The organism is Shewanella sp. ENK2 (genome assembly GCF_043568515.1).
GTDB lineage: Bacteria > Pseudomonadota > Gammaproteobacteria > Enterobacterales > Shewanellaceae > Shewanella > Shewanella japonica.
On record NZ_CP171406.1, the window covers coordinates 4029257 to 4144599 of the forward strand.

84 protein-coding genes, 2 tRNA genes, 8 pseudogenes and 1 riboswitch (2 of these 95 running past the window's edge) are annotated in these 115343 nt (G+C 39.6%); of the genes and pseudogenes, 59 read left to right on the forward strand and 35 right to left on the reverse strand.

Translation table 11 applies throughout. The features are described from left to right. The 3 pseudogenes from ACGEDC_RS17665 to ACGEDC_RS17675 all read right to left on the reverse strand — a co-directional run. A pseudogene (locus tag ACGEDC_RS17665) lies at positions 1 to 1209 on the reverse strand (MlaD family protein) (it extends 1430 nt beyond the left edge of the window). Beyond that, positions 1196 to 1844, reverse strand: a pseudogene (locus ACGEDC_RS17670) (paraquat-inducible protein A). The pseudogenes ACGEDC_RS17665 and ACGEDC_RS17670 overlap by 14 nt, the downstream one beginning before the upstream one ends. After that, positions 1834 to 2462, reverse strand: a pseudogene (locus ACGEDC_RS17675) (paraquat-inducible protein A). The pseudogenes ACGEDC_RS17670 and ACGEDC_RS17675 overlap by 11 nt, the downstream one beginning before the upstream one ends. 214 nt (positions 2463 to 2676) lie before the next feature. On the opposite strand from ACGEDC_RS17675, the gene ACGEDC_RS17680 reads away from it, so the two are divergent. The 19 genes from ACGEDC_RS17680 to ACGEDC_RS17770 all read left to right on the forward strand — a co-directional run bounded on the left by ACGEDC_RS17680 (position 2677) and on the right by ACGEDC_RS17770 (position 34006). Continuing rightward, positions 2677 to 2970 carry a YebG family protein gene (locus ACGEDC_RS17680; protein WP_065108251.1) on the forward strand — a complete coding sequence of 98 codons (294 nt, stop codon included), beginning with the start codon at positions 2677 to 2679 and terminating at the stop codon, positions 2968 to 2970. 18 nt (positions 2971 to 2988) lie between these two features. Continuing rightward, the gene (locus tag ACGEDC_RS17685; protein WP_394494768.1) at positions 2989 to 3447 is read left to right on the forward strand and encodes a GAF domain-containing protein; all 459 of its coding nucleotides are present in this window, start codon (positions 2989 to 2991) and stop codon (positions 3445 to 3447) included. A 268-nt stretch (positions 3448 to 3715) separates the two neighbouring features. Further along, on the forward strand, positions 3716 to 4351 hold the full coding sequence (proQ, locus tag ACGEDC_RS17690) for an RNA chaperone ProQ (RefSeq protein ID WP_055024463.1): 636 nt from the start codon (positions 3716 to 3718) through the stop codon (positions 4349 to 4351). Between the two features lie 22 nt (positions 4352 to 4373). After that, the gene (prc, locus tag ACGEDC_RS17695; RefSeq protein ID WP_394494770.1) at positions 4374 to 6488 is read left to right on the forward strand and encodes a carboxy terminal-processing peptidase; all 2115 of its coding nucleotides are present in this window, start codon (positions 4374 to 4376) and stop codon (positions 6486 to 6488) included. Positions 6489 to 6582: 94 nt separating this feature from the next. Further along, entirely contained in the window at positions 6583 to 9138 is a 2556-nt protein-coding gene (gene pepN / locus ACGEDC_RS17700) for an aminopeptidase N (protein ID WP_394494772.1), read from the forward strand. Positions 9139 to 9278: 140 nt separating this feature from the next. After that, positions 9279 to 9494: a DUF2835 family protein gene (locus ACGEDC_RS17705; RefSeq protein ID WP_065108246.1), complete on the forward strand. Its 216-nt coding sequence runs from the start codon at positions 9279 to 9281 to the stop codon at positions 9492 to 9494. Positions 9495 to 9809: 315 nt separating this feature from the next. After that, on the forward strand, positions 9810 to 11861 hold the full coding sequence (locus ACGEDC_RS17710; RefSeq protein WP_080915557.1) for a DUF1302 domain-containing protein: 2052 nt from the start codon (positions 9810 to 9812) through the stop codon (positions 11859 to 11861). A 13-nt stretch (positions 11862 to 11874) separates the two neighbouring features. Beyond that, on the forward strand, positions 11875 to 13239 hold the full coding sequence (locus ACGEDC_RS17715; protein WP_055024468.1) for a DUF1329 domain-containing protein: 1365 nt from the start codon (positions 11875 to 11877) through the stop codon (positions 13237 to 13239). Positions 13240 to 13287: 48 nt separating this feature from the next. After that, positions 13288 to 14298, forward strand: a complete 1011-nt coding sequence (locus ACGEDC_RS17720; protein ID WP_394494776.1) for a YCF48-related protein — start codon at positions 13288 to 13290, stop codon at positions 14296 to 14298. Between the two features lie 132 nt (positions 14299 to 14430). Further along, positions 14431 to 16785, forward strand: coding sequence for an efflux RND transporter permease subunit (locus ACGEDC_RS17725; protein WP_394494778.1), 2355 nt, complete (start codon positions 14431 to 14433; stop codon positions 16783 to 16785). 265 nt (positions 16786 to 17050) lie between these two features. Then, positions 17051 to 21895, forward strand: coding sequence for an NAD-glutamate dehydrogenase (locus ACGEDC_RS17730; protein ID WP_394494780.1), 4845 nt, complete (start codon positions 17051 to 17053; stop codon positions 21893 to 21895). Between the two features lie 64 nt (positions 21896 to 21959). Next, positions 21960 to 22982: a quinone-dependent dihydroorotate dehydrogenase gene (gene pyrD / locus ACGEDC_RS17735; protein ID WP_394494782.1), complete on the forward strand. Its 1023-nt coding sequence runs from the start codon at positions 21960 to 21962 to the stop codon at positions 22980 to 22982. Between the two features lie 190 nt (positions 22983 to 23172). After that, complete coding sequence (locus tag ACGEDC_RS17740) at positions 23173 to 23706, forward strand: cell division protein ZapC (protein WP_394494784.1); 534 nt, start codon at positions 23173 to 23175, stop codon at positions 23704 to 23706. A 1107-nt stretch (positions 23707 to 24813) separates the two neighbouring features. Beyond that, complete coding sequence (locus tag ACGEDC_RS17745) at positions 24814 to 27753, forward strand: TonB-dependent receptor (RefSeq protein WP_394494786.1); 2940 nt, start codon at positions 24814 to 24816, stop codon at positions 27751 to 27753. A 245-nt stretch (positions 27754 to 27998) separates the two neighbouring features. Next, positions 27999 to 29453: a xylulokinase gene (gene xylB / locus ACGEDC_RS17750; protein ID WP_394494788.1), complete on the forward strand. Its 1455-nt coding sequence runs from the start codon at positions 27999 to 28001 to the stop codon at positions 29451 to 29453. 73 nt (positions 29454 to 29526) lie between these two features. Continuing rightward, positions 29527 to 30843: a xylose isomerase gene (gene xylA / locus ACGEDC_RS17755; protein WP_394494790.1), complete on the forward strand. Its 1317-nt coding sequence runs from the start codon at positions 29527 to 29529 to the stop codon at positions 30841 to 30843. 201 nt (positions 30844 to 31044) lie between these two features. Further along, complete coding sequence (locus tag ACGEDC_RS17760) at positions 31045 to 32430, forward strand: sugar porter family MFS transporter (RefSeq protein ID WP_394494792.1); 1386 nt, start codon at positions 31045 to 31047, stop codon at positions 32428 to 32430. A gap of 67 nt (positions 32431 to 32497) precedes the next feature. Further along, entirely contained in the window at positions 32498 to 33457 is a 960-nt protein-coding gene (locus tag ACGEDC_RS17765) for a Gfo/Idh/MocA family protein (protein WP_394494794.1), read from the forward strand. A 120-nt stretch (positions 33458 to 33577) separates the two neighbouring features. Beyond that, positions 33578 to 34006 carry a GNAT family N-acetyltransferase gene (locus tag ACGEDC_RS17770; RefSeq protein ID WP_394494796.1) on the forward strand — a complete coding sequence of 143 codons (429 nt, stop codon included), beginning with the start codon at positions 33578 to 33580 and terminating at the stop codon, positions 34004 to 34006. A gap of 168 nt (positions 34007 to 34174) precedes the next feature. Here ACGEDC_RS17770 and ACGEDC_RS17775 read toward each other — a convergent pair whose 3' ends face one another. Beyond that, positions 34175 to 34879 carry a phytanoyl-CoA dioxygenase family protein gene (locus ACGEDC_RS17775; RefSeq protein ID WP_394494799.1) on the reverse strand — a complete coding sequence of 235 codons (705 nt, stop codon included), beginning with the start codon at positions 34877 to 34879 and terminating at the stop codon, positions 34175 to 34177. A gap of 48 nt (positions 34880 to 34927) precedes the next feature. After that, complete coding sequence (locus ACGEDC_RS17780) at positions 34928 to 36073, reverse strand: hypothetical protein (protein WP_394494801.1); 1146 nt, start codon at positions 36071 to 36073, stop codon at positions 34928 to 34930. Positions 36074 to 36508: 435 nt separating this feature from the next. Between ACGEDC_RS17780 and ACGEDC_RS17785 the strand changes: the two genes are divergently transcribed. The 6 genes and pseudogenes from ACGEDC_RS17785 to ACGEDC_RS17810 all read left to right on the forward strand — a co-directional run bounded on the left by ACGEDC_RS17785 (position 36509) and on the right by ACGEDC_RS17810 (position 45914). Continuing rightward, entirely contained in the window at positions 36509 to 37561 is a 1053-nt protein-coding gene (locus ACGEDC_RS17785; protein WP_394494803.1) for a LacI family DNA-binding transcriptional regulator, read from the forward strand. Positions 37562 to 37847: 286 nt separating this feature from the next. After that, the gene (locus ACGEDC_RS17790; RefSeq protein WP_394494805.1) at positions 37848 to 39206 is read left to right on the forward strand and encodes a GH1 family beta-glucosidase; all 1359 of its coding nucleotides are present in this window, start codon (positions 37848 to 37850) and stop codon (positions 39204 to 39206) included. A 27-nt stretch (positions 39207 to 39233) separates the two neighbouring features. Then, a complete protein-coding gene (locus tag ACGEDC_RS17795; RefSeq protein WP_394494807.1) occupies positions 39234 to 40841 on the forward strand; it encodes a glycoside hydrolase family 43 protein in 1608 nt (535 codons plus the stop codon). 331 nt (positions 40842 to 41172) lie between these two features. Continuing rightward, positions 41173 to 42464, forward strand: a pseudogene (locus ACGEDC_RS17800) (glycoside-pentoside-hexuronide (GPH):cation symporter). Positions 42465 to 42784: 320 nt separating this feature from the next. Then, a complete protein-coding gene (locus tag ACGEDC_RS17805; protein ID WP_394494809.1) occupies positions 42785 to 43942 on the forward strand; it encodes a GGDEF domain-containing protein in 1158 nt (385 codons plus the stop codon). Between the two features lie 280 nt (positions 43943 to 44222). Further along, positions 44223 to 45914, forward strand: a complete 1692-nt coding sequence (locus tag ACGEDC_RS17810) for a methyl-accepting chemotaxis protein (protein WP_394494811.1) — start codon at positions 44223 to 44225, stop codon at positions 45912 to 45914. A 319-nt stretch (positions 45915 to 46233) separates the two neighbouring features. Here the strand turns inward: ACGEDC_RS17810 and ACGEDC_RS17815 are convergent, their stop codons facing one another. After that, entirely contained in the window at positions 46234 to 46548 is a 315-nt protein-coding gene (locus tag ACGEDC_RS17815) for a hypothetical protein (protein WP_055024481.1), read from the reverse strand. A gap of 184 nt (positions 46549 to 46732) precedes the next feature. Between ACGEDC_RS17815 and ACGEDC_RS17820 the strand changes: the two genes are divergently transcribed. From ACGEDC_RS17820 to ACGEDC_RS17830, 3 genes are all read left to right on the forward strand, one after another. After that, positions 46733 to 47227: a putative 4-hydroxy-4-methyl-2-oxoglutarate aldolase gene (locus ACGEDC_RS17820; RefSeq protein WP_055024482.1), complete on the forward strand. Its 495-nt coding sequence runs from the start codon at positions 46733 to 46735 to the stop codon at positions 47225 to 47227. A 62-nt stretch (positions 47228 to 47289) separates the two neighbouring features. Then, positions 47290 to 49110, forward strand: a complete 1821-nt coding sequence (locus ACGEDC_RS17825) for an AsmA family protein (RefSeq protein ID WP_394494814.1) — start codon at positions 47290 to 47292, stop codon at positions 49108 to 49110. Continuing rightward, positions 49110 to 49655, forward strand: coding sequence for a BsuPI-related putative proteinase inhibitor (locus tag ACGEDC_RS17830; RefSeq protein WP_394494816.1), 546 nt, complete (start codon positions 49110 to 49112; stop codon positions 49653 to 49655). The genes ACGEDC_RS17825 and ACGEDC_RS17830 overlap by 1 nt, the downstream gene beginning before the upstream one ends. A 177-nt stretch (positions 49656 to 49832) precedes the next feature. Here the strand turns inward: ACGEDC_RS17830 and ACGEDC_RS17835 are convergent, their stop codons facing one another. Both ACGEDC_RS17835 and gloB read right to left on the reverse strand, forming a co-directional pair. Next, positions 49833 to 51350 carry a LysM peptidoglycan-binding domain-containing protein gene (locus ACGEDC_RS17835; protein ID WP_394494818.1) on the reverse strand — a complete coding sequence of 506 codons (1518 nt, stop codon included), beginning with the start codon at positions 51348 to 51350 and terminating at the stop codon, positions 49833 to 49835. Between the two features lie 143 nt (positions 51351 to 51493). Continuing rightward, positions 51494 to 52270: a hydroxyacylglutathione hydrolase gene (gene gloB, locus ACGEDC_RS17840; protein WP_394494820.1), complete on the reverse strand. Its 777-nt coding sequence runs from the start codon at positions 52268 to 52270 to the stop codon at positions 51494 to 51496. A 317-nt stretch (positions 52271 to 52587) separates the two neighbouring features. Between gloB and ACGEDC_RS17845 the strand changes: the two are divergent. Further along, positions 52588 to 53312 (forward strand): annotated as a pseudogene (locus tag ACGEDC_RS17845) (class I SAM-dependent methyltransferase). A gap of 5 nt (positions 53313 to 53317) precedes the next feature. Here the strand turns inward: ACGEDC_RS17845 and rnhA are convergent. Continuing rightward, positions 53318 to 53790: pseudogene (rnhA, locus tag ACGEDC_RS17850) on the reverse strand (ribonuclease HI). A gap of 68 nt (positions 53791 to 53858) precedes the next feature. On the opposite strand from rnhA, the gene dnaQ reads away from it, so the two are divergent. The 5 genes and pseudogenes from dnaQ to ACGEDC_RS17875 all read left to right on the forward strand — a co-directional run bounded on the left by dnaQ (position 53859) and on the right by ACGEDC_RS17875 (position 58782). After that, positions 53859 to 54593 (forward strand): DNA polymerase III subunit epsilon, encoded by a 735-nt coding sequence (dnaQ, locus tag ACGEDC_RS17855; protein WP_055024489.1) that lies wholly within the window; start codon positions 53859 to 53861, stop codon positions 54591 to 54593. A 3-nt stretch (positions 54594 to 54596) separates the two neighbouring features. Then, positions 54597 to 55892 carry a TIGR03503 family protein gene (locus tag ACGEDC_RS17860; protein WP_282166850.1) on the forward strand — a complete coding sequence of 432 codons (1296 nt, stop codon included), beginning with the start codon at positions 54597 to 54599 and terminating at the stop codon, positions 55890 to 55892. 454 nt (positions 55893 to 56346) lie between these two features. Then, positions 56347 to 56423 (forward strand) — tRNA-Asp (locus ACGEDC_RS17865). 50 nt (positions 56424 to 56473) lie between these two features. Further along, a tRNA-Asp gene (locus tag ACGEDC_RS17870) sits at positions 56474 to 56550 on the forward strand. Between the two features lie 236 nt (positions 56551 to 56786). Further along, positions 56787 to 58782 (forward strand): annotated as a pseudogene (locus ACGEDC_RS17875) (cation:proton antiporter). A gap of 88 nt (positions 58783 to 58870) precedes the next feature. Here the strand turns inward: ACGEDC_RS17875 and bcp are convergent. Together bcp and ACGEDC_RS17885 are read right to left on the reverse strand one after the other, a co-directional pair. Further along, positions 58871 to 59341: a thioredoxin-dependent thiol peroxidase gene (gene bcp / locus ACGEDC_RS17880; protein WP_055025875.1), complete on the reverse strand. Its 471-nt coding sequence runs from the start codon at positions 59339 to 59341 to the stop codon at positions 58871 to 58873. 22 nt (positions 59342 to 59363) lie between these two features. After that, the gene (locus ACGEDC_RS17885) at positions 59364 to 59891 is read right to left on the reverse strand and encodes a glycine cleavage system protein R (protein ID WP_055025876.1); all 528 of its coding nucleotides are present in this window, start codon (positions 59889 to 59891) and stop codon (positions 59364 to 59366) included. A gap of 355 nt (positions 59892 to 60246) precedes the next feature. Between ACGEDC_RS17885 and dapA the strand changes: the two genes are divergently transcribed. The 5 genes and pseudogenes from dapA (at position 60247) to ACGEDC_RS17910 (ending at position 67200) form a co-directional block, all read left to right on the forward strand. Next, entirely contained in the window at positions 60247 to 61134 is an 888-nt protein-coding gene (gene dapA, locus ACGEDC_RS17890) for a 4-hydroxy-tetrahydrodipicolinate synthase (RefSeq protein WP_394494824.1), read from the forward strand. Beyond that, positions 61135 to 62235, forward strand: a complete 1101-nt coding sequence (gene bamC, locus ACGEDC_RS17895; protein WP_394494826.1) for an outer membrane protein assembly factor BamC — start codon at positions 61135 to 61137, stop codon at positions 62233 to 62235. A gap of 320 nt (positions 62236 to 62555) precedes the next feature. Then, on the forward strand, positions 62556 to 63638 hold the full coding sequence (locus ACGEDC_RS17900) for an efflux RND transporter periplasmic adaptor subunit (RefSeq protein ID WP_119968258.1): 1083 nt from the start codon (positions 62556 to 62558) through the stop codon (positions 63636 to 63638). Beyond that, positions 63635 to 66728 (forward strand): annotated as a pseudogene (locus ACGEDC_RS17905) (efflux RND transporter permease subunit). The gene ACGEDC_RS17900 and the pseudogene ACGEDC_RS17905 overlap by 4 nt, the downstream one beginning before the upstream one ends. A gap of 136 nt (positions 66729 to 66864) precedes the next feature. Continuing rightward, on the forward strand, positions 66865 to 67200 hold the full coding sequence (locus ACGEDC_RS17910; RefSeq protein WP_394494829.1) for a Fis family transcriptional regulator: 336 nt from the start codon (positions 66865 to 66867) through the stop codon (positions 67198 to 67200). A 56-nt stretch (positions 67201 to 67256) separates the two neighbouring features. On the opposite strand, the gene ACGEDC_RS17915 is transcribed toward ACGEDC_RS17910, so the two are convergent. From ACGEDC_RS17915 to ACGEDC_RS17925, 3 genes are all read right to left on the reverse strand, one after another. Further along, the gene (locus tag ACGEDC_RS17915; RefSeq protein ID WP_282166856.1) at positions 67257 to 67652 is read right to left on the reverse strand and encodes a DUF1214 domain-containing protein; all 396 of its coding nucleotides are present in this window, start codon (positions 67650 to 67652) and stop codon (positions 67257 to 67259) included. 1159 nt (positions 67653 to 68811) lie between these two features. Further along, positions 68812 to 69186, reverse strand: a complete 375-nt coding sequence (locus ACGEDC_RS17920) for a hypothetical protein (RefSeq protein WP_394494832.1) — start codon at positions 69184 to 69186, stop codon at positions 68812 to 68814. A 58-nt stretch (positions 69187 to 69244) separates the two neighbouring features. Further along, positions 69245 to 69550 carry a monooxygenase gene (locus tag ACGEDC_RS17925; protein ID WP_394494834.1) on the reverse strand — a complete coding sequence of 102 codons (306 nt, stop codon included), beginning with the start codon at positions 69548 to 69550 and terminating at the stop codon, positions 69245 to 69247. Positions 69551 to 69706: 156 nt separating this feature from the next. Here ACGEDC_RS17925 and ACGEDC_RS17930 point away from each other — a divergent pair, with 156 nt between their 5' ends. Then, positions 69707 to 70597 carry a LysR family transcriptional regulator gene (locus ACGEDC_RS17930; RefSeq protein WP_394494836.1) on the forward strand — a complete coding sequence of 297 codons (891 nt, stop codon included), beginning with the start codon at positions 69707 to 69709 and terminating at the stop codon, positions 70595 to 70597. A gap of 180 nt (positions 70598 to 70777) precedes the next feature. Here the strand turns inward: ACGEDC_RS17930 and ACGEDC_RS17935 are convergent, their stop codons facing one another. Together ACGEDC_RS17935 and fadE are read right to left on the reverse strand one after the other, a co-directional pair. After that, positions 70778 to 71251 carry a DUF1254 domain-containing protein gene (locus ACGEDC_RS17935; protein WP_394494838.1) on the reverse strand — a complete coding sequence of 158 codons (474 nt, stop codon included), beginning with the start codon at positions 71249 to 71251 and terminating at the stop codon, positions 70778 to 70780. 353 nt (positions 71252 to 71604) lie between these two features. Then, positions 71605 to 74052: an acyl-CoA dehydrogenase FadE gene (gene fadE, locus ACGEDC_RS17940; RefSeq protein ID WP_394494840.1), complete on the reverse strand. Its 2448-nt coding sequence runs from the start codon at positions 74050 to 74052 to the stop codon at positions 71605 to 71607. Positions 74053 to 74293: 241 nt separating this feature from the next. On the opposite strand from fadE, the gene ACGEDC_RS17945 reads away from it, so the two are divergent. After that, on the forward strand, positions 74294 to 75070 hold the full coding sequence (locus ACGEDC_RS17945; RefSeq protein WP_055025884.1) for a class II glutamine amidotransferase: 777 nt from the start codon (positions 74294 to 74296) through the stop codon (positions 75068 to 75070). Positions 75071 to 75277: 207 nt separating this feature from the next. On the opposite strand, the gene ACGEDC_RS17950 is transcribed toward ACGEDC_RS17945, so the two are convergent. The 3 genes from ACGEDC_RS17950 to trhA all read right to left on the reverse strand — a co-directional run bounded on the left by ACGEDC_RS17950 (position 75278) and on the right by trhA (position 77204). Further along, the gene (locus ACGEDC_RS17950) at positions 75278 to 76060 is read right to left on the reverse strand and encodes a DUF3108 domain-containing protein (protein WP_372038668.1); all 783 of its coding nucleotides are present in this window, start codon (positions 76058 to 76060) and stop codon (positions 75278 to 75280) included. Positions 76061 to 76080: 20 nt separating this feature from the next. Beyond that, positions 76081 to 76425, reverse strand: a complete 345-nt coding sequence (locus tag ACGEDC_RS17955) for an MGMT family protein (protein WP_394494843.1) — start codon at positions 76423 to 76425, stop codon at positions 76081 to 76083. A gap of 98 nt (positions 76426 to 76523) precedes the next feature. Next, entirely contained in the window at positions 76524 to 77204 is a 681-nt protein-coding gene (gene trhA, locus ACGEDC_RS17960) for a PAQR family membrane homeostasis protein TrhA (RefSeq protein ID WP_394494845.1), read from the reverse strand. Positions 77205 to 77540: 336 nt separating this feature from the next. Here trhA and ACGEDC_RS17965 point away from each other — a divergent pair, with 336 nt between their 5' ends. The 9 genes from ACGEDC_RS17965 to ACGEDC_RS18005 all read left to right on the forward strand — a co-directional run bounded on the left by ACGEDC_RS17965 (position 77541) and on the right by ACGEDC_RS18005 (position 87809). After that, positions 77541 to 78848, forward strand: coding sequence for a hypothetical protein (locus ACGEDC_RS17965; RefSeq protein ID WP_394494847.1), 1308 nt, complete (start codon positions 77541 to 77543; stop codon positions 78846 to 78848). 196 nt (positions 78849 to 79044) lie between these two features. Then, positions 79045 to 79143, forward strand: a riboswitch (TPP riboswitch). A gap of 219 nt (positions 79144 to 79362) precedes the next feature. Then, positions 79363 to 81381 carry a phosphomethylpyrimidine synthase ThiC gene (gene thiC, locus ACGEDC_RS17970; protein WP_394494849.1) on the forward strand — a complete coding sequence of 673 codons (2019 nt, stop codon included), beginning with the start codon at positions 79363 to 79365 and terminating at the stop codon, positions 81379 to 81381. A 3-nt stretch (positions 81382 to 81384) separates the two neighbouring features. Beyond that, positions 81385 to 83067 (forward strand): bifunctional hydroxymethylpyrimidine kinase/phosphomethylpyrimidine kinase, encoded by a 1683-nt coding sequence (gene thiD, locus ACGEDC_RS17975; RefSeq protein ID WP_394494851.1) that lies wholly within the window; start codon positions 81385 to 81387, stop codon positions 83065 to 83067. Next, positions 83060 to 83929 (forward strand): HesA/MoeB/ThiF family protein, encoded by an 870-nt coding sequence (locus ACGEDC_RS17980; RefSeq protein ID WP_394494853.1) that lies wholly within the window; start codon positions 83060 to 83062, stop codon positions 83927 to 83929. The genes thiD and ACGEDC_RS17980 overlap by 8 nt, the downstream gene beginning before the upstream one ends. Before the next feature lie 29 nt (positions 83930 to 83958). Further along, complete coding sequence (gene thiS, locus ACGEDC_RS17985) at positions 83959 to 84162, forward strand: sulfur carrier protein ThiS (RefSeq protein ID WP_065108213.1); 204 nt, start codon at positions 83959 to 83961, stop codon at positions 84160 to 84162. A 1-nt stretch (position 84163) separates the two neighbouring features. Next, the gene (locus tag ACGEDC_RS17990) at positions 84164 to 84928 is read left to right on the forward strand and encodes a thiazole synthase (protein WP_394494856.1); all 765 of its coding nucleotides are present in this window, start codon (positions 84164 to 84166) and stop codon (positions 84926 to 84928) included. 71 nt (positions 84929 to 84999) lie between these two features. After that, positions 85000 to 86109, forward strand: a complete 1110-nt coding sequence (gene thiH / locus ACGEDC_RS17995; protein WP_282166864.1) for a 2-iminoacetate synthase ThiH — start codon at positions 85000 to 85002, stop codon at positions 86107 to 86109. A 129-nt stretch (positions 86110 to 86238) separates the two neighbouring features. Then, positions 86239 to 86523: a chemotaxis protein gene (locus ACGEDC_RS18000; protein ID WP_282166865.1), complete on the forward strand. Its 285-nt coding sequence runs from the start codon at positions 86239 to 86241 to the stop codon at positions 86521 to 86523. Between the two features lie 38 nt (positions 86524 to 86561). Further along, entirely contained in the window at positions 86562 to 87809 is a 1248-nt protein-coding gene (locus ACGEDC_RS18005) for a putative metalloprotease CJM1_0395 family protein (RefSeq protein WP_394494859.1), read from the forward strand. 48 nt (positions 87810 to 87857) lie between these two features. Here the strand turns inward: ACGEDC_RS18005 and ACGEDC_RS18010 are convergent, their stop codons facing one another. The 8 genes from ACGEDC_RS18010 to cmoA form a co-directional block, all read right to left on the reverse strand. Further along, entirely contained in the window at positions 87858 to 88754 is an 897-nt protein-coding gene (locus ACGEDC_RS18010) for a LysR family transcriptional regulator (protein ID WP_192022608.1), read from the reverse strand. Positions 88755 to 88828: 74 nt separating this feature from the next. Next, entirely contained in the window at positions 88829 to 89953 is a 1125-nt protein-coding gene (locus tag ACGEDC_RS18015) for a DUF3541 domain-containing protein (RefSeq protein ID WP_394494862.1), read from the reverse strand. Then, the gene (locus ACGEDC_RS18020; RefSeq protein ID WP_394494864.1) at positions 89931 to 91727 is read right to left on the reverse strand and encodes a hypothetical protein; all 1797 of its coding nucleotides are present in this window, start codon (positions 91725 to 91727) and stop codon (positions 89931 to 89933) included. The genes ACGEDC_RS18015 and ACGEDC_RS18020 overlap by 23 nt, the downstream gene beginning before the upstream one ends. Positions 91728 to 91731: 4 nt before the next feature. Then, positions 91732 to 92688, reverse strand: coding sequence for an alpha-L-glutamate ligase-like protein (locus ACGEDC_RS18025; RefSeq protein ID WP_055025899.1), 957 nt, complete (start codon positions 92686 to 92688; stop codon positions 91732 to 91734). Continuing rightward, the gene (locus ACGEDC_RS18030) at positions 92688 to 94193 is read right to left on the reverse strand and encodes an inactive transglutaminase family protein (RefSeq protein WP_055025900.1); all 1506 of its coding nucleotides are present in this window, start codon (positions 94191 to 94193) and stop codon (positions 92688 to 92690) included. The genes ACGEDC_RS18025 and ACGEDC_RS18030 overlap by 1 nt, the downstream gene beginning before the upstream one ends. An 8-nt stretch (positions 94194 to 94201) precedes the next feature. Beyond that, the gene (locus tag ACGEDC_RS18035) at positions 94202 to 94966 is read right to left on the reverse strand and encodes an ATP-dependent zinc protease (RefSeq protein WP_055025901.1); all 765 of its coding nucleotides are present in this window, start codon (positions 94964 to 94966) and stop codon (positions 94202 to 94204) included. A gap of 69 nt (positions 94967 to 95035) precedes the next feature. Next, positions 95036 to 96028, reverse strand: coding sequence for a tRNA 5-methoxyuridine(34)/uridine 5-oxyacetic acid(34) synthase CmoB (gene cmoB, locus ACGEDC_RS18040; RefSeq protein WP_055025902.1), 993 nt, complete (start codon positions 96026 to 96028; stop codon positions 95036 to 95038). Continuing rightward, entirely contained in the window at positions 96025 to 96756 is a 732-nt protein-coding gene (gene cmoA, locus ACGEDC_RS18045; RefSeq protein WP_055025903.1) for a carboxy-S-adenosyl-L-methionine synthase CmoA, read from the reverse strand. The genes cmoB and cmoA overlap by 4 nt, the downstream gene beginning before the upstream one ends. A gap of 292 nt (positions 96757 to 97048) precedes the next feature. Between cmoA and ACGEDC_RS18050 the strand changes: the two genes are divergently transcribed. From ACGEDC_RS18050 to ACGEDC_RS18080, 7 genes are all read left to right on the forward strand, one after another. After that, positions 97049 to 99874, forward strand: coding sequence for a diguanylate cyclase domain-containing protein (locus ACGEDC_RS18050; protein ID WP_394494869.1), 2826 nt, complete (start codon positions 97049 to 97051; stop codon positions 99872 to 99874). A 261-nt stretch (positions 99875 to 100135) separates the two neighbouring features. Beyond that, positions 100136 to 101917, forward strand: a complete 1782-nt coding sequence (aspS, locus tag ACGEDC_RS18055; protein WP_394494871.1) for an aspartate--tRNA ligase — start codon at positions 100136 to 100138, stop codon at positions 101915 to 101917. Between the two features lie 111 nt (positions 101918 to 102028). After that, positions 102029 to 102775, forward strand: a complete 747-nt coding sequence (locus ACGEDC_RS18060) for a YebC/PmpR family DNA-binding transcriptional regulator (RefSeq protein WP_055025906.1) — start codon at positions 102029 to 102031, stop codon at positions 102773 to 102775. Between the two features lie 23 nt (positions 102776 to 102798). Further along, the gene (gene ruvC / locus ACGEDC_RS18065) at positions 102799 to 103320 is read left to right on the forward strand and encodes a crossover junction endodeoxyribonuclease RuvC (RefSeq protein WP_080915591.1); all 522 of its coding nucleotides are present in this window, start codon (positions 102799 to 102801) and stop codon (positions 103318 to 103320) included. Then, the gene (gene ruvA, locus ACGEDC_RS18070) at positions 103317 to 103934 is read left to right on the forward strand and encodes a Holliday junction branch migration protein RuvA (RefSeq protein ID WP_055025908.1); all 618 of its coding nucleotides are present in this window, start codon (positions 103317 to 103319) and stop codon (positions 103932 to 103934) included. The genes ruvC and ruvA overlap by 4 nt, the downstream gene beginning before the upstream one ends. 10 nt (positions 103935 to 103944) lie before the next feature. Beyond that, positions 103945 to 104952, forward strand: a complete 1008-nt coding sequence (gene ruvB / locus ACGEDC_RS18075; protein ID WP_055025909.1) for a Holliday junction branch migration DNA helicase RuvB — start codon at positions 103945 to 103947, stop codon at positions 104950 to 104952. A gap of 735 nt (positions 104953 to 105687) precedes the next feature. Beyond that, positions 105688 to 108201, forward strand: coding sequence for a TonB-dependent receptor (locus ACGEDC_RS18080; RefSeq protein ID WP_282166875.1), 2514 nt, complete (start codon positions 105688 to 105690; stop codon positions 108199 to 108201). Between the two features lie 65 nt (positions 108202 to 108266). Here the strand turns inward: ACGEDC_RS18080 and gloA are convergent, their stop codons facing one another. From gloA to ACGEDC_RS18095, 3 genes are all read right to left on the reverse strand, one after another. After that, positions 108267 to 108677 (reverse strand): lactoylglutathione lyase, encoded by a 411-nt coding sequence (gene gloA, locus ACGEDC_RS18085; protein ID WP_055025912.1) that lies wholly within the window; start codon positions 108675 to 108677, stop codon positions 108267 to 108269. 348 nt (positions 108678 to 109025) lie between these two features. Beyond that, positions 109026 to 109820, reverse strand: coding sequence for an SDR family NAD(P)-dependent oxidoreductase (locus ACGEDC_RS18090; RefSeq protein WP_394498396.1), 795 nt, complete (start codon positions 109818 to 109820; stop codon positions 109026 to 109028). Continuing rightward, complete coding sequence (locus ACGEDC_RS18095) at positions 109732 to 109977, reverse strand: hypothetical protein (RefSeq protein WP_394494876.1); 246 nt, start codon at positions 109975 to 109977, stop codon at positions 109732 to 109734. The genes ACGEDC_RS18090 and ACGEDC_RS18095 overlap by 89 nt, the downstream gene beginning before the upstream one ends. Before the next feature lie 287 nt (positions 109978 to 110264). On the opposite strand from ACGEDC_RS18095, the gene ACGEDC_RS18100 reads away from it, so the two are divergent. Then, entirely contained in the window at positions 110265 to 111149 is an 885-nt protein-coding gene (locus ACGEDC_RS18100; protein ID WP_394494878.1) for an AraC family transcriptional regulator, read from the forward strand. Positions 111150 to 111192: 43 nt separating this feature from the next. Continuing rightward, a complete protein-coding gene (locus tag ACGEDC_RS18105; RefSeq protein WP_167692905.1) occupies positions 111193 to 111558 on the forward strand; it encodes a DUF4345 family protein in 366 nt (121 codons plus the stop codon). Between the two features lie 258 nt (positions 111559 to 111816). Here ACGEDC_RS18105 and ACGEDC_RS18110 read toward each other — a convergent pair whose 3' ends face one another. The 5 genes from ACGEDC_RS18110 to rsxD all read right to left on the reverse strand — a co-directional run. Beyond that, a complete protein-coding gene (locus ACGEDC_RS18110; protein WP_394494881.1) occupies positions 111817 to 113055 on the reverse strand; it encodes a virginiamycin B lyase family protein in 1239 nt (412 codons plus the stop codon). Between the two features lie 267 nt (positions 113056 to 113322). Further along, complete coding sequence (nth, locus tag ACGEDC_RS18115; RefSeq protein WP_055025916.1) at positions 113323 to 113955, reverse strand: endonuclease III; 633 nt, start codon at positions 113953 to 113955, stop codon at positions 113323 to 113325. Between the two features lie 3 nt (positions 113956 to 113958). Next, the gene (locus ACGEDC_RS18120) at positions 113959 to 114654 is read right to left on the reverse strand and encodes an electron transport complex subunit E (RefSeq protein WP_055025917.1); all 696 of its coding nucleotides are present in this window, start codon (positions 114652 to 114654) and stop codon (positions 113959 to 113961) included. Further along, positions 114647 to 115282: an electron transport complex subunit RsxG gene (gene rsxG / locus ACGEDC_RS18125; protein ID WP_119969704.1), complete on the reverse strand. Its 636-nt coding sequence runs from the start codon at positions 115280 to 115282 to the stop codon at positions 114647 to 114649. The genes ACGEDC_RS18120 and rsxG overlap by 8 nt, the downstream gene beginning before the upstream one ends. 23 nt (positions 115283 to 115305) lie before the next feature. After that, positions 115306 to 115343, reverse strand: partial view of an electron transport complex subunit RsxD gene (gene rsxD / locus ACGEDC_RS18130; protein WP_394494885.1) — the final stretch only. It continues 1012 nt past the right edge of the window; only the last 38 of its 1050 coding nucleotides appear in the window; its start codon lies off the right edge, out of view; its stop codon occupies positions 115306 to 115308.

The window sequence follows — 115343 nt, forward strand, 5'->3', positions numbered from 1 at the left end:
GCCTGCAGTTAAGCCACTGTGCTCATCAGAAGTCAGTTGTATTGTGAGCTTTTGCGCTTGAAGCAAATCTGGCGCTTCAGGTTGTAAAGTAAATAGCTCTGGTAACGCTTGGTCACTGGTGCCTGGGAGCACATTGACGACACTCCCAGTTAATAAACGTGCTGCATGTTTCACACCTTCAAGCGAAATGTCGGCACCAGCAATCCAGAATTGGCTATCGGCATTTAATAAGTGCTGATATTGCACATCAAACTTGGCTAAAAATTTAACGCCGGATTCAGTCAATTGAGTTTGATGAACTTTACCCACCTCAACGCCACGATAAACCAGCGCTGAACCTTGGTTTATCTCATCTGCATTTTCGGCGGTAAGTACAAATTCAATCCCTTTAACTGCACTTTCTTCATCAGGGTAAAGTACGTAGGTATCGCCACTAACTGCTTTGTCCGCTTTTGTATCTGAGTTGAAACTGATCCCGCCAGCGAGTAATGATGCCAAACTTTCGGTATTCACCTTAATTCCTGACATAGAGGCATCGATTTTGAGCCCTGAGACATTCCAAAATTGTGACTCTTGATTGACCAAGTGTGCGTATTGCTGCTCGATAAAGGTACTGATAGTAATGGTATCACTATCGATTAACCGGTAGTTAACCACCTTGCCGACTGGCACTTGGCGGTAAAATACCATTGAGCCGACATCAAGGGAGCCTAGTGTTGAAGTGGTAAGGTTCACAACTATGCCTTCTTCATCATTGGGGATCATCGTAGGGGCTTCTGTTAAAGCAACAAACTCTGAAGCAGAACTGCCATCTCCTGGCTGAATGGCAATATAGTTACCTGAAAATAAGGTATCTAATCCTTCTATCCCTGTGATACTTGCTTTTGGAGTCACAAGCCAAAACTGGGTATTTTTGTTTAAAAATGGATCAGAGCGATAATCCATAATGATTTTAACATTGACGCCAGAAAGGTCTTTATCAATGCTGATATCGGTGACTTTACCGACCGTTAATCCCTGATATTTAACTAGGGTTTTACCGATATCGATACCGATAGCACTAGGGAAGTGCACTTGAACTTCAATTCCCGACTCTTTGATACTTTTAACACCTAGCCAAGCCCCTAATACCAGGGCAACAATAGGAAGTAACCAAATCGGAGAGAAAAGTTTCTTTTTAACGACTTTTGGTGATTCAATTCGTGTCATTTTTTTGTCCAAGCGATCCCAAAGTAAACGTGTATCAAGCACCTTAGCTGCCAATTGAGTCAGTAAGATAACGAGTGCAAATGCGGTTGCTGCCGGAGCGGGTTTAGCATCTAAAAGTTGACCCATATTGACTACCGCAACTGTCAGTGCAATAACGAATAAATCCAACATAGACCAACGGCCAATCCATTCAATAATATGAAACCCCACCATGAGCTTCTTTTTGAAACTGGTAAGTTAAAACTAATCGCAGTTAAATATATCGCTAGTCCAGCAATTTTTAGCCATGGTACTAAAATACTGGCGGTGAATACGATAATGGCAATAGGGATCATATCCGAATGCACTAAATGTACTATCCCAGTAAAAATAGTATCGTAAGTCACTTTGCCTTGGTTTGTGAGCATAGTGATCGGATAAATATTGGCTGGTATTAATAAAATCGCTGCAGTAATTAATAACGCCCAGCTTTGTTGCAAGCTCTGTTCATTACGAGGTTGTATTTTTGATTCGCAACGGCTGCAATACCCTTGCTCAATAGGGTTAATGTTGCGACATACCCCACACAAGGTCATACCGATATCTTTACCTTGCTGGTAATCATTGCTTTTAGCTTGTTCTATTTTATTCGTCATGAGTCAGCTTCCACATATGTTCCAGATTATACTCACGTTGCAAAAACAAAATAACCAAAAATAACATTCCGAAACAAAAAGTTCCCATGCCTAAATAGATATCCGCAAAGTCAGATAAATTGAATGCGGCCACCAAGAAAGAAATGACATAAATTTCTAACATTGATAATTGGGTGAGTAAGGCTTGGTTTTTCAGCAAACGCCGATAGGTTCGTTGCCAAAAATAGCTGTGTAAGTTGCTTTTTACGATAATGATTTGTAGCAATATCGACAGTATCAATAAGCCAGGAGCAATCACTGCTGAGGCAATAACTGCAACAGCGACAATCCAATAACCTTGTGCCCAAACTGCGATGGCTGTCTCGTAGACAGTCGTTGCACGGATGCTACCCAAAAAATGGATTTCTAAAACGGGTAAAAAATTAGCTGGAATAAAAAAAGTAGCGCAGTAATACACAAAGCTAGCATGCCGTTAATAGAGCAATATGGCACATCATAGAGTGCCGTATGGCAGCGAGGACATAGGGCTCTGACATTCGAAGGTAGCGCACGGCGCTGAACTGCTAAGTCACAAGAGCGACATAAAACGATGCTCTCTTGATTTACATTTTTTGGCATATAAAGCGCAAACCATCCATCTATATAATTAAGAGCTCTAAATTACTGAACAATATCTGACTAAAGTGCACAAAATATGGCTTTAAATAGTCAAAACGTCAATTATTCAAGATACAATAAAAGCAGATAATACCAGAATAATCAGAATACTTGCATCAGAAGTTAGTTCTATGACACTCTATGCACTGTATATAAAAACAGTAAGAGGTTAATCATGGCGGTAATTACAAAGTTTGTCGTGGTAAGAGAAGGGGTGGAAAAGATGACATTTACATCTAAAAAGGAAGCCGATGCCTATGACAAAATGCTCGACATTGCTGATAACTTAGTTCCTTTTATTACTAGCGCTGAACTCGAAATTGACGAGAATAGTGTAGAGAAGCTTGCTTTTTACTTAGCTTCTAATAAAGATGAGCTAGCTAATTTATTAAAAGGCGTAGTAAAACCTAAGCCAGCTGCCAATAAAGCAGCCACGAAAAAAACTAATAAAAAAGCGCCAACAGAATAAAATATTTTAGGAAGTAGAATGAAAGCTGAGTTTTATGACACATTGAACCGACAAGTATTAGCATTAATGGAAGACGAAGATGATCTTATTGCTGGCATGGCAAACTTTTCGGCGTTGTTAAACGATAATTTAGACAATATAAATTGGGTCGGCTTTTACATTAAAAAAGCAGACCAATTAGTCTTAGGTCCGTTTCAAGGTAAAGTTGCCTGTACTCGTATTGTGATAGGCAAAGGAGTTTGTGGGACAGCTGCGGCACTAGATCAGACTCAACTTGTTGAAGATGTACACCAATTTGAAGGGCATATTGCTTGTGATGCAGCCAGTAATTCAGAAATCGTTGTGCCAGTTCATAACGGAAATGATGTGTTTGCCGTGCTCGATATTGACAGTCCATTGTTGAATCGTTTTGATGCAGACGATCAAAAAGGTCTCGAAATCTTAGTAAAAAGCTTCGAATCTTGCTTATTTGCTTAATTTGCGAACAAATAATCTAAATTGCAGGTCGCAATCGCTGTGATGCGCTTTATAATACTGAGCTGCACGCATTAACTACTGGAAAATTTATTTACTGTAAAATTGCAGCTAACTAAGTTAATTTGTTAGGGCATGTTTCAATTGCTTTAGCAATCATGTAGGAAGTGCTAATTTGAACGTTAAGCAAGACTCTGTTTAACGAAAGACAAACGACTGTACTAGCCAAGAAAGCTATTAACCAGTCCCCTTATATAACGTGGAAGTAAAAATGGAATCAACAGACAAGTTGACCGACACCAACGCAGTTTTAGCGTATTTATATGAAACTTTTCCTTTATGCTTTATTGCAGAAGGTGAAACTAAGCCATTAAAAATTGGTTTGTTTCAAGATTTAGCTGAAAGGTTGGCTGATGATTCTAAAGTAAGTAAGACACAATTACGTGTTGCACTTAGACGTTATACAAGTAGCTGGCGCTACCTTAAAGGCGTTAAAGCTGGCGTACAGCGTATCGACTTAGATGGCCAAGATTGTGGTGAGCTTGAGCAAGAGCATATTGATCACGCTCAGCAAACTCTAAAAGAAGGCCAAGAGAAAGCAAAGGCGAAACGCCAAGCACAAGCTGCAAAAGCAAATCCAAAGAAGCCTGCTAGAAAAGCACCTTCAGCAAAAACTGCTCCAGTTAAGAAAGACCGTCCAGCAAAAGCGAAAAAGCCTGCTGAACCAAAAGTTAATTATGTGCCAGCAAAATTTGACGAGCTTAAACAAAAACAACGTGTTAGTGTGAAGTTAGGGCAAAATCCAGTTGCCGGCGTTATCACTGATATCAAGAAAGAAGATGTCCATGTACAACTTGATTCTGGTTTAGTCGTTAAAGTACGTGCCGAGCATATTTTATTATCGTGATCATTTAAGGAGTAACTTGTTGATGCGAAAACTCTCTTTGGCTGCGTCGATTGCCACTTTATTTGTCGGTTTTTCGGCTTGGGCAATTTCACCCACTATTCAAATCAACGAGTTACCCAAACTTGAGCAAGAGCCTCAACATAAGGTTGCGAGTAAAAGAGTAACGAATTTATTTACCCGTTCTCATTACCATCGCTTTGAACTTGATGATGCTTTTTCTAAGCTCATTTATGACCGTTATCTGCAACAGTTAGATTTCAGACGTAATGTGCTTACCCAAGCTGATGTTGATAGCTTCAAGCAGTATCAAACTCAGTTTGACGATATGGTCAAAACGGGCAATATCGCTCCTGCCTTTGATATGTTCTCTTTATTGCAAAAACGTCGCTATGAACGTTTTGCCTATGCGTTAACTTTACTTGATAAAGAATTCGACTTTACCGAAGCTGGTGATGCTTATGAGTTTGATCGTGAAGAAGCTGCTTGGCCAAAAGATGAAGCTGAACTTAATGAGCTTTGGCGTCAGCGTGTTAAATACGATGCATTGAATCTTAAACTTGCTGGTAAAGACTGGGAAGAAACAGTCGAAGTGCTCGGTAAGCGTTATAACAATGCTATCAAGCGTCTGAGCCAAACTCACAGTGAAGATGTATTCCAAGGTGTGATGAACGCCTTTGCGCGTACAGTAGAACCTCATACAAGTTATTTATCTCCTCGTAATGCTGAACGTTTCCAAATGGAAATGAACCTAAGCCTTGAAGGCATTGGTGCTGTGTTACAGATGGATGACGATTACACTGTCATTAAAAGTCTTGTTGCTGGTGGCCCTGCGGCCAGTAGTGAAAAACTATCACCTGAAGATAAAATCATTGGTGTAGGCCAAAAAGACGGTGAAATTGTTGATGTTATCGGCTGGCGATTAGATGATGTAGTTGAATTAATCAAAGGGCCAAAAGGCAGTGAGGTTAATTTACAAATACTACCTAAAAAAGGTGGCGCTAATGCGAAAACTTTCGAAGTAACTATCATTCGAGATAAAATTCGCTTAGAAGACCGAGCTGCAACATCTAAAGTTGTTGAACCAACAGAAGGTGAGTATGCCAACCGTAAGGTCGGGGTTATTCAAATTCCTGGTTTCTACATGAACTTATCTGTAGATGTTGAAAAAGAAATTGCCAAACTGAAAGAAGATAACGTCGAAGGCATTATTATTGATTTACGTGGCAATGGCGGCGGTGCGTTAACCGAGGCTACTTTGCTTACCGGATTATTCATCGATATGGGCCCAGTGGTTCAAATTCGTGATGCCAATGGCCGCGTAACTCAAAACCGTGATAACGACGGTAAGAGTGCTTACAACGGTCCACTAACAGTAATGGTCGATCGCTATAGCGCTTCAGCTTCAGAAATTTTTGCTGCAGCACTGCAAGATTACGACCGTGCACTCATTGTTGGAGAAGCAAGTTTTGGTAAAGGTACTGTGCAACAACACAAGAGCCTTGGCCGCATTTACGATATGTATGAAAAACCAATTGGTCATGTTCAATACACTATCGCAAAGTTCTATCGTATTAATGGTGGCAGTACTCAGCTTAAAGGTGTAACTCCTGACATTAAATTCCCAAGTGCCTTAGAGCCGGGTGAATATGGTGAATCTGAAGAGAAAAACGCCTTACCTTGGGATAAAGTGCCAGTTGCGCAATACGGAACACTTGGCAATATCTATCCTGAGCTGATTACCAAGCTTGATACTAAGCATAAGCAACGTATTAAAACGGATGTCGAATTCGGTTATATTTTTGATGATATAGCAGAATTTAAAAAGCATCATAACGATAAGACGATTTCATTAGTTGAAAGTGAGCGTATTGCATCACGTGAAGAAGACGAAAAACGTATTCTTGATCGTACCAATGAGCGTCGTGTTAAGAATGGACTAGAGCCTCTTGCATCTCTAGATGATGAAGATGAAGAGTCAACTGAGACTGAAACAACTGATGTTGCAGAAAGCGAAGCCGCTGAAAGTGAAACAGATGCGTCAGATGAAGATGAATTAGAAGTGCCAGATGCGTTCTTAGAAGAAACAGCATTAATCACTTTAGATATGGTTGATGCTAAAAAACTAGCTGCGAAGTAATCATTATTTCGCCAGAAAAAAACGCGCTTTAAGCGCGTTTTTTATTAAGTAAAATTTATCGCATAATTTGCTAAGTGTTATTCAAGGATTATTTATGACTCAAGCTCAAGCAAAACACCTAAAAGATTACCAAGCACCCGCTTATACCATTAGCCATATTGATTTAAATTTCGATTTAAAGGGCAATGAAACCACAGTTGTAGCCACCAGTAAGGTGCAACGTGTTGGTCAACATACCGAAAATTTAATCTTGGTTGGTGAGCAAATAAATTTACAGTCTGTTTTGATAAACGGTGACAAAGCTCAATATCAAGAAGCAAATAACGAATTAGTGATTCAAACGAACCTTGATGACTTTGAATTAACCCTAGTGACCTTACAAGATCCTGAGGCTAATTCTAGCCTAGAGGGCTTGTATATGTCAGATGGCGCATACTGCACCCAGTGTGAGGCCGAAGGTTTCAGAAGAATTACTTATTTCTTAGACCGTCCAGATGTCCTTGCTATTTATACTGTGAGAGTTGAAGCGGACAAAACAGCATTTCCTTTCTTGTTAAGTAACGGCAACCTTGTCGAGAAGGGAGATACAACTGCAGACCGTCATTATGTCCGCTGGGAAGATCCATTTCCAAAACCAAGCTACCTTTTTGCGCTAGTCGCGGGTGATTTTGACTTATTAGAAGATAAGTTTGTTACTCGTAGCGGCCGCGAAGTCAAGTTACAGGTGTTTGTCGATAAAGGTAATTTACACAAAGCTAATCATGCAATGGTATCACTGCAAAAGTCGATGGCATGGGATGAAAGCCGTTTTGATTTAGAATATGACTTAGACATCTATATGATTGTTGCTGTTGACTTTTTCAACATGGGCGCCATGGAAAATAAAGGCTTGAATGTCTTTAACACCAAATATGTATTAGCTGACACAGCAAGTGCTACCGATGAAGATTATCATGGTATTGAGTCTGTCGTGGGTCATGAGTATTTCCATAACTGGACGGGTAACCGTGTCACATGTCGTGATTGGTTCCAACTAAGCCTTAAAGAAGGCTTAACTGTATTTAGAGATCAAGAGTTTAGCTCTGACTTAGGTTCCCGTGCGGTTAATCGTATTCAAGCAATCCGCGTTATGAAAAATCAGCAGTTTGCTGAAGATGCAGGCCCAATGTCGCATCCAATTCGTCCTGAATCAGTTATTGAGATGAATAACTTTTACACCGTGACTGTTTACAACAAAGGTGCTGAAGTCATTCGCATGATGCACACCATTTTAGGTGAGAAAAATTTCCAATTAGGCATGAAGTGCTATTTCGAACGTCACGATGGACAAGCTGTGACTTGCGATGACTTTGTTAATGCAATGGAATCAGCGAGTGGTATCGATTTAGGTTTATTTAGAAATTGGTACAGCCAAGCAGGTACCCCGGTTGTTAGCGTGACAGACAGCTTTGATGCCGATAAAAAGCAATATCAGTTAACAGTTAAACAATCAGTGCAATCACAAGGCGAGAAAGGCAAATTGTTGCATATACCTTTCAGCGTAGAATTATTAGATGCAGAAGGTCAGTCGATAAATAATCAAGTGTTGGCAGTCAAGCAAGCTGAGCAAACCTTCACCTTTGATGGTATTGAGTCAATGCCAGTGCCTTCATTACTGCAAGATTTTTCAGCGCCAGTGCGTCTAGATTATGAATTTAATGTCGATCAATTAGTGCACTTAACTCGATTTGCAACCAGTGAAGTCGCTCGTTGGGAAGCATCTGTTGGTTTATTCAGCCAAGCGGTTTGGCAAAATGTAGCAAGCCTTTCAGCAAAAGAATCAATGCATCTTGACCCAAGAGTTATTGAAGCGATTCGAGGCGTAATTTTAGATGAGAATATCGATAAAGCGCTAGTTGCTGAAATACTTGCTTTCCCAACAGCTGCGGCGCTTATTGAACAAGTTGATACGGTAAACTTAGATGCTTTACAAGCTGCTAGAGAGTTTGTTGTAGATGAGCTTGCTGAAGCTTGTTTAGATGAATTAGTCTCGCGTTATCGTTCATTAATTACTGAAGATAACCCTGCTGGACGTGCATTTAAAAACATGTGCTTAGTCTTGTTGTCTCGAGTGTCTTCTGAATATGAACTGTTAGTGACTGAACAATATAAAGCAGCAGCCAATATGACGGATAGCTTAGCAGCACTTAAAGCCGCTGTTTCTGGTCAATTAAGCTGCAAAGATGCATTAATGCAAGATTTCGAACAAAAATGGTTATCGACTCCGTTAGTGATGGATAAGTGGTTTAGCTTACAAGCATCTCAAAATACACCAGAGGTACTCGAGGTTATCAAATCACTGACCAAGCACGAAAGTTTTAGTTTTAATAACCCAAATCGTGTTCGTTCTTTGATTGGTTTCTTTGTGGCGGCAAACACTTACCAATTCCATGAGGCAAATGGCTCTGGGTATGAGTATTTGACTGATATTTTAATTAAGTTAAATGAGCTGAATCCACAAACGGCAGCAAGAATGATAACGCCACTGATTCAATTCAGTAAGTTTGATCTCGAACGTCAGCAAAAAATGAAACAGTGCTTACTTCGCTTAAAAGGCTTACCTAATTTATCAAAAGATTTATTTGAAAAAGTTGAAAAAGCCCTCGCTTAACCATTAATAAATTACCACTGATAATGTGATGTTATCAGTGGTAATCTTCATATTAATTACTTCAATTACCGAGTGACAATACCTGTCAAATTAATTAGCATTACCTTTCATATCACAGCGCCTAGAGTTTGTTTCTCACCATGCAATTTACTTTTACCATGTATATTAGTTTTGAAGACTTCCTTCCTTATTACCGAGGCTATGTAAAAAATGTTGAGGTGAGGGATGTAAGAGGCAAACTATTACACATTAATGGTAAATATTTCAGACCATTTGTTACCACTTCTGGTATTCAAGGTCAGTTCGTTTTGCAACTGGATGCCTCTGGAAAATTTATTTCTCTAAATAAAATTTAGAGTAAATACTTCAAACGTTCAATTGATTTTAAAAAAGTAAATTAGCTAAGTCTTGTTTCAATTAACTTTCTGATTTTATTTGTTATTTATTAACTAATATCATCTAGTAGTCAATTCGTGTGATCTAATTCAAATAAAGTTCAGTTTAATCTCTCAAAAAATCTCCTAACTACACCAATTCGTTAACAAATTTTCTGTTTTTTGAACTTGCTCAATGATGTTAATTGCTGTAACAATGGTGTTGCCTGCAGGCTAACAAAATGTTGGTTCAAATCCTATAACAACGAATCCGGCAGGTTACGGAGAGAAGCAAAAATGAATATTGTTAAAAGACGCTTTAACAAGTCGGCACTCGCTTTGGGGGTGATGTCGGCATTGACTTTAGGGATGAGCAGTAGCGCTAGTGCTGTTTCATTTGATTGGGGTGAAGTACGAGGCACTTTCGATTCTACTTGGACAGTCGGGGCTAGCTGGCGTGTGTCTGAGCGTGATTGGGAAGGGCAAATCGGTAAAGTTAACCAGCCACAATTTGATTGGTCTGGTTATTCTGCTTTTGGTGCGCCTTTTGGCCAAACACCAAAGTACACCACTTCTCAAATCTGGAGCCAACCAGGCTCATATTCAAGTAACAATGACTTAAGTAATCTACTTTATTCTCAAGGTGATACCACCTCAGAAATTTTTAAAGGCTTACACGAGTTATCGTTGGAATACAAAAATTATGGTTTATTCGTTCGTGGAATGTATTTTTACGATCGTAAATTAAACGATGGTGATTATGATTTTAACGATCCTCTTACTGGTAACGAATTTGATCCGTGTGAAGATGACCGCGCATCAGAAGTTCAGTGTAAAGATGTTCGCTTATTAGATGCCTTTGTTTACGCTAACTGGGACTTTAATGATGGCCAAAACCCATTATCTGTTCGTGTTGGTAACCAAGTGGTTTCTTGGGGCGAAAGCACCCTAATTCCTCATGGCATTGGTGTTATTAATGCTGTGGATTTAAACATTTTGAATGCACCAGGTGCAGAGCTTAAAGAAGCGTTCCGTCCACAAGGTATGGTGTGGGCTTCTTTGGGTATTACAGATAATTTATCGGTTGAAGCTTATTACCAATATGACTGGGAGCCAATTTGGGTACCTACACCTGGTTCTAACTTCGCAACCAATGATTTTGCCGGTTTTGGTGGTTATGCCCAAAATGCTCAATTAGGTTTTAATGCCAACCCAGACATTAATATGGAATTTTTAATGTCTGAGTATTCTGCTTTATACGGTGCTGCAGCTGCTGCTAACTTCGACCCAGCTTATGCCGCTTATATGGTGCCATATGCGACTAAGGTTGCATTAGTACAAGATGAAGCCAAGCCAAGTGATGATGGTCAATATGGTATCAAGTTAGGTTATTACGCGCCAAGTTTAGGTGAAACTGAATTTGGTCTGTATTACATGAATTACCATAGCCGTCGTCCTTTAATTAGTGGTACTGCTTCTAACTTTACTTCTGAAGCGGTTGCTCGTGATTATGGACGTTTAGCAGCAAGTGGTGGTGAAATTGACCGTGAATTGCTGTTAAGTATGGAAACCTTCACTAAAGCGCAAATTGTTTATCCTGAAGATATTCAACTTTATGGTTTCAGCTTTAACACTTTAGTGGGTGATACTTCGGTTGCGGGTGAAATTGCTCACCGTGTTGATGAGCCATTACAAATTGATGACGTAGAGTTATTGTTTGCTGGTATGCCTCAACAATTGGCTGAAGCGGGTCTTCGTCCTGACTTAGATGGTATCTCACAAATTGAAGGTGTTAAACCTGGTGAGTCAATTGATGGCTTCATTTTATCTGATACAACTCAAGCTCAAGCAACATTTACTCATTTATTCGGACCGACATTAGGTACGGATAACCTGACGATGCTTGCTGAAATTGGTGGTGTATGGATCCATGACATGCCTGGCTTTGATGAGCTTCGCCTAAATGGTCCTGGTACCGCTCGTTCTGGTGGTAATCCTGATATGCCAGGTATTATCGAAGCTCTGCACGATGGTCCTGAAACCAATCCATTCCCAACTGATTTTGCTTGGGGTTATCGCTTAGTGGCTAAAGCCGACTACAATAATATCTTCGCAGGTGTAAATATGTCACCACGTGTGATTTTCTCACATGATGTTGACGGTATTACACCAGATCCAATGTTCTTATTTACTGAAGGTCGTAAGTCTGTCGCTGTCGGTGTTAACTTTGATTACCGCAGTCGTTGGGGCGCTGATATTTCTTACAACAGCTTCTTTGGTGGTGTAGGAACAACTAATGCAATGACTGACCGAGATTATGTCTCGTTTAACGTCAAGTATTCTATCTAGAAGGACAATAATAATGAAGAAACTGACGATATTATCGGCTGCAGTAATCATGGCGTTTAGCGCTCCTGCAGCGATGGCGAAAGTATCTGAAGCTGAAGCAGCGAAATTGGGTAATGAGCTTACTCCAGTGGGTGCTGTTAAAGCAGGTAATGCAGATGGTTCTATCCCTGCTTGGGATAACGGCATTACTTCTCCAGTTGCTGGATATGAAAAAGGAATGCATCATCCAGATCCTTTTCCTTCAGATAAAATTTTATTCACCATTACTAATGCAAACAAAGCGCAATATGCTGAATTTTTAACGCCGGGCCAAAACAAGCTTTTTGAACTGTATCCTGATACATACAAAATGAATGTTTACGAGACTCGCCGTACAGCCTCGCTGCCTCAGTATGTTTATGATGCAACTAAGGCTAATGCATTAAATGCTGAACTTGTAGCAAATGGTAATGGTGTAAGTGGTGCGTCGATCAGTGTACCTTTTCCAATTCCAAATAACGGGTTAGAGGTCATTTGGAACCATATTCTTCGCTATCGTGGTGTCGATATTAAAACTGCACGTAGCCAAGCGGCTCCAACAGCAAGTGGTTCGTACACATTGATTGAAACTGCTGAAGAAATTCGTTTCAGTTATAGCCGTCCAGAAGTGACGTTAGATCAATTAAAAGAGTCGAACACCTTGTTCTTCTTCAAGCAAGTTGTACGTCAACCTGCGCGTCTAGCGGGTACGGCACTACTTGTAAAAGAAACGATGGATCAAGAAGCGCTTCCGCGTCAGGCTTGGACCTATAACACAGGACAACGTCGTGTACGTAAAGCACCAAACGTTGCCTTTGATACTCCAGGTACTGTTTCAGATGGTTTAAGAACCACTGATGACTTTGATATGTTTAACGGATCTCCAGTGCGTTATAACTGGGAATTAGTCGGCAAGAAAGAGCTTTATATCCCATATAATGATTACAAGCTTCATTCTGACGCACTTGAATACGATCAAATCTTAACGCCTGGCCATATTAATCCAGAGTTTGCTCGCTGGGAAAAACACCGTGTATGGGAAGTTAAAGCAACCCTTAAAGATGGTATGCGCCATATCTATAAAACACGTGTTTTCTACATCGATGAAGATTCTTGGCAGGTTTCACTAACGGATATGTACGATAACCGTGATGAGTTATACCGTGTAGGTACTGCGCACTCGATTAACTACTATGAAGTTCCGACCCATTGGAGCACGTTAGAAATCTTCCATGATTTACAATCTCGTCGTTACTTAGCGATGGGGTTAGACAACGAAGGGCGCATGTACGATTTTGATGCAAACCTTTCTGAAGCTAACTTCACGCCTGATGCGCTTCGCCGTGCAGGTATTCGTTAAGACCAAATAGGGGCGCAATGCGCCCCTACAATTTCTAAGGAAGTTTGTATGTCGTTCCGCACACTTCGCAATGTTGTCGCTTTTAGTGCCAGTTGTTTTTTAGCTCAAGCGCCAGTCCATGCTCAATTCGATCCACTTTCTGTTCAGATCCAACCTTTAGCGCAATCTTCTCTTGTTCTTGATTTAGCCAAAGCAGGTAACAGCCTTGTTGCCGTGGGAGAAAGAGGGCATGTGCTTGTTAAGCAAGATAATCAATGGCAACAAGTTGCTACGCCAGTCATCTCACAATTAACTAAAGTGTTTTTCCTTGATGACAAAAAGGGATGGGCAGTTGGTCATGATGCCACCATTATTCACACCGAAGATGGTGGGTTGACTTGGCAAGTACAGTTTCAGTCTATCGAAGTAGAAAAGCCATTACTTGATATTTTATTCTTCAATGAAAATGAAGGCATCGCAGTGGGTGCTTATGGTTTGTTTTATCGCACAACCGATGGTGGTAAGCAATGGCAGGAAGAGTTTCATGAAGAGCTACTATTTCCGGAAGATGTTTCCTATTTAGCAGATTTAAAAGCAGAAGATGAAGCATTGTATTTATCAGAGCGAGCTGCATTATTACCGCATTTTAACCGTGTTATTCAATTAAGTGATACTCAACTGCTCATGGTTGGTGAACTTGGGTTAGTAGCAACTTCAAATAATAATGGCCAAACATTTGAGACCCAAGATTTTTATTATGAGGGGTCTATGTTTAATGCTATTGAAACAAACGATGCTATTTATGTCATGGGGCTTCGTGGTCACGTGTTTAAAACTGATAAACAATTTACTCAGTGGAATGAAATCGCACTGCCTGTTAAGTCATCCATTAATAATGCCTATATCAAAGATAACTTAGTCTATTTAGTGGGTAACGCTGGGGTGGTTATTGAGCTTGATACTAACGATGCCGCTAACATTGTCACTCGAAGACAAGGCGAAAACATTGTAGCAATCGAAAGTGACGCTAAAGGTGAACTTTGGTTTGCAGGTTCTAAAGGGTTATTTCAGCTTAAATAGATAATTTAGGCTAAGTTTAATCGAGTTATTCAAGATAAGTTCTAGGCTTTGACATTGAAATTCATTTTAGACTGATATTTGATTTACGTTAGATAAACATAAAAATAAAACAACAATAATAGGGCCGATAAGATGTTAGAAAAACTGGTCAATGGATTTGAAACCCATCTTTTCAGAAACCGTATGTGGGTGATTTTGTCATTCATACTCATTACAATTTTTTTGGGTTACCAAGCTAGCCAATTAAAAATGGATGCGGCGTTCAGCAAAAATATTCCGCTGAATCATGAGTACATGAAAACGTATACCAAACATCAAAAAGATTTTGGTGGGGCGAATAGGATTATGGTGTCTGTTGAAGATACCAGTGGCAATATTTTTAACCCTGAATACTTCGAAACACTTAAAAACGTTCACGATCAATTATTTTTCATTCCTGGAGTTGAACGTTCTCAAGTTAAATCACTTTATTCGCCATCTACTCGCTTTACTGAAGTCGTTGAAGACGGTTTTGCTGGCGGCCCTGTCATTCCAGCAGACTTTCGTAATGATGAATACGGCTTAAATGTAGTCCGTGATAACGTTGAAAAGGCAGGGATTGTTGGACGTTTAGTATCAAATGACTACTCATCAGCCATGTTAACGGCTCAGTTAATGGATTTTGTGGCCAAAACTGACGAAGAAATGGCAGAGTCTGAAGGCGCAGAAAAAGATATTACCACGAAACCATTGAATACCATTCAATTTGCTAAGCAACTTGAAGAAGAGCTACGGGGTAAATATGAAACTGATACGATAAAAATTCATATTATTGGTTTTGCTAAAATGGCAGGTGATGTCGCTGAAGGTGCAAAAGGCGTTTTACTTTTCTTCTTGATTGCGATTTTAATCACCGCCGTCATGGTTTACCTTTTTTCTAAGTCATTAATTTTAACTTTATTGCCTTTGATTTGTAGCTTGGTTGCGGTTTGCTGGCAATTGGGATTATTAACGGTAGTGGGTTTCGGTCTTGACCCTATGTCAATTCTTGTCCCTTTCTTGGTATTTGCTATTGGTGTAAGTCATGGCGTACAAATGATTAATGCTGTTAGACGTCGTGTTATTGATGGTCAAAATACAAAAGCCGCTTCAGCGTCAGCTTTTCGCAGTTTATTAGTTCCAGGTGGCGTCGCATTACTGTCTGACACCGTGGGCTTTTTAACCTTATTAGCTATCGATATCGGCATTATCCGTGAGCTTGCTATTTCAGCATCTTTAGGTGTTGCGGTTATTATTTTAACCAATCTCATTTTATTGCCTCTGGTCATTTCATACACCACGATAAAGCCAGAAAAAGAAGACCCAGTTAAAAAAGCAAAAATTGAAGGTTTGTGGAAATCGCTATCACGTTTTGCAACGCCAAAATATGCCAGTGTAGTATTAATCTGTACGGCACTGCTTTATGCCTTTGGTTTTCAGCAAGCTAGCAATATGAAAATTGGTGACTTACAAGGCGGAGCGCCAGCATTGCACCTTGATTCGCGTTATAACCAAGATACTTTTCATATTACCGATAATTACTCAATTACTACCGATTACATGACGGTAATTGTTGAGGCGACACCTGAAGCGTGTACTTATCATTCGATTCTTAATGAGATAGACCAATTTGAATGGATGGTAGGTAATACGCCAGGTGTTGAGTCAACAGCAAGTCTTGCGTCGGTGTCTAAGCAGGTGAATGCTGGCTTTAATGAAGGTAATCCTAAATGGCAAGTGCTTCCACGTACTACAGCAAGTTTGGTTCAAGCTGTAGGGCGGGTGCCTACTACATCTGGTTTGCTTAATGGTAACTGTTCGGTTATGCCAGTGTTTCTTTTCTTAAAGGATCATAAAGCAGAAACGATTGAAGTTGTCACAGCAAAAGTAAAACAAGTTGCAGCACAACTAAACACTGATACCTTGCAATTTAAACTGGCATCAGGACCTGTAGGAGTAATGGCTGCCACCAATGAAGCTGTCAGTGAAGCGCAATTGCCTATGATGATTTATGTGTATGGCGCTGTATTTGTTCTTTGTTTGATAAGTTTCCGTTCAATTAAAGCCACCATAGCAGTTATCGTGCCTTTGTATGTCGTGTCGACTTTAGCTCAAGCATTAATGACTTGGTTAGATATTGGTCTTGCAGTGAGTACGTTACCTGTTATTGCGTTAGGTGTCGGGATTGGTGTTGATTACGGTATTTATATTTTATCGACTATGTCCGGCAAATTAACCCAAGGAATGGCAGTTCAACAAGCGTACTTCGAAGCACTTGTTGAACGAGGTAGTGCGGTTATCTTTACTGGCTTAACATTAGCCATCGGTGTAAGTACTTGGTTCTTCTCGGCACTTAAGTTCCAAATGGACATGGGTATTTTGTTAACTTTCATGTTTTTAGTGAATATGTTGGGTGCGATAATTATTTTACCTGCATTATCAGCAGTATTTTGGCGCAAACCCAAGTAGGTAAACGGTTTAGAATTATAAAGAGGAGCCTAGCTCCTCTTTTTTTGCATACTTACTCTCTCTAAACGCTTGATTGGTCAAATAGTGACTATAATTGCTGTGTTAACAAGGATTTTAGAGGATCTACCACTAAAATAGTGCTCGAAATAGCATTAAATTAGTAATAAACTTTGCTCCAGATCTCAGTTCTAAAACTGAATCAACAAGCCGAAGCATCCAATATAATGATAAAAGCGCTGCCATAAACGCTTAAGGAAACTGCAACATGGCCTTTAAAGATGCAATGCCTTCAGTACTACTAGAAAATGTAGTCAATTTAATTCATAAAAAAATCCCTAATTCTCAAGCTAAACAAGTTGAGCAATTTGCCAATTGTATATATGCACATATGTCTAAAGACGACTTAAATGCTCGTAATGACAGCGACCTTTATGGTGCAGTATTAAGCCTTTGGAATGCCCTCAATAAATCTGCTGAAACCAACAGCCACATCCGTGTGTTTAACCCAAGTCAGTCAAAACATGGCTGGCAGTCTACCCATAGTATTATTGAAATTATTCAACCTGATATGCCATTTTTGGTTGATTCAGTGACTATGGCATTAAACCGCATGGGCATTACGGCGCATATGGTGTTACATACACCACTTGCTTTACAACGTGATGAGGAATTGGTTAAAGAAGTGTCATTTATTAAAGATGCGCCAGAAGCAACTGAAAATGTTGCGGTATTTTTAATTGAAATTGACCGTCAAAGCAGTGAAAAAGATATTAAAGCCATTGGTAAAGAACTTGAGTCAGTTTTTGCCGATGTCGTGTCATCTGTTGATGATTGGCAACAGATGTCTGACAAATTATCAGAAACCATTAAAAAGTTACCTAAGCAGCCATTTCCTGGTGAAAAAGCCGAAATGGAAGAAGCGACTAACTTTCTGACCTACTTGAATAATCATCACTTCACACTGCTAGGTTATCGTTATTATGAGCTTAAGCGAGTAGAAGGTGATGTTGAGCTTGTTCCAGATTTAGAATCAAGCCTTGGTTTGATGGGACGTTCAAGCAATCAACATAGTGACCGTGGCTTATTACTGTCAACGTTCTCAGCATCTGCCCGTAAAGAAGCATTAGATTCTAGCTTACTCGTATTAACGAAAAGCTCGACTAAAAGTCGTGTTCACCGCCCAGCATATGTCGATTATGTCGGGATTAAACGCTTTGATAAAGCCGGAAACGTGATTGGTGAAGATCGCTTCTTAGGTTTATATGCATCTAACTTATATAACCGTAGCCCTCGCGAAATTCCTTTGCTTGCGGGTAAAGTTGAGCGTGTTATGGAGCAATCAGGTTTAGCACCTCGCTCCCATGACTATAAAGCCTTGATGAATATCCTTGAGAACTTACCACGTGATGAGCTAATACAAGCTAAAGAAAATCAGCTCGCTGATATAGCTCGTGGTGTTCTAGAAATGCAAGATCGTGACAAATTAAAATTATTTGTCCGTAAAGATGGCTTTGGTCGTTTCTTATCTTGTTTAGTGTATGTGTCAAAAGACCGCTACAACACTAAGTTACGTCAAGATACACAACGTATTTTAGCTCAGCATTTTAACAGTAGTGAAGATGTTGAATTTACTACCTACTTTTCTGAATCAACTTTAGCGCGTACGCATTACATCATCAAAGTTGATAATAATAATATGGATGTCGATGTGGCAGCTATTGAGAAAAACCTAATTGAAGCTGCTCGCTCTTGGGAAGATAAATTACACAGTTCTTTAAATAATGCTTTAGGTGAACAGTCTGGTACAGGATTAACCAAGCGTTACTTAAATGCATTTTCACCTAGCTATAAAGAAGATGTTCTACCAAGTTCAGCTGTGGTTGATATTCAACACCTTGAAGCATTAAATGATGAACATAAGTTAGGAATGTTGTTCTATCAGCCTCAAGAAACGGCATTAAATGACAATAAAGTTAGGTTAAAACTATTCCATAAAGATGAGCCTATTCATCTTTCTGATGTGTTACCTATGCTTGAAAACTTCGGTTTGCGTGTGATTAACGAGCGCCCATATGAAGTGAAAACAGCTGATGGTCATACATACTGGATTTTAGATTTCTTAATGACAGTTCAAGGTGCTGCAGTCGATAATTTAGCGGACAGTCAAGATCGCTTCCAAAATGCGTTATCTCAAGTTTGGGATAAAGAGCTGGAAGACGATGGATTTAACCGCATGATTTTAGCGACTAGCTTAACCGGTCGCGAAGTGTCTATTTTACGTGCATATGCAAAATATATGCGTCAAATTGATGCGACTTTCAGTCAGTCTTACATTGAAGAAACATTTAATCGTTACCCACAAATTGCTGATTTGTTGGTTAAAATGTTTATTCGTAAATTCAACCCTAAGCTCAAAACTCGTACCTTGAGCAAGTTCCTAGAGCAAGTTGATTTACGTCTTGAAGATGTTTCAAGTTTGGATGACGATCGTATTATTCGTCGTTATTTAGATTTAATTAATGCCACATTGCGTACTAACTTCTATCAAACTTTAGAAACAGGTATCAATAAGCCTTATATCTCGTTTAAGTTTTCGCCAGAAGATATCCCAGAGATGCCACGCCCATTACCAAAGTTTGAAATCTTTGTGTATTCGCCGCGTGTTGAAGGTGTTCATTTACGTGGAGGTAAAGTCGCACGTGGTGGATTACGTTGGTCTGATAGACGAGAAGATTTCCGTACCGAAGTACTCGGCCTTGTAAAAGCGCAACAAGTTAAAAACACCGTCATTGTGCCAGTGGGTGCTAAAGGTGGTTTTGTTTGTAAACAACTCCCTACTGATGGGGGACGTGAAGCGTTCTTTAATGAAGGTCAAGCATGTTACCGTCTATTTATTCGTGGCTTACTCGATATAAGCGATAACATTATCGAAGGTAATGTCGTGCCACCAAAAGATGTTGTTCGTCACGATGAAGATGATGCTTACCTTGTTGTTGCAGCAGATAAAGGCACAGCGACTTTCTCTGACATTGCTAATGAAATTGCTATCGAATACGATTTCTGGCTTGGTGATGCCTTTGCATCGGGTGGTAGTAATGGTTATGACCATAAAAAAATGGGCATTACTGCAAAAGGGGCATGGGAGTCGGTTAAACGTCACTTCCGTGAAGAAGGCATTGACTGTCAAACCACAGACTTTACCTGCTTAGCGGTTGGCGACATGGCGGGCGACGTATTTGGTAACGGTATGCTGTTATCGCGTCACACTAAATTAGTGGCTGCATTTAACCATATGCATATCTTCATTGACCCAAATCCGGATGTAGAGAAAAGTTATCTTGAGCGTGAACGCTTATTTAACTTGCCACGTTCAAGCTGGGAAGATTACAACACCAAGTTAATGTCTAAGGGCAGTGCTATTTTCCAACGTTCAGCTAAATCATTGAAGCTGACTAAAGAAATTAAAGCGATGCTTGAAACTGATTTAGACACCATGACGCCAAATCAATTGATGCAAGCATTACTGAAAATGCGTGTCGATTTAATTTGGAATGGTGGTATCGGAACTTACGTTAAATCAACTTCAGAAACTCATGCTGAAGTTGGTGATCGTGCTAATGATGCTATTCGAGTAAATGGTAATGAACTGAAAGCTAAAATCATTGGTGAAGGCGGTAACTTAGGTGCGACACAATTAGGTCGTATTGAATTTGCAGCCAATGGCGGCCGAGTCAATACCGACTTTGTTGATAACGTTGGCGGCGTAGACTGCTCAGATAACGAAGTTAACATTAAGATTTTACTTAATACATTGGTTGCTGACGGCGAACTGACTGTGAAGCAACGTAACCGTTTACTTGAAGACATGACCGATGAAGTTGGTGAAATTGTACTTCAAGATTGTAACGACCAAACTCGCACTATTTCAGTCACTCAAGCCCATGGCATTTCTCAGTTGAAAGAGCACATACGTTATATCCAATATCTTGAAAAAGATGGCAAATTAGATAGAGCGCTTGAATTCTTACCGACTGATGATGAGCTTGCCGAGCGTTTAGCTAATAATCGCCCACTGACTAGACCTGAGTTATCAGTATTGGTGGCTTACGGTAAAATGGTGCTGAAAGAGCAATTAGTGACTGAAGAAATTACCGAAGATACTTTCTTAAGTAAGTTACTTACGGATTATTTCCCGCAGCAATTACAAGCTAAATATGCTGACAAAATGATTGCACATCCACTGCGTGGTGAAATTATCGCAACGTCACTAGCCAATGAATTAGTTAATGACATGGGCTTTAATTTCGTTCAACGCATGCAAGATGAGACAGGTGCCACAGTCGCAGAGGCTGCTATTTGCTATACTATGGCCCGCGAAGTTTTTGGTCTAGCAGAGTTAACTCAGTCAATCACTGAGCTCAATGGCGTCGTATCGGCTGATGTGCAAAGTGAGATGCTACATCAACTACGTCGTAATATGCGTAGAGCCTGTCGTTGGTTTATTCGTCACCGCAATAAAGGTGAGAACATTGAGCAAACAGTGGCATTCTTCAAACCAGTATTTGAAGAGTTAAAAGCCAATGTTGATCAATATATGATTGCTGCAGAAGTGATTGCAATTTCAAGTGAAATAAAATCATTAACAGAACAAGGTGTACCTGAGTCATTAGCGCAAGTTGTTGCTAAAATGAGTACATTATTCTCAGCGTTAGATATTGCTCAGATTGCTGAACTCGAAGGAAAGACTGTTCAATTAGTGGCAGAAACTTACTTCAGATTGGGTGCGAAAGTTGAATTGCATTGGTTCCTAGAACAAATCAGCAATCAACCAGTATCGAATCATTGGCAAGCTTTAGCACGTGCAGCCTTCAGAGAAGAGCTTGATTGGCAGCAACGAGCATTGAGCTCTACAGTACTTAGAGCATGTACAGATACGTGCAATGCAGACACAATCATTCAGCAGTGGATTGATAATAATGAGAAGCTATTGGAACGCTGGTTCCATCTACTAGCGGACTTTAAAGTGTCTCAAAGCCATGATTTCGCAAAATTCTCGGTGGCGTTACGTGAACTTAATTTATTGATCCTTCATTGCGAAGGCCCAAGATAATTATTTATAATAAGTGAACAAGCCCTGGCAAATAGCCGGGGCTTTTTTAGGTTTAGGAGAAAGCATGTTTTTTTACAAAGTTGCACAAAAAGTAATGTTTCAAATGGATCCAGAAGTAGCGCATAACATCGCTATTGGAAGTTTAAAAAACACTGGAAACAACCCTTTAAACCTATTTTATAGTCAAAATGTAAGTGCTGCTCCAGTCACATGCATGGGAATTACATTTAATAACCCTGTAGGGCTTGCTGCGGGCTTAGACAAAGATGGCGAATCAATTGATGCATTTCATGCAATGGGCTTCGGTCACGTTGAAGTAGGGACCGTAACACCACGTCCTCAACCTGGTAACGAACAACCACGTTTATTTAGACTTAAACCTGCTAAAGCGATTATCAATCGAATGGGTTTTAACAATAAAGGTGTTGATAACTTAGTTAGAAATTTAATGGCTAAGAAAACTGACATTATTGTTGGTGTTAATATCGGTAAAAATAAAGATACCCCAGTTGATGAAGGTAAAAATGATTACCTAATTTGTATGGAGAAGGTTTATCAGCATTCAGATTATATTGCAGTAAATATTTCTTCACCAAACACACCAGGTTTGCGTACTTTACAATATGGTGAGCTTTTAGATGACTTATTAAGTTCATTAAAAGCAAAGCAAGCTGAATTAGCTGAAAAACATAATAAGTATGTTCCTATTGCGCTTAAAATTGCGCCAGATTTAACAACAGAAGAGATTGAAAAAATTGCTCAGTCTTTATTAAAGAGTAAATTTGATGGTGCTATTGCGACAAACACCACATTAACTCGTGATGCAGTCGTTGGTTTAGACAATGCCAATGAAATGGGTGGCTTGAGTGGTAAGCCGTTAACGGATCTATCAACAAAAGTGATCAAAGAATTAGCCGGTTATTTGAACGGAGAGATCCCAATTATTGGTGTAGGCGGAATTAATAGTGCAGAAGATGCTTTAGCTAAATTTGATGCTGGTTCTCAATTAGTTCAAATATATACAGGCTTTATTTATCAAGGCCCAGGATTAATTAAAGATATTGTTAATGCCTATAAGGCTAAATAAGATCTAATTAGATTGATTAATAATCTAACGATCTTATTTATAGATCTAAAAAAGTTATAACGATCGCAACTTCGATCTTTCGATCGTTATAACTTTATGATCTTTATATCAAATATTTTAAATTAAGTTTTGATATTGTCCGAAATATAATCTATTATCAGTTTGTATTCTTATAATTAGGTACTTAAAAATGTTATTAATGCCAAATAAGGACTGGCAGTGGGAATATAATGAAAACTTCAATCAATTAAGTATTTCATTAGGTTCCGAGATGGAGTTCTTAACCCCATATAAAACTAAAACTCTTATTCCTGATGCATTAGTAACATCAGAATTTAGTGTCGAGCACGCTAAATTCTATATTCACATGCTTGAAACCCTTCCAAAAGTCGTCAATATGTCTGATGCTGCAATTGTTCAAACTGCTTTGAATGCAACTGCTGCGCACTTTTTATTAAAACCGCAAATGCCAAAGTCTTGGTTTTTTGAAATTAGCCAGGAATGTGTATATTGCGAAGTAGGTAAGTTGTTTAATTTAAATGCGAATGGCAGCCGTGTATTAGTCATGGTAGTTGAAAACAGTTTACAAGCGGCATTAGTGATGGTGTTGTCTAAAGAGTGTCCTTTAACTGACTCTAAGACGCTACAGCAATTTGAAACCATTAAAGTGATGCACAATCGTCTTAATCCATTAAGAAAAGCACAACAGGTAGTCGCTGCATAATTCTAACTTGATGAATGAGAGTGGATTGTATTAAGGTTTGATAGCTGTACTCTCATATTGGGTTTAAGTTTAGTTCCATTTTTAACTGTGCATTGTAAACCCGTACATCAATTTGCCTTTATTATTGCTTTAGTTTTGTCCGACTTGTTTTTAATTCAACATTGCCTTATTAGCTTAAACTCCTGTCTAAATTCCCGCGTTATAACCCGCCAATAATCCTTACTTACATAAATCCATAGTTTGTACTTCACTTTCTAGTGTAGATTGTTGTGGAGCCGAACATAAATTTTATCTTTTTATTAAGTTTACTGTTTAGCCTATTCAAAAAGAGAAATACTTTTCCCAAAAGAGGAGAGTGTTTTAGTTATTTGCTTGCTTTTCTAATGTACTTTTTCTGTCCAGTAGCTCTATTTTCGTAGTACACAATCCATGCCTACAACAATCTCGGAGCAATTCACACAAGGATTACACAGAAATTCACACAAAGATTACACAGGAGTTCACATAGGAGTGCACACAGTCGATAAGCAAAAGTGCCGTTTAGCTTTCTCTGCTCAACAATAGATAACTCTTTACGGAATAGGTTATGCCTCTGCCATTTAAAACAGAATTTTATGCCAGCTAATGACTGTGATGGTGTAACTATCACTTTTGATTAAGCCATATAAAGTATTTATTCTTTTTATTGCAACGCTTTTATAATAACCTAAAATGTTACCTGTAACATGAGTTTAGTTCTGCTGTTTTATACGAGATTTCAACTTGTTTTGCTGTTTAATTGTGAAATACGGCTGCTATCACAGTCATACTATCATTTTACATCTATTAATCCTCTTTAAACCCTGTCTAGAAAGTTTCATTGTAAAAACTATCAAATTATTGTTTTTTATTTGTTTTTTGCAATAACAGCCTGTTGAGTATTCATAATTAGTTACTTGTTCGAACAATTCTTTTGTTTGTAAATTGTTGTAAAGTTGTATTTGTGGTGTTAGGTTTGACATGTAACAAATAAATGTTATCGATAACAAGACGGTTTAGAAGTACGTTTTTTGTTTGGTAAATAAGTAAATAAAAATCACATTATTGTAACTAGCCCTGTGGGGGGATATGAAAATCAATAAACTAAAACCAAATCTGCTTTGGGTAGCAGTCGCATCGATTATGGGGACCGCATCTTTTGTTGCGTCTGCCGAAGAAACTCAAACAGCAGCTGATGAACCTATTGAAGTACTATCAGTAAAAGGTATTCGTAGTAGTTTATCTCGAGCACAGGATATCAAACGTACTTCTGACGGTGTTGTAGATGCAATTTCAGCTGAAGATATGGGTAAATTCCCTGATACTAACTTGGCTGAATCTTTACAGCGTGTCACGGGTGTTTCTATTGACCGTAAAAACGGTGAAGGTAATCAAATCACGGTACGTGGTTTTGGCCCAAGTTTTAACCTTGTGACGTTAAATGGTCGTAATATGCCTTTTGCTGATTCACCTAAGCAAGAAGGGGCTGGCGGCACACAAAACCGTAGTTTTAACTTTGAACAAATCGCTTCTGAATCTGTCAGCGGTGTTAATATTTATAAAACATCACGCGCCGATCAAGCATCTGGTGGTATTGGCGCAACAGTTGATATTCAAACAGCTCAGCCGTTTGATTACGATGGGTTTAAATCAGCATTTAGTGTTAAAGGAACAGCTGATACCTCTGTCGATAAAGGGGACTCAGTAACGCCAGAGATTTCTGGATTAATCAGTAATGTGTTTTTAGACGGTAAATTAGGTTTACTAGCGTCATACTCATTCTCACAACGTGATAGTGGCCAAGATATCATTGCAACGGATGGCTGGTTACGTCAAACAGCAGGAAACTGTGAATTAGGTTTTTCTACCTCAATCGATGATTGTGGTGGCAACATGATTGATGATAGTGTCAGCACAAATCCTAATGGCACGATTTGGTTACCGCAAAACTACAACATGGATTTCAGTAATCATGAACGTGTTCGTCAGAATGCGCAGTTTGTAGTGCAATATGCGCCGACTGATAATATCGTGGCAAAAGTTGACTACTTTTTCTCAGAATATGAAGATACTGTTGAGCGTTATCAAACAGCACACTGGTTTGGTAACTGGGTCAACGGCGCAACAGATGAAAATGGCACGATTGCAAAAATCGTTAATGGTGCAGGTGGTACCGATTTCTTAGGTTATCACGATGAAATTAAGACTGAAAATGATTCAATCGGTTTCAATTTAGATTGGCAAATTCAAGACAACTTTACCGCTAACTTTGATTACCACCACAGTGTGTCTCACGCACAACCTGATGGTAACTTATCCGAACGTTCAATATTATTAACCAACTCAGACTTCTTCTGTGCTACCTATGAAGAATGTTATGCAGGTCGTTTTACTGTTGATTATGGCCAAGGTACCCAGTTACCAATCTTGAATGACCCAGCTCAGATGGCTGCAGCTGGTTTCACTGATAATGATATTCACTATTTATACGATGGTGCTAATACAGGTGATGGTCAGTACGATCGAGTAAAAGGTAATCTCGTTATCGGCCGTGGTAATGAAGTTGAAAATACTATTGACCAGTATAAACTCGATTTTGAGTGGGTTAATGACAGTAATGATGCGCTAGCAAAAGTTAACTTCGGTGTGGGTTATGTTGACTTTCAATATGATACAACTTGGAGAATGAACTTCACAGGTATTGCTGGTTATATGCCTAACATGGATGATTTATCGTTAGTTGCTCGTGGCGATGTTGGAAGTGACTTCAGTGGCAGTGACTCTTTATTTGATAACTTCTATCAGTGGGACGTGGCTAAAATGTATGGCGAGCTAGAACAAGCTGGCTTTAGCTATAATCCAGAAGTTTATAACAAAGTAAATGAAGCAACGACTTCGGCTTACATTCAGTTTAACTTCCAATCTGACTTTAATGATATGCCGTTAAATATTGTTACTGGTGTACGTTACGAAGAAACGGATGTGACAGGTACAACTAACCAAGTTACACCTTATTCACTTCGTTATGTCAGTTTGACTGAGTTACGTTCTCAGTTTGATGATGTACCTGTATATGGTGAAACCGAAATTGATGGTGATTACTCGTACTTCTTACCAAGCTTAGATATTAGCTTAGAAGTGGCTGATGATGTGATTACTCGTTTATCTGCTGGCCGTACGTTAACGCGTAATGATTTAACCGCACTTAGACCTGCAGTGAGTATTGCCAATTCACGTCCAAATGGTCCTTACCTTGCTTACCAAGGTAACGCGAACTTGAAACCTTATATCTCTGATAACTTAGACTTATCTCTTGAGTGGTATTACGCACCAGGTAGTTATGCATCAGTAGGTTACTTTAAAAAGTGGGTTGATAACTACATTGCCAACGAAACGACTTCAGGTGCTTTATACAACGCTGATGGCGTTGCTTATACCGACCCAAGTCAAGGTGATTTAGCTGCGGCTGGTTGTAATGAAAACGGTGAAGATGTCGCTGCTTGTGATGGTGTTAATGTTCCTGGTTCGCCAGTCATTGATTGGCAAATTACTACACCTGTTAACCGTGAATCAGCAGAAGTGGATGGTTTCGAAATTGCCTTACAGCATTTGTTTGGTGAATCAGGTTTTGGCGCTCAAGCTAACTACACTTATGTTAATGGCGACATTGAATATGATGTATACAAAACTGACCGTCAAACTGCATTAACGGGTTTGAGTGACTCAGCTAACTTGGTTGCTTTCTATGAAAACTATGGTTTCCAAGCACGTGTTGCTTATAACTGGCGTGATGAGTTCCTATCAGGAACGGATCAGTTACGTGCACCTGACGAGCCAGTATTCACTGAAGAATACGGTCAGTTAGATGCTAACGTGAGTTATGACATCACAGAGAACTTTACCGTGTTTGTAGAAGGCTTAAACCTTACCGATGAAGTGTTACGTCAACATGGTCGATTTGAAAATCAATTGATCAGTGCTCAAAGCTTTGGCCCTCGCTTTAGTGTTGGTGTTCGCGGCAGCTTCTAATCACAATTAAATAGAGTCTTAAATCTCTCTCCCCAAAGCTACCATTGATGTTAAATGGTAGCTTTTTTATTACCTACACCTTTATAAGTTACTAATTTTATTGTTTATTTAAAATAATCACTTTGAAAAGTAACTTTTTAATTGTGAGCGGTAACATTTTGATGTAATGTTTATGTTAAGTATGAGCAGGGGCATTGTATTTACTCCCCTTTAGTTCGTTGAATATAATTTCCGAGGAAAAGACTGTGTACTTAGGTATTGATTTAGGAACATCTTGTATAAAGCTAGTTTTAGTCACTGAAGGTGGCACAGTTGTTGATACCGTAAGTGTGCCATTAACTGTTTCACGCCCACAACCATTATGGTCTGAGCAATCTGCTGAGTCTTGGAGCGATGCAGCCATGGTGGCTATGGACAAACTTGCCGCCAATGGACAACTCGCAGATTTAAAAGCGATTGGTTTATCGGGTCAAATGCACGGTGCAACTTTACTCGATAAGCAAGGCAATGTACTTCGACCAGCAATGCTTTGGAATGATGGTAGAAGCGCACAGCAATGTTTAGATATAGAAGAACTTGTCCCAAATGCTCGCCAGCTTACCGGTAACATGATCATGCCAGGTTTTACTGCGCCTAAATTGTTATGGGTGAAAGAGAACGAACCTGCAATCTTTGACCAAGTGGCTAAAGTCTTATTACCAAAAGATTATGTTCGTTACTTGCTTACTGGTGATTTCGCCTCTGATATGTCAGATGCAACAGGTACTGTCTGGACTGATGTCGCTAAACGCGATTGGGATGACAATTTATTATCTGCAACAGGTTTATCTCGTGACCATATGCCGAAACTCTTTGAAGGCTCTGAAATCACCGGTTATATCAAACCAGATTTAGCACAGCGATGGGGTATTAAGCAGGTGCCAGTCGTTGCTGGTGGTGGCGATAATGCTGCTGGTGCGGTGGGTGTAGGCATCATTAAGTCTGGCCAAGCTATGTTATCTCTTGGAACTTCTGGTGTTTATTTTGCGGTAACTGACGGTTACAAATCTAATCCAGATAGTGCTGTTCACAGTTTTTGCCATGCTCTTCCTGGTACATGGCACCTTATGTCTGTTGTGTTAAGCGCAGCATCTTGCCTTAGCTGGTTAGCAAATCTTGTGGGCAATGTCAGTGTACCAGAACTATTAAATGAGTTAGCGCAGCAGCAATCTGATGTCGCATCAGATTTGATTTTCTTACCGTATTTAAGCGGTGAACGCACTCCACATAATAATCCACACGCTAAGGGTGTTTTCTTTGGCTTAACCCATTCAACAGAGCGCGCTGATATGACGAAAGCGGTACTTGAAGGGGTTGGATATGCATTTGCAGATGGTTGCGATGCTTTGCACGCATCAGGGGTTAAACCTGATGAAGTATCTCTCATAGGCGGTGGTGCTAAAAGTGAATATTGGCGCATATTGTTGGCAAATATTCTCGGGCAAAACTTAGTTTATAGACAAGGCGGCGATGTAGGACCTGCGCTTGGAGCTGCAAGACTTGCGCAGCTAGCAGTATCACCAAATGCCAGCATAGAAGATATTTGTCCTGTTCCACCTCTCGTGGAGTCTTACAAAACCGATTTAGCAGAGTTTACACGACACAAAGAGCGTCGCGAGAAATTTAGCCAGATTTATCAGAATTTAAATTCATTATTTTAATGATTAAAAATAAGCGTATTGAATAAATTAACACTTATTGCATGCGTAACTACCTTACTGTTTGGAGAGAACTATGAGTGAATTCTTTAGTGGTGTTAACAAGATAAAATATGAAGGCCCTGAATCAACTAATCCTTTGGCTTTTCGTTATTACGATGAAAATAAAGTCGTATTAGGTAAAACAATGAAAGAGCATCTGCGTTTTGCAGCATGTTACTGGCATAACTTTTGTTGGAATGGTTTTGATATTTTTGGTGCTAATACCTTTGACCGCCCTTGGTTAGAATCTGGCGAACCTTTAGCAATGGCAAAGCAAAAAGCCGATGTCGCTTTTGAGTTTTTCCAAAAGCTTGGTGTGCCTTATTACTGTTTTCACGATGTGGACGTTTCTCCTGAAGGTGCCAACATTCGTGAATACTTGAATAACTTTGCTGAAATGACGGATGTACTTGCACAAAAGCAAGAAGAAACCGGCATGAAGTTACTTTGGGGTACTGCTAATTTATTCAGTAATAAGCGTTATATGTCAGGTGGTGCGACTAATCCAGATCCTGAAGTATTCGCTTATGGTGCAACCCAGGTGTGTACAGCAATGAATGCAACTCAACGTTTAGGCGGTGAGAATTACGTATTATGGGGTGGTCGTGAAGGTTACGAGACTCTATTAAATACCGATTTAAAGCGTGAACGTGAACAGTTTGCTCGATTCCTTACCATGGTTGTTGAGCATAAGCATAAAATTGGATTTAAAGGTTCTCTATTAATCGAACCTAAACCACAAGAGCCGACTAAGCATCAGTATGATTACGATACAGCAACAGTACATGGCTTTTTATCTCAATATGGTTTAGAAAAAGAGTTCCAAGTGAACATCGAAGCTAACCATGCAACGCTAGCAGGACATTCATTCCATCACGAAATTGCTAATGCGTTTGCACTCGATGTGTTTGGCTCTATCGATGCTAACCGTGGTGATCCTCAACTAGGTTGGGATACGGATCAGTTCCCAAATAGTGTTGAAGAAATGACACTGATTATCCATGAAATCTTAAAAGGTGGTGGTTTTAAATCTGGTGGCTTTAACTTTGATACTAAAATCCGTCGTCAAAGTATTGATCCAAATGACTTGTTCCATGGTCACATTGGCGGTATGGACACAATTGCAGTGGCGTTATTAAAAGCTGCAGATATTTTCACAGATGCAACGTTAGAGAAAAAAGTAGCGCAACGTTATGCCGGTTGGGATGGCGATTTAGGTCAAAAAATCTTAAATGGCGGCATGGACCTAGCGGGCTTAAGTGAATTCGCGCAAGCACAACAGCTAGATCCAAAACCGCAAAGCGGTCAGCAAGAATTATTAGAGAATTATGTTAATCGCATGATTTTCTAAATGAGAAGTATGTCCATCGCATTAAAGGTAAATGAGAAAGGTCGCTCGTAGTATTACTTTAATGCTTTTTTATCTGCTCAACTTTCTGAGCTAGTGCTTGTCGGGTAAGCACTACAAGATCAGCCGTTAATCTATGTTAACGGCTTTTTTTCAAATTTTAAAATAACTGGCTGAAATTTCAGCATATCAAGGAAAGTTATTATGCTGTCTTTTTACCGTTCTAGTTGGAAAATTGCCTTTATTGTTTCGTTAGGTGGGTTTATTTTTGGGTTCGACGCGTCTGTGATCTCTGGCGTTATAGGCTTTGTTGAAGAAGAATTTAACTTAAGCACGTGGCAACAAGGTTTTGTGGTAAGTGCACCGACTCTTGGCGCCATTTTAGCTAACTTTGGTGCGGGTTATTTCAGTGACAGATTAGGCCGAAAGCCAGTTCTAATTATTATTGCCGTTTTATATTCAATCTCCGCTATTTTGTCAGCATTCGCATTCAGTTATGAAATGTTAATTACTGCCAGATTTATCGGCGGATTAGCATTTGCTTCATTAATTTTAGGCCCACTTTATATCGCAGAAATTTCTCCTGCGCATAAACGTGGTCGATTTGTCTCATTTAATCAACTTAATATCATGATTGGTTTTTCAGCTGCATATTTCGCAAACTATCTATTTTTGTACTTTCAAGATAGCCAATCATCATTAGCGCTTTCACTGGGTTTAAAAGAAAATATTTGGCGTTGGATGCTAGGTATTGAAGCGATACCCGCTATTTTTTATGCATTATTACTCAGCTTTATTCCTCGAAGCCCTAGATGGCTTGCACTTAATAAAAGCCATGTAGCAGCGAAGAAAGTACTGGATAATATTATGTCTCCTGAAGAGGCTAAGCATCAATGGAAAGAAATAAATTCATCACAGTGTAATTATCATTTGCCCTTGAAAGAGGGAATGCTAAAAATCATTAGTCCTAAAATGCGTGCCGTGCTTACCCTTGGTTTAGTGATTGGCATTATCCAACAAATTACCGGAATTAATGCTATTTATTTTTATGCTCCTACCATTTTTGAACAAACAGGTGTGGGTAAAGATGCTGCTTTTGCCCAAGCTGTACTGGTCGGTATTATCAATTTAATTTTTACTATTATCGCGATGCTATTAATAGATAAAGTCGGCCGTAAACCATTAATGCTCGCTGGCTTAGTGGGAGTCTGCATTAGTATGAGTGTGTGTGCCTATGGCTTCTCTCAAGCAGAATTGAATCCTCAGCTTATTTTGATGGGAATTTTAGGCTTTGTCGCTTCATTCGCAATGTCGTTAGGTCCAGTGATGTGGGTACTGCTTTCTGAAATATTCCCAAACAACATTCGAGCGCTTGCTATTGCCAGTGTTGGAGTTGTTAACAGTATTGTTAGCTACCTAGTCCAACTAGTTTTTCCTTGGCAATTAGATAACTTAGGAGCAAGTTTAACATTTGCTATATACGCCGCTTTTGCATTAATTGGCTTTGTATTGGTGTTTAAACTTTTACCTGAAACAAGTGGTTTAACCCTTGAAGAATTAGAGCGAAAACTAACACCAGAAATGGGTTAACCATTAAGTTTTTTCGTCTTTAGATTTAATCAGTTTTAAGAATTTAAACACTACAAAAGGAATTAAAATGAAAAAGTTAAATTGGGGAATCATTGGGGCAGGTAGAATTGCACATCAATTTGCTGCTGATATGGTAACAGTTGCCAACAGTCAGTTATATGCTGTAGCAGCCCGAGATGAGACAAGAGCACAAGCCTTTGCTGAGCAGCATCAAGCTGACGTTGCCTATGGAGATTACCAGCAATTATTTAATGATGATAATGTTGATGCTGTGTATATCGCCACGCCACATAACCTTCATTTTGAACAAGCAAAAGCAGCTATGTTGGCTGGTAAATCAGTATTATGTGAAAAACCGATTACGGTAAGTCAGCAAGAATCAGAAGCACTATTTCAAATCGCGAAAGAGCAACAGGTTTATCTAATCGAAGGCATGTGGACTTACTTTTTGCCCGCCATAAAACAAGCTCTGCAATGGGTTGAAGAAGGCAAGATAGGTAAACTTTTACATGTCAAAGCAGACTTTGGTTACCCTCAGGTATATTCGCCTGATGCCAGAGAGTTTGATGCCGATTTAGCAGGTGGTTGTGTGTTCGAAATGGGTATTTATCCCATTGCAATTGCTCAATTATTTTCGAGTTTAACGCCAGACTCTATTTATGCCACCGCCAGCTTTGCACCGAACGGTGTAGAAGATGATGTCAGCTTTATAATCAACTATCCCGATATGACCGCCACGTTAGGAACTTCGTTTAAATGTAAATTACAGAACTGGGCTTATATTATCGGTGATAAGGGCTATATCGCGATTCCTGATTTCTGGCGTGCAAGTCAATGTTACTTATATGAGCTTGATACTCAAGTTGCTAGCTTTAACGATCAACGTACTACAATAGGTTTTGATTATGAAATCAATGCAGTAAGCGATGATATCTTATCTGGAAGGTTAACGTCAGATATTGTAACTCCTAACTCGTCAAATACGTTTCAGCAGTTAATAAATCAAGTGAAGTCATACATTAAATAGTAACCATTACGAATTACTTAACTCCATTATGCTAATTATCTTAAATTGTGCTTTAAAGTCTTTATCGATAGTATTTAATTTATCGGTGAAGACTTTTTTGCTTAATTTTTGAGGACATTTATGGGACTACCTCGTATTGATATTTCTCCAATTTCCAGTTTACAAGACAAACAAATTGCAAACATCATTAAAGCAGTTGGAAGAGAGTTTGGCGCAGTAGGAGAGGGCTTTGGCCCATCAGATGCTGAAGTGGATAATATGAGCCAGCATTACTTAGTTAAGCAGCGAGCATGCTATTTAGTGGCTAGTGTTGATGGTGACATTGTCGGCGGTGCGGGAATTGCGTCTTTTAATGGCTCAACTGATACCTGCGAATTAAAAAAGTTGTTCTTATTACCCGAAAGCCGTGGATTAGGGCTTGGTAAGCAGTTAACGCAGCAATGTTTAGCTTATGCAAAAGGAGTTGGCTACACACAATGTTATTTAGATACCTTGGCCAGTATGACTGCAGCCATTGCTTTATATGAAAAAAAGGGTTTAAACACTTAGATAAGCCTTTAGATGGCACTATTCACGGTGGATGTGATGTTTGGATGTTAAAATCGCTCAAATAGTAATCTAGTTGCATAAAAAAGCCAAATCACAGGATTTGGCTTTTTTGTTGAACCTTAATTAATTTAGTGGCTTAGTCCTTTAGTGGCTCAGTGTTTTTGATTATTAGGCTCTTTTTTCTATCACTTCACTGGTTGAGAATCGATAGCGCATATTGCGATAGACACACACATCGGTGATGTCTTCAGGTGTACCATGTGGCGCACTTCTAAAGTTAGTTGATACTCGATATTGACCTGTAACTTCAGTGACTTTATGCCAGCAGTGACCATGTAACAAGACTAATGTGCCGGTTTTAGGCACCAGTGTGACTTCATTTTCAAAGTGAGTATCATGCTCGCTGGCTGGTAATAAACCACGCTTATGGCTACCAGGTACGACCATGGTAAAACCACCCGTTTCCTCGGTGATATCCATGGTGTACATCAACCTATTTAAGTTAAATTGGTTAGCGTCTTCTGGCGGACAATCTTGATGCCAAGCTTGTCCCTTTGTCCCTTGTTTAGAAAACATCACCATTGAATATTGTGAGTACCACTCTTGGCCCAGAATCGCTTCTGTAAGCGCTAATAAGCGTGGGTCTTGGTCGACTCTATCAAATTGTTCATGTCCCTCTCGCTGCGGGAACCAAGGTATAACTTCTGTAGCTGCTTTCGATAAAAACTCATCATTATGTAAAAATTCAGGCGTAGTACCAAAATGCTGACAGATGTCTTTATTCAACGAGTTCATCAACTGTGTATCAAAAAAGTTTTCAATAACTAAATAGCCATTTTGATGAAATTGAGTTGCTAATTGTTCATAGTTCATTGGTTTACCTCTTACTTAAGTTCATTGGTTTACCTCTTACTTAGCGTCCTAGTACTCACTCGTTTGGATCCAGCGCTGCGCATCGTTAACTTCGTCTAACCATTTTTGCTTGATTAACGGGTTGGCTTGAACACGAGAGTCGCCCCAATTGCCATTGGCGCAATTGGTTGCTGGTGGCCCTGATTGTTCTGCGCAATACCACATAGGTTGTGATTCCCAGTTAGTATTTATATAGGCAACCGCTCTAATGATATCTTGATTGGTTTTAACAAAATTAAAGAAAGGTTGATACCATGCATCCCATAGTGCCTCTGCTGTGATTGGTGTTTGCTCGTTTAACTGTATATAGCTGTGGGTTAGAGCAGAGGTGCGATATCCTTGCGGGGCAGCTTCTGCAATCATGACAGGTTTTTTATGTTGTTTAGCAAAGTCGAGAATTTGCTGTTGAGCGAAATCAGGTGTGTATTTAGGCTCATAGTTCCATTGAGTTAAATCTCGATAGAATACAGATAATGAAACCCAGTCAACATATTGGTCACCCGGATACCATTGATTTAAATGTTCTGGGTTAGTGAAATCATATTTAGCCGCATCATCACCGGCAATGGTTGGATCTGGCCAAGCGGCAGATTGCCAAACTGTAGCCACATTATCGAGATTGGCTTGCGCGATTTTGTTACTAATGCGTATAAATGCTTTCTTGTAACTTTCAGGTGAATAGCAATTCCAGGCTCCATCAAATTCGTAACCAATGCGTAGAAAGACCTTTCTTGGTGCAATAGAAGCAAAGTACTGGTTCATTAATGTGATGCTTTCGTCATACTCGCCATCGGCAATTTTTTGTGCATGATCAACATCATTGCAGCGGTCGAGTGCCAAACCAATCGCTAATGCAGCGTTGGGTGACTCTGATAAGCTTTGTTCAAATGAAACATCTCCCGCTTGCCAGTTTGCCACTTGATAAACAGCTGGCAATGCTTGGGCTGGATTGGCCGTTTTTAAGGTAGTGTATAGGGTTATTGCTTCAATATTATCTTCTGGGTTTCCTGCAATATATTCTGAAATAGTGTCAGAATCTTGGCCAATAAAAAGCAGTTGTTTATTATTTGGAGGCAAAAACTTTGCACCTTCAAATGTTGAAGATGCTTGATATTTCACAGTATCTGTAATGGTTTGCTTGTTTGATTGCGTCAATTCAGAAGCACTTTGATTATTGTCTTTATATGATTGACTGCAGGCTGTTAGCCCATAAAGCGCTAGCAGTAATCCTGCTGTATTTTTTTACAAATTTCATTTGGCCCCACCCAGTAACGATAATTGTATTGACAAGATGTTGTGACAGTTCAAAGGTTTTTGATATTTTTGACGATTTAATTCAAAAAAACCTTTGTTATCGCTAACAATACTAGTGTTGCAGGTTACAATATGTCCAGTACTTTGTTAACATATATGTAATGTTTAATGCTTAGCCAATGATTATAAGACTAATTATTGCTAAGGCTGTAAGTCAGTTATAACTTGTTTTAACCTATTTATAATGGGGGAAGTGCACTATTTGCTATGATTTTCAAACAGGGCTTGTTACCTTGTTATCTTGTAACAATTATTATTTTTATATGAGTTTCCTATATGAGTTCAACTACCAAGACAAATGCAAGAGTGAAAACCACCATTCAAGATGTGGCTGAATTGGCAGGTGTCTCAAAGATGACAGTCTCGCGAGTGCTAAACAATGATGAGAAAGTCAGCGATAAAACTCGAACTAAAGTACAAAAAGCGGCGAGCCAGTTAAACTATCGTCCTAATATTTCCGCGAGGCGCTTAGCAAGTTCGAAATCATATTTCATTGGTTTACTGTACGAAAACCCCAGTGAAGGCGGCTATGTTAGCCAGTTTATGTTGTCGGCGTTAAAAAGCTGCCGTAAACGTGGATATCACTTAGTGGTTGATGAATGTGATGGAACACAGGATGAGAAATTAAAAATTACTCGTGATCTTGTTGAAGAAACAAGAGTTGATGGGGTGATTTTACTGCCACCATTTTGTAATAACATCGAGATCCTTAATGAATTAAAATCATTAAATGTCCCCTATATTCGTGTCTCACCTGATATTGAACTCGGGTTATCACCATTTGTTTGTATGGATGACTATCAAGCCGCATATGAGATGACTAATCTTTTGATCGCAAAAGGGCATAGAGATATTGGCTTTATCATTGGTCACCCTGAACTCGGGGCAAGCCGTTTACGTTACCAAGGTTTTTTAGATGCAATGCGTTCTAAAAAGTTACCTGTGCCGCCAGAGTATATTGAACAAGGTATGTATAGTTACAAGTCGGGGTTAACTGCAGCTAAGTTACTGCTGGATAGAGCGAATAAACCTACCGCCATATTTGCCAGTAATGATGATATGGCAGCAGCTGTGGTATCGGTAGCAAATTCTTTAGGGTTAAATGTTCCTACAGATTTAAGTGTAGTTGGCTACGATGACACTCCTTTAGCAACCACTATTTGGCCGCATATCACTACAGTGAAGCAGCCTATTGCAGCAATGGCTGAGACTTCAATTAGCTTGTTAACCTCTGGCCAGGTTGATAAACTCGATCAGACTAGCCTTTCTGAGCTACGCCATGTGCTTGATTTTGAAATTAAAGAGCGAGACTCAGTCGAAGTAAATTAATCTAAAACGATTATGACCAAGCCCAATACCTAAAAGCAGCCTTATGGCTGCTTTTTTGTTTTAATTTAAATGCTTGGTCTCAATTCACTTAATAATTTATGTAGCGCATGGTTCAAACAAAGGAAATTACCAAAGCAATATTTGTTGACATTGTGTTAATAACAAAATATGTTAACGGTAACATCGTGGGGGTGTTACAAAACTTAAAAAAGTTGGTCAACCAGCTGAACTTCTATTTGCACCGCCACAAAACTGTCATTTTTGACTTTGGTCGGAGTAAATTATTGTGAAGTTGCAGTTTAATAATAATGCCATCGTACTGTCTGATGAGTTTACCTTGGGTGTAGCAACCGCGGCTCAACAAATTGAAGGCGGACGTTCATTAGATGGTCGTATAGATTCTATATGGGATGCTTATGCTGCTCGTAAAGATACTATCGAGAACGGTGACACTCCAACTAACGCTTGCGAACATTACCGCCTTTTAGATCAAGATATAGCGATGATTATTGATTTAGGCGTTGATGCTTATCGATTTTCAATCGCTTGGCCGAGAGTGATGGATGAACAGGGCGAGGTTAACCCGCTAGGTTTAGCTTTTTATGAACGCATTGTAGATGCATTATTAGCAAATGGCATTACACCTTATATCACCTTATATCATTGGGATTTACCTGAATGTATACAAAAATCCGGTGGCTGGGAAAATAGAGATACAACAGATTTATTTGCTCAATATGTCGATGTTATTAGCCAACATTTTAAAGGTAGAGTGCAACATTTCTCTACACTAAATGAACCATGGTGTAGTGCATTTTTAGGTAATTTATACGGTATTCATGCGCCAGGTAACACAGATAGAAAAACAGCTTATATTGTCGGTCATCATCTATTGCTTGCTCATGGCAAAGCCTGCCGAGTTATTCGTAAAAATATTAGTAACGCTCAAATAGGAATTGTATTAAATGGCGGACCTACGCAGGGTTTTACTGACTCCATAGAAGATAATTTAAAAGCTGAGCTTGCCTATCATGAAATGGTGAGTTTCTTTGCAGAACCAATTTATAAAGCTCAATACCCATCATTACTTCGTAAACTCTTTCCCGATTTTTTTGACATGGTTTTAGCTGAGGATTTAGACATCATCTCGGCAGAATTAGATTACTTGGGGGTTAATTATTACACCCGCAACTTTGTCACTGATGCTCAAGATGATATTGGTTATCAAACTAAGGTCTCACCTGGTGCAGTTGTTACTGCAATGGGCTGGGAAGTGTATCCACAAGGCTTAACTGAGTTTTGTATGCAACTTAACGAGTCTTATCAGCCTAAAGCAATATACATATTAGAAAATGGCGCTGCTTTTGACGATCAAGTTGTTGCTGGCGAAGTTAACGATGATGCTCGCTGTGAGTATATTTATCAGCATTTGTTAGAAGTCGAAAAGATGTTCAATTTTGGCGTTCCAATTAAAGGTTATTTCGTTTGGAGCCTTATGGATAATTTTGAATGGGCTTTTGGTTATAACAAACGATTCGGAATTGTTCATGTTGATTATCAGACACAACAAAGAACGTTGAAACGCAGCGCTCATGCAATTAAAGCATTATTAAAGCAAAAGAAACGTATTAACAGTGCGAAATAAAATAGTACTCAAAGAAGGTAAGCCATTATGAAACCAAATATTAATCCCATATTGCCTGGGTTTAATCCAGATCCTAGCATTGTAAGAGTCGGTGATGATTACTATATCGCCGTTTCAACTTTCGAGTGGTATCCAGGAGTACAAATTTTTCATTCAAAAGATTTGGTTAATTGGACGTTAGCTAATAGGCCGCTTAATAGAAAAGATTTACTGGATATGACAGGTGTACCTGACTCTTGTGGTGTTTGGGCACCTTGCTTGAGTTATGACAACGGAATGTTTTATCTGGTTTATTCCAATGTAAAACGCTTCGATGGCAACTTTAAAGACACACCAAATTATCTTACTTGCTGTGAAACAATTGATGGTGAATGGTCAAAGCCTATTTATATGAACAGTAGCGGTTTTGACGCCTCTTTATTCCATGATGAAGATGGGCGTAAATGGTTTTTAAATATGGTTTGGGATCACCGTCCTGATCGTACTTTTTTTGGTGGAACACTGTTACAAGAATACTGTGAACAAACGAAAAAATTAATAGGTAAACCGAAGAACATTTTTGCGGGTAGCGAGCTTGGTTTTACCGAAGGTCCGCATTTATATAAAAAGTCCGGTTATTATTATCTGTTAACGGCAGAGGGTGGGACGGGTTATAACCATGCTTGTACCATGGCACGTAGTAAAAATATTGATGGGCCTTATGAAATTGATCCCCAAGGCCCAATTGTGAGTTCTAAAGATGATCTTCACCATGGACTACAGCGAAATGGACACGGCGGCTTAGTCGAAACCCCAGAGGGTAAATGGTATTTAACCCATTTAACTTCAAGGCCTTTAGATTTAAATCAACCTGTTGAACAACGTCGTAGCCCTTTAGGCCGAGAGTCAGCTATTGAGGAAGTCACATTTACTGAAGATGGTTGGTTTAGGTTAATCACTGGCGACAAACTTGCTCAGCTGAATCCACCTAGCTTAACAGCAACACCACAGCGCGACTTTTCATTCAGAGATAACTTTGATGGCGCAAGTATTTCAAATAATTTCCAATGGTTAAGAACGCCAACTCCCGAAACATTTTACCGTTTAGAGTCGCAATCTGCTCATCTTAAAATAACAGGTAAGCATTCTGTCGGTAGTACATTTGAACAAGCCTTGATAGCGACAAGACAGCGCCATTTCTCATTTAGTGCTGAAACAGAGTTAGTGTTTAAACCTAATAGTTTTCAGCAACAAGCGGGTTTAATTTGTTATTACAACGCCCATAAGTTTCATTATGCCTACATGTCTTTTGATGAAGAGATTGGTTTGCACTTAGATGTTATAAGCTGCGAAGGCGATGAATCTTTAACGGCAAAGTTTCCTATTTTTGACAAAAGAGTCCCATTAACTTCATCTCGTGTTTTTCTTCGTGCTGAAATTAATTATGGATTGTTAACCTTTAAATATTCTCTAGATGGAGCTGTTTGGGTTGCACTATGTGAGCTCGATTACAGCATCATGTCAGATGAAGCGGGTAAAGGTGAGGGAGCCAATTTTACAGGGGCTTTTGTAGGTATGTGCTGCCAAGACATGACCGGCTCAGACATTAGTGCAGAATTTAATTATTTTGATTATCAGGAACATCACGGCGAATAGTGTTACGGATAGTGGTACAGCTAGTGTTTTGAGTCGTGTTTTAAATTAATAGAGCAAGGTAGAACAGGTGATTTTAATAGCGGCTAACGACTGTTGTAATTGTGGGGGATTGCTTCAGTCATTAGCTGTTTATTAAGCCGATAGCCGATTATTAAATCTAAAGATTGGGCATGTAATTGTTATAGCTTAATTGCCTTTTAAGAGAATGCCTTTAACAGGGTTCAGTTAATCACTCTATTAAAACCATCATACCCAAAAGAATAATAACAAGGCAGTTTATGATTACTAAAAAGAGAAAATTGCGTACGGGCTAGGGGATACGGCAAGTAATATTGTCTTTCAGGTCGTCGTTAACTTTATGGTGTTCTTTTACACTGATGTATTTGGTATTTCGGCCGCAGCAGTTGGTACTTTAATGTTATCCGTGCGTTTGTTTGATGCGATTACTGATCCATTAATGGGAGGGTTTGCTGATAGAACCAAAAGCAAATACGGTCGATATCGCCCGTATTTATTGTACGCATCAATTCCATATGCGGTGCTAGCTGTACTGGCTTTTACAACACCGGACTTATCTGAAAATGGAAAGCTCATATATGCCTATGTCACTTATGGTGCATTAATGACTGTGTATACCATCATTAATATTCCTTATTCTGCTTTGGGTGGAGTTATTACTAATGACCCAAAAGAGCGTGCTTCAGTGCAGTCATATCGTTTTGCATTAGCCATGGTTGGCGGCACTATCGTCACAGCGGTCACATTGCCTTTGGTCGACTTTTTTGCAGGGAGTACTGAAGATAAAGCTTACGGTTTTACAATGACTTTGGCTATTTTATCTAGTTTAGCGGTTATTTGTTTTTGGATTTGTTTTGCCTTTACCAAAGAGCGTTCATCCCCTGAGGTTTCAATTGAAACAAGTAAATCAAAGCTTAATATTTGGAGTGACTTATTGTCACTAAGGCACAATAAGCCATTTCTGATGATTGCTGCTGCCGCATTTTTTTACTTATCTTAGTGTCAATGCGCGGGGCTGTTGCGCCTTATTACGTCACTTACTTTTTAGGGCGAGAAGATCTAGTTAGCACCTTTATTACAGCAGGTATGTTGGCATCTTTAGTTGGCGCATTATCAACGAATGTCCTTTCTAAATATTTTTGTAAAGTTCGATTGTTTCGCTGGGGGTTGGTTGGGGTCGTGGTATTTCATGCGGTGATATATTTTTTAACCCCAGATGCTCTCATCAGCATATTTATCATCAGTATGTTGGCACAGTTTAGTCAAATGATTGTTGTGCCATTAATGTTTTCAATGGTGGCAGATACAGCAGACTTTGGTGCATTAAAGACAGGGCGTAAAATCATGGCGATGAGTTTTTCTGCGCACTTACTCAGTATTAAGCTGGGCCTGGCAGTCGGTGGGGCACTTGTTGGTTGGTTATTATCTTATTTCGGTTACGTTGCTAATACTGAACAAACGTCATTTGCGCTTACGGGGATCGTGTTTATCTTTAGTATTGCGGGTGCTATTTGTGGATTATTAGTCGCCGTAGTTATGGCTAAATATTCGTTAACGAATGAAGAAATGATTTCAGTAAATGATAAATTAGCTGCTCAAAAATAATGCTAGCAAGTAATAGCTAAACTGTTTTGGATGCCAATGATTTTTTTATTCAATTCAACTCAATCCATAGCTATCCATGTCTATTTGAAAACAACCAATCAAGTAATGTTTGATTGGTTTTTTATTCATTAATTCTTATCAACATTGATGAATTTAATTGTGCTGGCAAAAAAGGATTAGCAATAAGGATTGTGTTTACATTTAGTGGATGACAGTTTTTTAGATTTACTTTGTTTTGAAGTGCAAATATTGCTAGCTTAAATTCATTATCCTACAATAAAATAAACAATAATATTATTAGACTAAAATCAGGGACTTTTATGTTCGATTATTTGAAGGGGGCAGCAAAAATACATCGAACTGAATATACCTATTGGCGTTTTAAACATTTCCACATCAACCATGTCATGTTGCCTTACTCAGGCTTTGTTCTTTCAGTTATCCCGATTTATTTATTATTTGGCTACCTTGATTATCAACATTTATACGCAGATGCTTGGCTAGCCACAATGACACGTTTCGTTTTCTCCTTCCTTTGTGTTGCATTTCTTCTAATTTTAAAGCGTTATTCACCTAAACATCTTGATTTTGCAGAACTCACTTTAGTGTTATGTGTGTATTGGTCATTAACCTATATTGGCCAAATGGCGATGGAGCAAGGTGATTTTAATTACCAATCAGGTGGCATTCTTGTCATGGCGTATATTGGGGCATTATCTCGATTGCCGTTCAAAGCTAGTTTTTTCGCACTTACTTTCATGGCGATTTGTTATACCGTTATGATTACGCCCATGAGGTTAGAACATGATTTTGCGGAGGAAATTGATAGATTATCTATCATGCTGGCAATTTATTTTATGTGCTTAATAGCCTGCTTGAGAAGAGAGTCTGAGACTCATAAAAGTTTTGAGCAATTTTGCCAAATTAGAAGCCAACAACTTAGGTTAAGAGCGAGTCAAAGTAAGTTAGCCCTACAAGCCGTAACCGATCCGTTAACTGAATTAAAAAATAGGCTATACCTTACTCAAAATAGCTCATTGCTCATGCAAAACGCTAAGCAGTCGGATAAGGCTTTAAGCTTGTTAATGATTGATATTGATAATTTTAAATCAATAAATGACAGTTATGGTCATCAGGTCGGTGACAATGTCATTTATGGTGTTGCGCAAATTATAAGACAGTATTGTGGTCGCTATACAGGTATGAACATTCGATACGGTGGGGAAGAGTTTTTATCAGTGTTCTACTGTTTTGATAAAGACCAGCTGTTGAGTGTTGCGGAGTCCATTTTAAATGATGTGGCAAAACTCTATTGGGCAGATAAAGATCTAAGAGTCACGGTTTCAATAGGGGCTGCTATTGACAAGTTTAATGCTGCTGATGACAAATCATTGTCTCTAAATGAGCTGATTGGTCATGGAGACAGTGCACTTTATCGTGCCAAAAAATCCGGTAAAAATTGTATTGAAACCAATTAACTTGTGTTCATTGGTGAGTTTTGCTTAATATTTGTGCGCTATGGTCGATAATACAATAGTCGTAGTGAGATAAATATGACGTGGAAATAGTTTAATGTGGACAAAACTATGAGTTAAAAACATCTCACTTTATTACCTAACTTTGTAATAGCTTTATTCGTAGTAGATTTATTAGAGTACAGCTTTGTTCCTGTTCATATTAATCGTGAGAGATATGTGTAAGGAACATTGCTTGAATGAAGTTAAGTGATGTTAAACTCCAATAATATGGTGATTCCTCATGAATTCAGTGTACCTTTTTCTGCGTAAAACAAGCATCGCGAACCGCTTATTAGCAATGATTATTTTTGCTGCATTAGCGACATTATTGATGTTTTTCTTTGCCTTTAACCGAATCGATAACGTATTAGTGCAAGAGAAGGAAGCTAAGCTGACTTCTTTAGTGGGTGTGGCAAGTTCAGTTATTTCTCAATTCCATTTGCAGTCTCAACAAGGACTTTTAACCGAAGATGAAGCTAAAAGTGCAGCAATAGCTGCTTTGAATGAACTTCGATATTCTGGCAATGAATACTTCTTTACCATTAATTTAGAAGGCGTGATGGTTCAGCATGCTTTTGCTAAAAAATTAATAGATACTAATGTTTTATCCATGAGAGATCCTGAAAAAGTACCTCTTTTTCAGTTAATGATCGAACGAACTAATCAAGCTAAAAATGCCACAGTAAATTATATGTGGAACAAACCCAATCAAGATTTCCCTAGCCCTAAAATGAGTGTTGTTGAACGGTTCGAACCATGGGGATGGGTGATTGGTACAGGTATATATATTGATGATATTTATGCGCAAAAGTCAGAGTTTGTGATGCAATATTTACTATTGCTAACCATCATCTGGTTACCGATTATTGTTTTATTATTTGTGATAACAAGAAGTATTGCAGAGCCTATGCAGCAAACGATAAAAGCGTTTGAGAATATTGCTAAAGGGGAAGGTGATTTAACGTTACGCTTAGCTGAAGATGGTCAAGATGAGCTTAATCAAATTGCGCAGAACTTTAATATTTTCACGAATAAAATTCAGCAACTGGTTTCTTCCGTTGCAGTCTCTGTTTCAGAAAGCCATACACTTGCAAATGATTTATCGTCAATTTCGTCTCAAGCGAATCAAATATCATCTAGCGTTCAATTAGAAACAGAAAATGTCGCCACTGCGATAAATGAAATGTCGATGACAGCAGCCGAGGTTGCATCAAACGCCCAAACAGCTGCCTCAAGTGCTAATGTCGCAGATAGTGAAGCAGATAAAACTGCTGAAATTGTTGATAATGCGATAACTAAAATTGGTGATTTGTCTTCTGAGCTACAACAAACCGAATCTGTTGCAAAAGGCCTAAAAATTAGCTCAAGCCAGATTGGGCAAATATTAGATGTCATTGTTGGTATTGCTGAGCAAACCAATTTATTGGCATTGAATGCTGCTATTGAAGCCGCTCGTGCTGGTGAAGCGGGTCGAGGCTTTGCTGTGGTTGCCGATGAGGTTAGAACGCTTGCTAGTAGAACGCAGGATTCAACCCGTGAAATCAATGGCATTATTGACGCTATTAGAGAGGCTATTGAAGATGTAAACCATTCAGTAGAACGGGCTTTAACACAATCAGATGAAACCGTTGGCGAAACGCAAAAAGTAGAACAAGCACTTCATTCAATTAAGTCTGCAATTGGGGATATTTCTCAAATGAATATTCAAATAGCAGGTGCAACAGAAGAGCAAAGTGCAGTGATTTCAGAATTAAATATGAATATTACCCGCATTAATGATATGTCGGTAGAGAATAAAAATCATAATGAGAAATTACTGGATAGTAGTGACAATATAGCAAAAGGCTCAAATGAGCTTGAAAACATAGTAGGGCAGTTTAAAGTGCAAACCATAAATAGTCTTATTGATGAACACCTCGCATTTATAAACTAATAAAGCCTTGTTGGAAATATTCAACAAGGCTTTTTTATTCGAACTTGTATATGCAAATTTATTTCATTTTTGTTAACTGTTTATGGTTAATTTACATAGGCTGACGAATTGATATTTGCGTTAAACACATTAAAAATAACATAAGCTATCTGATAGACCACTTATGGGCTTAGAAATGATTGCTAGACTGGAATGGAGATTTAATGCTGCATATATAATACAGCACATATAAATCAACGATGGTTGATAGTAGTTAGCAAAGGGTAATTATCGAAGAAGATGAATCGGTATTAAGCCAATTCATTAGTAGACCCAGTCATTACTGGTGTTTCAACTTATTCATTATGTTGATAACGTCTTGATATGAGATTTTATACTCTCTTGATAACTGGATGATTTTTGCTTTGTAGGTTTGAATATGTTCTTGCTTTACCAATTCAGTTTGTTTTTCTTCGACAATTTCAGAAACCACTTCTTCTAAGATTTTTAAGCGTCGTAAACTGTAATCCAAAGAAGATAAATACGTCTTCATTTGCATTCTATTACGTGCATTCTCAAGATTTTTAGTTGTTCTATTTTCAAAATCTAATTCATCGAACGCATTTATTACATTTTGTAAATTGATATCAGTCATATTGAAAACTACTTAAAAGTTAATTGGTATTTCGCAATAAATGATAAATTCAAATACTGCAATGTTTTCATCCATGAACAAGTAAAGTATAGGCGACAGTTTATTCAGATTAATGAATTGTTTCAATAGCTATGGACGTTTATATTATGAGGTAACCTATTCATTTTAGTACATGGAGTGTGAGATGTTAGATTTATTACCCGACTTATTTGACCATTACGAAAATAAACTGACTTTAGTTCAATCGAATTGGAACTCTTATGGTGGTAAAACTATTTTTTATGGCGAAGTGGTCACCGTTAAATGTTTTGAAGATAACTCTAAAGTTAAGTCAGTATTAGCTACACCGGGAAAAGGTAAAGTGCTAGTGGTTGATGGTGGTGGCGTCTGTCGACGGGCCTTATTGGGCGATATGATTGCGGAGTCTGCATTTAATAATGAATGGGAAGGGATAATCATTTATGGCGCAATTAGAGATGCAGGTACTATCGCAACCATAGATATTGGTGTGCAGGCACTTGCGACAAACCCAATTAAAACTGAGAAAAAAGATGTCGGTTTAATTGATGTTGCCATCAATATTGCTGGTGTCGATATTAAACCCAAGATGATGATCTATGCTGATATCAATGGTATTGCCATTGCTGAAAAACCTTTAGATTTAACGGTTTTGAGCTAAACTGTTACATAACAACATAGTAACGCTAAATTGAGAACCAATTTACTGACAAGGAAGCAAACATGAAGGCACTTAAATGGCTGTTAGGTATCGTGGCTGGGGTAATATTAATACTTGCGGTGTACTTAACGGTATTTTTTGATTTGAATAGTTTTAAACCGCAAATTGTTGAGGCGGTTGAAAATCAAACTGGACGTACATTTGTCATTAAGGATGATTTGAGCTGGAGTGTATTCCCATCGATTGGCATAAAATTGGGCGGGATATCATTATATAATCCAGAAAATTTTTCTACTAACAACTTTGTTGAAGTGAATGAAGCTGTTGCCAACGTAGAATTAATGCCGCTATTAAGCCAAGAAGTTGAAATCGCGATGCTTTCATTAGATGGCTTAACGGTCAATATGATAACGCAAAAGGACGGTACCACGAGTATCGATGGTTTGAGTGGTGACAGTTCGGCAGCTGTGACAGAAGACAAAACGACTAATTCAACAGCTAAAACAAGTGTTAAACTACAAAGTTTACAAATTGGCGGAGTAGCAATCACCAATACCACTATTAATCTGATTGATGAAACGACAGATACGACTCAAGTCTTCAAGCTTAATAGCTTAACATTGGGTGAGTTTTCATTGGGTAATGACGCTGACTTTGCATATGACTTTTCAGCACAGCTTCCTGATATGACGGTTAACAGTAATGGTGAAGGCAAGCTAAATGTCAGTAAAGACTTGGCTAAATTAGCCATTAACGGCTTCACGATTAATACTGATGTCAGCGGTAAGGGCATTCCTAATAATCAAGTATCCACGCAATTAGTGACAGATATAGCCGTTGCACCTGATTCACAAAACGTAGAAGTCATTATTAGCAAATTATCTGCAATGGAAATTGATGCTACAGGTAAACTAAGTGTCAACTATGGTGCAAAAATCCCAAAAATAAACATGCAAATGGACTTTGGCGACATCGATGTGGATAAGTTAATGCCAGCTTCTGATGAGCAAACTCCAGCAGAAACAGAAAAAGTGGCGAGCACGGCACCTGCAACAGAGCCTGACTTATCCGCATTGAAAACCATTGATGTGGCTATGGGCGTCACTATTAAGTCAATTAAAGTGGCTAATTTACTGACTCAAAATTGGAAAATGAACGCCACAGTTAAAGATGGTATCGCCAATTTGAGTGAATTTTCTGCAAACCTATATGAAGGTAGTATTCAAGCAACGGCAAAACTTGATGCACGCCAAAAAGTCGCAAGTTATCACTTTGAAGAATCACTGACTGGCGTACAATTCAGACCGCTACTAAAAGACGCTGCTGATGTGGATTTAATTTCAGGTGCAGCAAACTTCAAAGTTAAAGGCTCTGGTAAAAGTTTAATCCCTGACAATATAAAGAAAAACTTATTAGCGAAAGGGGATTTTGAAATCGCTGATGGTTCACTTTATGGGGTTAATATTCCGCAAATGATCCGCAGTGCGCAAGATAAACTCAAAGGTGATCTTTCTGCGAAAAATACTGAAGAGTTAAAAACAGATTTTACAAGTCTGACAGGCAGCTTTGATTTAAATAATGCAGTACTGACCAACCCTGATTTAGCGATGTCATCACCACTTATACGTTTAAGCGGTAATGGTAATGCCAATATAGACTCACAAACAGTAGATTATAAATTAACTACGTCTTTAGTGGGTTCTTTAGCAGGACAGGGTGGAGAGAAAGATGCATTAGCGGGCGTTGATATTCCGTTAACGATTACAGGTAGCATGCAAGACCCTAAATTTGGTATCGACACGAGTGCGTTATTTGATGCCAAAATAAAAGGTGAAACCGATAAGCTTAAAGATAGCTTGTTCAAAAAATTAGGAGGGTTTTAATGAAACGTTTTATAGGTTGCTTAAGTTTACTGTTAGTGGGCTGTAGTACAACAAGTACAGATGTCACTGCACAAAACACGGGTGTCGATACTGCGAAAGAGACTAAAAGTGTCGTAAAAGCAAAATCAATTTCGCTTGGTGCTGGAGTATCAACAATGGCAGAAACCTTATTAGTCGGCTTTTTAGAAGCTGAAACCTATACAGACTCTACTAAAGCAATGTCGGTAAAACATACGGCAACTAACAGTCAGAGTTATCCTGTTAGCTTGATGTTTAATTCAGGGATGACCGCTGATTTAGGACTTTATGATCCTAAAGGTCAACAAATTTGGTCTTCTTCTCAGGATATGATGTATACCCAAGCATTGCGTACTGTTACGTTAGCACCAGCACAAACAATCGAAACTCGTTTTAGTGTACCTGCTGCTGTGATGGCAAAAGTGTCAGGACCGGGATATCTATTCAGTGTCAAGTTTGCTGGTAAAGCTGAAGAAAGTGCAATGCCAGTGATAAATGCAGGTTCAACACCTTTGGTTGTTAACTAGCATTTCGTTTCCATTAGCACTAATCAGCGTAAAAAAATGGCAAGTGATATTATCACTTGCCATTTTTATTGGTGGTATTTAATTAGGTAAATAAAACCAATCATTTTTGGTTTAAGTAACCGATTTAAGCTTAACGAATCAGCACTTTTGTAATCAGTAATGAATAGCGTAACTCAATTAAGCGTTCACTTTTGATACATCAACAATTAAACGTAACATTTGTCCAGGCTGAATATATTTGGTGTTATGTAACTTATTCCACTTGATTAAGTCATCTACAGATACGTTAAATTTATTAGCAATACGGGCAAGTGAATCACCTGAGCGAACTTTGTAGTTAACTGTTCGCTCAGTTGCATTTGTTGATGCACGGCTACCAATTGTCAGTTCTTTTCCAATGCTTAACGCGCCATTTTTAGGCAGACGGTTCCAGCGAATTAAATCATCGACCGAGACATTGTAACGCTTTGCGATAACCCACAGTGAATCGCCAGACTTCACTGTATAAGTGATATTCTTAGGTGTTAATTGATTTTGCGCTAATAACTGATCTGTTGTTAAGTCAGCACCTTCAGGTGGCACTGGGATAATTAAATATCTGCCAGCTCGAATATTGTTGTTTTTAAGATTGTTACTTGAGCGAATAAATGATGCTGACGTATCGAAGCGTTTGGCGATATGACTGACAGTATCACCTGATTGAATCTTATAACGATGCCAATTGAGCTTGTCTTTTGGGTCAAGTTGCGCCAATTTTTGCTCAAATACATCTCTTTTGTCATAAGGCAGCACTAGAGTGTGCGGACCTTCTGGTGACGTGGCCCAGCGATCAAGACCTGGGTTAAGTGCTTTAAGTTGGTTTATGTTCATGTCCGCTAAATCAGCAGCCAGTTTTAAATCAATTTGGCTTTGGGTATCGACAACGGCGATATGAGGCTCATTAGCGATAGGTGTTAAGGTAATGCCGTATTTATCGGCATTTTTGATGACATCGGATAAAGCGATGAGCTGCGGGACGTAACGTCGGGTTTCTCGAGGTAATGATAATGCCCAAAATTCAGTGCTTTTACCTGCGGCTTTATTTCTGCGAACGGCATTATTTACTCTGCCTTCACCAGTGTTATACGCTGCTATGGCATACAACCAGTTTTCGCCAGTTCTGTCGTAAAGATATTCTAGAAAATCTAACGCAGCAGTCGTCGCCGCAGGTACATCTCTGCGTCCGTCGTACCACCAATCACTTTTTACCCCAAAATGATTCGATATTGGGGTCGTGAGCTGCCAAAGCCCCGAAGCTGCACTTGCTGAATAAGCAGATGGGTCAAATGAGCTTTCAACGATGGGCAATAGCGCAATTTCAATTGGCATGTCACGCTTTTCAAGCTCTTCTACAATGTAATGTAAGTATGGCTCAGCCCGTTGTGAAACGATTTCCAAATGCCTTGGGTTCGCCAAATACCAGTCACGATATTGATTGACGAGCTTTTGGTCATCAATCGGCATTTTCATCTGTAGGCTAATGCGTTGCCATACATCTGTGATCTCGACGGGCTTTTCAACTTTAACGACCGTTTCTTCAGGATCTACTGGCTTTTGAATGGTAATAGGCTCTTTAGCCGGCTTAGGTGTTGTTAGTGTTTGACAGCCACTTAAAAAGGCCACACCACCAACGATAAAATATAAAGATTTATGCATCAAAAACGAAATTCCTAAGTCTTGCAAAACTGACATGTTTAGTACGTCAGCCTAAAGTATTGGTCAAAATTGAAGCGGCATTGTAGAGCAAAATGCGCTAATTGTCTTTGTTAAGTTAACCTGCGTGGGATATCAACCCTAAACTAAAAGTGATTCTTCCATTCTCTGAGAAGAGTAAATGTTTGTAGTTCAGTCAAATTTTGTTGATTAAACTGCTTTGAAATAGATTGTTTGATTTCTGTACTACCACTTCGTAAAAATGGATTAATTGCTAATTCTGTTGCAATGGTAGACGGGATTGTTGAATTATTGTGCTGTCTTGCTGCTGCAACTTTTTGCTCGTATTGCAGTAAAGCTGTGTTATTGGGCTCTACCGCGACCGCAAAAGTGATGTTAGCTTGGGTGTATTCATGTGCGCAGTAGACTTTTGTGTTGCCATTTAGCTTGGTCAATTTTGCCAATGACGCTGCCATTTGCTCAGGCGTTCCTTCAAATAATCGACCACAGCCGCCACTAAATAAGGTATCTCCGCAAAAGAGAGCATTATCAATGCAATAGGCGATATGGCCGAGTGTATGTCCTGGTACCATAAGTACCTGCACTGGCGAATTGATAAAAGGTAACGTCAGGGCTTGTTCGCATTCAATAGGATGAGTTACGCCTGAGATGTTTTCTTTTTGAGGACCATATACGCTCAGTTGTTGGTTGTATGCTTGCTGTAAATCTGCGATACCGCCAGTATGATCTGCATGGTGATGTGTGATTAGAATACCGACTAATTCAAGGTCTGTGTCATTGATATGGTCTAACACACTTTGACTACATCCAGGATCGACAACGTAAGCTTTATTGGTTCCTTGCTGATGAATTAACCAGATATAGTTATCATTAAATGCGGGAATAGCGTTAACAGAAAGCATGATTTAACCTTAGTAAAATATGTCGATACAGAGTAACGGATTATTGGAAGCTCGCCAAATGTTGATCAACAGTATGATGAGCCTTGTTGGGTGAATACACTCTCATCAATAAACAGTGGACTCTATATTTTGACTTTGATTAAACACTGTCATTTAACAAGAAGTATAGGCGACGTTATTGCCACTAGAATAAAGAATGTCATTAATTTTACTTATTGATCTCAAAACAATAAATATTTTGTTATCCCTTGACGACTTTGGGTTATAAATCGTTATACTCAATTATCGATATGTATTTTATAAGGGGCTGGGCGTTTATGTCGATTCATCACAAACCGCAACAGTGGCATCAATTACCCTGTGGTGATGAAATACAATTGGCTGTAGAACAGCGCTTAGCAAGTTGGTGGCCAAGAATATTCGGCTACCATTTATTAAAATTAGGTCCTTTAAGTCATCAAATCTCCAGCTTAAATTGTAATATCTCTCGTCATTTTTCTATTCATGAGGAAGAAGGTGCTTCGATTATTGCTGATCCACATCACTTACCTTTACAAAGTGGCTCAATGGATGCGGTTTTAATGAGTTTCTTAATTGAGTTTGAACAAGATCCTTATCGACTTCTACGTGAAGTCGATAGGGTAATGATTTGTGGTGGCTATATTTTCATTTGTGGCCTAAACCCGGTAAGCACGGCATTTGCGGGTAAATTGTTACCTAAGTACCAAACTCAAATTCCTTGGTCTGGGCAATTTTTTATGCCTGCTCGAGTCAAAGATTGGTTAGGCTTGCTCGGTTATCAAATACTTCAAGATGAACGGTTTATTTATCACCCTTTAATAGGCGATATCAATCAAGGTAGTTGGTGGCAAAACCGCTTAGAGCGATGGCTACCAGGAATCGGCAGTGTCTATTTAATCGTTGCACGTAAAATGGACTCGCCATTAACACCTATACGAGAAAAGAAAAAGCTCGAGCGCCGCAATGGGCCCAAGCATCAACAGCGGGGCGAACGGGTCATTCTAAACAGACTAACCAATAATATGGTTAGTCTGCATTATAATTGACATCTTCTTGCTCGGGCTTTGCTTCAGCAGCCCATCGAGCTAAATCATCACAACGTTCGTTTTCTGCATGGCCAGCATGACCTTTAACCCAACGCCAATCCATTTGATGGATTTGGCTGACCTTATCTAAACGTTTCCATAAATCGACATTTTTTACTGGGGTCTTCGTTGAGGTAATCCAGCCCTTTTTTTCCAACCGTGGATCCATTGCGTGATACCCTGTCGCATATATTGGCTATCACTGGTTAATATGACTTGGCAGGGCTCATACAAGGCTTCTAATGCGATGATTGGCGCGAGCAGCTCCATTCTATTATTGGTGGTAAGCTTAAATCCGTCAGACATTTCTTTGGTTTGGCGCTTATATTTCATTACAATACCGTATCCGCCAGGACCTGGGTTTCCTAAACATGAGCCGTCAGTATAGATTTTGATAAGTTTTAGTTCTGACATTGAATTGTTACCATACGTTTGACCTTATTTTTGGCAATTATACCTAAACATTTATTAATGAGTTACCTATGAATATTATTTCTAGCGCAAGCCGTCAGGTTATTTTAGATACCGAAACAACAGGTATGAACCAAGCTGGTGGCCCTGTATATATTGGACATCGCATTATTGAAATTGGTTGTGTAGAAGTCATAGATAGAAAACTCACGGGCCGTACTTATCACCAATACATCAACCCTGGTCAAGCAATTGATCCTGAAGCAATTGAAGTTCATGGCATCACTGACGAAAGGGTTGCCAAAGAGCCGCGTTTTCATCAAATTGCTCAAGAGTTTATCGACTTTATTGATGGAGCTGAAATTGTTGCACACAACGCTCCCTTCGATATCAGCTTTATGGATCATGAATTTGCTAACTTGCAGCCTAACGGACCGAAAACTGCCGACATCTGTGGCATTCTGGATTCATTAACCGTTGCTAAGCATTTGCATCCTGGTCAAAAGAACAACTTGGATGCCTTATGTAAGCGCTATGGCATTGATAACTCAAGAAGAACCTATCACGGTGCATTACTCGATGCTGAAATCCTCGCAGATGTTTATTTAATCATGACGGGTGGACAAATTAAGTTTAATTTGTCCAATGAAAAAGCTGGTCAAGAGGCGGGTGGGATTCAGCTTATCGATCAAAATGAGTTTAATCTTAAAGTGATCTCTGCAACGGCCGATGAACTAGTATCACATGATCAACGTCTTGATTTAGTTCAAAAGTCAGGAAAGTGCCTCTGGAGAGGTGAAGCGTAGCCGATGACCGCATTAAAGCCGTATTGTTTATTGTTCATTTTGCTGATTGGGAATTTGATTCCTCAATCGGCTTTTGCTGTTCCATACACTCAAGCGAGTGAACTCAAAAACCGTTTTCGAATTGATCATATGGTTGATGAGTTAACCTTGTTAGTACAGCGAGAATACGGCACTGCGCCTGTAATTGTCATTTTACCTGACGGCTCAAAATGGTATTCAGACCGTCACCCTGAATCAGTTAAGTGGGTTGATGGCTTAACTGGCGATATGATTAAAATCACTAAGCCTATGCCTGGCCCTTGGCAATTGTTGGGTAGCCTTGCTGAAGGCTCAAGTATTCAGAAAGTTTCAGAACTGGAAATCGAAGTTGAACCCATTCCGCAGCCGTTATATCAAGGTGAACGTCTAAAAGTCACTGCACGATTATTAGGTGACGGGTTAACGGTTAGATTACCTGGCTTAGATTTTATGGTGGAGTGGACCACAAAATTTGCAAGCCATCATAAAAACACCGACGCCAACTTTACAACGGGCACAATCATTGTCGGTTCGTATAAAGACAATGGCGAAGGATTAGATGAAGCACCTGATGATGGTGTGTTCACTGGTAAAAAGAATTTAAATCAGCCTTGGGGTAATTACACTTTAACAGTAGAAGCTCGTAATAATATCTTTCAGCGAGAAGTCAGTTATCCGTTCTATTTGTCTGAAAAGCCAATTGAAGTCGAAATTATAGAGCCAGAAGATAAGCTCAATGGTATTTGGCAGATTCAAGCGCTGGTAAATGAAGAAGCATTAAAACTGGAACAAACGCATTTTCACTTTGATATTGTTGGTCCCGCAGGGCTTAAATTACCGCTAAGCTTTAATGAAGTGACGAGTACTGAAACATTGATTTCGATCCCTCAAGTGACTGACTTTGGGAGTTACCGAATTAAAGGCACTGCGGTATCTACAACAGTCGAAGGACGAGAAATAGTGCTCGATTTACCCGAGCAGTTTTTTAATCTCATCGAACCGCCAGCACCGCCACCTTCAGCTGAAGAGCTCGCTAGACGAGCAGCGATACAAGCTGCAAATGAAGAAGCTGCAGCTAAGGAAGAAGCTATCTTCTGGATCCTTGTCGTTAATGGCTCTTTATTAGTCATTGGTATTCTAGGCTTAATCATTTGGCGGAAAAAACAAGCGCTTAATAAAGCATTAGCAGCGACTAAGCTGCGATTAGAGCAAGAGGGAGGCGAGAAGGAAGATGTCCCGTCTCTTGATGATCTTGATTTAACAATGCCAGATGAAAAGTAGTGTTATTTTGATGGTTGGATTTAAATCCTCTTTATAAGCAGGATGACTTGAGTCGTAAACGACTTTACACATAGCCGCTGCAAAGCGGCTAGCTAATTCAGCAATAACCACCTTAACACCGAGTCTGTATTGATGTTTTGTCCACAGGCTTTTTTACCCTTTGTATTTTCATCCGTTATGTTTCTACCATACTCTTAAAACTAAAACTAAAACTAAAACTAAAACTAAAACTGATTTTAGTTAATTTAACAGTAAGTTTTTTAATTCATCAGGCCTGCTTGTCGTTAGAATCCTGTCCCGCTTGAAATATTAACGCTATTTGATTTGCTAGTTTTATCATCAATAAGTGTATCTTTTAGCCTTTGCTGCGCATTTTTTAACTAAACAGACAAAAAGTTCAAAAAAATGGTTGACGGTTTTTCACGACAACTTTATTATTCTTCGCAACTTAAGTGGAGCGGTAGTTCAGTTGGTTAGAATACCGGCCTGTCACGCCGGGGGTCGCGGGTTCGAGTCCCGTCCGCTCCGCCAGTTAAGTTACTTAAATTTTGTTTATTTGTATATACAGGTAACACAGTTTAGGAGCGGTAGTTCAGTTGGTTAGAATACCGGCCTGTCACGCCGGGGGTCGCGGGTTCGAGTCCCGTCCGCTCCGCCAAACAGATTAGCCCTTGTCATATGACAAGGGCTTTTTTGTGCCTTCAATTTAACCTACTGAATATACAATATTTATTGCCTCTCTTAATACTAGCTCTTCAATGTTAATCAAATTCGATAAAATGCTATCAAACTGTCAATTACTGCTTGCTCTATAATCACATTTAGTATTTTATTAAAGGTATTAGCGTCAACATTTGATGGCATAAGTATTTAGTGTCTTTATAAGGAAATAACATGGTAGAACACATCACAGGCATGCTTGCGTTAATTGGCGTCTTGTCTCTATTGTGTCAATGGTTAGGTTGGAAGTTTCGTTTACCCGCTATTTTACCGCTACTTCTTTGTGGGTTATTACTTGGCCCAGGTCTAGATATATTAAATCCAGATGCCATTTTTGGTGATTTACTTTTCCCTATCATTTCGTTAGGTGTGGCGGTCATTTTATTTGAAGGCGCACTGACACTTAATTTTAAAGAAATAAAAGATCACGGCAGAATGGTGACCAATTTAGTGACATTTGGCGCTTTTATTACATGGGCTTGTATTGCACCAGCAGCACATTGGTTATTGGGTTTTGAGTGGCCTATGGCTATGTTGTTTGGTGCATTAGTTGTTGTTACGGGCCCAACAGTGATTGTTCCCATGCTGCGCACCGTGCGTCCTAAATCAAACCTTGCCAGCATATTACGCTGGGAAGGTATCGTTATTGATCCTATTGGGGCTATTCTCGCTGTTCTGGTTTATGAGTATATTGCAGTCGCCGCTGCAGCAGATCCTACGACGCATGTTTTGTCAGCTTTAGGAATGACACTTTTACTTGGTTTTGGCATGGGCGCCGTTGCAGGCTACCTCATCGGTATTGCGCTAAGAACCAATGTATTTCCCCATTATCTAAAAAATACCGCCGTATTAACCATCATGCTGGGTATGTTTGTTGGATCGAACTTGCTTCAAGAAGAATCGGGGTTATTGACGGTGACGGTCATGGGGATATGGCTTGCTAATATGCGTGGCGTCGACATTGCCGATATTTTAGAGTTTAAAGAAACGCTTACTTGTACTGTTGATTTCGGCACTATTTATTTTACTCGCCGCGCGATTAAATTCGACAGCGATGTTGGATCTAGGATGGGGAGGCGTCGGTGTATTATTGGTCGTTTTATTTATTGCCCGTCCGCTGAGTATTTGGATATCAGGAATTGGGACAAGTTTATCTCGGGCTGATAAATGGTTTTTAAGTTGGGTAGCACCAAGAGGTATTGTGGCAGCTGCCATATCATCACTCTTTGCCATTAAATTGGAAGCCATTGGTGTTAACGGAGCAAGTTCAATCGTACCGTTAGTCTTCTTGATCATTATAGGCACTGTGGTTATTCAAAGTCTTACTGCGAGCCCTTGGGCTAAGTTTTTGGGGGTTAAGGCTGACTCATCTCAGGGATTGCTATTATTTGGCGCGTCTAAGTTCTCTCGAGAACTAGCAAAAGTTCTGACTGATAAAAATGTTAAAGTGGTATTGGCTGATAATAACTGGGACAACATTCGCCAAGCAAGAATGGCAAATATTCAGGTGTACTTTGGTAACCCTGCATCAGAACATGCTGAAAACTTTATGGATTTAAGTGGTATCGGCAGAGTGCTAATTTTATCGCCTTATCGACAATTAAACCCATTGGTAAGCTTTCATTTTCAGGATTTATTTGGCGTTAAAAAAGTGTACGGCCTAAATAACGCCGAAGGTGGTAGCGCAAGACACCAATTGTCAGAATCATATTTAAAGCGATTATGTTTATTTGGGGAGTCAGTCTCATATGCTCGCATTGCGAGCTATATGTCAAAAGGTGCAGTAATTAAAGTGACCAACATTACTGAAAACTTCACCTTGACTCATTTTAGGGAGCGTTACGGTGAAACCGCAATGCCACTGATATATTTAACCAAAGAGCAAAAAGTTAAAATTGTCACAGGTGAAGACACTGACTTACCCGTTGGAATTGAGTTAATTAGCCTGTTACCACAAGAAGCGCAAGAGCAAGCGATCATTCAACGTAATTTAGCTGAAGCAGAAGAACAAGCCAATAAAGCTGCTCAAAAGACCCTTGACTCACAAGAGCAAACAGCAGAACTAAACAATGAAGAAGCACCAACTGAGCAAACGTTAACTGCAGTTGATTCAGAAGCTAACACTACAGTGAATAATGCAATTAATAAAAAGGACGAAACAAAGCAATAGTTTTGTAGATTAGAGGTCATTATTACCAACAAAAAAGCTTCGTCGAAACGAAGCTTTTTTATTGAGGTTTTCACTCGATATCTTAGTGTTATTGCTCAGCTAATACCGAAAGGACCACTTCATGGTGATTTTTAGTTTTGAACTTGTCGAATACATGGGCAACTTTGCCATCTTGGCCAATCAAAAAGCTTAAACGATGGATACCGTCGTAAATTTTACCCATAAATTTCTTTTCACCCCATACACCAAATGCATCGGCAACAGCATGGTCTTCATCGCTAAGTAGTGAGAAGTTTAATTCTTGCTTATCATTAAATTTAAGCAGCTTGGCCACGGGATCTGGACTTAAACCGAAAACCGTAACATTGTGATTAGCTAACTCAGCTTTACTGTCACGTAAGCCTTGTGCCTGTACTGTGCAACCTGGTGTTGATGCTTTTGGGTAAAAATAAACTAATACTGGCCCATTTTTTAATGCATCACTTAACGATACGGTTTCATCAAACTGATTTTGTAAGCTAAATTGCGGTGCTGAATCACCAACGGTTAGGGTATTCATTAATAGTCCTTATTTTGATTACTTATTTTTCACTTGCTTGCATGTGATTGATTGAACAATCTAGCGAAAGTTCTGCTGCGAGTTCATGGATACTGTTTTCAAGCTTAACCAGATCAACTTTTTCAGGCACATTGATGGTGAATAAAATTGTCTGAGTGAGATTATCGTCATCAGCGTGAGAACGAACTGCAGCTAGATCCAGTGAGCGGTCGGCAAGAAACTCGGTAATACGCTTCATGGTACCGCGCTGATCTTGTCCATTTACACTAACTTCAATTCGTGAAATGAAATTCTTAGGGGTGTGCTTAGAGGTACGCTTCATTACCATCAATAATTCAAGCTCAACACTTAAACCAGGTAATAGAGTTTCTATCTTAGTGATGGCAGCCCACGAGCCAGAAATCATCATGATTAAGGTGAATTCGTTTCCGAATAAAGCCATGCGGCTATCAACGATGTCACATTCACATTCACTGGCTAAACGGGATAGACGACTGACTAAACCTGGGCGATCAGCACCCATAGCAGTAACGACCAGATAGTTGGTCATGGATTTTCCTCACTTTTTCGATATCATAGAGCGTAAACTAGCGAGCTAACGCAAAGTTTTTTTGCGGGTTGTAATGCTACCATAACTAAAAGAAAACCACATAAGTATGTGTGTATTTGCCTTTAATCTGTTTGAATTATGACTAGTTTAGTGAATATATTTTAATAACTGTTGATTTATAAGGAAATAAAGTTTATTTCTTCTGTAAACAACGTTGATATTTACGCAAATTATTCGCCTTTTTTTGGCGAATAGTGAAACGTTTTAGATAAATGCATTTAAGAGCCCCGTTAATGCTTGTCATTAGTAGTAGGCATAAGTAACATAGCGAATCCTGAAACCTTGGGGAATTTAGATGATAAACGGAAGCATCGTTGCCTTAATCACACCAATGAATAGTGATGGCACAGTAGATTACGCGAGTCTTGAAAGGCTGGTAGAGTTTCATATTGACCAAGGCACAGATGCGATTGTCGCCGTTGGGACAACAGGTGAGTCTGCGACTTTACCGATGAAAGAACATGCACAAGTTGTAGCGCAAACGGTTAAGTTTGCAGCAGGACGCATTCCTGTTATTGGCGGAAATGGCGCCAATGCCACTGCTGAAGCTATTGAGCTGACTCAATCTATGGCCGATTCAGGCATCGTAGGCATGTTAGGCGTGACCCCATATTACAATAAGCCAACACCAAAAGGGCTTATTGCACATTATAAAGCCGTTGCAGCTTGCACAGATATTCCTCAGATTTTATATAATGTACCCGGCAGAACTTCTGTTGATATGTTACCTGAAACCGTCGTTGAATTAGTCTCAGTACCTAATATTATCGGTGTTAAAGAAGCCACTGGCGATTTAACCCGTGTCGCTAAATTGCGTGAATTATGTGGTAATGATTTTAAGCTTTACAGTGGCGATGATGCTACGGCTAGAGATTTCTTATTACTTGGTGGTGATGGGGTCATTTCCGTTGCCAACAATATCGTTCCAAAATCCTTTAAGGCTATGTGCGAAGCTGCACTGGCTGGCGATTTAGCGTTATCAGAAAGTATAAACCAGCCAATGAAAGGTTTATATGAACACTTGTTCTGTGAAGCTAACCCAATTCCTGTGAAATGGGCCGCTCATCAAATGGGTTTAATTAGCCAAGGACATATTCGTTTACCTTTAACTGAACTTTCTGAGCAGTTTCATGGTCTGTTGTTAGAAGCGATGAAGCAAGCCCAGATAGAGGTAAACCAATAAATGTTGAAGCAAGTCACCCCAATTCTCGTTATAGCAGCACTATCTGCATGTAGCACTCCGACAGATCGACGTATTGCAAATGGCAATGATGACTTTGTTAATGCCAAAGCTGCGCCATTATTAATCATACCTGAAGGGCTTAAAACACCAACTTATGGCAAAGAGTATGATATTCCTGAGCCAGGTAGTGAAGTTAATAAAGAACTTGTTGGTAAGCGTCTAGATATTCGTCCTCCATTACTTGTATTGCCGATGTCTGAAGGCACACGTGTGGAAGAGGGCAGCGATAATATTAAAGTTATCGTTGAATCTATCGCAACAACTAAAGACTTAAAACAAGAAGTGTTTGAAAACTTAAAAGGCTTCTTAAATAAGTACGAAGTGCCAATTGAAAAAGAAGATTACGAAGAAGGCATTATAGAAACAGGCTGGATTGAAAACCGTGAGGTGATTGATTCAAGTTGGTTTGGTGAAGATAAAGTTTACTTATTACGCCAACGCTACCGTTACGATGTTGATGTCAGTCCTCATGGCCGTTCAGGTAGTATGAGTATTGATCTTATCGAACATGAAGAATCTTACGACGGTGAAGACCAAGAAGTATTCTTAAGTGGTGAAGATAAACGTCGCTACACAATAGATATGCTGAATAACTCTATTGCTTACATGAGTATTACTCGTGATAAGCAAATTAAAGCTGACCGTATCGAGCAGAGTCTAGGTATTACTTTAGATTTAGTGGCAGAAACTGAAGATAAAGGTGCTTATTGGATTGCTGAAGCGGATTACAGTAAAACTTGGGACCGTCTACGTATAGTTTTACCAGAGCTTGGTTTTGATATAGTCGATATGAATAATGCTGAAGGCTTATTTTATATCGTGCTTGAAGAAAGCGGAGGATTCTGGAGCTCATTATGGGGTGATGAAAAGTTACCTTTAGAGCGCGGTAATTACCGTGTTGAGTTAGAGCCAACAGAAGATAAACAGCAAACGAAGATTTTTGCTAAAAATGCGGTAGGTGATCCATTATCAAATGAAGTCATCACTGAAGTATACCGAGTACTTAGCGATGCCATGGAAGCTGACCGTAAGGTGAGATAATCACCCATTATTGCTTGTTTTGCTTCACTGACATACATACTTACAAAGAGACACATTTCTGTGTCTCTTTTTTTATGCTAGAAATGCCAATTGAGTTGGCGAAAACGCTAGGTTTACATGACAGGTTAGGATAATTCACCAAAAGTGAACTTAGATTCAGGTTATTTCGTACTGAAGTTGAATGTTAATCAAATGTGTAATTTGTAAGTAAAGGTAAAACGCCTTGATACCGAGTTACCGCTAGGTAAACTAACGTTTGCCACAAAACTGATACTCGCTAACATCAAACCTCTTTTGATAGAGGGATGAACGGAATAACGATGAAAAAAACAATTATATTACTCGTAGCATTAGCTCTGGCTTGGTTTGGTTATCAATCAACCTTGGCTCCTGAAAAATCTAATCAACGTGTCAAACCTATCCCTAATGTTGTTGTGGCTAAAGTTGCCATGCTTCCTGTCCGTGACGAAGTTGAAGCGATTGGTACAAACAAAGCGTTTGAATCGATAACCATTACCCCGAAAGTCACTGAGCAGGTTGCGAGCATTAATTTTAATGATGGTGATATTGTTTCTAAAGGTGATTTGTTAGTACAACTTAGAAATCGTGAGCAGGTTGCAAAAGTAAGAGCTGCTGAAGTCAAAGTTACTGATAACCTTCGTGAACTTGACCGTATTAGAAGCCTAGTAACCAGTAAAACGGTTGCTGAGCTTGAAAGAGACAGACTTCAAACATTAATTGACACCACCAGAGCGGAACTTGAACAGGCTAAAGCGGCACTAGAAGACAGAGCCATTCATGCCCCATTTTCTGGGCGCCTTGGTTTAAAGCAAGTGAGCGTAGGTAGTTTAGTTTCTCCCGGCACACAAATAACTACGTTAGATGATGTCAGTAAAATTAAGCTCGACTTTTCTGTACCAGAGCGATTTATTCAAGAATTACAGTTAGGCAAGAGTGTTGAGGCAAAAGCGATTGCGTTTCCTGATCGTATTTTCAAAGGCGAAGTCACATCGATAGATAGCCGAGTTAATCCATCAACCCGCGCTGTTATTGTTCGTGCGATTATAGATAACGCAGATTCTGCTTTGTTACCGGGTATGTTGATGAAGGTGAAACTAATCAAGCAAAACCGTGAAACCTTGCTATTACCTGAGTCAGCCATTATTCCCATTCAATCGAAGCATTATGTATACATAGTGAATGATGAAAATATTGTTGAACGTAAACAAGTTTCTCTAGGTATAAGAAATCGTGGCTGGGTAGAAATCATTGATGGACTTGTGATTGATGAGCCTGTAATTATTCGCGGCCTATTAAAGGTGAGACCTGGCGATGAGGTAAAAACAGAAGCAGCTGAAGCATTTAACTTTGCTAAGGTCGCCGGAGCGGAGAACGCCGCATGATATTAACTGATATTTCAGTAAAAAGACCGGTATTAGCCTCTGTAATTAGTATTTTGGTTATCATTTTGGGTTTAGTGTCTTTTGAAAAGCTACCCTTACGAGAATATCCCAATATTGACCCGCCAGTTGTGTCTATTGATACCCGTTATCGTGGTGCGAGTGCCACGGTAGTTGAGAGTCGTATTACCCAACTTATTGAAGATAGGATTAGTGGGGTTGAAGGGATTAAGCATGTTAGCTCAACAAGCCGTGACGGTCGCTCTTCAGTGACGTTAGAGTTCGATGTTGGTCGAGATATTGAAGCTGCAGCTAACGATGTACGTGATCGAATCTCTGGATTGTTAGACAATTTACCTGAAGAAGCCGATCCGCCAGAGGTTGAGAAAGCTAACGGTGGTGATGAAGTGATCATGTGGCTAAACCTTGTCTCTGATCAAATGACAACGTTGCAGCTCACCGATTACGCACGTCGTTATTTAGTTGATCGCTTTTCAGTCGTAGACGGTGTCGCCAATATTCGTTTAGGTGGAGGTAAAGTGTATGCCATGCGAATTTGGATTGATCGCCAAGCATTGGCTTCTCGAAACTTGACGGTAGCGGATGTTGAATCAGCGCTTCGCTCAGAAAACGTTGAATTGCCTGCTGGTTCAATTGAATCAAAAGAGCGTCACTTTACAGTGCGAGTTGATAGAAGTTTTAGAACCGAACAGGACTTTGCCAATTTAGTGATTACCCAAGGTGATGATGGTTACTTAGTTAAGTTGGGTGATGTTGCCAAGGTTGCGATCGGCTCTGAAGAAGAGCGTATTATGTTCCGTGGTAACACTGAATCAATGATTGGACTCGGTGTATCTAAGCAGTCAACATCTAACACGTTAGAAGTGGCGCGTGCGGCTAATGCACTAGTGGATGTGATTAATCCAACTCTACCTGCTGGAATGGAAATTAAACGCTCATACGATAGCTCAGTGTTTATCGAAGCTTCAATTAAAGAGGTTTATCAGACACTCTTTATTGCTATGATCTTGGTCATTATCGTGATCTATCTGTTCTTGGGTAGCGTGCGGGCTATGTTAATCCCAGCGCTAACCGTGCCTGTATCGCTCATGGGAACATTTATTGTTCTTTATAGCCTTGGCTACACAATTAATCTGTTAACGCTGTTAGCGATGATCCTTGCGATTGGTATGGTGGTTGATGATGCCATCGTGATGCTTGAAAACATTCACCGCCGTATTGAACTTGGCGACTCACCGTTGAAGGCGGCTTACCTTGGTGGTCGAGAAGTTGCATTTGCCGTTGTTGCTACAACTCTTGTTTTGATTGCGGTATTTATGCCAATAAGCTTTTTGGACGGTGATTTAGGCAAACTATTTAAAGAGTTTGCTGTGACGATGAGCGCAGCGGTCATATTCTCGAGTTTAGTGGCATTAACCTTAAGCCCAATGATGTGCTCAAAATTATTAAAGCCTGCTGGTGAGAGCTCATGGTTAGTCAAAAAAGTTGACGCCTTAATGGATTATCTGTCATCAATTTATCAGTCAAACCTTAACTCCGCGATTAAGCAGCCGTATTTAATTGGTCTGATTGTGGTCGTTGCCTTTGCTGTCAGTGGTTATTTGCTTAATAAAATTCCACAAGAATTTGCACCAAGTGAAGATAGGGGCTCAATGTTCCTAGTCGTTAACGGCCCTCAAGGTGCAAGCTTTGAGTATATTGAAAAGTACATGGATGAAATTGAAGGTAGGTTGATGCCTTTAGTTGAGTCTGGTGATATTAAGCGTCTGTTAATTCGTGCACCAAGGGGCTTTGGAACCGCGGCTGACTTTTCTAACGGCATGGCGATTATTGTTTTAGAAGATTGGTCTGTTAGACGACCTGCGAATGAAATTATTGTCGATATCCGTAGTCGAATTTCTGATTTAGCTGGGGTGAGAGCATTCCCGATCATGAGGCAAGCGTTTGGGCGTGGTGTCGGTAAACCTGTGCAATTTGTATTAGGTGGCCCAAGCTACGAAGAGCTTGCGCTTTGGCGAGATATGTTATTAGAAAAAAGCCTCTGAAAATCAGATGCTCGTTGGACTTGACCATGATTATAAAGAAACAAAACCGCAGTTAAGAGTGGCGATAGATAAAGATCGTGCTGCAGATTTAGGCGTGTCTATTTCACATATTGGTCGTACTTTAGAGTCAATGCTAGGCTCACGTTTGGTGACAACCTTTATGCGTGACGGTGAAGAGTATGATGTCATTATTGAAGGTAATCGCGACAATCAAAATACAGCCTCTGATCTTGAAAATATCTATGTTCGCTCGGATAGAACCAGTGAGTTAGTGCCGTTATCTAACCTAGTTAAGGTCGAAGAATATGCTGATGCAAGTTCGTTAAATCGATATAACCGAATGCGAGCAATCACCATTGAAGCGAATTTAGCGGATGGTTACAGTTTAGGCGAAGCGTTAGATTACTTAAACGATATTGCCCATACTTATCTGCCAGCTGAAGCTGTCATCAGCTACAAAGGGCAATCGTTAGATTATCAAAGTTCTGGTAATTCTATGTACTTTGTATTTGTTTTAGCACTCGGTATTGTGTTCCTTGTATTAGCGGCGCAATTTGAAAGCTATGTGCATCCAATGGTGATTATGTTAACTGTGCCATTAGCTACCTTAGGGGCGTTAATCGGTTTATGGTTTACAGGTCAAAGCATCAATATCTACAGTCAGATTGGTATTATTATGCTGGTGGGACTGGCAGCTAAAAATGGTATTTTGATTGTTGAGTTTGCTAACCAATTGCGAGATAAAGGGATTGCTTTTGATGAAGCGATAGTTCAAGCCTCGGCGCAGCGTCTAAGACCTATTTTAATGACGGGTATTACCACAGCTGCAGGCGCAATTCCTTTGGTGTTATCAAGTGGTGCAGGAGCTGAAACTCGTTTTGTGATTGGTGTTGTTGTGCTTTCAGGCATTTTATTAGCAACCTTCTTCACCTTATTGGTGATCCCTGTTGCTTATAGTATTTTTGCTCGAAACAGTAGCTCACCTGAAGCTATCGCTAAACTGTTAGATGAAGAATTAAAAAATTAATTAGTCATTTAGTAGCTTTCGGTTTATTCGGTAAAAGCCAGTTATATAAAACTGGCTTTTTTATTGCCATTTTATAAAGCTAAAAGGATAGTTACTCGATGATTGTCGGAAAGGTTGGCAACGGAGAAGTGATGATATGAAAAAATCAGATAAGAAAATAGAAAAACAAATTATTCAAACACTGACAGAAGTTTGCGATAGGTTACTTGAGCAATATCCAGGTTTTGAATGGCTAACTCATACGGTTAATTTCAATGCATTTCCGACCTCATTAAAAGTCGTCTGTATTTTTGAAAATGATGCTCAACTGACGGATTTAGTGTTAAACAAGGAAGATGTTTATATCCAGAATTTGATTATCCATCAATTACAGCAGCAGGGCATTAAGCTGCAAACCAAACAAATTGTGTTTGATAGCGAAACACGCAGTGAGGCGCAGCATAATGGCAATTGGGCAAAGCGATTGAAGTAATTTTCTTTGCTTAAATTCCGTTCGCAGTAATTAATCTTTTGATTAGGTAATTAACATCAATCTGCCTTTCTAATAAATTGAGTCATGTTGTAGCCATACTCACCATTGCTCACCATGTCACTTGGGCCATAATGGCGCATTAAGACATTGAATTTACCAGTGGTATTTCCTTCTAATACTGGAATATTATTTGGCTGGCCTTTACAACCAAAACGCAAGGTGTAAGTTCCATCTTTATTTTGCTTTGGGTTCATTTCACTTGATATATTGGCTACGTCATTAAACATGTATCCGTCACCGTTATAAACAGTCGCTGACCAAAAGTATTTTGCTTCTGGATTGACGAATGTGGTTTCATAACATCCATTAGCGTCAAAATAGGGGCTGGTTTGATAAATGTTATCCATGACCATTGCGCCGCCCCAGCCACCTGCAACTCCAACATAGTTCATATATGGAGTTTGACCGCTTTCAACATTACTAAAAGCACCAGCTTGGTAATAACCATCACTGAAATCAGCATTACCTTCTTCTTCAGTTTTTGGAAAGATGGTTTATCCCAGTTTTTTGTTTTGAATGGCTTTGGTTTCTGTGCGTTCATATTAAAGTTTGATAAATCATAATAAAGTCTGATCATTTATAATATAGTTTGATAATTTCTCGCATTTTTGCAGGCAGAAACGGGTTAGGAGTAACACATTTCTGCCCCAAAACTTGTTTTATCATTTTGAAAAATCAACGTCGTGGTGTTCTCTCTATTTCCAAACTTCGTTTAGATTAACGTCGTGGCGCTTCGCCCACACCTGACGAAAGGGAAACAACAGCATTTCCCTTTTCACTCTTGGATAAAAAATCCTTGCCGCCCCAACGAAATTACTCTTTCAAAGCGAGTAAGCCTCATGCTTATTCGAAAATAGCTTACGCTATATTTTGAGTAAAGAACCTTCAACGCATTTCAGCAATTTCAATGGGGATTTATTGCACCCGCAGGTTCGTTTGTATCCTCAATTAATTTCTGAAATTATTCTTAGGCTTGAATGCTGAATTCAACTTGAGTCTTTTAGCTGATTAGATTCTTGGTCTTTGTAGCTTTTATAATTGCGACGACGATAGTCAAATCGAAGAGACAATAATTCCAGTGTAGTTACGTTCAAGACCATAGAAAACATGGATGTGTTAACGGCGTATATTGGATATATCTGCACATAAGGTCGCTCTTTCACATCTGAACCATAGGGATATGGTAAATGTCAGTATGATGTTTGGAATATCATTGACCATGTGATTGCAACATTGCGTTCACCCTGAACATCCCAGCGGCAGGCAATGGATTAGATTGAAGTGTTGGCCTTCTGTAACAGTTTCAAATATCAATGAGTTAGTAGATTAGTGCTCGTAACTCGTTGTGCCCCTATATGAATTTCGTTCGATTTAATCACGAGTTATTGTAGGAGATTGAACCTAATTTTGCTCATACAAGTAATGTCTATAAAGTTCAGGCTTTATCATTATTATTGAACTTTACTTTAGTCTTGATAAAATGATTGAATACAAAAACACTCGGCATATAGCGAGTGCTTTTTGTTTGTGCTATCCGAACTGAATAACCGTTTAAGCTTGCTTACGAACCTGCAACACGCTCAGTATAGATAGTGAAAGGAAGAACGCGGGGTCACTCCAACCAAAGCCAACAAAGATACCAGTGAAAGCCGCATACAATGTGATGATAGCACCCAGCATATTGGTGATAACCAAACCTTGGATAAGCTTTTTGGCGCTAATCCCGGCTTCAATATCTCGTAATAGCCAAGTTATCGCTGCAATACCACCAAGGAAGATACTGGTGTGTTGAGACAGAAAGTAAGCGTACTTATCATTGATTTCCATGCCGTACATGGGCCACATCACCGTTGGTAGAAAAAACAGTGCGATGGCAAACCCAGCGTAAATGATGCCGTGTAGGCTTAAAAACGTTTTATTGTTCATGTTGTATCTCTCTATCTCGTGTCTTTCATTATCTTTCTTCATTCAGCAAACGTCTGAATTAGCCGTTGATTGGACCTTTGTTAATGGTAGTTAATGGCTGATTAACGTCAAAAATTACACCACGCACTTCTTCTACGCCCATCTCATTTAAGCGAGCGGCATGCATCGCTAGGTAAGTCTCTGCACTGAGTTGGTCTTCAAAAAGGTAGACACCACCACCCAGTTTTTCGGCTTGGTTTTCTGTCCAGATTTTCCAGATCATGCCTGGTTCGTTGTTAATAGACTTTGCTAGGTCAACGAGTGCGTTTGACATCTCTTCACCAAATGGGCCGTTAAATTCAAAATCAACTTGTAATAATTTCATGGTTATTTCTCCAAACAGTTTCTTGGTATTGCGCTGTGACTCATGGTCATTTAGCAAAACATAGGAGGCTTGATTGCCTGTTGAAATAGATATTACCTGTAAAAAACAGACAGAAAAGTTCATAATATTATCATTAACTGTCAGGATTTTAGACCGATGAGATTAAAGACAACCCTAGAGCAATGGCAAACACTCTATGAAATAGACCGCGCTGGCAGCATTCAGGCTGCGGCATTGCAGTTGAATAAGAGCCACACTACGCTTATTTATGCTCTGAGAAAGTTGGAAGATCAATTGGGCGTGTCTTTGGTTCAGGTTGAAGGTCGGAGGGCGGTGTTATCGGAAGACGGCAAAGCGTTACTGCGCAGGGCGAGCACCATGCTGGAACAAGCTCGGGAACTTGAACTGATCAGTGAACAGCTAACAAAGGGTGTGGAATCTGAAATAGTGGTAGCGGTTGATCATCTTTGCCGCCTTGAACGTCTTTATAAACCCATGACTGCATTTTTGGCGGAGAACAACACCACATCGATACAAGTTGTTGAAACGTCACTGTCTAAAACAACGGAAATGGTGACTCAAGAACTAGCCGATGTAGCTATCATCAACCTACCCATCACAAATTATTCGGCAGAAGTCTTTGGCTTTACAAAGATGGAGCCTGTTGTGGTTAGCTCGCATCCGTTAGCTAATGCGACATCCATATCGCTAAAACAACTGTCGTCGTTACCACAAATTGTTGTTAGAGATTTAGGCTCGATTGAAAAGCTCGGAGAGAAAAAAGATGTGGGTTGGTTGAAGTCAAGTCAGCGCATTACGGTTGATAATTTCGACCATGCCTTTAGTGCAGTAGAGCAGGGGGTGGGTTATTGCAGGTTGCCAAAGCATATTGTTGATAGCCGAGGGAGTGGGAAACTGGCTGTGTTGAATGTGGAAAATGGCGGTGGTTATCAGGTTCCATTACACCTTACTTTACCTAAAGGGGCAAAAACGGGACCTGCTACAAAACGTTTTTACGAATTACTTCTAGTGTCGGCCTCTAGATAAGTTGTTTTTGTAATACTCTAATTAATCCGTTGTTCTCTAATTTAGTAATGTAATTGGCTCGTTTTTGTCCAAAAGTGTGTTTGAAAATGATCAAACATTATTATAAGAAAACGACATGCGCCCTCAGACAAATTATCAAACTATTGAGTTGTTACCGTCCATGACAACCATAATTTTTTATCAAACTTTAATATGGTCGTACAGTTTCGGCGCCTCTACCACAATATTGTCACGTAATTCACTATCAAGAGTACGGACTATGAGGAATGCATGATCTGTCTTAGCGGTGATTAAGTGTCTGCCAGGCCCATATATCATTCGTTGTGTTTCATGGTTTTCATCGACGATTTGTATGGTGACATATTTATCCGTTTTCGGGATGGTGATATAAACCTTCCTGCTAGATAAATCGAAAACAGAAGTTGAATAAGCTGTATCTCTGTTCATTCTCACAACGAATTGCTGTGTCGGATCACTACTTGGAACTGGCATCTTTAAGAACGTGTTTAAGCCACCCGCTTTTTCAATTATCGCAGCAAATCTAAGGTTGGTGTAAGCCTGAGGGAAGTTATCTTGATTGACGATGATAGGGTCAGCGCTCACGCTAGTTGAGGTCAATAGCGCAATAGCAGCAAGTTTGGATACAATTTTCATAGTTCTTCCTTGAGAGTAAGTGATCTGTTTATAATCTAAGCTAACTCATTGGCGCAGTTATAACAAATGACAATTAAGCTAGTGCTAATTGGCTGACGACAAGGGAAATTTGTTTATTTGTAATAGAGTTAATTTAACAGGTGCTGTGAAAGTGCTGCGTCTTTGGGCAGGAAGCTTAATGTTAAGACCATATTTTATCAGGACTAAAAATAATGAATACGACGATTGAATACACTGCATTCGGGTGCAGAATGAATGACTCTATGCACGTTAGAGGGGCATTTTTAGGTATAAAAAAGGGAAAGCAGATGCTTTCCCTTTGGCTTTAATAGACTAAAACAAATTAACTAGCATTACGCTGCTTGTATTTGATTAGCTACGGCAGCAGTTTTTGCTTCAAGTTCTTCTGGGTCGAAATCATCCACATTGATGGTTTTCAAACGCCCAACTTCAGCTCTTTCGAGTAAGGCTACTTCAGCATCGCTTAACACGCCTAGTGCTTTACCTTCTGCGGCAACCTTGTCTAACCACATAAATGGTAGACGTTTGCCAGCTGCTTTACATACCTTGTCATACACTGGCTCAGAAGCCAGAATATCAAGTAAGGTTTGTTCTTGAATGCCCACAACGTTGTGCTCTGAAGGAGTCCAGAATTGGCCTTGACCTAAACGGTCACGACTCGCACATGGCGTTTGCATGATCTTAGAAACTTTATGATCAAGCACATCGCTAGGACGTTTTAATGGGCGACCGAATGGGAAGATAACAGCACGAAGTGCAATGCCAAGACCCATAGGGAAATTATCTAATAAATCATCAAGTGAGCTTTGTAGTTTATACAGTGAATCTTCTACAGCCCATTGAACTAAAGGTAAGTCTTCAGTTAAACGTCCTTCGTCTTCATAACGTTTTAAAGTTGCAGATGCGAGATATAGTTCACTTAACAAATCACCTAATCGAGCAGAAATACGTTCTTTACGTTTCAGGTTACCGCCTAAGGTTGCCATCGCTAAATCAGATAGCAAAGCTAGGTTGGCACTAAAGCGGTTCATATGTTGATAATAACGTTTTGTTTTATCGCTATAAGGTGATTTAGATAGTCGACTTGACGTTAACCCCATCCAAAAACTTCTAACAAAGTTAGACATAGCAAACCCAATATGACCGAAAATGGCATTATCAAAGTTACTTAATCCTTGTCCTGAAGTGGTATCAAAAGCAGATTCCATTTCAGCTAATACATATGGATGACAACGGATTGCACCTTGACCATAAATGATCATTGAGCGGGTTAAAATGTTTGCACCTTCAACGGTAATGGCAATTGGTGCAGCTTGGTAACCACGGCCTAAATAATTATTGGGGCCGAGACAAACACCTTTACCACCATGAATATCCATAGCGTCAATAACGCACTTTTGCATTCTGTCGGTTAAATGGTATTTAACAATGGCTGAAATAACCGAAGGTTTCTCACCTAAACCAATACCAACAGTCGTTAACGAACTCACAGCATCCATCAGATAAGCGTTACCACCAATGCGTGCCATTGGCTCTTCAATACCTTCAAGCTTACCAATCGGTAATTTAAACTGACGACGAATACGTGCATAAGCACCAGTTGCTAACGCTGCAGTTTTAACACCACCGGCAGAATTAGATGGTAGGGTAATACCACGACCTACAGATAAACACTCAACTAGCATGCGCCAGCCTTGGCCGGCCATTTCTGGACCACCAATAATAAAACTAAGTGGTACAAATACTTCATTACCGCGTGTTGGTCCATTTTGGAACATACAGTTTAGTGGGAAGTGACGACGACCCGTTTCAACGCCTGGAATATCTGTCGGAATTAACGCACAGGTAATACCTAGATCTTCAGTATCACCTAATAGTCCATCTGGATCTCGAAGTTTAAATGCTAAACCCAGAACAGTGGCAACAGGGGCTAGGGTAATGTAGCGTTTGTTCCATGTAAGCTTCATGCCTAACACATCTTCGCCTTCAAACTCACCTTTACATACAATACCAAAATCAGGAATTGCACCCGCATCACTACCAGCTTCAGGGCTTGTTAATGCAAAACAAGGTACTTCAAGTCCTTTAGCGAGACGAGGTAAATAATGATCTTGTTGTTCTGGGGTGCCATAGTGCTGTAATAGCTCACCAGGACCTAATGAATTTGGCACGCCGACAGTTGACGCAAGTTCACTGCTCAGACCGGCTAATTTTTGTAGTACACGTGATTGTGCGTACGCAGAAAACTCAAGACCACCGTATTTTTTCTTAATGATCATGGCAAAGAAGCCTTCATCTTTAAGGTATTGCCATACATCTTGTGGTAAATCAGCAAGTTCGTGTGAAACTTGATGTTGATTAACCATTTTACAAACGGTTTCAACTGGCCCATTGAGGAAGGCTTGCTCTTCTGCGGTTAACCGTCCTTTAGGGTAGTTATGAAGCTTGTTCCAGTTTGGGTTACCCGCAAACAGATCAGCTTCCCACCAAGTTGTTCCGGCTTCGATGGCTTCTTTTTCAGTAGAAGACATTTCAGGCATGATGCCTTGATAAACTTTAAGTAGTGGACGAGAGATAAAGTTTTGACGAAAAGATTTTATATTCAGTGGTAATGCGAGGGCTAAAAATACTATCCATGTTACACCACCAACAATATCTAATACGCTGCCAATGAACATGACAGCAGCTGCAGCGATTGTTGCCGTTAATAACGACACCCGCATATAAGTTGCGGCGCCAAGAACTGCGATCATGGCGATGATCCAGGTAAGGGTAGTCAAAGTCTTTCTCCTTAAAGCCCTCAAAAAATTGAGCACTTACAAATTAATGATCCTATTCACAGAACTGAACGTGGTCAGACCTGTATCACATAAAATTAAACCTTACTGACCACGATTACAAGTTTTTTCAAACAATTGTTTAAAATATTTTAAGCAATAAATATCCACAAAAAGTTTTTCACTAGGTACAATAGTCATTAGGTAATTTTTTGACTTTTAAAACATTTTTAAGGCGTGTTTCATGTGTGAATTACTAGCGATGAGCGCTAATGTTCCAACTGATATTGTGTTTAGTTTCACAGGTTTAGCTGAAAGAGGTGGGGTGACTGGCCCACATGTTGATGGCTGGGGAATTACTTTTTATGAAGGTAAGGGCAGTCGAACTTTTAAAGATGCTTGCCCAAGTAGCGAGTCGCATATTGCGAAGTTAATTAAATCATACCCTATTAAAAGTGAAATAGTTGTAAGCCATATTCGTCAAGCAAATCGTGGATGTGTTTCTTTAGAAAATACCCATCCTTTTACACGTGAATTATGGGGAAAGTATTGGACTTATGCTCATAATGGTCAGCTTTCAGACTATCAAGATAAGTTTGTTGTTGAACGTTTTCAACCTGTTGGGGATACCGACAGTGAATTAGCTTTTTGTTGGATTATGGAACAGGTGTTAGCTGAATTTGGCCATAAGCAACCAGAAGACATGAAAAAGGTCTTTAGTTTCATTTCTGGACTTGCGGATGAGATCCGTGCTTTAGGTGTATTTAACATGATTTTAAGTGATGGGGTTGATTTGATGACCTATTGCAGCAACAACTTATGTTATATCACTCGTCGAGCACCGTTTGGTAAAGCTACTTTGATTGATACAGACGTCGTAATCGATTTTGATAAAGAAACCACACCGAATGATGTTGTTACTGTTATTGCGACAAGACCACTGACCAATAACGAGCAATGGCATATATTATCGCCAGGCGAATGGAAGTTGTTTAGACAAGGTGAACTACAAGTCTGTTAACAATACTTATGGTTTTATACTGAACCCAAAATAGTCTTCTATATAGGGCGAATGATTTAACTGAGATTATTTAACTGAGATTGTTTAACAAGGATTGTTTCTAAGAGGCTGTTTTAATAAATAGCTTTTAAGAGAAAGATTTTAAGAGATAGTTGCTACAGTGAATATTACTGACGAAAAGCAATTATCTCTTAAGTCAGCATATCCTTATTCCTTAGAATGTACTGTTGGGGCTTCCATTTTTTGTGATTCAAAAAAATGGTAATTGTCTAATTGGATATCCAGTTGTTTACTGCCTTTAGAAAAATGGCTTAATCGAACAGGTAAATAATTTAAATCAGGTGCCATCCAAAAAAACGTTTGTCGCTTTTTACTGTTACGAACCACTTCAATTTTAACCGTTTGATAAGTACCACTATCAATAATGACTTGCTCTTTACCCACAATTTTAAATTCGTAGTCATCAAACTCTTTTTCTTTGACCATATCGTAATGTAATGTTTTAGGGTTTGAGTACATATCCATTCTAAATTGCAGTTGTGCGGTTAATGGATCAAGCACATTTTCTGCGTATTCAAGTTTTTCTCTCTCTTCTTTATATATTGTATGAATGACACCTTGTGACGCTGCAAATGCAGTTTGCTCACTGTAGTCGCTGCCAGTACCCGAGCGTTCACTCATATAGCGAATTGGTTTTATTTTTCCCTCTACTAACTGAAATTCACTTTTAATATTGCGTACATCGGAGAGCATTAACAAACTGACATCACTATCAAAACGATATTCATAATAGCCGTCACTACTTGCTGGTAATTGATAGCGTGCTTTACCCAATTCAATACTGCCATAATAGACTTTGTATTCCGCATTGTGTGGAGTCAATGGCTTCAAAAAGTCTTGATGTAAACTTGTTTCAGCAGGCTCTGCAGCGATTACGGGGCTTGAAAAAGTCATCATACCTGTGAGTATTACTGAACATATCTTAATCAAAATTAGACCTATACATGATGTTAAAAAGGTAAGGACAAAACCAAGGTTGCCATGTCTGGTTTCCACTCAAATTTCGACAATGAAATCTTGCCTTTGTTCACTTCTATTCCTTCTGATTTTAGTCGTTCTTGTTGATTTTGGAAATGAAGGGTGTTGAGTTTAAATGAAATTTTGCCTTGGCTATTGATGACTCGGTGCCAAGGAAGATTAAGATGCTCAGGTGCTTCTTTTAACGCTTTAGATACATATCGGGCACGACCTGGAAGTCCTGCGAGATCGGCCACTTTACCATAGGCTAACACATTTCCAGATGGGATCATGTTAACGATAAACCAAATTCGTTGTTTCGGGGATAGGGTGGTCATAACTATGTTCTATAGCAGTAAAAACAACAGCATAAATCATTCAATTCGTTATAGGAAACCCTCAGATGATTATATTTTTAATGCGAAGTAAATGATAATTAAATGACAGTTAAGTAAATACACAAGAAATGCGATAGCGCACCAGCAAGGACAAAGAGATGCCAAATAGCGTGATTGTAAGGAATACGTTTATTTACGTAAAATACCACGCCAACGCTATAAAATGCACCACCTGCAAGGAGCAAATTGAAACCTAAATCTGTCATACCTTTTATCAAATCACTCATTACGGTGACACACAACCAGCCCATGATGAGATATAGAATGACTGAAAAGGCTTTAAATTTTCCTATAAACAAGGTTTTAAAAATGATACCCCCTAGCGCTAATAGCCAAATGGATGCTAAAACAATATTGGCTTGTTCACCATCGAGGCTAATGAGCATTAAAGGTGTGTATGTACCTGCAATCAAGGTATAAATTGCACAATGGTCCGCCATTTTGAATCGTTTTCGCCAAATTGGACTGGTACTAGAGTGATATAGGGTTGATGCAAGAAACAGCAATACAATACTTAAACCATATATAGCAACACCAAGTAATTCCAAAGTCTTTAACTGCCCATATCCCTTTATTAACATTGCGGAAAATGCTGCGATACCTGCAACAACACCAAGCCCATGAGTGAGACTATTAGCCATTTCTTCAGTAGCACAATAGTCAGCCTGATGACTGCTTGTTTGATTTAATTGTTGTTGCGCTCTTAACTCAATTGACATTGTTGCATACGACCTAGATAAGCAAATAGGAAATTAGAGTAACAGCTTAAATCTGAAAAAACCACCACTTTAGCTTACACGTGTAAGCTTATTTATGGTGTTTATTTTCAGTAGCTTAGATAATTATAAGTAGAAATAGTCGGAAATACGGATAAGAATTGAACTAAATTTAATCTTTAGTATCTGAGGTTAACTGAGTATGTTAAATGATTTATATAGGTTATTTTATGATTGAATTCATAGGGCTAATATTTCATTAAGCCGTATTCATGCTGCCAGTATATAGAGTAAGTGACCTGCTAAATGTTAACCATCATAATGCGATAGGAAGCGCTAATGAAACAACCTCGAGACAACTCTGTTGAATCTAAAGCACATGTTGATAAAGCTTTTAAAGTAGAGTCTCGTAGTGAAGAGGTTGTACCAATTGAGTTTAATCAATATGAATTGGCAGTTATCTCGAATAAAGCTGACCCTATTAAGTCGTCTTTGACTCTTGCTCAAGATGAGAACGCGATTGTCACCCCTGTATTACCCCCTGTTATTTCATCTCAACATGAACGTCATAATAAAGCTGTTAATCCAATAAATCATTGGAAAATGGCTCTGATGATCATTGGAATTTCAGCCGTTCACATAGTAGGTTTTTGGTTATTAATGCAAGTCGCAGACAAAACGGTTGATGCATTTGTCGAGGTTGTTGGGTCACAGGAAAATGTGGCAGAAACTCCAAGTAAAAAAGAAATTAACGCCTACTTTATGACGGCAGAGCAGCTAGCCGCAATACAGGCATCTTTGCAGCAAGAAGATGAAACGCCAAAACAAAATACTCAAGATGTTGCCACAGAACTACCAGCGATTGATGAGGCATCAGATAAGCAGCGAGAACATAAAGCTGAAGAAGCATCGATAAAAGAAAATGATTTGCAAAAATCAGCACCTGAGCTAGATGAGAATGCTGCAACTGCCAGTCAAGAAAGAACAATGGCGCCTGAACCAGAAAAAGCACCTGTTGTTGAAGTGACAATGCAACAGATTCAATCACAACAGGACTCTGAACTCAAAGCGGTGGTTAAATTAAGTGATACCGTTAAAGCGAAACCTTCACTGTTACAACAAGTTGAGTCAGAACAAGCGTTTAATTGGAATAACGTTGAAAGTATGTACTTGCAAGATATTGAGCAAGTGAATAGCGATAATCATCTTTTTGACAGTGATTTGTTTTCGTCCGAATCAGGGGCAATAGGTATTGGTAGTAATGACAAGCTCGCCATTATTAATCAAGCGAGCCATGACATGTTAAAAAACTTGAATCAGCAATCGCTGGATTTATTAATCGGTAATCAAGCACGCAATGCAACATCAAACAGTGGCGCAAGTGTGAGTGAAATGACACCGGAGATGGAAGATATTGAACTCATTATTATTGAAGATACTCGTCAAGCAACAACATTTGATCACCGTTTAGATCCGAATCGAATTATGCGTCAAGGTGATACCTGCTATCGTGTTGTTAAACTGCCTACGCAAATAAATCCTCATGCTGAAGGGTTAGGTTATGCAGAGCCCTGTGATAGTGCCAAAATGAAGAAAGCCATTTCAAAGTCAATTGAGAAAAGGTTAGCTAAAATTCGACTTCCCTAAATGATTTATTCGTTTGTTGGAGATTTATTTAAGTTATTTGCTTTCATTAATATTCATTCAACTTATATTTAAATAAGTTAATTTGAAGTATATATAATATTTTCAGGTTATTACCTTAACGTAATTTTCGAACGTAAGGTGAAGTGGCTTGATATAAATTCACTTGTAATTTGTTATTTAAGCTGAGTATACTGCTGACATCTTGTCGGAGTGCCTTATGGCTGAGACCGTTTATTCGGGATCCGTTGAACCTGATCAGGTTAAAACCTGCGAAGGAAACAAGCAGTTAATTTGCTCGTTTTTTTGCTTAGCGTGTAAATGATTCGCTTCAAAATAAAGCCGTTTATGCTTTGTTTCTAGCAAATTATTTCTAATGTAAAAGCATAGAAAGTTTACGCTCAAGGATCATTTTTGAGTAAACTGCATCAGCAAATTACGGAGTTTTTATAACTCGCTCGTCATCAACATCATTCTCCAGACAAGCAACTCTATTTAATTAACTTTGAGGTTGCTAATGTCAAATCGTCGTCAAACCCGTGAACAAGCCCAAGCGTTTATTGATACGCTAAAACCACTACAACATCCTAACTCTGAAAAAATTTATCTGACAGGCTCTCGAGATGATTTGCGAGTCGGCATGCGCCAAATTCATCAAACGGACACCATTATTGGTGGCAATGACGAGAATCCGGTTACCGAGTCAAACCCACCAATAAAAGTTTATGATTGCGCGGGGGCTTATTCAGATCCTGAAGCCAAAATTAATGTCCGTCTAGGTTTAAACAAATTTAGACAAGCATGGATTGAAGAGCGTGAAGATACTGAGCAGCTTAAAGGGGTTAGTTCTAATTTTACTCAGCAAAGATTAGCTGACGATGGGTTAGATCATTTACGTTTCGAGGCTTTAGTGTCTCCTAAACGCGCCAAAACGGGCAAGTGTGTTACACAGATGCATTATGCTCGACAGGGGATTATTACTCCTGAAATGGAATACATCGCGATTCGTGAAAACATGGCTCGGGAGCAGGTTACCGATAAGATCTTAACTCAAAAAGCTCAAGGAGAAGCCTTTGGGGCAAGTATAGGTCAGCCAATAACTGCTGAATTCGTTCGTTCAGAAGTGGCTCGTGGTAGAGCAATTATCCCGCTTAACATCAATCACCCTGAAGCTGAGCCAATGATCATTGGCCGAAATTTTTTGGTTAAAGTGAATGCTAATATTGGCAACTCAGCGGTGACCTCGTCTATTGAAGAAGAAGTAGAAAAACTTGTCTGGTCAACTCGATGGGGCGCCGATACGGTGATGGATTTATCCACTGGTCGTTATATTCATGAAACCCGTGAATGGATCATTCGTAATTCGCCTGTGCCGATTGGAACTGTACCCATTTATCAAGCGCTTGAAAAAGTTAATGGCGTTGCTGAAGATTTAACATGGGAAGTGTTTAGAGATACTTTGATTGAGCAAGCTGAGCAAGGGGTTGATTACTTCACGATTCATGCTGGGGTATTGCTTCGCTATGTGCCAATGACAGCAAAACGACTGACTGGCATTGTTTCTCGTGGTGGTTCGATCATGGCGAAGTGGTGTTTAAGCCATCATAAAGAAAGTTTTTTATACGAGCATTTTAGAGAAATTTGTGAGATTTGCGCCGCATATGACGTGTCACTGTCACTAGGTGATGGCATGCGCCCAGGCAGTATTGCTGATGCCAATGATGAAGCGCAATTTGCAGAATTAGAAACGTTAGGCGAATTGGTTAAAGTGGCATGGGAGTATGATGTTCAAACCATTATCGAAGGTCCTGGGCATGTACCAATGCAGCTCATTAAAGTGAATATGGAAAAACAATTGGCTCACTGTGATGAAGCGCCGTTTTATACTTTAGGCCCTCAAACTACAGATATAGCTCCTGGATATGATCACTTTACGTCAGGTATTGGTGCTGCGCAAATGGCCTGGTATGGCGTTGCAATGCTGTGTTATGTCACGCCTAAAGAGCATTTAGGTCTGCCAAATAAAGAAGACGTTAAGCAAGGGTTAATCGCTTATAAAATTGCGGCTCATGCTGCGGATGTTGCCAAGGGGCACCCTGGCGCACAAATTCGTGATAATGCCTTATCTAAAGCCCGTTTTGAGTTTCGTTGGGAAGATCAATATAACCTAGGTTTAGACCCTGATACAGCAAGGGCGTATCACGATGAATCATTGCCACAAGAATCCGCTAAAGTCGCGCACTTTTGCTCAATGTGTGGCCCTAAATTCTGCTCGATGAAAATCACGCAAGAAGTACGTGATTACGCTGCCAAACAAGAACGTGAAGCAGGTAATAACGTGGTTTCTCAAACCATTTCTGTGGTAGATGCAACTGCATTTAGTGCTTCTCAGGTTAATGATCCTCAGCATATTGAAGCGGCCATGGCACAAAAGTCGGCTGAATTTAAAGCCACAGGGTCAGAAATCTATCAACCACTCAATAAGACGAGCGATAAGCTTGAAATGGAATTGGAATCTGAGTCTGTTGAGAGGTGATTCATGGACCAATTTCATCAACAGCGTCAACAACCACAAAGTGCCAAGCCTATCGTTTGGACGATTGCTGGCTCTGATAGTGGTGGAGGCGCAGGAATACAAACCGATTTAGCGACAATTAATGATTTATCATGCTTTGGCTGCAGTGTTATCACAGCATTGACGGCGCAAAATTCCGTGACTGTTGCAAAGGTTGACGCTGTTTCTCAAGAAATGTTACTCGGCCAGCTAAATGCTTTGGCCGAGGATTTAGCGCCATCAGCAATAAAAATTGGCTTAATTGCCAATCAAAAACAGCTTGAATTAATAGCTCGTTGGATAAAATCATTTAAATGTCGTTCATTGGCCTTTAAGACTATCCCTATTATTTTAGATCCGGTTATGGTCGCAAGCTCTGGAGACAGCCTCAATAGTGAGTCTGAGTTAGATTTTACGCCATTCAAAGGGCTAGTGGATTTGATTACCCCCAATGCCCATGAACTTATAAAGCTAACCCAATCGAATATTGATATTGATGCTCAGCATGGCTTTTATCAAGCGTCATGTTGGTTAAGTGAATATCTAGATTGTCATGTGTTGGCTAAAGGTGGTGATACTCATGGTTGGCAAGGTGATAATGCCATTGATTTATTTGTCTGTGAGGCAGTTTTAGGTGTCAGTGAAGAACACCAATTTCAGCGATATTGGCTAACCGCACCACGAGTATTAACAGCAAATAATCATGGTACTGGTTGCACGCTTTCAAGTGCAATAGCTGCCTTTATGGCCAAAGGTTTTGTTTTGCATGATGCGATTGTCATGGCAAAAGCATATGTTTTAAAAGGCTTAACCTATAGTGTTAGTTATGGGAAAGGCGCAGGACCTGTAGCAAAAACAGGATGGCCAAGTGATATTAGTTATTATCCTAAGATTTCATATTATATCAATAATACATTATTGCTCGATAGCGCGTTAAACCATGATGCACAGGCTAATGAGTTTGTGCGTTTGCAACGTGATATCGGCATTTATCCAGTTGTTGATGACATAGCGATGCTAGCGCAATTACTGCAAGCGAATTGCACGACCGTACAATTACGAATCAAAGCCGACAGTCTTGTTTCTAGCGAGCAGCTTGAGCGAGATATTAAGCAAGCTATTGCATTAGGTAGACAATACAATGCGCAAGTATTTATCAATGATCATTGGCAACTGGCTCTAAAACATAATGCATTCGGAGTGCATTTAGGGCAAGAAGATGCGATTCTCGCTGATTTACCAGCCCTTAAAAGTGCAGGCATTGCATTAGGTCTTTCTAGCCACAGTGTGTTCGAAATTTTATTGGCCAATCAATTAAAACCTTCTTATATCGCACTGGGGCATATCTTTGCCACCACAACCAAAGTGATGCCTTCTAAACCGCAAGGTTTAGAAAAGCTTTCGATTTATGCTGAGTTGTTAAAACATGTTTGTCCAACCGTAGCAATAGGTGGGATCAATGAATCGGTACTCGCACAAATTAAGCACACAGGTGTAGACAGTGCTGCTGTAGTGAGAGCCGTTACAACCGCAAATGAGCCAGCTAGCGCCTATTTAAAGCTGTACAAACAATGGTTAGCACCAGAGTTTAGTCCTCATCGTGCGAGTGATAGCCCTATAGATCTAGTCACAAGTAGCTCTCAGTTAGAAGAGGTGTGCGATGAGTAAGGCTTATGGACTGAGTGACCAGCAATTTATGCGCTTTTCTGCGCAAATATTACTGCCTGAATTTGGTGAGTTGGGGCAGCAAACACTGCAAATGAGTAAGGCGGTAGTCATTGGAGTCGGTGGCTTAGGCCATGCTGTGGCTCAACAACTCGCTGCTGCAGGTATCGTTGAATTAATATTATTTGATGATGACAAGGTTGAACTTTCTAACTTACCTCGGCAGCTGTTATTCACAGATTCGGATATTGGTAAAGCTAAAGTAACCGTTGCCGCGCAAAAACTATCGTTAGCTTATGAAGACTGCACAATAACAGCCCGTCAAAAACGCTTCACTGAACAGGATGCTGCTGTACTGCAAAGTGTCGATATTATTTTCGATTGTACTGATAATTTCGAGTCTAGATTGCTGAATAATAAAGTCGCGGTTAAGTATCAAATACCCCTAATTAGTGCTGCTATTAGTGGTTACCAGGGGCAATTATTGTGTGTTGCGCCGGCATATGACCCTTTATCAATAACCGCATCTATGCATGACACGTCACTAGCAAGTTCAATGCAAACTAATTCAACACAAACTAAGTCAGCAAAAACACTGCCAAATATCCGTAGTGGCTGTTTTCAATGTCTGTTCCCAGAAGATACCTTAATGACTCAAAAGTGTTCTGATCTCGGTGTATTAAATGCAGCAGTGCTTAGTGTCGCATCAATGCAAACACTGATGGGATTGCAATGGCTTAGTGGTGACGATGACGCGAAACAATCATTAATAGGGCTGTTACATCTTTTTGATGCTCGCAGTTTGCAATGGCGTCAAGTTACGCTGAGTCAAGATGCTGAATGTCCCGTTTGTTATACAAGTTAACCTAACTGAGCTAGGTAAGGCTGGAATATATGATTACGATAAAATTTAATGGCTTACAAGAAGAAGTAGGTCATAACCCGAGTTTGTTGCAGTTAATTGAGTCAAAGGAAATTAATCCTAAAACAGTGGCCTTAGTGCTGAATGAACAAGTGGTACCAAGAAGTCGTTGGGCTCAAATTGAGTGTCAAGATAGCGATAAAATAGATATTTTTTCAGCGGTAGCAGGAGGCTGACATGTTAACTATTGCCGATCACCAATTTGAATCTCGGTTATTTACCGGAACTGGCAAGTTTTCTGATACTGAAACCATGTTAGCTGCATTATCGACTTCGCAATCGCAGCTGGTCACATTAGCCATGAAACGTATCGATCTCAGCAAGAACTTTGATGACTTACTCACGCCTTTACAAGAAATGGGGGTGAAACTATTGCCTAACACCGCTGGCGCTCGTACAGCGAAAGAAGCCATTTTTGCTGCTGAGTTAGCTAGAGAAATGCTTGGTACTAATTGGGTTAAACTTGAAATTCACCCAGATCCTAAATACCTGATGCCTGATGCTATAGAAACGCTTGCTGCAGCCTCAGTGTTATGTGAAAAAGGCTTTACGGTGTTGCCATATGTTCACGCAGATCCAGTGTTATGTCGTCGACTTGAAGAAGTTGGCTGCGCTGCTGTGATGCCACTGGGCAGCCCAATAGGCAGCAATCAGGGTTTAGCGACAGAACCATTTTTAGAAATCATCATAGAGCAAGCCAATATACCAGTCGTCATCGATGCTGGGATAGGTGCGCCTTCACAAGCGTGTCGGGCAATGGAAATGGGAGCTGATGCTGTGTTAGTTAACACAGCAATTGCGAGTAGTGCCAACCCTCAACATATGGCGACATGTTTTAAAGATGCTGTTAACACTGGGCGTATGGCTTATCTTGCAGGTCTTGGTAGTGTGACAAAACATGCTGAACATACCAGTCCATTGACACATTTTTTAGAGAGCTGATCAAACTGAGAAGTTTATATAAACCTTAGAGGTTATTTGATGGACGGTAGATTTTCTATCAGGATGAAACGATGAGTTTTAGTGATTATTTTAAACAATTAGACCTCGATAAGTTGTCCATGAAGTTATATTCCTGCACAGCTAATGATGTTGAGCGTGCACTTGCCGCCCCGCAGCGTGATATCGACCACTTAATGGCACTGTTATCACCAGCTGCATCTGCATATTTAGAGCAAATGGCGCAGCAAGCATATCAGATAACAAGACAACGCTTTGGTGCCAATATTGGTATGTACTTACCTCTATATCTATCTAATTTATGTGCTAACGAATGTGATTATTGCGGCTTTTCAATGAGTAATAAATTGAAAAGAAAAACATTGTCTGATGATGAGTTAATAGCAGAAATTTCGATCATTAAACAACGTGGTTTTGATTCAATTTTATTGGTGTCAGGTGAGCACGAAACAAAAGTAGGAATTGACTATTTTAGCCATGTTTTACCAATAGTTAAGCAACATTTTAGCTATGTTGCTATTGAAGTGCAGCCATTAAAAACAGAAGAGTATCAAGCGCTTGTAGCATTAGGCTTAGATGCTGTTATGGTCTATCAAGAAACGTATCAACCTATAACTTATGCTAAGCATCATACGCGTGGTAAAAAACAAGACTTCGTCTATCGGTTAACTACACCTGAGCGTGTAGCTAGTGCTGGTGTTGATAAAATTGGTCTCGGAGTATTACTCGGTTTGGATGATTGGCGTTTAGATGCACTGTTAATGGGGTATCATCTATCGTATTTAGAACGTCGCTTCTGGCGTTCTCGTTATAGTATTTCTCTACCAAGATTAAGACCTTGTACTGGTGGTGTGACCCCGAAAGTTGAGTTAACTGATAAAGGCTTAGTGCAAATGATTTGTGCATTCAGATTATTCAATGCGCAACTTGAGATTAGCTTGTCAACACGTGAAGAACCTAGCTTTAGGAACAATTTACTGCCGCTTGGCGTCACCAATATCAGTGCAGGGAGCTCAACAGAGCCTGGCGGGTATCAAAACCCTAATACACAATTGGATCAGTTTGAAATAAGTGATGAACGTAGCGCCAGTGAAATGGCAAATACTATGCGTACTATTGGCTTAAACCCCGTTTGGAAAGATTGGGAAAAAGCTTGGTGCTAGAAGTAAGGTTCATACACAATCTTCTTTGTGCAAGGGAAGAAAATTGAAGCTCGCTCTCACTGTACAAATTGCATATTTTGTTTGATAATTGTTGTTAGTTTGATTGTCTACAAATTAGGGGCAACGAGTATGCAAATACCTTCAGCAATGAGTTCAGGTGTCCAAGGCCTTCAAGGGGCTCAGAATGATCTTGCTCAGGCAACCACCACAGTGGCTAAACCAGAACCGGTTCAAACTTCATCTTCGGCCTATTTAGCTGAAGATACAGTTAGCTTGAGCAGTCAATCAAATTCGTCAGATAAAGTGTCAGCACTAATTGATGCTCAACAAGCGGTGAATCATGGTCAAGCATCTGCAGAGGTCATTAATGTCGCCAATGAAAATGTTGGCACAATTATCGATTTATCTGTTTGATTATGATTAATGCGGTTAGCCACAGTTTGAATCCTAAAATGATTCAAACTGAACAAACTGTCACTCAATATAGCCAATCAGCTATAGCTAGGAATGCTGTAACGCCGTTAACGGCAGTTTCAAATTCCGAAAAGACCACGACCTCATCAAGCCTGGTTTCAACTCAAGCTTCAAGTCAATCTGCTCAAGTATTAACTCAATCAACAATCCAAGCATCAAGTCCAACAACGCCAACGTTTATTGCACCATCAACACTAGTCGCACCTTCAAAGACTGCACTAGTGACGTCAAGTAAGAGTGAACCTACAACGTTACATGCGCCTGAAATATCACCTTCTCAAATTCGTCAGATGGATGGTGCTAGCCATGCTGATAAGCTAGCATTTCAAACGATAATTCCTACGGGGGCCTCATCACAGACTGCTATTTCTCAAACTTCATCAGAAAATAGCGCGATCTATAATTTAAAAACCGGTGCGGTCAATGTTGCAGGGCTATTGGGAGCGAGTGATATCAATCAAGCCGCTACTGTCATGCTAAAGAATGAGAAATCAACGGAACAGGATCCCATCATTAATCCTAATGCTGACACTTCTCAATCTGTGAACTCCGAACAAGCGGTCACAAGTTCTAGCCAGCAAGAGCCGACTGAACAAGAACAATCTGCAGAAAAAGATAAATTAGAAAAGCAAGACCAAGTAGAGCAGGCAGAAAAAGAACAAGCTGATCAGGAAAAGGTTCAACAACAAAAAGATGAAGCAATTATCAAGGCACTTGCAGCAAGAGATCTTGAAGTTAAAACTCACGAACAAGCTCATGCAGCAGTCGGTGGCAATTATGCTAACTCTCCTGAATATACCTACGAAAAAGGTCCGGATGGTAAGCGTTATGCAGTAGAAGGTAAGGTAAACATTGATGTCGGCGTGATAGAAGGGGATGCTCAAGCTACGGTTACTAAGATGCAGAAAGTTTACGCTGCAGCAATGGCACCCGTTCAACCTTCATCAGCAGATTTACAAGTCGCTGCAGAAGCAACTCGAAAATTAAATGAAGCCAAAAAAGAGCTTATAGTCGAGCGACAAGAAAAAGTAATGTTGACAGAGGAAACTCAACATATTAATGACTTAGGTCAGATTTTTAACAATGTTGATGGTGACAGCCTCAATAGTGGACTAGAGCTTGAACAGCTTAATTCCACATTGTCTGATCAATCAAACTTTCAACCAGGCCCTCAATCAGAACGTGAAACCAATACACGTTTATCAGCAATTGATATCGCTGTTTAATCAATTATCTGCAATATGCTACAGCGTTACCGTCTATTTAATAAAAGCCTAAAGTCGAGTAAGCCCGTGCTGTTGTAGAATCAGCGATTCCAATAATTGGCTAGCAGGACCTTGTCTATCGCGGTTGGGTACAACCAGTGAAAGTTGGATTTTCCGACTTGTGCTGCCGATTAATGACAATCTATGTAGTGACTTATTAGCAATATCTTCACTGACTAAATAAGCGGGTAACCAACAAAATCCCAACCCATTTTTTAAAATGGTAATGGCCTCATGAAAATTAGTTACCGTCCAGCGTTGTTCTGACTTGAGCCAACCTGTCTCGATGGTTTTTTCTTTCGCGGTATCTTTAATAACGATTTGCAAATGTTGCGCTAATTCTTGATCGTCATTAATCACTGATTGTTGTGCTAATGCGTGTTCAGGGGAGCATACTAATATCATTTCTGATTCACAGATAGATTCTGCAATAAAGCCTTTCGGGGGAACACCACAAATAGCGATATCTGCTTGTTGTTGCGTAATTAACTCATGAGTACCAGAAATGACAGAATCGATAATAGTGACTCGAGTGCCCCGACTATGTGGTAAGAAGGCTTGCAATGCACCGACTAAATAGTGCATCGGGTAGATGAGTTCTCGAGCAATAGTTAAATTTGGCTCCCAACCTTGTCCTAGATTACTGGCAAGTAACTCTAAATCATCCACAGTTTGAGTTAAATGACGGGAGCGTCTTAGTAATACTTCGCCTTGCTCAGTTAGGTAGGCTTTTCTGCCTTTAACTTCAAGTAACTGAATACCGAGTTGTGATTGTAATTTAGCGACTGCATGATTAAGTGAAGATTGACTTTTATTCAGTTTTTCAGCTGCTTGCGCGTATCCACCGTAATCCACAACTGATTGTATTATTCGCCATTGCTCTAGGGTGGATTTAGCTCTACTCATTTTTTCTCTATTTATATTTAACTATTTTATATAAAAATGGCGCGTTGTATAACGCGCCATATAACAAGTTAAGCTTACTTGTTTGGTTTAATCTTCTCTTTTGAAGTGACTTGCACTGGCAAATACTTTTGAGTTGCTTTGATATTTGCTAAGTATGGGCCTTTATGCAGCGTCTTTGGCCAATCTAATAACATCATTGCTAGCACATTTCGATGTTCTCCCATGACCATATCAGGATTTCCTCTTGGTGATGGAATAAGCTGATACTCAGGATTAAACGAAGAGGTTATGTGATCTTGAGTTTTCTTCACCACAGGATGATCTCTCTGGCCTGTAAGTAAGAAACTAATTCCTACTTCGGCAATAATATCGTCAGTGGCGTCAGTTAAAATTCGTTCAATATTGCTATCGAAATAGTCTAAAATCCATTGGAATTCTTTTTGACTCACTTCTTGTTGATAATAGCCGCTTGCAGCAAAAATAAAGTGCGTCATACCGTAGAGTTTGTTTCTAAATTGCTTTTTATCTAATTCAGAATCCTGCTCATTTGGGTAAGTCTCTATAAACGCTTTTTTATATTCTGCGACATAATCGCCAACACTAAGCTGTTTAGCCCAATATACATAGTTTACCAGTTGTGCTGCCCATGCTTTTATCATTGCAGGATCAGTTAATGCTGGCGCTAAATCGTATGATTTTACTGCCTTAACCATTTGCTGATGACAAGGTCCCATAAAGCCTAATTCATCAGTTCTACTTGCATAACGTAATAAAATATCACTGTAGAAAATGAATTCAGGGAAGGGAGCTAGTGCTTTTTTACGAGCTTTAGCACGAGGGCCTTTACCTAACACGCTAATCGCTTGTTGGCTTTGTTCATTGATAAAATTAGGTTTATCTACGTTACAAGCAAAGAAGTTTTGGCGCTCAGTAATGGTAATAAGATCAATTAATGCAGCATTAGAATACTTCTCATCACCTGTCATTCGATACATTCTTAAACCATAATGCCCTTGAATTCTTGGCGGCAAAGAATACATGTTTTGTTCTAGGTTCACTTGAATTGCACTTCGTACTTGTTCATGTGTGAGCTGGTGATCGTTGGATTCACCAGTTTTAGCGAAACTTGCACCAGAGGTGAGTAACAAAGAAAAACTAGCTAAACAAGCAAATGATTTAATCTTTCGAATTGCCGTCATTTATGGTTCTCCTGATGATGGATGAAATATCAGTGGGTGGCGCTAGTATAATGGCCAATTGCTCGCTGAGAATTAAATTATCTTCATTAACAATAAAAATTTCAAAAACTTGACGCGCTGTTACTGACGATTTACGAGAGTGAATAATGACATTAACAAGTGCTTGATACCATAGCGGTAAATAATACTCGATGCCTTCGTTAGCAATGCCGTTAAAACTATAGGTTAAATCTGCCGCTTCATACCAGTGTGAATTAAAACTATTATAAAAAGTGTTGTGTAAACTTGCTGTGTCTAAATGAGATGTTGAATAGAACTGCATTATTAACTGACTTCTAAACACTCTTAATTGCTGCTGATAAACGCTAGCAGCTTGCTCACGCGCCGAGGCTTGCAAGTGTGGGACACGCAGTTGTATATATTGGCTTAACCAATGCTGACCAAGTTGATGGTGGTCCGCTGAAGCGCCAAATTTATTGTTTAAGTAAAATTGGCTGCCTCTAGCAAGTCCCGAAATAGCTTGCGCTATCGCGTCAATAACGTTTAATGCTTGTCTTCTATTTTTGATTTTTTCTCGATAACTGATGCTAACCTGTGCAAATTGATGGCCGATCACAGGGTAACGTATGGTGTGGGTCGCTGTTTTTTCGCCAGGGTGGATAAATAACTCGCCTAATAAACGCTTGTTATGCCAAACACGTATAGTCGAATTTTGATTTGCATTTAACGTGAGATTTTCTGTATCAGTATCAGTATCTGTATCTTTATCTGTACCGGTAACGTTTAAATTATTAGTTTGTTGTGAGGGTAGATTATTATCGAGCTTATGAGCATAAGGCTTAATCACGTCGAATGTAACACCAAAATCACTCAGCACGTCCATGCTTTGTTCGATTAACGTTAACGCTGACGTTGTGCCCTGATATGCTTGATGAGGCAGCGTTGCGAGATGCTGACCAATATTCCATGGGGCTACATTGATGTTGTTTGTTTGAGAATTTAAAAATCTTGTGATTTGTGCAGAGGTTAAATTGCTGTCGTAATATTGCGCTGAGTAAATTGATGGCTTAGCGGCCTTAGATGCCATTTTAATTGTTTTAATTGCAGCAAGTGGCGTTTTATTTTTGTCTTTCGCTCTTGTTTGGTAAGCAATCCAAGCACTTTTTCTGCATTGTTCATCAGGTTGTAAAATAAGGTATTTTGCTAAACTGATATCAAAATCTTTCTTATTTCTTTCGTTAGTTTCTACGTTACTCATGTCGAGCGTTTCTTTTGACTTGATTCCCGCTGTCGCTGAGTTAATTGGTTGAGGTAATTCACAGCCAGATTGATTAAATACCATTGAGAGATGTTGGCTTTGTAAGTTCCGCCTAATTGTTGCTTGCGCATTATGGAGTTGCGACTTGAGGTTAATATCTAACTGTGTGGCTTTTAATGTGGCCAGTCTTAAGGATAATTTGGCGTAGGTAGGCTCATCATTATCAAGCTTACTGATCAACTTCGTTAAGTTAGGAGAATTGAGCATGGTTTGTAATTCATCAGCAAGATGTAGCTGACACATTAAGATGCTTTCACGTTGATTATCTTGGGCTAAATCACGATAGTAATTCAGTCTATCATTGATGTTATTAAAGCCAAGGGTGAGCTGCTCAAATTGAACTGCTTGAGTTGAAGCACTGGCTTGAGTATCAAGTTGAGATAATGTTGGCTTAAATTGCAAACATTGCTGAATGAAGAGGTTTAAAGGACTGGCAACTGCCGGAGCAGTTGCCATAAGACTAAAAACTAGGATTACTACAAAAGTGTTCTTTTGCATAAGCGACGCGTTCTTCCACTGATAACGTCGGTCCTTTTAGACCTTCGACATGTTTAAGTCTTCCTACAATCCCTTTTCCATTTGCTGTTTGAATAGCAAGTCCGGGACGTGCATTGAGCTCAAGTAATAAAGGCCCACGTTCTTTATCTAATACCATATCGGTACCTAAGTAACCCAGTTCACACATCTCATAAGCGCTTGATGCGGTATGTAACAGTGTGTCCCAATTGGGTACTTGAATTTTTGATAATTCAAAGTTGGTGTCTGGGTGTTTAAGCACTGGTTTATCGAATTGAACAGCATGCAGGCTCTTACCTGTCGCGATATCTAAACCAACCCCAACTGCGCCTTGGTGCAAATTAGCTTTGCCGTCTGAGGCTGCAGTAGAACATCGAAGCATTCCCATGACGGGGTAGCCTTTGAAAATAATCAACCGAATATCTGGAACGCCTTCATAACTGAAACCGTCAAAAACCGGATCAAATTGAATTAAGCCTTCAACAATACCGACATCTGGCTTACCGCCTAAGGAGAATAAGCCACTCAATATGTTTGATACATGACGGTAGACTTCATTAGGGGTAACTTCGTCACCATTAGGTTTGTAGTAACGTCCATTTTCTACATGGGTAATAACTAAAATCCCTTTACCACCAGATCCTTTAGCGGGTTTGATAACAAAGCCACTTCGTCCTAAAACCATTTGTGGGATTTCATTAATTTTATGCTGTTCTTCAACAACACCAATTAAGTCAGGCACCGCAATATCGTTAGCTAGCGCAAGCTGCTTTGTAATCAATTTATCATCAACACGCTTGTAAAACTTACGTGGATTATATTTGCCAATATAATCGATATTGCGCTTATTCATGTTTAACACGCCATTTCGGCGTAACTCCCAAGGCCAAGCAAAGTTCATTACTTATCTCCAGCCAAAGGCTTAAAGCGTTTAAGCTCTGTTAAGCGATATCCTGTGTATTGTCCCATCACAAGAACTAAGGCTAAAATCACTAAGTGAATACCTAAGAAGTTAAATACCCAATGTTGGATTAGCGTGTTACTCATTGCCAAATAAGCTAAGGTTGCGACAAATAGACTGCCGCCACCTGCCATCATGACTGATTTAGGGCCTTCTTCTTCCCATAAAATCGACATTCTTTCAATCGTCCAAGCAAGAATAATCATCGGGAAGAAGGTAATAGTTAATCCTTCACTAAGCCCAACCTTATAAGAGATAAGGGTAAATAAGCCAATGATGAAAATGACCACAATGATGACGGCCGATATTCGGGATATTAGCAGTAAGTTGAGCTGCGATAAGTAAGAACGAATCATCAAACCAAACGCCACAATTAGCAAGAAGCCGATTAGACCTGTCAATAATGTAGTTTGTATAAAGGCGAGGGCGATTAATACTGGCATAAACGTACCAGACGTTTTAATCCCGATAATGACGCGCAAGAATACGACGACTAACACACCAATAGGAATTAATAGAATGCCCTTAAAGGTGCTTTGCTCTTCAAGTGGTAATTGATACAAAGAGAAGTCTAAGCTATCGGTATTCATCATCATATCGATAGAGGTCGCTAAGGCTGAGCGAGTCTCTTGTAACATTGAGAAGTTAACTTGTGAATTACTCCCCCCAGTTACATCGAGTACTGATAAGCCATTGTGCTGCCAAAGAACCAAGTTTTCAGGACGGCCTTGTTTATTATTTTCAACGTCAAATAATACCCACTCACCATCTTGGTAGACTTGAACATAGGGATTTAATTGTTGACGACGACGCTGATCTTCAAGCATTAAGCCGCTAACTTGTTTAGCAGGAACCCCTTTAGATTGCATCATATGTAAAAATAGTTGGGTGCGCGTATTTACCGATAACAATAGGGCGAGATTTTGAGATTGATTACTGTCATTAATCACAGACATAAGCTGTTGCGCGTAAGACAGATTACTGGCGCTTCGTTCCCATACATCATTGATAATTTGTTCAGCTGCACCGCGCTCTGTAACTTGCCAAAGGTATGGTTCAGGAGTCACAGGTTCTTCTTCTGCATCTACTGATAACTGACCCGTAGGCACTAATGTGACGCGGTAGTACAGAGATTGGCGGCCTGAAGCTTCACGTATTGACCACACGGCACGGCGATCTTCACCTTCAGAGATATTTAAGCCATAACCTGCAGATGTGGCATTTTCAGCAAGCACGTCAAATGCGGGATCTTGTGGTAAAGACAAAGATGCTTCAGCAGGTTTGTCTGTGCCATTGAACATCACTTTGGCTTCAACTGACCAGCTTTGAACTTGTTTGCCCGGGAAAAACGGTACGTTATGCTCAACACTTCGATAAATACTGGTACTAATGCCAAATATAAAAAGTAGGGCGACAAAGATAAAAAACGGTTTACGAGAATGCATTTTAAGTCCTATTGGCTGTTAGTCGCTGCTTGTTGCGGTTTTTTACCGTGAATATAAATTTGGCCGACATCAACAACTGCAATGTCTTTCATAAACTTACGACCAAGCAGTAATGGATATTCAAGGTGGCTTCGGTCGGTTAAGTTTAAATCTGTTTCAGCTGCATATTTGCCAATTTTTAGATGAGCATGGATTACTGGGCGTCTATCGTCTGGCGCATCTGCATCCTGTTTAATACGTACAAATCGCTCAACTTTATGCTCGAATGTATTACCTGGTTGATCTTTTCCATTGGTCATTACATCAAAACGAACCCACTGAACACCGTTTCGCTCAAAAAGAACGATATTTCTGGCATCTAATGATGAAGACTCAGCACCGGTATCAATACGTGTTTCAAATGACGCCTTAAGTTCATCGACATAAACATGTTCAACTTCACCAAGCATGATTTTGTCAGACACTGCAGATTCAGGACATTGCGGAGCTTCACTGAGCTGTGCAAGTGCAGCTGCATCATCATTCATTTTTTTAGATTGTTTTGCTAGTGCATCGGTAATCTGTAATTTTAGATCGTTTACTTCAGCGCTTAAGCTTTGCATCTCGGCGGTAGAGTGGGCGCATTGTGCATTAATGGCTTCAATGATGGCAGTTTGAGACGAAGCTAAATTTGCATTTAACTCATCACTTCCAACTGGCGTGATTTTGTCTTTACTTGCACAACCGGCCATTAAAGTAGCGGTGATTGATAAAACGATTACCTGCTTTAACATGACAATTCCTGTTATTAATACATCTGAATTTATTATTTTTACTATTTGTTATTACTAACCAGTGTAAGGTTAGACTAAATCATGATTGGGTTGATTTTTTATTGCTATGATTGTGGCTCTTTTAGGAGCAGGGTAACCCTCTACTGTTAAGCTCACATCATTAGGGTCAAGATAATCCACTAAAGATTCATTCTTCATCCACTGCGTAGAACGTTGTTCTGCCATGGATGTAATATCTACGTCTACACATCTAATATCGGTAAAGTCGCATTTCTTTAACCATAGCATGAGTGCATCTACAGAGGGTAAAAACCACACGTTATTCATCTTGCCATATCTATCTTCCGGTACGAGAACGGCATTTTCATCACCATCTATGACTAACGTTTCAAGCACAAGTTCGCCACCCATTCTTAATTGGTCGCGTAATTGAAGCAAGTGATCTATCGGTGAACGGCGGTGGTAAAGGACTCCCATTGAAAACACGGTATCAAAGGCGTCGAGTGGAGGTAACTCTTCAATTCCTAGTGGTAATAAATGAACAGGGTGTTCATTACCTGCTAGGCGTTTAACAGCTTCAAACTGGCATAAAAATAGTGGTGAAGGGTCAATACCAACCACACGTTTAGCACCAGCACCAAGCATTCGCCACATATGGTAACCACTGCCACAACCCACATCTAAAACCGTACGGTTTTCAAGTGGTGAAATATGTTCTTTTACTCGGTCCCATTTCCAATCACTTCGCCATTCAGTGTCAATGTCGATACCATGGATTTGAAATGGTCCTTTACGCCAAGGTTGAAATAATCCGAGTAAATTCTTTAGCTTTTCAGCTTGTCCCGTAGTTAATTGCGAGCCATCTCCAATTTGTACACCATTGAAGAGGTCTATTGTAGTTGGCGCTGGGTAATGTAGCTTATTGAGTACTTTTTCCCATTTAGGTAAATTGCCGTGTTTATGTTCACGCTGCCATTTACCTAATATTGCTGGAAGTTCTTCTAACCAATGTTGAAGATTCGAGTCTGCTATTTGCTGATAAAAAGAACTAAAACTAATCACTTTATTGCCACCATAGATGCAAAGTTAAAACATTGAAACCACACTGTCGAATGGCTAAAACCATTATCGGCAAAACGCTGTTGATGCATAGATAAGCTATCAGGGCGCATGACATTTTCTAATGCACTGCGCTTTTGGCTAATTTCTAATTCGCTATATCCATTGGCACGTTTAAAGTCTAAGTGTTGCTCATCCAGTAATGTCTGAATAGTAGCATCTTCAAAGCGTAATTTTTCTGATATGACTAATATACCACCAGGCAATAGTCCTTGATAAATTTTGGCGATGATTGCGTCTCTATCCGTTACAGGTAAAAACTGTAATGTAAAGTTAAGCACCACCATTGATGCGTTTGATATTTCGATGTCTCTTATATCACCACAAATTAATTCGACTTCGGTATCGCTAACGTAGGCTGATAGATTCTCTTGGCAACGAGACACCATTGATTCGCTATTATCAACAGCAATGATACGGCATTGACGCTGCTCAATTTGACGACGAATACTTAGCGTAGCTGAACCTAACGAACTTCCTAAATCGTAAACGTTAGATTTTGGTGTGACGTAACGATTAGCAAAATCACCTATGGTGCTAATGATTTGTGTATAACCAGGAACAGAGCGACGGATCATGTCGTTAAAAACACCTGCTACACGATTATCAAACTGAAAATCTGATATTTGTTCGCTAGCGGAAGCATAAATTGTGTCTTGTTGAGAATTCATCTGCAGTAACTTGAAAAAATCGTAATTTCATTTTAGCTAATCCTAGCAAATAGCAGCAAGTATCCTATTGGTATTTTTTGTATTTTTTTATTTATTTAGCTAATTTTGCATAATTTTTTAATGTAAGAGGTCAAATGGTCGATATAAATCGGTATGATGAACATAAATGTAAAAACTTTTACATTGTTAGCAGAAGTTCTTAATAAATTTTTTACAGAAGGGAATCACTGATAAAGTGGTAAACCTCATTATAAATCATTGTAGAGTTGGGACAATTTACAAAGGAATGCGCTTGAAGTTAATTAGAACATTATTAGTAATAGTACTGGTTATCCCTTTTTTCTTCTTCGTTTCAGCCAATGAAGGCACTTCTTCTGTTGCTGAATCGCTACCAAGTAGTATGACATTATCTATGAGTGAGGATGCTTATCCTTATCAATTTGTCGACGCTAAAGGTAACGCTGCAGGGGTCATGGTTGATTTATGGCGCGAGTGGTCAATAGTCACAGGTACCAAAGTGACATTTAAACCCATGCAATGGCATCAGTCTTTACAAGCCTTAACAGATGGAGATGTTGATTTACATATTGGTATGGCGGTGACAGAAGAGCGACTGCGACAATTCTCCTACGCTGATAAAGTTTCGTCACTTCACTCCTATTTATACCTGCATAAAGATATCGCAAATAAAAAATCCATTACAGAAATCAAGCCTTTTAAAATTGGCATCATTGAAGGCACTTCTCACGAAGCCGATTTATTAGCCATAGAACCTAAATTAACCTTTAAATATTTTAAAACCAAACAAGCGCTATATGATGCTGTGGTAGCAGGTGAGTTATATGCTTTTGCTGCTATACAGGGTTATTACAATGGTATTCCAATCAATTTAGAATTAGCTAATAACTTTCATATTTCATCAAGATTACTGATCAAAGAAATTGATTTGTCTCCTGCAGTAAAGATAAAAAATGCAGCTTGGTTACCTGCGATTAATCAAGGTTTTGAGCAAATACCCACGCAGTTAGTTGATGAAATTGAAAAGCGATGGTTTGGTTATCGTCGTGAATCAAGTGGTGTTGTCATTGCGATGCAGATGAATGTCGAACCTTTCGTTGATATTGGTTTAGATGGTTTACCCCATGGTTTGTTTGTTGATCTTTGGCGTTTATGGTCTGAAAAAACAGGCATTGCTATTGATTTTATTCCAAGTGATATGAACGGCAGCATCGAGTTGATTAAGCAAGGTCATGCTGATGTGCATATTGGCTACCCGGAAAGCGATCAAATCAATACGGGGCTTAATAGGGCTAATCATATCTATTCTGTAAAAAGTCGATTTTTTAGCTATGAAAAAGAAATAAAAGACATTAGCGAAGTTGATGGAAAGCGTATCGGTTTATTTGCGACATCGCCTTACATCATCGAATTAAGAAAATTAGTTCCTAATGCGCAAATTCGTTATTACGACTCAATCGACCAATTAATAAAGGCCAGTCGCGACGGCGATATTGTTGGATTCGTTGCTTCGAGCGCGTATACCTCACACTATTTACTTAACCATAAATCTTGGTCTGAGTTTTATCAATTTAATGCCGTAGACTTTGATACCAATATTTATAACCTCACAAATTTAGAAGATGTTGAGCTTGCAGAGCGAATTGCCAATGGTTTTAAGCTGATTAGTCAGTATGAAATGGCGAAAATAGAGCAAAAATGGCTACTCAATAAAGCCGATAGGACGTTTTCTACTATTGATAAAAAAATCTATATCAGCAATAAGGAAAAGCAATACTTAGCTTCACTAGGTGCCATTAAGTTAGGTTACTTAACCGAATGGGCTCCAATGGAATATCAAAATGAACTAGGTGAATTTTCTGGTATTAATAAAGATGTCGTCAACATTATTACTCATCAGCTTGGTATCGACATTATTCCAGTTGCGTATCAGAACTGGAGCATGCTCAATCAAGATTTAAAAATGGGGAAAATTCACCTTGTCGGGAGTATGGCGAAAAATAGCCATCGTGAGCCAAACCTTGAATTCACTGAGGGCTATTGGCCGTCACCTTGGGCAATTGCCACTACGTTAACCCAGCAACCATTGTTTAACCTAAGCCAATATAATGGTAAGCGTATTGCAGTGGTTAAAGATTACAATGTGATTAATATTTTAAGGCAGCAATTTCCAGGCCTTGAAATTGTGCAAGTAGAAAGCACGAAAAGTGGCTTGAATGCAGTGTCTTCGGGTCACGTAGACTTGTTCATTGAACAGGTTGTTACACTGGCTTACGCCCTTAATGAAGGGGGCTTTCCTGATTTGAAAATGGCCTTGGTTGCTGATTTAACTGAGCAAAAAAGTCACATTGGTGTCTATCCAAAATTAAAGGAACTGGTACCGATATTAAATCGAGCAATTGAAACCATTGATGAAACTAAACAGCAACAATTATACCAAGACTGGGTCGCAGTCGATTTACGGTCAGAAGCTGACAAGTACCAAAAGTGGTTCAACATTGTGCTATTTGGCTTGCTGATTATCAGTGTGATTACGTTTGTTGTGTTCTTAGGTAATAAGCGCCTTAAACTTGAAATTTCGCGTCGCAAGAATGCCGAAAAGAAAATAAAATTTATTGCAGAACATGATCCTGTGACCAAGTTACCTAATAGAGGATTATTAGATGACCGTTTGGCTTGCGCAATCAATAGCCATCACCGAGAGCAGGTGAAGTTTGCGTTGTTATTTATCGATTTAGATAAATTTAAAATGGTGAACGATCAATATGGTCATCATATTGGTGATGCGCTATTGATAGGCATTGCTGACTTGCTTAAGACGGTGGTGAGAAAGTCGGATACCGTGTCGCGATTTGGCGGTGATGAGTTCGTTATCTTACTTAATAAAATTGAAAGTGCTCAATGTGCAGCCAAAGTCGCCGACAACATTTTAAACGTGCTCAGTGAGCCAATTAAGGTGGGAGAGATTTCGTTAACCGCATCTGCAAGTATTGGCATCGCCGTTTATCCAGATGATGGTGATGACCCGATTTCATTGTTACAGTTCGCTGATAAAAAAATGTATACAGTGAAAAAGCAGGGTGGTGATAAACACAGCTAATCGTTGCCATTGGCTCTAAAATGGCCAAAAGCAGCCAAAACATTATTGTTTGCTGCTTTTTTGCACGCTTATGCTGCTAAGTTTTTCCTAAACTCTAGCCAATTGCAGTAAACTGATTGATACTTCCTAGCAAAAATTACGCACTCATTTATTAAACGCTAAATTGGCGTATTATAAGTGCTATAGTTGCCAGCATTATTTTAATATAATGCAAAAATACATTCTTTTAGACACCTATTTCCGAATAAAGGGTAGAGTTAAATGCGCAGTCATTATTGTGGAGACGTCAATAAGTCTCATCTTGGTCAAGAAGTCACCTTAGTCGGTTGGGTTAACCGTAGCCGTGATTTAGGCGGTGTTATATTTTTAGACCTTCGTGACAGAGAAGGGATTGTTCAGGTTGTATACGATCCTGACTTAGAAGATGTGTTCAAGGTGGCCAGCAGTCTACGCGGTGAATTCTGTGTGCAAGTTAAAGGCTTAGTACGTGCGCGTCCTGATAGCCAAATCAATGCGCAGATGAAAACTGGGGAAATTGAAGTATTAGGTAAAGACCTAACCATTATCAATACTTCAGCGCCATTACCGCTGAGCATGGATAATCACCAAAACAATAGTGAAGAACAACGCTTAAAATATCGCTACCTAGATTTACGTCGCCCAGAAATGGCTGATCGTTTGGTTTTCCGCTCAAAAGTGACTAGCGCTGTTCGTCGCTTTTTAGATGACAGTGGCTTTTTAGATATTGAAACACCAATATTAACCAAAGCCACACCTGAAGGTGCGCGTGATTATTTAGTACCAAGTCGTACTTATAAAGGTCAGTTCTTTGCTTTGCCTCAGTCTCCACAATTGTTTAAGCAATTGTTAATGATGTCGGGCTTTGATAGATATTACCAAATCGTAAAATGTTTCCGTGATGAAGATTTACGTGCAGATCGTCAGCCTGAATTTACTCAAATTGATATCGAAACGTCATTCATGTCATCTGAGCAAGTGATGGCAAAAACGGAAGAAATGGTTCGCGGTTTATTTAACGATTTACTGAATGTGGATTTGGGCGAATTTCCAAGAATGTCATATGCAGAAGCAATGACACGATATGGTTCAGATAAGCCTGATTTACGTAACCCGCTTGAATTAGTGGACGTCGCTGACGTATTAAAAGACGTTGAATTTGCAGTATTCAGTGGTCCAGCAAATGATGAAGAAGGCCGTGTAGCAGCATTACGTATTCCGACAGGTGCATCACTGTCTCGTAAACAGATTGATAACTACACTAAATATGTCGGCATTTACGGCGCTAAAGGTTTAGCGTGGATGAAAATTAATGATTTAAGTACTGGGATGGAAGGTATCCAATCTCCTGTGCTTAAATTCTTGAACGAAGACATCGTTAATGAAATTATTGCTCGCACTAATGCACAAACTGGTGACATTATTTTATTTGGTGCAGATAAAGCTAACGTAGTTGCGGAAGCCATGGGCGCATTACGTCTTAAAGCCGGTGAAGACTTTGAGTTGTTAGAAGGTGAATGGCGTCCATTATGGGTTGTCGATTTCCCTATGTTCGAAAAAATAAATGGTGGCTTCCATGCTGTTCACCATCCATTTACCGCACCTCGTGGTGTTTCGCCTGAGCAATTAGAAGCCGATCCAGCTGGTACTGTTTCTGATGCTTATGACATGGTACTTAATGGTTGCGAATTAGGTGGCGGTTCAGTCCGTATCCACAATGCAGAAATGCAAAGTGCAGTATTCCGCATCTTAGGTATTTCAGACGAAGAAGCAAACGAGAAGTTTGGTTTCTTATTAGAAGCGTTACGTTACGGTACACCACCACATGCTGGTTTAGCCTTTGGTTTAGATCGCATTATTATGTTGATGACCGGGGCAAGCTCAATTCGTGATGTGATGGCATTCCCTAAAACAACAACGGCAGCATGTCCACTAACCAATGCTCCAGGATTTGCCAATCCACAACAACTGGTTGAGTTAGGTGTGAGTGTCATTCCACAAGAGAAACCTGCTGCTGACGAGTAAGCTTAATGATTAAGTCGATTTTTTGTATGTCGACATCAAGCATTAAATGACAAACCGAGGCAATTGCCTCGGTCTGTTTTTATATAGAACAAAATAACTGAAGGAGTCGTAATGGCAGGTCACAGTAAATGGGACAACATTAAACATCGTAAAGCAGCGCAAGATGCAAAACGAGGAAAACTTTTCAGTAAATTTATCCGAGAGTTAACAGTATCGGCACGTGAAGGTGGATCAGATCCTGATGCAAACCCGAGACTGCGTGCCGCGATTGATAAAGCCTTATCCAATAACATGACCCGTGATACAGTCGAGCGTGCTGTTAAACGTGGGGCTGGTGAGCTGGATGGGCAACAACTTGATACCATCATTTATGAAGGTTATGGACCTGGCGGTACTGCAGTGATGGTTGAGACCATGACTGATAATAAAAACAGAACCGTATCAGGTGTGCGTAATGCGTTCAGTAAATCGGGTGGTAACTTAGGTACTGATGGTTCAGTTGCTTACATGTTTACTAAGTCCGGTGTCATTTCTTATGATGCAAATATCGACGAAGATGAATTGATGGATGCTGCATTAGAAGCGGGTGCCGAAGATGTTATCACCCATGACAATGGCGCATTTGATGTCATGACTACGCCGGATGCTTTTGGTGTGGTAAAAGATGCATTAGATGCAGCAGGCTTTGAAGCGATTAATGCTGAAGTGACTATGATTGCAGGAACTAAAGCTGAATTAGATGCGGATACAGCTGCTAAATTTATGCGCTTAATTGATAACCTTGAAGATCATGATGATGTTCAAGAGGTATATCATAATGCTGAAATTTCAGATGAAGTAATGGAGACCTTGGGTTAACACGCTCAAGCAATGGGTAAACCATGACAATTATATTGGGCATTGACCCAGGCTCTAGGATCACAGGTTACGGCGTTATTCAATGCCAAGGTCGCCAACAACGCTATCTTGGTAGTGGCTGTATTCGAACTTCTGCCGATGATTTACCCACAAGACTCAAGCAAGTTTTTGATGGTATAACAGAAATCATTAAACAGTATCAGCCAGATCAATTTGCCATTGAACGTGTGTTTATGGCTAAAAATGCCGATTCAGCACTCAAACTCGGCCAGGCGAGAGGAGTGGCAATTGTTGCTGCTATGAACGCCAACTTACCCGTTGCTGAATACAGTGCAACTCAGATCAAAAGTGCAGTTGTTGGTACTGGACGGGCCCAAAAAGAGCAAGTTCAGCACATGATCCAACAAATTTTCAAATTGCCAGCTGCCCCGCAAGCAGATGCCGCAGATGCATTGGGTGTTGCCGTTTGCCATCATCATACTTTTCAAAGTTTAATTGCAATGGGCGGTAAAGCCCAAAGCCGAACATACGGACGTTATAAATGATAGGAAGATTAAGTGGGTTGGTTGTTGAGAAACAAGCACCGGAAATCGTGTTGGATGTAAATGGTGTAGGTTATGAGTTACAGGTACCTATGACCAGTTTCTATGAGCTCCCTGAGTTAAATCAACAAGCAATGTTATTCACCCACTTTGTGGTGCGTGAAGATGCACAGCTTTTGTATGGTTTTATAACCAAGCAAGAGCGGGCGTTATTTAGGTTATTAATTAAAACTAACGGTGTAGGTCCTAAACTCGCATTAACAATATTGTCTGGTATGACGGCGGCGGAGTTTGTTAATTGTGTCGAACGAGATGATATAGTCACTTTAGTTAAGTTACCTGGAGTCGGTAAAAAAACGGCAGAGCGTTTAGTGGTTGAGATGCGAGATAAGCTTAAAAGCTTACTAGAGGCTTCAGTTGGATCTGAGCGCGAGTTTGCTTTACAGAGTAATTATAAGCCAGCAGCTGTTGAAAACAATGCAGAAGAAGATGCCATTGCAGCACTTGTTTCTCTAGGCTATAAACCTGCACAAGCGAGTAAAGCTGTATTAAGTGCATACACTGACGGTATGAGCAGCGAAGTCCTGATTAAGGCTGCATTAAAGTCAATGCTATAAAGAGGCAACAATGATAGAAGCGGATCGTTTAATTCAGCCACAAGAGTTTGAGCAAGAAGTGCATATTGACCGTGCTATGCGGCCGAAAATGCTCGATGATTACACAGGGCAAGATGACACTCGTGCACAGCTTAAAGTATTTATTGAGGCTGCACTGAAACGTGAAGAAGCACTGGATCATATGTTGATTTTCGGCCCTCCAGGTTTAGGTAAAACAACATTGGCCATGATCGTAGCTAATGAAATGGGCGTAAACATCAAATCTACATCAGGCCCTGTACTGGAAAAAGCCGGGGATCTTGCAGCCTTATTGACTAATCTTGAGCATGGCGATGTGTTATTTATTGATGAGATTCATCGATTAAGTCCAGTTGTAGAAGAAATCTTATACCCAGCAATGGAAGATTATCAATTGGACATCATGATTGGAGAGGGGCCTGCGGCTCGTTCAATTAAACTGGATTTACCGCCATTTTCTTTAATTGGTGCGACAACTAGAGCAGGGGCATTAACATCGCCATTAAGAGCGCGTTTCGGTATACCGTTAAGGCTAGAGTTTTATAACGTCAAAGATTTGTGCACCATTGTGACTCGCTCTGCCAAGGTAATGGAGTTGCCGATTGATGAAGCAGGCGCTTTTGAAATAGCCAAACGCTCTAGAGGTACCCCTCGAATTGCCAATCGTTTATTAAGACGCGTTAGAGATTACGCTGAAGTTAAACATAATGGTTTTGTTACTGAAGATGTGGCTAAAAAAGCGCTGGACTTACTCGATGTCGATTTAGAGGGCTTTGACTATTTAGACAGAAAGCTATTGTTAGCCATTATTGATAAGTTCATGGGCGGGCCTGTTGGTTTAGACAACCTTGCAGCTGCTATTGGTGAGGACAGAGAAACAATTGAAGATGTATTAGAACCATTTTTGATTCAACAAGGCTTTATTCAACGAACACCTAGAGGTCGTATTGCAACAGATAGAGCTTATCAACACTTTGATATAATAAAACCTGCAGAATAAAGTGTTAACATTTTTAAAAGGGAAAGCATTAGCTTTCCTTTTTTTATGTTTTTATAAAGTGAATAACTATTCAAAAGTGATTGTTATCATTTTTATAACAATTGCTGCTGTGTGAAATTCATTCAAAAAATATTTTTCTTCAGTATGTTGTTGCTGATTTGTTATACCTAGGCAGTATATATCTCCAATGTAAAAATATCTTATTGATTGTGCCAATATATCAATTCGTAATTAGTACAACTAACTCAAAATAATTACCCTCCATTGTTAATAATAATGCTGATGAAATAGTCATCATTATTTGATAATCCTTGAATGCTAGTTGTGGCGGCGCTTTCAGCGTTTTCTGAGTAAAACTATCCAATAGCTGAACCAATTCTGAATTAATTAACGATTCTCCAATCATGGTTCAATATATTTGTGTGATCTAGGTCACACTTTTGATTAGAAGTAAGTTTTAAAAATGTTATAACGGCACCAGTGATTAATGCTGAACAATTTACAGTTAAATAGTTTTTTATTCTGCTTATTTAAATTGAAGGTGTTTTGGGATGTAGATCACTTATTTTTTATTACAATCGCAGTGCATATTTATTAACAAAAAATGGCTTAAAAGTTACAACTTCGTGGTTTGACGAAATATCTCTGGTTATTCAGTATCTAGGCCAACGCAATTTTAAATATTTATTTATTTGCGTAAACAGAATAAGAAAAGATATCACCAGGGAGCAACAAATGATTAAAAGATCAAAACTATCAAACAGCATAAACGTGGCTTTATTAGCCTCAGTTTCCGCTGCTTCAGCCGTATCGGTAAGTGCTTATGCTGAAGAAGAATCAGCTAACGTAGAAAGAATTGCAGTTACTGGCTCCCGTATTCAACGTCAAGACATGGAAACTGCTTCTCCAGTCACTGTGATTGATGCTGCTGCGATTCGTTCAGAAGGTTTTACAACAGTCGATGAGCTACTTCAGGCTCAAACGTCAATGGCTGGTGCTGCAGTTGGTTCAAGCACCAACAACGGTTCTGACGGTGTTGCTCAAGTCGACCTTCGTGGTATGGGCTCACAACGTACACTAGTATTGCTTAACGGCCGTCGTATGGTTAACTCAGGCTCTGGTGCTGATAGCTCTGTTGATTTGAACGCTATTCCAGTTGCAATGATTGCACGAGTTGAAATACTTAAAGATGGCGCTTCAGCAGTATATGGTTCTGATGCAATTGCTGGTGTAGTTAACATTATTACTAAGAAAGACTTTGAAGGTTTCCAAATAGACGTTCAAGGCGGCATGACTGATAAGAGTGACGGTGAAAACGGCGAAATCAGTGCATTATACGGTTTCAACACTGATACAGGTAACTACACGTTTGGTGCTGCTTACTCTGAGCGTAAAGGTGTTATTCAATCAGATCGTGATTGGACAGATCCAGGTAACAGTTCTACTACACCAAATGGTTCTCTAGATGGCATGGTTAAAGATGCTGATGGTAACTGGGTTGAACGTGAAGAAGGTTACGACTTTACTCAAGACAGTTTCTATCAAACACCAAGCAAACGTTACAGCTTATTTGCAAATATGACGCAAGAGCTAGGCAGTGACATCATCTTAACTGGTGATATTCTTTACACTAAACGTAAATCTAATCAGCAACTAGCTGCACAGCCTGCAATTTTGGCATTAGATGTGTGTGAAGCTGGTGATGATCCAACTAAGTGTTTTGAACTTGATCAAGACATGATTGATGCAGGTATGGCTCCTAATGCTGACGGTCAAATCGACTACCGTAAGCGTATGAATGATGTTGGTCCACGTATTTACAGTCAAGATACTGATACTTGGAGAGTTTCTGCTGGCCTTGAAGGTTCTTTAGATATCAACACCGGTATGAACTGGGATGTATCGTATACCTATGGTAATAACAAAGCAGAGACTGCTGTAGAAAACTCAATTAATGCGACATTAATGGCTGACGCTATTTACGCTGACCAAGATGCTTGGTTAACAGGTCAACCAATGACTGATCAAGCGTTGTTAGACAGTGTTGCATACACTGAAAAAGCAGATGGCGGTAACGAGCAGCATGTATTCTCTGCTGGCCTAAATGGTGAGTTATTTGACTTAGACGCAGGCCCAGTAGCTTTCGCAATTGGTGCTGAATACCGCTACGAAAGCGGCTATTACAATCCTGATCCAATCATCGTCGCTGGTGAAGGTACGGCTGCACAGCAAGACCCAACAGATGGTAACTACAATGTTATCTCTATCTTCCAAGAAGTGAGTGTACCGTTTACTGAAAAACTAACCGGTGAATTCGCATTACGCTTTGATGATTACTCTACTTTCGGTAATGCATCAACTTGGAAAATTGGTTTAACCTACGAAGCGACTGACGACTTAATGATTCGTACCGTAGCTGCGACTGGTTTCCGTGCTCCGAGTGTTAGTGAGCTATACGGTGGTAACTCAGGTTCATATGACTACTTGGAAGATCCATGGGGAAATGAACAGGATGAGCAAATCCTAGTTAACTATACGTCTGATGAAGATCTAGAACCAGAAGAGTCAGAGTCTTACACAGCAGGTTTAGTTTACTCACCTAGCTATGTAGACGGTATGTCGTTAACTCTTGATTATTGGCGCTTTAAAGTTAAAAATGCGATCACACGTTTAGATACACAAAATGGTTTAAATAACTGTTTTGCAGGCGACCAAGCAACTTGTGAGCTATTCAACATTGGTCCGAATGGTGATTTGTCTAACCTAACGAACTCGTTAACTAACGTAGGTTACCAAGACACAAGTGGTATTGATTTCAACTTAGCTTACCGTTTCGACGCGTTAAACTTAGATTGGACAATCAGCAACGATACAACTTACTTGTTGAATTTTGAACAAGATGGCATTGACTACACTAATACTATCGACGGTAACTTCGGCGCATACGCTCAAGTACGTAACAACTTTAGTATTAAAGCAGCTCAAGATGATTGGAGTGTAATGTACTTCAACCGTTATATCGGTGAAATGGATGACTTAAGTGCTGGTACTAAAGTTGATTCAGTGCTTTATCACAACATTTCAGCTAGCTACTTTATCAATGATTCTTGGATGCTAAGTGCTGGTGTTAAAAACTTAACTGATGAAGAACCATCAAGAGTGTCTAACGGTAGTGACGGTGGTACAGTACCAGAGGTTTACGACACAATTGGTCGTACATACTTTGCTGGTGTTACCATGAAGTTCTAATCGAACTTAACATCAAAAAAAGCCAGCGTATGCTGGCTTTTTTATTGGTTTTTTTATGAAACGAATTAACCTAAGCCTTCGCTCATCGCTTTCTTTTGAATTAGTTCGATTTTATAACCATCTGGATCTTCAACAAATGCAATCTCTGTTGTGCCGCCAGCAACGGGACCAGGTGCTCGAGTAATTTTTCCGCCAGCAGCTTCAATTGCTTTACAGCGTTCATAAATATCTTCTTCACCAATAGCAAGGTGGCCAAAGCCATTACCTAAGTCATAGCTATCAGTGCCCCAATTATAAGTTAATTCGATCACCGCTTGACCAGTAGATTCTTCACCAAAACCGACAAAGGCGAGGGTATATTCATATTGGGCATTTTCAGATTTTCTCAGTAATGTCATCCCCATAACCTGGGTATAAAACTCAATACTGCGTTCAAGATTACCGACTCTTATCATGGTGTGGAGCAATTGCGACATAATAAACTCTTTGTAGTTAGTTGTTTTGTTTAGGGTAACAAATTTTAAGCCTGTTAAAAAATTGATTTAGCGTGCCATTTTACTGTTTGAGTTCACATAATTACCTCTAAAAGGTAGGAAAACTGTCTAGACACGCTAAAATTAATTTATATTCATTTGGAGACAAGATAATGACAACAGAAATAAAAATGGCTCTTGGTACCTCAGTGGTAATCGTAATTTGTTTTAGTGCTTTCTTTGTTTCAATGTTTTAAGAGCATTATTCAAGTAGCCAAAAAACCGCTTAACGCGGTTTTTTTGTGGCTGAATTTCAAGTGAGTGTTAATCTTTGTGAAGAGTTTACTAACGCTATAATTCCCAATTAAAAGCAGTTTGTTGTTCTGATACTGTCCACAGCTTGCTTAAAACAGATGCATCTGTAGCAAAGGATTCAAGCTTACACTCGCCAACAGGGCCAACCCAATTCCACCTTCCTGAAGGCCCATAGTATGCACGTTGCGCAATGGATTGTTCAGTTGCGCACATGACTTCAGGATAAGCACCTTGCTCAGCGGTTTGAACTAAGCCAAGTTTGACCATCATCGACCATGATGCGCGAGTAAACAGGTTTACTTTTTCGTTAATCAGTGAAGTGTTTGACGCACCAGGGTGGCAAACATATACCTCAACATGCTTATTCGCAGCGGCGATTTTGTTTTGTAATTCATACGCAAACATCATCTGCGCTAATTTACTATGACAATAAGTTTTGTTTGGATGATAGTTTTTATCCCAATTCATATCATTAAACTGAATTGTTTTAAGCCCCATCTTATATCCTTCACTTGCAACAACCACAATGCGTCCTTTGGATGCTTCAATTTTGTTAAACAGTAAGCCGCACAGTAAAAAATGACCGTAATGATTTACACCCAACTGACTCTCAAAACCGTCTTTAGTGAATTCTTGCTTAGCAATCTGTGCTATGGCGCCATTACAAATGAGGGCATCTATGTTTGTTACTGTTTCAAGGATGATTTTAGCTGCACCTCGCACAGATTGAAGTTCAGCGAGATCAAGTTTGATAAAGCTGACATCGGCTTCTGAGCCAAATTCTTGCTTTAATTTTGCTATCGCAGCAGAGGATTTTTTCTGGGTTACGATTAAGCATTATCACTTTTGCGCCTTTAGATAATAGTATTCTAGAAGCTTGAAATCCTGCTCCTGCATTAGCGCCTGTGATGAGATAGGTTTTGCCTAAAAGTGAACCTAACTGTGTTGGTGTCCAGCCCTTAGCACCAAATGGATTGTTGTGTGACATGTGTTTCTCCTTAGGCGATGGCGTGTGCATCGTGAATAGTAAAATGAGTTTCTTGTTCATTTAGGTGTCTGTTTAATGAACTGGTGAAACTACTATAACTCTCACTTTTGGCGCTAACTAGGCGATATAGTCTCTAAAATATGCCTATTTGTATCACCTTGTTGAGTTGGCTGTTTTTCAGTGCTACTTTTGAGTTACATGAAAACAAGCAAAATATGGCTTTATTTATTGTAGCTGTGGCAATTAGCAGCTTAGCGATTGTAGCTTGTGCCACTAAGAAGACATTTATGAGTAAATCAGAAATTAAACGATTAATAGAAGCTAAAATCACGCAAGATGGTGTAATAGAGACTGGGATAAAAGGCGTGCAACTGTTTCGCGTGACTGAATCTATGCGCTGTGCACCTGCTGTCTACGAACCTTGCGTTATAGCGATTATTAGTGGTGCTAAACAAGCCATATTAGATGGTAAACATATTATATATGATGAAAATCGTTATATGTGTTGCCCTATATCTATGCCAGTTGAAGCAGGAACCCCAACAGCATCACCTGATAATCCGTTATTAGGAGTGATGATATCACTAGATACAAAAACGATGACTGAACTTAGCATTGAAATGGCAGCGAGTGGGGGGCACAAAAATAAACATAGTACAGGCTCTCAAGGCTTATCTTTAGCGCGTTGGGAAGACACGTTTACAGATGCGTTACTGCGTCTGTTACAACTACAAGGTAGTGAACTTGATATTGCGGTTCTGGCTGCAAGCCGACTGAGAGAATTATATTTTGCGGTACTAAAAGGCGATGCAGGCGAAGCTGCGCGAGCAGCATTCGGGGTCGGAAATGAGATAGCACGTTCAATCGAATACCTTTCTTCACGTTTACATGAATCTGTCACGATTGAAGAGATGGCTGAGCAGCTAGGTATGAGCCGCGCAGTGTTACATCGAAAATTTAAGCAAGCAACTGCCATGTCGCCGATTCAATTTGTAAAAACAATGCGGTTAAATACCGCTGCAATGAAAATTGCTACAGGAATGAGTGTAAATGTTGCAGCAATGGCTGTTGGCTATCAAAGTTCTTCGCAATTTAGTCGTGAGTTTAAACGATTGTACGGACAATCACCTAAACAGTGGAGCCAAGCTACAGAGCTACCACAAGGGCAATAGTGTAATGAGTTTGATGCCTTGCTGCATCTAATCAGGAGTCATGATGGAAGATAGAATACTTATCAGAGGGCTGGGTTTTATACTCCTTTTGATTGGGTTAGTGCTGTCAGCTAACCCAGAGTTAGTGAGTAATAAACCCATTCCGGACGATACGTTTAACGCTGTTGAGCGACGGATCTGGTGGGGGTTATTTATTGGTGCAGGGCTTTTGCTTCAGTTTCATTTTCAATTAACGCCATGGCAAGCGACTGTTTCTGCAACACTCACCTCGCTACTCATTGGTTTGTTAATAGCAAGGCTTATCGGCATTGTGCTTGATGGCTCTGTTCCTAAACAATGGGTCAATGTCGCGATAGAACTTGTGATGTTAGTGCCTTTAGTTTGGTGGACGATTAAAACACGAAGTTAAATAATTTATTGTAGCTGAAATAAATCAGTCACTTAAGTGCATGGAGCGGCAAGGCTAAGTTTATCTCAATGGTCCTATAACGACATAAAATAAGCGTAAACCTAAAGCTATTTTCTGCTAATAATAAGAAGAATAGCTTTCAGGTTAGAAGCTTTTATTTAAGGCTAGTTAGCACCATTAACTTTAGTGCTATTAACTTTAGTGTTATTAACTTTAGTGCTATTAACATTAATCTCGTTCGATTTAGCCTTATTCACTTTAGTCTTTACTAGCTTGAGTCCAAGTCACTTCGGCTAATTGATTAGTTGCTGTTTGATGAATAATTAGACCATTTTCTCCCATCCTCATGTGCCGGATAAGTCCTGAATAAACTCCATCCTTACTAGGAATTTGCCAGCTTTGCATGGTTTCATTTTTAAGATCAAATCTGACTAATGTCTCTGGTCTTTTAGCGGATTCATTAAACCAAATTGCATCATTTGCATACTCTATTGCATAAGGATGACTATATTGACCACTAGGCGTATCCCATTGTGTTATTTCCCCTGTTTTAGGGTTATATCTGCCGAGTTTTCCCATGCCTGAATTGACATAAAACACCATATCATCAGGAGTAATTGCGAGACGTCGCGTATGAGTCTGCTCACCAGGCAAGCGAATTTCATCTAAAGCCATAGATTGCTTATCTACTTTAATCAGACAGTTTGAGCCATTACATGAGACCCAAGGTGTACCTGTCGAGTCGAGTTTAATGCCATAGGGGCGAGATTTTTTACTTGGCAATGAAACAAGCTTAATGTCGCCATTTATAGGATTTAATTGGCCAATCATATTACTGTGTTGAAGGGTAAACCAAAAAATGCCGTTATCATCGAATACACCAGTATGAGGATCGCGAGCGTTTTTGTCAGGCATGTTAAACACGGTAAACTTTTCTGTTTCGAGGTCTAAATAACCCACAGTGCCATTTTTATTTCCAAGAAACCAAGGCGTTAGATTTTTATCTAAGGATACGCTGTGGGGGAAGGTGCCTTCTGGAAGAGGGTATTCCTTCATTTCACCCGTTTGGGGATCCAGTCGCCCAAGGATATTCCCCCATTGTCCTACCCACCAAATAATGCCATCTTTTCCTTGAATTGGGTCCCTTGCTCGTTGGCCCAGTGTGGGGACTTGCCAGTAGGTAAATTGTAACTCAATGTCACCATCGACTACTGTCGAAGCACGTTTGTCATTAGGCGGGTTGTTATTGGCAAGATATTTACTAATTTGACTGGCAGAATTAGGATCTAGTTTAACCATGGATGATATAAGTGACTGCCAATGAGCTTGTGAATACCCAGCACTGCGATCAATATTGTTAATGCCATGGCAGCTCGAGCATAGCTGGTTAACCATTGTTGCTTGATCATCACTTAACACCGACGTTGAGCTTAACGTTAATGTAAATAATGCAGTTAATGAAGCTAGCCGCTGTAAATTGCTTTGCTGATGTCCCACTGAAGCCTCCTAATCACGTTGATTGAGTATCCACTATGCACCCAAAATGTAACTGTTTATTAAGCCAACATATTCGGTGATGGTTTAAACAATTACTAATTTACACACAGACTGATTATGATGGTCAAGTGATATTAAGTCACAGGTGCGTTATCGAGGGCGTTTGTAATAATCGTTGAGTGGAGATGAGGCTAAGGTAAGGCGCCTTTGAAAAGTTTAAAATACTGTTTGTTCAAAGGCGATATAGTTGAAAGACGTTGGTAAACCTTAGTCTGTTTTATCTTTAAATTCGCATAAATCTTCAATAATGCAACTGCCGCAGCGAGGTTTACGGGCGATACAGGTATATCTTCCATGTAAGATAAACCAATGATGCACATCAACTTTAAATTCAGCAGGTGTCACCTTAAGCATTTTTTCTTCTACTTGGTCGACATTTTTACCCATTGCAAACTTAGTGCGGTTTGCCATTCTGAAAATATGGGTATCAACCGCGATAGTAGGCCAGCCAAAAGCAGTATTTAGTACAACATTAGCGGTTTTACGACCGACACCAGGTAGTGCTTCTAATGCTTCACGGTTCTCTGGCACTTCACCGCCATGAAGGTTTATCAACATTTCACAGGCTTTAATGACATTAATTGCTTTATTATTATAAAGACCGATGGTTTTAATGTAGGTCTTTAATCCTTCAACGCCAAGGTCATAAATTTGTTGGGCTGTATTTGCAACGGGAAAGAGTTTATCAGTGGCTTTGTTAACACTGACATCCGTTGCTTGTGCCGACAAAGTTACAGCAACTAACAATTCAAATGGTGATGAAAAGTTGAGTTCTGTTTCCGGCTTAGGGTTGTTTGCCCGTAAGCGAGTTAAAATTTCATGGCGTTTTTGTTTGTTCATGACTTAGCTAACCTTTGTTATCCGAGCACGTGCAATTGTCTCTGTTTCTTGTTGTGGTTTTCTATTTTCAATTTGCGCGTCGATGACATTTTTTAATGCAATCAATAATCCCATGGCGATAAATGCACCTGGTGGTAACATCGCCAAGAGGAAAGGGCTTTCGACATTAAATACTTGAATGGTTAATGAGCTAGCCCAATCGCCAAGTAAGAGTTCAGCACCATCAAATAATGTGCCTTGACCCAGTAGTTCCCGCATTCCACCTAGCACCACTAGAATGCCTGTGAAACCCACACCCATCATGAGTCCGTCAAATGCTGCACTGGTCACATTATTACGTGAAGCAAATGCTTCAGCACGGCCGATAATGACGCAGTTAGTGACAATCAGTGGCAAGAATATACCTAATGAAAGGTACAAACCATAGGCGTAAGCATTGATAAGTAATTGCACGCAGGTGACGAGCGCTGCAATGATCATAACAAATACCGGTATACGAATTTCTTTTGGTACATAGTCCCTTACTAACGAGACTAAGATGTTAGAGCCCACTAATACCAATAGCGTCGCTAAACCGAGTCCTAACGCATTTGTCACAGTGGCAGTGACTGCCAGCAGTGGACATAAGCCTAATAGTTGTACTAAACCTGGGTTATTTTTCCATAAGCCTTGCCAAGCTATTTCACGATAATTAGTCATGTTCACGTCCACAATGATTGACGGTTGATAACAACTCATCACGATGTTGTTCAACAAATTCAAGTGCTTTATTGATAGCGCCTACATAAGCACGAGGAGTAATTGTCGCACCTGTAAATTGGTCAATGTCGCCACCGTCTTTTTTAACCGCCATTGGCTTGGAATTAGAGTCATAAGTCATACCGCTAAAACCAAGAACCCAATCAGATTTTCTAAGTTCAATTTTATCGCCAAGGCCAGGTGTTTCTTGATGAGTTAATGTACGAACACCCAGCAATTCGTTGTCATTACTGATACCAAGAATAATTTTTATATCCCCATTGTAGCCATCTGGAGCCACTGCTTCTATGGCAAGAGCAACAGCTTGTTGATCCATTTTAGCGATATAAACGGGTAATGGCTCATCTGTGCCTAAATATTCAGCATTGGCCACTAGGATACAATCATCAGTAAGTTGATTGTTGTGCATTGAGTTAGGAATGATTTGCTCTAACACACTGACAAGTTGCTTGCGCTGTTGTTCGATAATCGTATCTTTAGTTAGAAAATTAACCGACGCTACAAGGCCTGTACAACACAGCGCAAATAGCCCGAGTAATAATCCATTTTTAGAAATAATTTTTAACATTGATAATCCAGTTAGCTCGCAGGTTAATTACCCGCACGGTGGCCATATGAACGAGGACGAA

What these genes read in the sequence shown, in the direction of transcription:
- ACGEDC_RS17680 (WP_065108251.1), top strand. Translation starts at nt 2,677, where the DNA reads ATGGCGGTAATTACAAAGTTTGTCGTGGTAAGAGAAGGGGTGGAAAAG.
- ACGEDC_RS17685 (WP_394494768.1), top strand. Translation starts at nt 2,989, where the DNA reads ATGAAAGCTGAGTTTTATGACACATTGAACCGACAAGTATTAGCATTA.
- proQ (WP_055024463.1), top strand. Translation starts at nt 3,716, where the DNA reads ATGGAATCAACAGACAAGTTGACCGACACCAACGCAGTTTTAGCGTAT.
- prc (WP_394494770.1), top strand. Translation starts at nt 4,374, where the DNA reads ATGCGAAAACTCTCTTTGGCTGCGTCGATTGCCACTTTATTTGTCGGT.
- pepN (WP_394494772.1), top strand. Translation starts at nt 6,583, where the DNA reads ATGACTCAAGCTCAAGCAAAACACCTAAAAGATTACCAAGCACCCGCT.
- ACGEDC_RS17705 (WP_065108246.1), top strand. Translation starts at nt 9,279, where the DNA reads ATGCAATTTACTTTTACCATGTATATTAGTTTTGAAGACTTCCTTCCT.
- ACGEDC_RS17710 (WP_080915557.1), top strand. Translation starts at nt 9,810, where the DNA reads ATGAATATTGTTAAAAGACGCTTTAACAAGTCGGCACTCGCTTTGGGG.
- ACGEDC_RS17715 (WP_055024468.1), top strand. Translation starts at nt 11,875, where the DNA reads ATGAAGAAACTGACGATATTATCGGCTGCAGTAATCATGGCGTTTAGC.
- ACGEDC_RS17720 (WP_394494776.1), top strand. Translation starts at nt 13,288, where the DNA reads ATGTCGTTCCGCACACTTCGCAATGTTGTCGCTTTTAGTGCCAGTTGT.
- ACGEDC_RS17725 (WP_394494778.1), top strand. Translation starts at nt 14,431, where the DNA reads ATGTTAGAAAAACTGGTCAATGGATTTGAAACCCATCTTTTCAGAAAC.
- ACGEDC_RS17730 (WP_394494780.1), top strand. Translation starts at nt 17,051, where the DNA reads ATGGCCTTTAAAGATGCAATGCCTTCAGTACTACTAGAAAATGTAGTC.
- pyrD (WP_394494782.1), top strand. Translation starts at nt 21,960, where the DNA reads ATGTTTTTTTACAAAGTTGCACAAAAAGTAATGTTTCAAATGGATCCA.
- ACGEDC_RS17740 (WP_394494784.1), top strand. Translation starts at nt 23,173, where the DNA reads ATGTTATTAATGCCAAATAAGGACTGGCAGTGGGAATATAATGAAAAC.
- ACGEDC_RS17745 (WP_394494786.1), top strand. Translation starts at nt 24,814, where the DNA reads ATGAAAATCAATAAACTAAAACCAAATCTGCTTTGGGTAGCAGTCGCA.
- xylA (WP_394494790.1), top strand. Translation starts at nt 29,527, where the DNA reads ATGAGTGAATTCTTTAGTGGTGTTAACAAGATAAAATATGAAGGCCCT.
- ACGEDC_RS17760 (WP_394494792.1), top strand. Translation starts at nt 31,045, where the DNA reads ATGCTGTCTTTTTACCGTTCTAGTTGGAAAATTGCCTTTATTGTTTCG.
- ACGEDC_RS17765 (WP_394494794.1), top strand. Translation starts at nt 32,498, where the DNA reads ATGAAAAAGTTAAATTGGGGAATCATTGGGGCAGGTAGAATTGCACAT.
- ACGEDC_RS17770 (WP_394494796.1), top strand. Translation starts at nt 33,578, where the DNA reads ATGGGACTACCTCGTATTGATATTTCTCCAATTTCCAGTTTACAAGAC.
- ACGEDC_RS17775 (WP_394494799.1), bottom strand. Translation starts at nt 34,879, where the DNA reads ATGAACTATGAACAATTAGCAACTCAATTTCATCAAAATGGCTATTTA.
- ACGEDC_RS17785 (WP_394494803.1), top strand. Translation starts at nt 36,509, where the DNA reads ATGAGTTCAACTACCAAGACAAATGCAAGAGTGAAAACCACCATTCAA.
- ACGEDC_RS17795 (WP_394494807.1), top strand. Translation starts at nt 39,234, where the DNA reads ATGAAACCAAATATTAATCCCATATTGCCTGGGTTTAATCCAGATCCT.
- ACGEDC_RS17805 (WP_394494809.1), top strand. Translation starts at nt 42,785, where the DNA reads ATGTTCGATTATTTGAAGGGGGCAGCAAAAATACATCGAACTGAATAT.
- ACGEDC_RS17810 (WP_394494811.1), top strand. Translation starts at nt 44,223, where the DNA reads ATGAATTCAGTGTACCTTTTTCTGCGTAAAACAAGCATCGCGAACCGC.
- ACGEDC_RS17815 (WP_055024481.1), bottom strand. Translation starts at nt 46,548, where the DNA reads ATGACTGATATCAATTTACAAAATGTAATAAATGCGTTCGATGAATTA.
- ACGEDC_RS17820 (WP_055024482.1), top strand. Translation starts at nt 46,733, where the DNA reads ATGTTAGATTTATTACCCGACTTATTTGACCATTACGAAAATAAACTG.
- ACGEDC_RS17825 (WP_394494814.1), top strand. Translation starts at nt 47,290, where the DNA reads ATGAAGGCACTTAAATGGCTGTTAGGTATCGTGGCTGGGGTAATATTA.
- ACGEDC_RS17830 (WP_394494816.1), top strand. Translation starts at nt 49,110, where the DNA reads ATGAAACGTTTTATAGGTTGCTTAAGTTTACTGTTAGTGGGCTGTAGT.
- ACGEDC_RS17835 (WP_394494818.1), bottom strand. Translation starts at nt 51,350, where the DNA reads ATGCATAAATCTTTATATTTTATCGTTGGTGGTGTGGCCTTTTTAAGT.
- gloB (WP_394494820.1), bottom strand. Translation starts at nt 52,270, where the DNA reads ATGCTTTCTGTTAACGCTATTCCCGCATTTAATGATAACTATATCTGG.
- dnaQ (WP_055024489.1), top strand. Translation starts at nt 53,859, where the DNA reads ATGAATATTATTTCTAGCGCAAGCCGTCAGGTTATTTTAGATACCGAA.
- ACGEDC_RS17860 (WP_282166850.1), top strand. Translation starts at nt 54,597, where the DNA reads ATGACCGCATTAAAGCCGTATTGTTTATTGTTCATTTTGCTGATTGGG.
- bcp (WP_055025875.1), bottom strand. Translation starts at nt 59,341, where the DNA reads ATGAATACCCTAACCGTTGGTGATTCAGCACCGCAATTTAGCTTACAA.
- ACGEDC_RS17885 (WP_055025876.1), bottom strand. Translation starts at nt 59,891, where the DNA reads ATGACCAACTATCTGGTCGTTACTGCTATGGGTGCTGATCGCCCAGGT.
- dapA (WP_394494824.1), top strand. Translation starts at nt 60,247, where the DNA reads ATGATAAACGGAAGCATCGTTGCCTTAATCACACCAATGAATAGTGAT.
- bamC (WP_394494826.1), top strand. Translation starts at nt 61,135, where the DNA reads ATGTTGAAGCAAGTCACCCCAATTCTCGTTATAGCAGCACTATCTGCA.
- ACGEDC_RS17900 (WP_119968258.1), top strand. Translation starts at nt 62,556, where the DNA reads ATGAAAAAAACAATTATATTACTCGTAGCATTAGCTCTGGCTTGGTTT.
- ACGEDC_RS17910 (WP_394494829.1), top strand. Translation starts at nt 66,865, where the DNA reads ATGAAAAAATCAGATAAGAAAATAGAAAAACAAATTATTCAAACACTG.
- ACGEDC_RS17915 (WP_282166856.1), bottom strand. Translation starts at nt 67,652, where the DNA reads ATGAACTATGTTGGAGTTGCAGGTGGCTGGGGCGGCGCAATGGTCATG.
- ACGEDC_RS17920 (WP_394494832.1), bottom strand. Translation starts at nt 69,186, where the DNA reads ATGAACAATAAAACGTTTTTAAGCCTACACGGCATCATTTACGCTGGG.
- ACGEDC_RS17925 (WP_394494834.1), bottom strand. Translation starts at nt 69,550, where the DNA reads ATGAAATTATTACAAGTTGATTTTGAATTTAACGGCCCATTTGGTGAA.
- ACGEDC_RS17930 (WP_394494836.1), top strand. Translation starts at nt 69,707, where the DNA reads ATGAGATTAAAGACAACCCTAGAGCAATGGCAAACACTCTATGAAATA.
- ACGEDC_RS17935 (WP_394494838.1), bottom strand. Translation starts at nt 71,251, where the DNA reads ATGAAAATTGTATCCAAACTTGCTGCTATTGCGCTATTGACCTCAACT.
- ACGEDC_RS17945 (WP_055025884.1), top strand. Translation starts at nt 74,294, where the DNA reads ATGTGTGAATTACTAGCGATGAGCGCTAATGTTCCAACTGATATTGTG.
- ACGEDC_RS17955 (WP_394494843.1), bottom strand. Translation starts at nt 76,425, where the DNA reads ATGACCACCCTATCCCCGAAACAACGAATTTGGTTTATCGTTAACATG.
- trhA (WP_394494845.1), bottom strand. Translation starts at nt 77,204, where the DNA reads ATGTCAATTGAGTTAAGAGCGCAACAACAATTAAATCAAACAAGCAGT.
- ACGEDC_RS17965 (WP_394494847.1), top strand. Translation starts at nt 77,541, where the DNA reads ATGAAACAACCTCGAGACAACTCTGTTGAATCTAAAGCACATGTTGAT.
- thiC (WP_394494849.1), top strand. Translation starts at nt 79,363, where the DNA reads ATGTCAAATCGTCGTCAAACCCGTGAACAAGCCCAAGCGTTTATTGAT.
- thiD (WP_394494851.1), top strand. Translation starts at nt 81,385, where the DNA reads ATGGACCAATTTCATCAACAGCGTCAACAACCACAAAGTGCCAAGCCT.
- ACGEDC_RS17980 (WP_394494853.1), top strand. Translation starts at nt 83,060, where the DNA reads ATGAGTAAGGCTTATGGACTGAGTGACCAGCAATTTATGCGCTTTTCT.
- thiS (WP_065108213.1), top strand. Translation starts at nt 83,959, where the DNA reads ATGATTACGATAAAATTTAATGGCTTACAAGAAGAAGTAGGTCATAAC.
- ACGEDC_RS17990 (WP_394494856.1), top strand. Translation starts at nt 84,164, where the DNA reads ATGTTAACTATTGCCGATCACCAATTTGAATCTCGGTTATTTACCGGA.
- thiH (WP_282166864.1), top strand. Translation starts at nt 85,000, where the DNA reads ATGAGTTTTAGTGATTATTTTAAACAATTAGACCTCGATAAGTTGTCC.
- ACGEDC_RS18000 (WP_282166865.1), top strand. Translation starts at nt 86,239, where the DNA reads ATGCAAATACCTTCAGCAATGAGTTCAGGTGTCCAAGGCCTTCAAGGG.
- ACGEDC_RS18005 (WP_394494859.1), top strand. Translation starts at nt 86,562, where the DNA reads ATGATTCAAACTGAACAAACTGTCACTCAATATAGCCAATCAGCTATA.
- ACGEDC_RS18010 (WP_192022608.1), bottom strand. Translation starts at nt 88,754, where the DNA reads ATGAGTAGAGCTAAATCCACCCTAGAGCAATGGCGAATAATACAATCA.
- ACGEDC_RS18015 (WP_394494862.1), bottom strand. Translation starts at nt 89,953, where the DNA reads ATGACGGCAATTCGAAAGATTAAATCATTTGCTTGTTTAGCTAGTTTT.
- ACGEDC_RS18020 (WP_394494864.1), bottom strand. Translation starts at nt 91,727, where the DNA reads ATGGCAACTGCTCCGGCAGTTGCCAGTCCTTTAAACCTCTTCATTCAG.
- ACGEDC_RS18025 (WP_055025899.1), bottom strand. Translation starts at nt 92,688, where the DNA reads ATGAACTTTGCTTGGCCTTGGGAGTTACGCCGAAATGGCGTGTTAAAC.
- ACGEDC_RS18030 (WP_055025900.1), bottom strand. Translation starts at nt 94,193, where the DNA reads ATGCATTCTCGTAAACCGTTTTTTATCTTTGTCGCCCTACTTTTTATA.
- ACGEDC_RS18035 (WP_055025901.1), bottom strand. Translation starts at nt 94,966, where the DNA reads ATGTTAAAGCAGGTAATCGTTTTATCAATCACCGCTACTTTAATGGCC.
- cmoA (WP_055025903.1), bottom strand. Translation starts at nt 96,756, where the DNA reads ATGAATTCTCAACAAGACACAATTTATGCTTCCGCTAGCGAACAAATA.
- aspS (WP_394494871.1), top strand. Translation starts at nt 100,136, where the DNA reads ATGCGCAGTCATTATTGTGGAGACGTCAATAAGTCTCATCTTGGTCAA.
- ACGEDC_RS18060 (WP_055025906.1), top strand. Translation starts at nt 102,029, where the DNA reads ATGGCAGGTCACAGTAAATGGGACAACATTAAACATCGTAAAGCAGCG.
- ruvC (WP_080915591.1), top strand. Translation starts at nt 102,799, where the DNA reads ATGACAATTATATTGGGCATTGACCCAGGCTCTAGGATCACAGGTTAC.
- ruvA (WP_055025908.1), top strand. Translation starts at nt 103,317, where the DNA reads ATGATAGGAAGATTAAGTGGGTTGGTTGTTGAGAAACAAGCACCGGAA.
- ruvB (WP_055025909.1), top strand. Translation starts at nt 103,945, where the DNA reads ATGATAGAAGCGGATCGTTTAATTCAGCCACAAGAGTTTGAGCAAGAA.
- ACGEDC_RS18080 (WP_282166875.1), top strand. Translation starts at nt 105,688, where the DNA reads ATGATTAAAAGATCAAAACTATCAAACAGCATAAACGTGGCTTTATTA.
- gloA (WP_055025912.1), bottom strand. Translation starts at nt 108,677, where the DNA reads ATGTCGCAATTGCTCCACACCATGATAAGAGTCGGTAATCTTGAACGC.
- ACGEDC_RS18095 (WP_394494876.1), bottom strand. Translation starts at nt 109,977, where the DNA reads ATGTCACACAACAATCCATTTGGTGCTAAGGGCTGGACACCAACACAG.
- ACGEDC_RS18100 (WP_394494878.1), top strand. Translation starts at nt 110,265, where the DNA reads ATGAGTAAATCAGAAATTAAACGATTAATAGAAGCTAAAATCACGCAA.
- ACGEDC_RS18105 (WP_167692905.1), top strand. Translation starts at nt 111,193, where the DNA reads ATGGAAGATAGAATACTTATCAGAGGGCTGGGTTTTATACTCCTTTTG.
- nth (WP_055025916.1), bottom strand. Translation starts at nt 113,955, where the DNA reads ATGAACAAACAAAAACGCCATGAAATTTTAACTCGCTTACGGGCAAAC.
- ACGEDC_RS18120 (WP_055025917.1), bottom strand. Translation starts at nt 114,654, where the DNA reads ATGACTAATTATCGTGAAATAGCTTGGCAAGGCTTATGGAAAAATAAC.
- rsxG (WP_119969704.1), bottom strand. Translation starts at nt 115,282, where the DNA reads ATGTTAAAAATTATTTCTAAAAATGGATTATTACTCGGGCTATTTGCG.